The following is a 110489-nucleotide window of genomic DNA, read 5'->3' as shown; positions in this document are numbered from 1 at the left end:
CGACGGTCAGCATCGCCTGGTGCAGGCGCTGGAGCTGGGGGCTGGGTTCGACCCCGAGCTCCTCCACGAGCCGGGCGCGCAGCCGGCGGTACACGTCGAGGGCGGTGGCCTGCCGGCCGGAGCGGTAGAGGGCGACCATCGCCTGCGAGTGCAGGCCCTCGTGCTGCGGGTGGCGGGCGATCAGCCCGGTCAGTTCCACGACGAGTTCGGCGTGCCGGCCGAGCCGCAGGTCGACGTCGATGCGCCGCTCCAGCGTCACGAGCCGGCTCTCCTCCAGCCGCAGGACCTCGATGCCGAGGACGGGGCCCACGTGTACGTCGACCAGCGCCGGCCCCTGCCACAGGGCGAGCGCCTCGCGCAGCCGGGCCGCCGCGCCCGCGTCGTCACCGGCGTCGAAGGCCTGCTGGCCGGACCGGACGAGGCCCTCGTACGCGTGGACGTCGACGGACTCGGGGGCGATCTGGAGCAGGTAGCCGCCGTGCCGGGTGGCGATGACGTCCTTGGCCCCGGCGGAGGCGCCGGGGCCCATGGCCGTGCCCAGGCGGCGGCGCAGCTGGAGGATGTAGGTCTGGAGCGTGGTCAGGGCGCTCTGCGGGAGTTCCGTCCGCCAGAGCTCCTCCATGAGGGTGGGAACGGGGACCACCCGTCCCGGATACAGGGACAGGAGCGCCAGTATCTGGCGCGGTTTCCCGGCCGTCGGGACGATCGAGCCCCCGTTGACCTCGGCACTCAACGGACCCAGAACCTGAATCTTCACGGTTTCCTCCGCAGCTGGTCTCATGCCGTCGGTTTTCGGACTCGCTGCTCGAACGGTAGCGAAGGGCGGGGCGCCGTCCCCGAATGGTCCAGCGCCTTTCCAGGGTTGCTCGACCGGCCTCGGACGAAGCGGTCACCAGGGACCGGCGGCCGGTTCAGCCGACGCGGACCAGCCGGTCGTCGGGGTTCTGGACCGGCGCGGCGGGCTGGGCGGGGGCGGACGCGGCGGCAGCGGCGGCGGCCGCTTCCGGACCGGCCATGAGGATCGAGCGCTGGAGCCGGCGCAGCGCCACGGACGGCTCGATGCCGAGTTCGCGCACCAGCGTGGCGCGCAGCCGCTGGTACACGTCGAGCGCTTCGCCGCGGCGGCCGGAGCGGTGCAGGGCGAGCATGAACTGGCCGTGCAGGTTCTCGTGGGTGCGGTAGCGGCTGGCCAGGACGGTCAGTTCGGCGAGCAGCTCGCGGTGCCGGCCGAGCCGCAGGTCCGCCTCGATGCGCTGGTCGAGGGCGCACAGCCGGGTCTCCTCCAGGCGGCGGCACTCCATGTCCAGCTGTACGCCGCCGGCCACGTCGGCGAACGCGGGGCCGGACCACAGGGCCAGCGCCTCGCGCAGCAGTCGGGCCGCGCCCGGGTGGTCGCCGGCGTCCATGGCCCGGTAGCCGAGGCCCGCGAGCCGGTCGAACTCGCGGACGTCGCTGGTGCCGCCGTTGCTGTCGAGCAGATAGCCGCCGGGCAGGGTGACGAGGACGTCCTTCGCCGTCCGGCTGCCGTCGCCGCCCCGTTCGAGGGCGGTGGTGATCAGGGACCGGAGCTGGAGCACGTAGGTCTGCAGGGTGGTGCGGGCGCTGCGCGGCGGTTCGCCGGCCCACAGCTCCTCGATGAGGGCCGACACGGGCACGACCTGGTCGGCGTGCAGGGCCAGGAGCGCCAGGACCTGCCGCGGCTTGAGGGCGGTCGGGGTGATGGAGACTCCGTGCTCCCGCACCGCCAGTGTGCCAAGTACTTCGATGTCCACGCGTACTCCCCTGGTCCGTGGATGAGCCTGCCTCAGTAAAAAACAGGCCCCACGGTTTGTCAATATCAAACCAACTGCGCCGTTTTCATCTGGGGTTATCCCGTGGAACGCCGCCTGGCGCTCGACATCCGCCCACAGAGTGCTGCACAACCACCCCAGCAGGGCGACCGATCTCACCTGATGGGCACTCAAAAACAGACCGTCAGGTCGGTGTTCCGGGGTGCTCAGGACATGAAAAAGGACGGCGGGACACCCCGCCGTCCTCTCCGGCTCCCACACGCGCCGCCGGTCACGGCCGGTCGGCGGCCTCCTTCGGCGGGGCCGCCACGGGCGCCGGGCGGGCACCGCGCGTACGGGAGACCGCCACACCGGCGAGGCAGATCGCGCCGCCCAGCAGGGTCAGCCAGCCGGGCACCTCGTCCAGGACGATCCAGGCGATCAGCACCACCACCGCGGGCACCGCGTACGTGGTCGCGCCCATCTTCCCGGCCGTGGTGCGCGACAGCGCGTAGGTCCAGGTGGTGAAGGCCAGGGCGGTCGGGAAGAGGCCCAGGTAGACCATGTTGAGCGTGGCGGTCAGCGGCGCCTCGGGCAGCTGCGCGAACAGCTGCCCGGCGAACGGCAGGGTGGCCGCCGTACCGACGAAGCAGCCGTACGTGGTCACCTGGAGCGGACTCGCGTGCCGCAGCGCCGGCTTCTGCGAGACCACCCCGGCCCCGTAGGTGAGCGCGGCCAGCAGACAGAGGAGGACCCCGGTCAGGGAGGAGCCGCCGCCCTTGGAAGTGGACATGCCCACGACGGCCGCGCCGGCGAAGGAGACGGCCATCCCGGCCAGCAGCATCGGCGGGAAACCCTCCTTGAGGATCCACCCGCTCAGCAGGGCGATGACGAGGGGACCGATGTTGACGATCATCGCCGCCGTGCCGGCGTCGACGCCCTGCTCGCCCCAGTTCAGCGCCACCATGTAGAGCCCGAACCACAGCACGCCCGAGCCGAGGATCCCCGGCCAGGCCTGCCGGGCCGGCAGCGGCACCCGCTTGACCAGCAGCACCACGCCGAGTGCGATCGAAGCGGTCAGCAGCCTGCCCAGAGCCAGGGCGCCGGGCCCGAAGTGCTGGGCCGAAGCGCGGATGGAGACGAATGCGGAGGCCCACATCACGACGGTGACTGAGGCCGCTATGAGGGCACGGTGATCGGTTCTGGGAGCGCCAGCCGTTTGATCCATGCGAGCAACGTACCGACGCCCGGCCACCGTGCCCAGATCGTCGCTCCCGATCCGGCCATCGGCGGGAGCCCCCCGGCTACCCCGGCGGACCGGCCGGTGCCGGCCGGGCCGGGCCGGCCGCCAGGTCCTCGATGACGGCCCGGATCACCGCCTCGCGCCGGTCGTTGAGGTAGAAGTGGCCGCCCGGGAAGGAGCGGAAGGTGAAGGCCCCCTCGGTCAGCTCCCGCCAGGCCATGGCCTCGGCGACGCTGACGCGCGGGTCCGACTCACCGGTCAGCACGCTGACGGGCGTGCGCAGCGGCGGCCCCGGCTCGTGCCGGTACGTCTCGACCGCCTTGTAGTCGCCGCGCAGCGCCGGCAGGATCAGCTCCCGGAACGCCGGATCGGCCAGCAGCCGGGCGTCGGTCCCGGCCAGTGCGGTCAGCGTCCCGATCAGGGCGTCGTCGCCCTGGAGGTGGATCCCTTCCGCCTCCCGGTGCAGGTGCGCCGAGCGGCGCCCGGAGAGGATCAGTGCGCGCGGGGCCGCGCCGGAGCGCTCCAGGCGGCGCGTCAGCTCGTAGCCGACCAGCGCGCCCATGCTGTGCCCGAACACCGTCAACGGCCGCTCCCGCCAGGGCCGCAGCGCCTCTTCCACCCCGTCGACCAGGGCGCCGAGGCGCTCGGGGACCGGCTCCCCGAGCCGCTCCTGGCGGCCGGGGTACTGGGCGATGAGCACCTCGGCGTGCGCGGACAGCGCCGGGGAGAACGGGCGGTAGTAGGCGGCGTTCCCGCCCGCGTGCGGGAGCACGAGCAGGACGGGTGCGTCCGGCGCGGGCGGTCCGGCGTCGAAGCGGCGCAGCCAGGCGCTGCCCGTGGCCCGGGTGGCGCGGTCCAGCCCGGTCACCGCCCCTCCCCCGCCCGGCCGCCGGCCCCGTCCGCCGCGAGCAGCAGCCTCTTCTGCGGCTTGCCCATGGCGTTGCGCGGCAGCGACGCGACGAAGCGCACCTCGCGGGGGCGTTTGTGCACGGACAGGTGCGCGGCGACGAAGTCGGTGAGTTCGGCGCCGGTGACGCCCTCGGCGACGACGAAGGCCACGATGCGCTGCCCGAGGTCGGCGTCCGGCACGCCGACCACGGCGGCCTCGCTGACCTTGGGGTGGTCGAGCAGGGCGTTCTCGATCTCGCCCGCACCGATCCGGTAGCCGCCGGACTTGATCATGTCGATGGAGGCCCGGCCCACGATGCGGTGGACGCCGTCCTCGTCGACGGCGGCGATGTCGCCCGTACGGAACCACCCGTCCTCGGTGTACGCGGCCGCGGTCGCCTCGGGACGGCCCAGGTACCCGGCGAACAGGGTGGGTCCGGTGAGCTGGAGTTCGCCGATCTCCGCGCCGGGTTCGGCGGCGATCCGGGTACGGACGCCGCGCAGCGGGGTGCCGACCGTACCGGGGCGGACCTCGCCGCCGGCGCGGCCGCTGACGGTGATCAGGGTTTCGGTCATCCCGTACCGCTCGACGGGCCGGTGGCCGGTCAGGGCCTCAAGGTCCCGGAACACGGGCGCGGGGAGGGCGGCGCTGCCGGAGACGAGCAGCCGGGCCCCGGACAGGGCGGCGGCCGCCCGGGGTTCGGCGGCGACGCGGGACCAGACGGTCGGCACCCCGAAGTACAGGCTGCCGCCGGCCGCGGCGTACGCCTCGGGGGTCGGCCGGCCGGTGTGCACGAGGCGGCTGCCCGTGCGCAGCGCGCCGAGGACGCCGAGGACGAGGCCGTGCACGTGGAAGAGGGGCAGGCCGTGCACGAGGGTGTCCTCGGCGCTCCACTGCCAGGCCGCGGCGAGGGCGTCGAGGTCGGCGGCGATGGCCTCCCCGGTGAGCACCACGCCCTTGGGCGGGCCGGTGGTGCCGGAGGTGTACAGGATCAGCGCGGGATCCCGGTCCGCGGCGGGCCGCCGCCCCCGGTCGGGGGCCCTGCGCGCGAAGTCGACGCCGATCTCGGCCGCCCCGGAGTCCCGCAGGATGTGCTCCCGCTCGGCGGGCCCGGCGTCGGGCGGCAGCGGTACGAGGGGCACCCCGGCCAGCAGCGCGCCGACGGCGGCGGCGACGGTCTCCAGCGAGGCGGTCGCGGTGACGGCGAAGGCGGGGGCCCCGCTGTCGGCGGCATCGGCCGCCACCGCCCGCGCCGCGCCCAGCAGTTGCTCGTACGAACAGACCCGCCCGGCAACGCTGAGCGCGTCCGCCCGGTCCCCGTACACCCCGTCCAATGCGGTCAGCACGCGCGACTCCCTGGTAGTGGTCCCCCCAGGCTACGACCCCCACCTTGCGCGCCCCCTGCGCGCCCCCGCCAGCCCGCCGGTGTGGTTTCGCGATCAGGACGGTGTCGCCCTCCCGGAGGTCGAACGCCAGGTCGGATTCCCGCCAGCTTCCGGCGCCGGTGCCGACAATGCTCAGTGCCATGAACCGAATTGAAGGAAACGTTGCCCTGATCACCGGCGGCAGCCGGGGTATCGGTGCCGCCGTGGCGCTACGCCTGGCCGAAGAAGGCGCCGACGTCGTCCTGACCTATGAGAACAGCGCGGAACGCGCCACCGAGGTGGTGGAACAGATCAAGGCCAGGGGGCGCCGGGCCCTTGCCATCCAGGCCGACAGCGCGGTCCCCGAGGCGCTCACCGCCGCGGTGGACGAGGCCGCCGCGGTGTTCGGCAGGCTCGACATCCTGGTCAACAACGCCGGGGTCTTCCTCGTCGGCCCCCTCGAAGACCTGGGGGCGGCGGAGATCGATCGCACCTTGGCGGTGAACGTCCGGGCGCCGTTCGCAGCGTCCCGGGCGGCCGTGCGTCACATGGGTCAGGGCGGCCGCATCATCAGCATCGGCAGCAATGTCGCCGAGCGTGCGGTCTTCCCCGGACTGGCGCTGTACTCGATGAGCAAGACGGCTCTGGTCGGGATGACGAAGGGCCTGGCCCGAGAACTCGGTCCGCGCGGAGTCACCGTCAATCTGGTGCATCCCGGCCCCACCGACACGGATGCCAACCCCGCCGACGGGCCGAACGCCGAGATGATCGCCGGCTTCACCGCTGTCGGCCGCTACGCGGAAGCGGCCGAGATCGCGGCCACCGTCGCCCACCTGGCCAGCGCGGACGGCGCGTACATCACCGGAGCCGCCATCCATGTCGACGGCGGCTTCACCGCCTGACCCGCGAACTCGGCTCCGTGAGCGAAGCGGCTTGCGGCGCCGGGCCGGGTGCGCCCTCACGTCCGCCCGGAAATAGTAGCCATGGCTATAGTAGCCATGTAATCTATTCGGCATGAGCAAGGGTTCACCGGGTCCCACGCCCGGATTCCTCGTATGGCGGCTCGCCAACAAATGGCGTGTCGCGGTCGATCGCGCGGTGGCACCGCTGGGCCTCACCCACGCGCAGTACTCACTGGTCGCGTCGCTGCACGGCATGCAGCGCGCCGGCGAGCGGCCCAGTCAGCGCCGACTCGCCGACCACACCGGCCTGGAGGCGCTGTACGTCTCCAAGCTGGCGCGTGCCCTGGAGTCGGCCGGCTTGATCGAGCGCACCCGCGACCCGCGCGACCCGCGCGCCGTGCAGCTCGCCCTCACCGAGCAGGGCCGAGCCGTCACCCGGCGGGCCATCGCGGTGGTCCAGGAACTGCTCGAGCAGTTGCTGGAGCCGCTCGGCGGCCTCGACGCCGAGCGGGCGCGCGCGTTCACCGACGAGCTGACGACCCTGCTCGACGCACCTCTCGCCCCGTCCCTACCGAACGACGAGAGCACTCAGGGGAGAACACCATGACCACCACCGCGCCCGTCGCCAACGCCCGCGCCCTCGGCCTGGCCCACTACGCCGCCCGCGGCGTCCTGGAGCACGTCCTGGCCCGGCACGGCATCACGTTCCAGCAGCAGATCGCCCTGCGCGCCGCCGTCACCGCCGACGCCCCGCAGACGCCGGACGACCTCGTCACCCAGGTCCGCGGCTCCCTCAAGGCCGATCCGGCCGACATCCGCGCCACTCTCGACGAGCTGCTGGCCAAGCAACTGCTCGTCGCGGACGGCGCGCACCTTCGCCCCACGGACGCAGGGCACGAGCTGATCGCCGCCCTCGGCGCGGAGACCGCCCCGATCACCGCCCGCGTCTGGGGCGGGATACCCGCCGAGGACCTGGCCGCCGCCGGCCGCGTCCTCGCCCTGGTCACCGAGCGCGCCGACGCGGAGCTCGCGGCGCTGACCGCCTGACCCCCCGACCGCCCGGCCGAGCCGGTCGGGAGGCGGGTGAGGTAGCCGGGGAGGAGCGCGGACGGCCCGTTCCCCGTCCCTCGCCGCGGGGCCGACCCCTTGACATCGGGGGGCTGTTGTGGCTGGTCAAGGCGGTGATGGGGCCTCTTCGGCCCTCGGTCATAGTGGGCGCCATGGACTATGACGTAGTGGTGGCCGGAGGCGGCCCGGTCGGACTGATGCTGGCCTGTGAGCTCCGGCTCGGAGGTGCGCGGGTGGCCGTCCTGGAGCGCCTCACCGAAGTGGACCCGACGATCAAGGGCGGGGCGATCACCACGCCCAGCGCCGAGGCGCTCTACCGCCGGGGCATGCTGCCCGCGCTGGCCGAGGTGCAGCGGCAGACGATGGACCGCTTCCACGCGTTCATGCGCGAGCGCAACGGCGGGGACGGAGGCGGGGCCGCGGGCCAAGGGCTCGGATACGTCGGGCACTTCGCCGGGATCATGCTGCGCGCCGACCTGGTCGACCGTACGGAGCCGGGCCTCGGCGACACCGGACCCGCCGCCGACATCGCTTTCGTGGCGCAGCAGGACATCGAGCGGCTGCTCGGCGGACGAGCTCGGCGTCGACGTGCGCCGGGGAGTGGAGCTGACCGGCTTCGACGCGGACGAGGAGGCCGTCACCGTGCGGACCGGCCACGGGGCGATACGCGCCGGCTGGCTCGTGGGCTGCGACGGCGGCCGCAGCGCGGTCCGCAAGCTCGCGGGGTTCGAATTCCCCGGTACGGAACCGGAGATCACCTGTCACCAGGCGGTCGTGGAGATGACCGGCGCGGAGGACCTGAAGGTCGGCTGGACCGCCACGGACACCGGGGTGTACGCCTACGGGCCGATGCCGGGCCGCGTCGTCACCGTGGAGTTCGACGGGCCGCCGGCCGACCGGGAGGCGCCGGTCACCGCCGAGGACCTCCAGGCGCGGCTGCGCCGGGTATCCGGCGTGGACGTGACGATCACCGGGGTGCGGACCGCGACCCGCTTCACCGACCACGCCCGCCAGGTCCCCGAGTACCGCAAGGGCCGGGTGCTGCTGGCGGGCGACGCGGCGCACGTGCACTCCGCGTTCGGGAGCCAGGGGCTGAGCCTGGGCATCGGGGACGCGATGAACCTCGGCTGGAAGCTCGCCGCGGTGATCGGCGGCCGGGCGCCGGAAGGGCTGCTGGACACGTACACCGCCGAGCGGCACCCGGTCGGTGCGCAGATCCTGGACTGGACCCGGTCCCAGGCCGCGGCCATGCGCCCGGACCCGCAGTCCCGGGCCCTGCGCGAGATCGTCAGCGACTTGGCGGGGACGGTCGCGGGCACCACGTACCTCACCGCGCGGCTCAACGGTGCCGGGGTGCGGTACGGGCTGCCGGGCGAGCACCCGCTGACCGGCCGCAGCACCCCGGACCTCGAACTCACCGACGGCGGCCGCCTCGCGGACCACCTCCACGGCGGCCGGGCGCTCCTGCTCGACCTCGCCGACGACCCGGAACTCCGGGCCCTGGCCGCGGGGTATGCCGGCCGCGTCGACACCCTGACGGCCGGCTGCCCGTCCCACCCGGAACTGGCGGCGGTCCTGGTCCGTCCGGACGGGTTCACGGCCTGGGCGGCCGACGCGGGCGCGCCGACGTCGACGGCCGGGCTGGCGGAGGCGCTGGAGGAGTGGTTCGGGGTGCCGGAGGGTGCGGTGACGCCGGGCTGAGCCGCCGCTCCGCCCCTCCGGGGCCGCCGCACCCACCCGGTTCACGGCCCCGGATCGGCCCTGTGGGCCTGCTCCACCGGCGCATCCAGCCCCGCCGGCGTTCGAGGCGCGGGGTGCGGGGCGGATCCCCGCGGGGCACGGCGCGGCCGGGGCCCCGCAGCGCGGCGGCGCCGCACCCGAAGCCCGGCGCAGCCGGAGCTCTGGGGCTCCGCCCCGCAGCCAGCGCCTCGAACGCCAGCGGGGGCTGGAGTGGGGCCGGGGCCCGTTCGCGTGACGGCGTCGCGGACGTGCCCCGGCCGCCGCGGGCTACCGCGGGCGGGCCGGGGTCAGATCACGCCCTGGGCCAGCATCGCGTCCGCGACCCGCTCGAAGCCCGCGATGTTCGCGCCGGTCACGTAGTCGCCCGGCGCCCCGTACCGCTCGGCGGTCTCGTACGACACCGCGTGGATCGACCGCATGATGGCGGCCAGTTCCTCCTCCACCCGCTCGCGCCCCCACGCCACGCGCCCCGCGTTCTGCGCCATCTCCAGCGCGCTGACGGCGACGCCGCCCGCGTTCGCCGCCTTGCCCGGGCCGAACGCGACGCCCGCCTGCTGGAGCACCCGTACCGCCTCCGGCGTCGTCGGCATGTTCGCGCCCTCCGAGACGGCCTTGACCCCGGCCGCGACCAGCGTGCGCGCGTCGTCCTCGCCCAGCTCGTTCTGCGTCGCCGACGGGAAGGCCACGTCCGCCGGGACCTCCCAGACCCGGCCGCCCCGCACGAAGCGGGCCGAGGCCCCGCGCCGGGCCGCGTACTCGCTGATGCGGCCGCGCTCGACCTCCTTGATCTGCTTCAGCAGCGCGAGGTCGATGCCCTTCTCGTCCACGACGTAGCCGGAGGAGTCGGAGGCCGTCAGCGGGTTGGCGCCCAGCTGCTGGAGCTTCTCGATCGTGTAGAGGGCGACGTTGCCGGAGCCCGAGACCACCGCGCTCAGCCCGTCCAGGGACTCGCCCCGGACCTTGAGCATCTCGGCGGCGAACAGCACCGAGCCGTAGCCGGTGGCCTCCGGGCGGATCGCGGAGCCGCCCCAGCCCTGGCCCTTGCCGGTGAGGACGCCGGCCTCCCAGCGGTTGGTGATGCGCCGGTACTGGCCGAACAGATAGCCGATCTCGCGGCCGCCGACGCCGATGTCACCGGCCGGGACGTCGGTGTGCTCACCGATGTGACGGGACAGCTCGGTCATGAACGACTGGCAGAAGCGCATGACCTCGGCGTCGGACTTGCCGTGCGGGTCGAAGTCGCTGCCGCCCTTGCCGCCGCCGATGCCGAGGCCCGTCAGGGCGTTCTTGAAGATCTGCTCGAAGCCGAGGAACTTCACCACGCCGATGTCCACCGACGGGTGGAAGCGCAGGCCGCCCTTGTACGGGCCGAGCGCGCTGTTGAACTCGACCCGGAAGCCGCGGTTGACCTGCACCCGGCCCCGGTCGTCCGTCCACGGCACGCGGAAGAGGATCTGCCGCTCCGGCTCGGTGATCCGCTCGACCAGCGCCACGGCCGGGTCGGCGTACTCGGGGCGGGCGGCGAACACCGGGGCGAGGCTGTCCAGGACTTCCCGTACGGCCTGGTGGAACTCGGGCTGGGCGGGATTGCGGCGCTCGATGTCGGCCCGGAGTGCGTCCAGCCTGTCCTTGGGGTCCATCACGGCGTGTTTCCTCTCGGAGGGTGGCAGGCGGGCGTGCGGGCCCAGGCGGGAGAGTACCGTGCGCCGCCAGGACCGTGGAGAGGGCTTCCGCCCCCTGGAACGCCCCCAGTTTTCCCCTCGCGTCCCGCTGGAGCGGCGTGCCACGGCGCGCATTCGCCCCGGGCCGTGGCGTACGGGGCCCGTAGGATCGGCGGGACGGATGGGGCCGGTCGACCGGGGGAGAGCACCCGTATGGAAATGGCACGTTCGGCGTCGCTCGTTGCCGCGACGATCACCATGGGGCTGGTCAGCGGCCTCTTCTACGGATTCGCCGTGTCCGTGATGCCCGCCCTGCGGCGCACCGGCGACCGGACCGTCATCGAGGTGATGCAGCGCATCAACGTCGCCATCCTCAACGGCTGGTTCGTCCTCGGCTACATCGGCGCCCTGCTCTTCACCGGCGTCGCCCTGGTGCTGCACGCCCTGTCCGCCCGCGGCGCCGTGCTGGTCCCGCTGGCGGCGGCCTTCGGGTGCTACCTGGTCGCGATGGCCGTCACGGCCCGGGTCAACATCCCGCTGAACAACGCCCTGGAGAAGGCCGGTCCGCCCGCCGCGATCGCCGACCCGGCCGCCGTCCGCCGCACCTTCGAGGGGCCGTGGGTGCGCGCCAACGTCTGGCGCACGTTGCTGTGCACGGCGGCCACCGGCCTGCTGGGCTGGTCGCTGCTCCTGACGCCCTGACGCCCTGAGCCGGCCGGCGCCGCCGCGCGCGGCTCAGCCGCGGACGTGCAGCGGTTGCCGGCCAGCGCCAGGTGGGCCTCGCCCAGGGCCTCGGTTCGCGTCGGGTTCGCGTGGACGAGCTGCGCCACCTCGGCCGGCCGGGCCTCGCCGGCCTGCTCGCTGACGCGCGAGCCGATCATGTGCAGCCCGGTGACGGGCGGGCCCGTCGAGGAGCTGGACGAGCTTGACCTCGCCGGCCGACTTCAGGATCTTGTGCTTGCCGGTGCTGCCCGCGTCGAACTTGCTGACGACCACCTGGTCCGCGCCGTACCGCGCCTTGGCCGCGGCCTCTGTGGGGCCGACGGAGGCGACCTCCGGCTCGCCGTAGGTGACGCGCGCGACGCCGTCGTGGTCGACCGGTGCGACCGGCAGGCCGGCGAGGCGCTCGGCGACCAGGCTGCCCTCGGCGAAGCCGACGTGCGCCGGCTGGAGCGTGGGAACGAGGTCGCCGACGGCCGAGACGGCCGGCAGGCCGGTGCGCAGCAGCTCGTCCACCACGACGTGCCCGCGCTCCATGGCGACGCCGGACTCCGCGTAGCCGAGGCCGGCGGAGACCGGTCCGCCGGCCTTCGTCGGGATGCAGCCGTTGTGCAGGCAGGTGCCGCCCGGCTCGCCCTTCTCGATGAGGGCGACCGTCAGTCCGAGCTGGGTCGCGCGCAGCGCACAGGACGACGGCGTGTTTCGAGAGTCCCGCCTGCCCCGCGACGCCCGGCACGCGCTCGTCCCCCAGCTACCGCTGGGAGGTGCCCCCAGCGTTGTCGGGCTCGCCCGCGTACGCCCGGTACGAGGGCGACCTCCGCCTTGCGATCGCACGCACCGGACGCCGCGGGGCCCGTCCTCCGGACGGCCGACGCTACCTTCGCAATACCCCTAGCCCCCGCTGCCGCCTCCCAGGATGACGACGTCGTACACGGTTTCGGCGGGGCTGCCCACGGCTGATGACCTCTCATCTTCGTTGTGGCGGAGGCGGATCCGGCTTCCGCTCCTGCCGTCCCGGACCCGCCGAATGATCTTCGGGTCCTGATCCGGCACAGCACGGTCCGGCACAGCACGGTCCGGCACAGCACGGTCCGGCACAACGCGAGCCGGCCCGTCAGGTTCCGCCCGTCAGACGGCGCGCACCACCATGGCCGCGTTGAAGCCGCCGCGGCCGCGCGCGAGGACCAGTGCCGTACGCAGCCCGCCGGGCCGGCGGCGCACCTCGGTGACCAGGTCGACCGGGCAGTCGGCGGCCGGCGGACCCGCGTTGACGGTCGGCGGGATCACCTGGTCCCGCAGCGAGAGCAGGGCCGCGGCCAGGTCCAGGGACGCGCCGCCCGCGGCGAGCCGGCCCGTCATCGTCTTCGGCGCGGTGACGGGGACGCCGTACGCGCCGAAGAGCGCCGCGAGGGCCTCGGCCTCCGCGCGGTCGGCGGTGCGCCGTCCGGCGGCGTCGGCGAAGACCACGTCGACGTCGCCGGCATCCAGCCCGGCGTCCCGCAGGGCGAGCCGGGCGGCGGCCCCGAGGCGGGAGGTGCTCCCCGAGCCGGGGGGCGGGTCGAAGGTGGCGGCGTACCCGGCGACGGCCCCGTACACACCGGCGCCCCGTTCGCGGGCCGAGTCCGCGTCCTCCAGGACGAGCAGGGCCCCGCCCTCGCCGGCCACGTGGCCGGCCGCGTCGGCGGAGAACGGCAGGTACGCCCGGTCCGGGTGCTCGGCGGTGCTCAGCTCGCCCCCGGCGAGGTGCGCCGCCCAGCCCCACGGGCACAGGGAGGAGTCCACCCCGCCGGTGACCAGCAGCCGTACGCCGCTCTTGCGGAGTTGGCGGCGGGCGTGGGCGACCGCGTCGAGGCCGCCGGCCTGCTCGGTGACCAGGACGCCGCTCGGCCCGCGCAGCCCGTCCCTGATGGAGATCTGGCCGGTGTTGACGGCGTAGAACCAGGCGAAGGACTGGTAGGCGCTGACGTACTGGCCCCCCTTGCTCCACAGTTCCTGGAGTTCCTTCTGGCCGAAGGCGTAGCCGCCCGCGGAAGCCGCGGTGATCACCCCGGCCGAGAAGTCGGGCAGGCCGGACACGTCGACGGCCGCGTCGGCCAGGGCCTCGTCGGCGGCGGTGAGGGCGAGCCGGGTCATGTGGTCGGTCTGGGGCAGCAGCCGGCCCGGCAGGTGGTCGGCGGCGTTGAAGCCGGGCACCTCCCCGGCGAGGCGGGCGGGGTACGGTCCGGCGTCGAACCGGCTGACCGGGCGGATGCCGCTCTCGCCGCGCAGCACGGCCCCCCACCACGCCTCGGTGCCCAGGCCGTTCGGCGCGGCCACGCCGATGCCGGTGACGACCGGCGCCGTGGACCCGGTGGCGGGGCGGGCGGGAGCGGGGGCGGGGGCGGTGGTCATGCGGCATCTCCCAGGCGCGGGCGGGTCAGGATCATGGCGCTCTGGAAGCCGCCGAACCCGCTGCCGACGCTGAGCACGGTGTCGGTGCGCTGCTCGCGCGCGACGAGCGGGGTGTAGTCCAGGTCGCAGGTGGGGTCGGGGGTGTGCAGGTTCGCGGTGGGCGGCACCGTGTCGTACTCGATGGCCAGGGCGCAGGCGGCGATTTCCAGGGAGCCGATCGCGCCGAGCGAGTGCCCGATCATCGACTTGATGGAGCTGACGGGCACCTCGTAGGCGTGCTGCCCGAGGCTGCGCTTGAAGGCGGCGGTCTCGTGGCGGTCGTTCTGCTTGGTGCCCGAGCCGTGGGCGTTGACGTAGTCGACGGCGGTGGCGTCGAGCCGGGCCTCGTCCAGGGCGCTGTCGATGGCGGCGGCCATCTCCGCGCCGTCGGCGCGCAGTCCGGTCATGTGGTAGGCGTTGCAGCGGCCGGCGAAACCGGCGATCTCGGCATAGACGTGGGCGCCGCGGCGGCGGGCGCTCTCCAGCTCCTCCAGGACGAGTACGGCCGAGCCCTCGCCGAGGACGAAGCCGTTGCGGGAGGCGTCGAAGGGCCGGGAGGCGGTCTCCGGGTCGTCGTTGCGCGGCGAGGTCGCCTTGATGGCGTCGAAGCAGGCCACGCTGATCGGGGAGATGGGTGCCTCCGTCGCACCGGTGACCATCACGTCGGCGCTGCCCTCGCGGATCAGCTCGACGGCGTGGCCGATGGAGTCCAGGCCCGAGGTGCAGCCGGTGGAGACCATGGAGACGGGGCCCTGGGCGCCCACCCGCCAGGCCACTTCGGCCGCCATCGAGCTCGGTACGAAGTAGTCGAACAGGTGCGGTGCGGCCAGGGTGTGGTCCACCTGCCAGGTGCTGCCGCCCAGGCTCACCGCGTTGTACTGGTCGTCCAGGCCCATGGTGCAGCCGACCGCGCTGCCGAGGGTCACCCCGGTGCGCTCCGGATCCGGCCCCGCCGCGGAGAGCCCGCTGTCGCGCAGCGCCTCGTCGGCGGCGACCAGGGCGAACTGCGCGGCCCGGTCGAGGCGCCGGGCCTCTTCGGCGGTGAAGCCGTGGGCGAGGGGATCGAAGTCGACTTCGGCGGCGATGCGGGAGCGGTACCCGGTGGCGTCGAAGAGGCTGATGGGCCGGGTGGCGGTCGTCCCGGAAGTGAGCAGGGACCAGTACTCCTTGGTGCCCACTCCCCCGGGCGCGACCACGCCGATTCCGGTGATGACGACGCGTCGGCTCATTGGGTGTTCCTTCACGGGTGAGTCCTATGGGTGGCGAGCTTGGCCAGCTCCGCTCGACGGCAGGTCGAGCGCGGGTGGTGGGCGCCCGCGGGCCGGGGATGTTCCGGCGGATCCCCAGCTCGCCGTGCCGGCTCCGGCCTCACCAGGCGAGGCCGCCGTTGACCTCCAGGACGTGCCCGTTGACGTACGACCCGCCCTCGCCCGCGAGGTAGACCGCGGCCTCGGCGACCTCCCGGCCGGTGCCCATCCGGCCGAGCGCGACCTTCGGCGCGTACCGGCTCCACACCGCCTCGTTCTGGCTGAGCAGCCGTCCCATGCCCGCGTCGATGAAGCCGGGCGCCAGGCAGTTGACGACGATGCCCTTCGGCGCGAGCTCCAGCGCGATGACCTTGCTGAACATCTCCACCGCCGCCTTGGTCGCGCAGTACGCGGACGCGCCGGGGGCGGGCCGGCTGCCCAGCGCCGAGGACATCGTGACGATCCGGGCGGCCGTGCTCCGCTCCAGGTACGGCACCGCCGCCTGCACGCAGTGGAAGAGGCCGGTCACGTTCGTGTCCACGACCTCGGCCCAGTCGGCCCCGGCCAGCCCCGCCGCGGGTCCCGGCCGGCTCAGACCGGCGTTGGCCACCAGGATGTCGATCCCCGCGAACCGGTCCGCCGCCGCCCGCATCAGCGCGCGCACGGAGCCGGGATCGCGGACGTCGGTCTGCCGGAAGACGGCCCGGCCGCCCAGGTGCGCCAGGGCCTCGTCCGCCCCGGCCGCGCCGCGCGCGCCGACGACGACGCTCGCGCCCTCCGCGACGAACGCCTCGGTGATCTCCAGTCCGAGGCCCTTCGTCCCGCCGGTCACCACGGCGACCCTGCCCTCCAGTGCCGCCATCAGGTACCGGACCGCACCGCGAACCGCTCGCCCGCGGCCCGGGGGGCCGCGGCGGCGGGCGGCCCGGGGGCGCGCCGGGGAGCGGGGCTCAGCAGCCGGGCCTGGAGCTGCCTGAGCTCCGGCGAGGGTTCCGTGCCCAGTTCGTCGGCGAGCACCCGCTGGACGTCCTGGTAGGCCCGGACGGCTTCCGCGCGCCGGCCGGCGGCGGCGAGGGCCGCGATGAGCCGGCTGTGGAACCACTCGTTGAGCGGGTAGTCGCTGATGAGCTTGCGCAGCTCGGGGATGGACTCGCGGGTCAGGCCCAGCTGTTCCTGCGCCTCGATGCGGATCTCGAAGGCCCGTACGCGCAGCTCGTTCAGGTGGTGGAGGTGGCCGCTGAGCACGTCGCCGACGGGGTGGTTCGACAGGGCGGGGCCGCGCCACAGGTCGAGCGCCTGCCGGACGTCGCGCAGCGCCGCGGCCGGTTCGCCGTCCGCGAGTCCGGTACGGGCCCGGGCGACGAGCCGCTCGAAGACGCGGATGTCGATCTCGGCGTCGTCGGCGAGGATCCGGTAACCGGGCGGACTGGTGACGATCAGGGAGCGCCCGGGCGGCAACAGGTTCTCGCGCACCAGCATCCGGCGGGCGTGGTACACGTACGTCTGGAGGGTGGTGACGGCGCTGCGCGGCGGTTCGTCGCCCCACAGCTCGTGGATGAGCGCTTCCGCCGTGACGATCTCATGGGGCCGGGTGAGCAGCAGCGCCAGTGTCTGGCAGACCTTCGGGGTTCCGGGCCGGTACACCCGTCCGTCGTCGGAGACGATCTCGAACGGGCCGATGAGATGGAAACGCATGGCAGGTGGCTCCTCGTCAGCAGGACAGCGGCGGCGGCCGGGCGGCCGTCGACGGATGGGGCCGCCCCGCCGGATTTCTCCGGCGGGGCGGCCGTCACCGCGGGGTGCGCGCTGTCACTCCTCGCCGAGCAGGTAGCGGATGTGCTTGACCAGCTCGCCGATGTCCTCGCGCAGCAGGCTGTAGTGGTCGGCGTCGAGGTCGATGACCGTCGGCGGCTCGGCCGAGTAGCCGCTGCTGTTCTCGAGGAACGAGTAGTCGTCGCCCACGGCCTTGAAGATGCTGATCGGCGCCTGGAGGGTGCGCTCGGCCAGCTCGTGGAAGGAGTACTCGAACTCGTAGGTCTGGCCCACCACCGAGATGATCCGGCGGGCGAGGTCGACGTCGATGCCCTTGAGTTCGCTGATGAACTCGGCGAAGGACGCCTCGTCCGTCACGGTCTCCAGGCACTTCTCCAGGTCCGGACCGGAAATCGTGCCGGTGAAGACGGAGAAGAGGATGGTGGTGTAGCCGCGGTTGGCGAAGGACGCCTCACGGCCCCACACCTTGCCGTTCTCGGCGCGCACCTTCGGGGAGCCCGGCGCGATCAGGAACAGGTTGTCCACCTTCTCGCCGGCCTGCTCCAGCTGGTAGGCGGTCTCGAAGGCCACGCGGGCGCCGAAGGAGTAGCCCCACAGGGTGTAGGGGCCGGTCGGCTGGAGCTCCTTGATGGCCTCGATGTCCGCCTTGGCCATCTCGACGATGGTCTCGTACGGGCTCTCGCCCTCGTTGATGCCGTGCGACTGGACGCCGTAGAACGAGCGGCCGAGGCCGATCTCGCCGGCCAGGGAGCGCAGGTTCATCGGGTAGCCGCCGAGACCGGGCCAGCAGATCACGGGGTTGGCCTTGCCGGTCTCCGCGTGCAGCCGCACCAGGCGGGAGGACTCCTGCGCGACCTCGCGCTCCAGGCGCCGGGCGAGCTTCTCGACGGTCGGGGACTCCAGGACGCTCTGGAGCGGCAGGGAGACGCCGAGCCGGGAGTTGAGCTCGCGGATGAGACCGACGGCGATCAGCGAGTTGCCGCCGGACTCGAAGAAGTCGTCCTGCACCGAGACGCTCTCGCGCCGCAGGGACTTCGCCCAGATCGCGCTGATCTCCTTCTCGGTCTCGGTGCGCGGCGCGACGAAGGGGCGCTCGACGAGTTCGGCGTTGACCTGCTCGGAGGCGGCCAGTGCCTTGACGTCGACCTTGCCGTTGGCGGACAGCGGCATCCGCTCGAACACCACGACCCGGTTGGGGATCATGTAGTCGGGCAGGAAGCTGACGAGGTCGTCGCGGATGAGCTCGGCCGGACCGCGCATGTGGACGCTGTCCTCGCGCATGCCCTCGTGGCCGAGCTGCTCGTCGCTGATGCGGCCGCCGACGAAGAAGTACATCGGGCCGCTCTCGACGCCGTTCGCGGCGAGGACGGCGTCCATGCGGCGCGAGGCGGGCAGCGGGTTGCCGGTCTTGGAGCTGTAGCCGGACGACATGAAGCCCAGGTTCAGGCCGTTCATCATCAGGTGCTGGAGCTTCTTGCCGAGGGCGATGTACCGCAGCCACTCCTCGGGGGCCCGGCTGTAGACGCTGATGCCGAAGCTCGCGGCCTGGTACACGGACTGGTTGATCGCGATGACGTGCTTCTTGAGGACGATGTCGTCCGAGAAGCGGGCCAGCTCGCCGTCCGCGTAGCGGTACAGGCCCTCGGGCAGGCCGGCGATCTTGCTGCCGTGCGTCTGGACGTAGACCTCGGCGTGGTCCGGGCGCGGGCCCGCGTGCGGGACGAGCTCGAAGGTGCCCAGGTAGTAGTCCTCGTCGGCGACGTCCAGCCGCTCGCGGACGGCCGGCTCGTAGGCGCGGTCGTGGATGTCGAGACCGTAGCCGGGCAGGATCTGCTCGAAGAGGCCGACCATGTGGCCGGTCTCGATCTCCAGGACCTCGACGATGTTGTTCTTGTAGACGGGCTCGATGCCGCTCTTCTTGCCGATGAAGTGGATCTGCGCGGTGGGCTTGCCGGTGGCCTCGCGCTCGCTGATCAGCACGAGCTGGTGGCGGACCGGCTGGTAGTAGTAGTAGCCCGGCTTCAGTCCGCCGACGCCCTCCAGCTCGAAGTACATCTGCGTCGCGTACAGCGCGCCCGGGGAGGCGTAGCCGTACTTCGGCAGCAGCCGCTCCTCGCTGACGTACTGGCCGAACCAGCGCAGGATCTGGCCCAGTTCGGCGGGTGCCAGATCGGCGGCCTTGCGCGAGTAGCCCGCGGTGACCTCGGCGCCGAGCAGGTCGAGCAGGTCGTCCTGGGTGACGGCGCCGCCCTCGTAGAAGCGGTACGTCTTGCGGGCGAAGACCCGGGCGCGCTGCTCGGGGGTGGGCTCGGAGCCCGGCAGGTCGTAGGTGGTGCGGGCGGCGAGCTCGGCGTCGTCGCGCAGGCCCGGGTTCGACAGCTGCGCCTTGACCTGGAGCTTGCTCTTCTTCGAGGCGTGGTGCGAGCCGTGGTTGCCCTGGTCCATCAGGGCGGCTTCCTTCTCGCTCAGCTCGACGCAGGCGATCAGGTTCTGGAAGCCGGTGCGGCCGTCGTTCTTGACGATGACGGCCGCGTTGCGGACCCACTCGTGGTTCTCGATGGCGAGGGAGATCTCGTCGAGTTCGACGCGGTAGCCGCGCAGCTTGACCTGGTTGTCGGCGCGGCCGGCGAACTGCACGGTGCCGTCCGGGTTCCACTGGCCCAGGTCGCCCGTCTTGTAGAGGCGGGTGGGGGCGCCGTCGTCGGTGACCGGGATCTCCAGGAAGCGGTCCGCGGTCAGGTCGGGGCGGTGCAGGTAGCCGCGGGCCAGCTGGACGCCGCCGATGTACAGCTCGCCGATCTCGCCGACGCCGACGGGCCGCAGGTCCTTGTCGAGGATGTGGTACTCGGTGCGGTGCACCGGGCTGCCGATCGAGATCGACTGCGGTCCCTCGTCCAGGGCCGCGGGGTCGACGGTGTACGAGGAGGAGTTGATGGTGCACTCCGTCGGCCCGTACAGGTTGATCAGGGCGCGGCCCGGTATCTCGCGGGTGACCTGGATCGCGAGGTTGCGGGAGAGCGCCTCGCCGCCGCTGAATATCTGCTTCAGCGTGGAGCAGGCGTCGAACTTCTCGGTGTCGATGAGCGCCTGGAGCAGCGTCGGGACGCACTGGAGGGTGGTGACGCCGTGCTTCTGGATGGTCTCGATGAGGCCCTCGGGGTCGGCGTAGACGCCGGGGGCGCCCATGACGACGGTGGCGCCGTTGGCCGGGGAGAGGATCTCCCACTGGGCGGCGTCGAAGCTCATCGGGGTCTTCTGCAGGACGACCTTGCTGCGGTCGATCCCGTGCGCCTCGCGCAGCCAGCCGAGCTGGTTGACGACGCTGCGGTGCTCGATCATCACGCCCTTGGGCCGGCCCGTGCTGCCCGAGGTGTAGATGACGTAGGCGAGGCTGCCGGGGTGGACGCCTTCGACGGCGGGTGCGGGCGTGCCCTCGGGCAGCACGAACGCGTCGGAGTCGCGCAGGGTGACGACGGTGACGTCCTGCGGCGCGAGTTCGCGCAGCCGGGACACCAGGCGCTGCTGGGCCAGGATGATCTTCGCCTGGCTGTTCTCGATCATGTACCGGAGCCGGTCCTCGGGGTACTCCGGGGAGAGCGGCAGGTAGGCGCCGCCGGCCGACAGGATGCCCCAGGCGCCGATCATCAGGTCGAGCGACGGCTCGACGAAGAGGCCGACGCAGGCGTCCGCCGAGACACCGAGATGTCTCAGGTACTCGGCCAGGGCCGAGCTTCTGGCCGCCAGTTCGCGGTAGGTGAGGCTCTGGTCGCGGTAGACGACGGCGGTCGCCTCCGGGTGCTCCGCGACCCGCTCGGCGAGCAGGTCCGGCAACGCCTTGGTTCCCAGAAGGGTGGGCTCGAGCACGCTGGTCTCCTGAAAGGTCATTTCTCGCTTCCTTACTTCCTTCGTGGAACAACGGGCGTGCCCGACGCCCGCGCGACCGGGCCGCGCCAACGCGGGCGGACCCGGTCTGCAGCGGCTCACCGCGGTACGGACGGCACCCGCGGGCCGGGGTACACCGCGGAGGTGAGCCGGAAGAGCCGGGCGGCGGCCCGGCATGAAGAAACCGACGGACAGGGAACCAGTGCCGCTCCCCCGGACAGAGCCGCCGGGACGGTGCGCCGTGGGCGTACGGTCCCGGGGTGCGGGCGGGCCCCCTCGGCCCGCCCGCCTCCGCTACCGGTCCTGGAGCAACTGGGTCACCGATCCGTTCTCGAACACCTCACGGGCCGCGCCCGCGATGAGCGGGGCGATCGACAGGACGGTGACCTTGTCCAGTCCGAGCGCACCGGGCACCGGCAGGGTGTCCGTGAAGACGAACTCACTGACCCGCGAGTTCTTCAGGCGGTCCGCGGCGGGGCCGGACAGCACCCCGTGCGTGGCCGCCACGATGACGTCCCGCGCGCCCTGGGCGAACAGGGCGTCGGCGGCGGCGCAGATCGTGCCGCCCGTGTCGATCATGTCGTCGACCAGGACGCAGTCCCGGCCCTCGACGTCGCCGACCACCTCGTGGGCGGTGACCTGGTGGGCCACGTCCTTGTCGCGCCGCTTGTGGACGATGGCCAGCGGCGCGCCCAGCCGGTCGCACCAGCCGTCGGCCACCCGGACGCGCCCGGCGTCGGGCGAGACGACCGTGAGGTTGTCGCGGTCGGCCTTGGCTCCGATGTGGTCCGCGAGGACCGGCATCGCGAACAGGTGGTCCACCGGCCCGTCGAAGAAGCCCTGGATCTGGTCGGCGTGCAGATCGACCGTCAGGATCCGGTCCGCGCCCGCGGTCTTCAGCAGGTCCGCGACCAGGCGGGCCGAGATGGGCTCCCGGCCGCTGTGCTTGCGGTCCTGGCGGGCGTATCCGTAGAACGGCAGGATCACCGTGATGCTGCGGGCGGAGGCCCGCTTCAACGCGTCGATCATGATGAGCTGTTCCATGATCGCCTTGTTGATGGGGGCGGTGTGGCTCTGGATGACGAAGCAGTCCGCGCCGCGCACGGAGGCCTGGTAGCGGATGTAGATCTCGCCGTTGGCGAAGTCGATCGCCTTCGTCGGGACCAGCGTCGTCCCCAGCTCGGCCGCCACGGCCTCCGCCAGCTCGGGGTGCGCGCGCCCCGAGAACAGCAGCATCTGGCCCGGGCCGCTCACGCGGTTCCGGCCTCGGCCTCGGCCAGCGTCGGGTAGTCGGTGTAGCCGCGGTGGTCGCCACCGTAGAAGGTGGTGGTGTCCAGCGCGTTGAAGGGGCCGCCGGCGCGCACCCGCTCCGGCAGGTCCGGGTTGGCCAGGAAGGCCGCGCCGAACGCGACGGCGCAGGCCACACCGGCCTCCAGGGCCTCGGTGGCGGTCTCGGCGGTGACCGGGACGCCCAGGTTCTCCGGGTGCGGGCACAGGATGATGGTGCCGGTCCACTGGGCGCGCAGCGCCTCGGTCTGGCTGCGGTTGCCGCCCTCCAGGACGTGCAGGAACGCCACCGGCGGCAGGGCCGCGACGAGCGCCTGGTACAGGGCGGCGGTGTCGCCCTCGGCGATGTCGTTGTACGGGTTGGCGGGCGAGATGCGCACGCCGACGCGGTCGGCGCCGATCCGCTCGGACACCGCCTCGATGACCTCGACGGCGAACCGGATGCGGTTCTCGATGGAACCGCCGTACTGGTCGGTGCGCTGGTTGGTGTTCTCCGCGAGGAACTGGTGGAGCAGGAAGCCGTTGCCCGCGTGGACCTCGACGCCGTCGAAGCCGGCCTCGATGGCGTTCTGCGCGGCGTCCGCGAACTCCTTGACGGTGTCCGCGATCTCCTCGGCCGACAGCACGTGCGGCTCCTGGTAGTCCAGCGGGCCCTCGGGGCCGAAGCACTGGCCGGCCGGGGTGACGGCCGACGGCGCGACGGACTGGTGGGCGCTCGGGTACAGGGACGGGTGGCCGATCCGGCCGCAGTGCATGAGCTGGGCGACGATCAGCCCGCCGGCGCGGTGCACGGCGGAGGTGACCTGCTTCCAGGACTCGGTCTGCTCCTGCGAGTACAGGCCGGGGCTGTTCATGAACCCCTGGCCGACGACGTTGGGCTGGATGCCCTCGGTGATGATCAGGCCGGCGCCCGCGCGCTGGGCGTAGTAAGTGGCCATCAGCTCGGTGGCGAGGCCCTCGGAGGTGGCGCGGTTGCGGCTCATGGGCGCCATGACCAGGCGGTTGCTCAGGGCCAGCTTCCCCAGGGTGACCGGCTCGAACAGCTTCTCGGACATCGTGTGTCTCCTCATCGAGGTCTTTGCGTGGTGCGGAGGTACGGCGGCGGAGCGGGGCGGGCCCCGGCGGGGTCAGCGGCCCGCGCGTTCGGCGCGGTGCTCGGCGTGGGCGACGGCGAGCCGGCCGGCGGCCTCGGCGCAGGAGGCGAGGACGGCCATGTTGGCGCGCGCGGAACGCCCGTCGGTGGCGGCGTCCACGGCCCGCATCAGGTACTTGGTGATGCCCTGGCCGGAGACCCCGTCGGCGGTGGCCTGGGCGACGGCGGCACGGATGGCCGTGTCGACCTCGGTGGAGTCGATGGCGTCCTCCTCCCGGACCGGGGTGGTGATCAGGAAGGAGCTGTTGTTGCCGAGCGCCCAGTGGGCCTCGACGGCGCGGGCGATGACCCGCTCGTCGTCCAGGCGGTGGGGCGCCCGGTGTCCGCTGGTACGGCAGTAGAAGGCGGGGAAGTCGTCCGAGCGGTACGCGACGACCGGGACGCACTGCGTCTCCAGGTACTCCAGCGTCAGCCCCAGGTCGAGGATCATCTTCGCTCCGGCGCAGACGACCGCGACCTTGGAGCGGGTGAACTGGATGAGGTCGGAGGAGACGTCCCAGGTCTCCTGCGCGCCGCGGTGCACGCCGCCGATGCCGGCGGAGGAGAAGAACGGGATCCCCGCGAGCTCGGCCGCCACGACGGACGACGCCACGGTGGTCGCGCCGAGGCCGCCCTCGGCCAGGACGAGGGGCATGTCGCGGCTGGAGACCTTGGGGATGTCCGGCAGGGAGGCGAAGCGCTCGATGTCCGAGTCCGACATGCCGACCCGGATCTCGCCCCCCTCGATGCAGATCGTCGCGGGTACCGCGCCGCCGGCCCGTACGGCGTCCTCCACCTTGCGGGCGGTGGCCGCGTTGTCGGGGTAGGGCAGGCCGTGCGTGATGACGTTGCTCTCCAGGGCGACGATGGCCGCGCCGTCGTGGAGGGCCTCGCGGACTTCCTCGGTGTAGCGGACGGGGATGCCGCTGCTTGCGCTCATCGAAGGTCTCTCACTTCTCGTTCCAGTAGCCGGGCGGCTTGACCAGCAGGTCCCGGCGGGCCGCTATCTCGGTGAGGACGTGGGCGTCCCAGTCCTCGGGTTCGACCGGCTCCAGCGAGATCGAGACGCTGTCCTCGCCGGTGGCGAAGGTCCGCGTCACCGCGGCGGTGACCGCGTCGTCGATCGCCCGGAGCTGTTCGGCCGTGAATTCCCTCGGGTAGTGCCGGACGTGGATGTGGGGCACGGACTCGGTTCCTCTCCTGATCGGTGGCGGACGGGTGGCACACCGAGGACGGGGGAGACCTCGGTGTGCCACCGCCACTCCCGGCCCCCACCAGGGGGGTTTCGGTGGGGCGGGGAGTTCGGGAGGAGCTCCGCCGCGTCAGGCGTCGACGGGCTCCCGCGCAGCGGCCCTGGCCGCCTGCCGCTTGGCCCGGCCGGGGCGCGGCTGGGCCAGGATCACGGCGGCGACCACGGTGAGGGCGCCGACGAGCTGGAGCGGCGACAGGGCCTGGTCGAGGACGAAGTAGCCCAGCAGGGTGGCCGCGAGCGGCGAGGCGAAGCTGAGGAACGACACGGCGAGCGCGGGCAGCCGCTCCATGCCGCGGAACCAGATCGCGTAGGCGAACAGGGCCCCGATGATGCCGAGGTAGGCGAAGCCCGCCAGGTTCTTGCCGGTGATCGTGTCGGGCAGACCCTCGCCGATCAGCGCGACCGGCAGGAGCACGAGGCCGCCGACGGTCAGCTGCCAGCCCGTGAAGGTCAGCAGGCCCACTCCTTCGGGGCGGCCCCAGCGCTTGGTGAGCACGATGCCGGAGGCCATGCTGAGCGCGCCCAGCAGGCCGGCGATGACACCGGTGGTGTTGAGGCCGGCGTTCGGCTGGAGGACCAGCAGGGCCACTCCGGCGGCGCCGAGCGCGCAGGCGGCCAGGTGGATCCGCTTGATCTTCTCCTTGAGCAGCAGGGCGCCCAGGAGCAGCACGATCATCGGCTGGATGGACATCACCAGCGCCGCGACCCCGCCGGGCAGGTGGTACGCCGCGACGAACAGCAGGTAGAAGAAGGCGCCGATGTTGAGGACGCCGAGGACCAGTGCCCGCCACCACCAGATGCCGCGGGGCAGGGTGCGGCCGATGAGTACGAGGACCAGGCCGGCCGGCAGTGCGCGCAGCATCGCCGCCAGCAGCGGGCGGCCCTCGGGGAGCAGCTCGGTGGTGACCAGGTACGTCGAACCCCAGATGGCGGGTGCGAGCGCGGTGAGCGCCGAATCGCTCAGTGCGCGGCTCTTCATCGGACCACTGCCGAGTCGGTGGTGCCGAAGAAGCGGTCGCCGAAGTCGCCGATGCCGGGGATCATGAACGCGTTCTCGTTGAGCCGCTCTTCGACCGACGAGGTGACGATCTTGACCGCGGGGTGCTTGGCGTGGACCGCCTCGATGCCCTCGGGCGCGGCGAGGAAGTTGACGAACACGATGTTCTCCTCGCGCACGCCCGCTTCGAGCAGCAGGCCGATGGCGGCGTTGGCGCTGCCGCCGGTGGCGAGCATCGGCTCCAGGAGCAGCACCTGCCGCTCGGCGATGTCGTCCGGCAGGTTCTGGTAGAGGTAGTGCGGGAGCTTGGTGGCCTTGTCCCGCTGGATGAGTATCTTGCCGACGCGGATGTTGGGCACGACGGCGCGCAGTTCGTCCACCATCGAGTCGCCGGCCCGGATCACGGGCACGGCGCACAGGTTGGGCGTGAACTTCAGGCCCTCGAAGGTCTCGCCGACCGGCGTGGTCACCTTCTGCTTGTCGAACGGCAGCAGGTCCAGCGCGGATTCGAGAAGGAGGCGGATGATGCGCCGGGAGTAGAAGACGAAGTCCGCGCGCGAGGCGTCACGGTCTCGGATGATGGTGTGCATGGCCCGCAGCTGGTTGGTCTGCGGCAGCGGGTGGACGTTGTAGTGGCCGGTCGCCATGAGAACCTGCTTCTCGTCGGTCGGTGGAGACGGGCTGCGGCCGGGGCCCGGTGGGGGGGTGCCCCGGGCGGCCGCAGCCCGGGGTCGGGCGTTGCGCCTGGGTCAGGCGTTCTCGCCGGCGATCTCGGCGAACGCCTTGCGTGACTCGGCCACGAACTTGGCGACCTTGGCCCGGTCCTTGCGGCCGTCGGCGCCTTCGAGGCCGGTGTGGGCGTCGACGGCGGCGGGCTTGACGAAGCGGATCGCGTCGGCGACGTTCTCCGCGTTCAGGCCGCCGGCCATCATCAGGGGCTTGGAAGAGCGGCGGACGAGCTCGGCGCTGACGTTCCAGTCGTGGGTGAGGCCGGTGGCGCCCTTGGCTCCGGTGGCCGGGTTGAAGGTGTCGGTGATGAACATGTCCACCGCGTCGGCGACGTCGTCGACGAGCTGGAGCAGCTCCTCGGCGTTGTCCTCCTTCACGACCAGGCTCTTGAGCACGTACAGGTCGGGGCGGTTGGCCTTGAGCTTGCGCAGCTGCTCTGGCTCCACGTCACCGTGCAGCTGGACGGCCTTGACGCCGAGCCGGGTGGTGAAGGCGCTGATCTCGTCGGCGTCCGTCATGTAGCTGATGAGGACGCCCTCCTGGGGGGCCTTCAGGCCGGCGATGATCTCCGTTGCCGCCGTCTCGGAGATGTCGTCCTTGCCCGACGGGAGGCGGAGCGGGAACCCGAACCAGTCGACGCCCTCCTCGGCCAGCAGCGCGGCCTCTTCGGCGTCGATGATCCCGGCGACCTGCACCAGATCCTTCACGTCACTCATGTGTGTTTCCTTTTCAGGGTGAAGCTGAATGAGCAGAACATTTGCGGGCAGTGATACGAAAAGGACGTGGCCCGTTATGACGGTTTTCGGTACACGTCGCGGGATGCTCTCCAAAAGCCTCGTTGGTACCGATCCATGGGTCAACGGGCTCTATGTCAGATCGACGTCAACCTTCGCCACGTCTGTGTCAGGGACCGTCAGATACCGGCCAACCACCCCCGTTCGCAAGGCTGTTGGGCCAAGGTGGGAGCGCGGGAAGTCAGCGGCCGCGGCGGGCGGCGCGCCTGCGGACGAGGGCGATCCCCCAGGCGGCCCGGCGGCGCATCAGGGTGGACAGGGGCGGCCCGGGACGGCCCGGCGCGGGATAGGTCAGCTCGGGAAAGCGGAGGGCGGCGTGCTGCCGCGCGGTATCGCGTACGGGTTCGCGGACCGGCCTGCGGCGTGCGGGGACGAGGTGGCCGGTGATCCCGGTGCTCACCACTGCACTCCGGTCAGCTCGGGCAGCCGGTCCCCGGCGTCCCACACGACGTGGAAGGCGACGTGGTCCAGCCGCCAGCCGGCCGGCGTGCGCACGGCCCGGGCCTGGCAGTAGCCGCCCACCTCGAAGGGTGCCGCGGGGCCCGCCCCGGGCCGGTGGAGGTGCCGGGTGAGCTGCTGGACCCGCAGCGTGGCCCGGTCGCCGTCGAGGCGGATGTCGTGGTTGGCGCTGATGTGGTGGGTGCGCGACCAGCGCGCCCCGGCCTCCCGGCGCAGCACGGCGAAGCCCTCGGCGCCGGTGCAGGTGCCGATGGGGAAGACGAAGGCGGCGTCCTCGGTGAACAGCTCGCCGAACGGCACCGGGCCGGCTCCGGCGTGCGGGCCGGTGTCGAGGGCACTGACGTAACGGTCGAAGAGGTCCCGCAGCTCGGCCCGGTCGCGCAGGACCCGTACCTGCGCGGACAGATCCGCGAGCTCGTCGTCGGTCGATGGCATGGCCGCTCCTGGTTCGTAAGGGTGGGAGATCCTGCTGGGTGCGGGACGCCACGGACCCCCGGACGGATCAGGCGGTCCGCGGTGCGGGTGGGTTGTCCCGCCAGGTGCGGGCGCCGCCGAAGACGCGGTGGCGCTCGGGGCGGTGCCAGCTCGCGCGGGCGGGCCCGGCGCCCGCCGTGCCGCCGTACTGGCCCTCGTAGGCCGCGGCCCGGGCCAGTACGACGGCCGTCAGGGCCGCCAGTTCGTCGGCGTCGGGCCGGCCCTTCTCCACGCGGATGAACCGGCCGGGGTCGTGCCTTCTCATGGGGTGCTCCTCGTCTCGTGACGGCCGTCAGAGCGCGATGTCGCTCGGCGCGTCCGCCGCCGGGACCGGCCGGGCGGCGGTGTACGTCGTGTGCACGTGGGCGCCCGGCAGGATGCGCCGGACCAGGCCGCCGAGCACCCGGCCGGGCCCCACCTCCACGAACCGGTCGGCGCCCGAGGCGGCGAGCGCCGCGACGGCTTCCGTCCAGCGCACCGGCCGGGTCAGCTGGCCGCGCAGCGCGACGACGGCCTGCGCGCCGCTCTCGATCCGTCCCCCGGTGACGCTGGAGACCAGCGGCAGCACCGGGTCGCGGAAGGCAGTGGCGATCAGGGTCTCGGTGAACTCGGCCTCCGCCTCGCGCAGCAGGCTGGAGTGGAAGGGGCCGCCGGCCCGCAGCGGCCGTACCCGGGCCCCGGCCGCGCGGGCGGCCGCGGTGAGGTGGGACACCGCCTCGGCCTGCCCGGAGACCACCGCCTGGCGGGGTTCGTTGTCCCCGGCCACCTCCACGACCCGGTCCGTGGCGGCGCGCGACTCGGCACACAGCCGCACCAGGTCACGGCGGCCGAGGCCGATGACAGCCGCGGTGGCGCTGCCGACCCGGTCGCCGACGGTGGCGACGAGCTCGCTGCGCAGCCTGACCAGCCACAGCGCGTCGGTCCACTCCAGGACGCCCGCCGCGACCAGCGCCGTGTACTCGCCGAGGCTGTGCCCGGCGACCGCGTACGGCTCCAGGCCTTCGCCGCGCAGCACTTCCAGGGCCGCCAGGCTCGTCAGGAACACGGCCGGCTGCGCCACGACCGGGTCCTCCAGGTCCCGGTCGGAGCCGTCCCGGCAGATCCGGGCCAGCGGGATCCCGAGGATGTCGTCGGCGGCGCGGAAATAGGTGCCGGCGAGTTCCGGACGCCGGGCGAGCAGCTCTCTGCCCATGCCGGCGCATTCGGAGCCCTGGCCGGGGAAGACGAATGCGGTGCGGGTCATCCGGTCACGTCCTTGATCTGCGGTCAACTGGCGAGGGGCGTACGGTCCGGCCAGGGGGCGGACGCACCGCACGCGGCACCTCCGGCGGCCAGCCAGCTGTCGGGGACCCAGCGGACGTCGACCACCGCGGGAGCGGGCCCGGCCACCGCCACGGCGGCGGCGTGGGAGGTGTCGGCGGGGATACCGACCATGGTCCAGTCGTCCGGGTGCCGGTCGTGGTCGGTACCGAGGTAGTCCTCGGCGGGTGAGCGGCTCAACCCTGTCCCGAGTCCCTTGAGAAACGCTTCTTTTCGAGTCCAGATCTGGCCGAAGAGCTGCCGTCGGGCCTCGCCGGCCGCGGCCCGGGCTATCTCCAGCTGCTCGTCCGGGTGCAGCGCCTTGGAGCAGATGTCGACGGTCTCCACTCCGGGCAGCTTCTCCACGTCGACGCCGAGCGGCACGGTGCCCACGCCCACCAGCGCGACTCCCCCGCTGTGCGAGAGGGAGTAGTGCAGCGGTGGCGGCGGCGGGGACAGCGCGGGGCGGCCGTGCGGTTCGCCGCAGCCCGGGCAGGGCTCGCGCATGAAGCGCACGTCCTGCGGCAGGGTCGCGGTGTACCGGCCGAGCAGCCGGCGCACCGCCACGTGGGCGGCCGCGTAGAGCAGGCCGTCGGAGCGCCTGATGAACGCGTCGGTCCGCTTGCGTTCCCCCGCGTCCAGCTCGGCCACGGCCAGCGCTTCGGCGTCGGCCCCGGTGGGACGGCGCACCAGCCACAGGTCGACCCGGTCCGGGGAGAGGGTGAAGTCGGCGTCGGGCAGGCCGAGGTGGTTCACGACCGGGCGGGTGGCCGGCCGCAGGGTGGTAGTCGTCATGCCGGCACCGCTGCCCCGTGCAGGTGCGACTCCGGGCCGAACTGGCCGACGAGGCAGTCGATGAGCTCCTGCGCGCTGTTCGCCGTCAGCAGTCGCTGGAGGTTCAGGTCGACGCCCAGCACCGCCTCCATCCGGTACTGCAGTTCGATCCCGGAGATCGAGCCGATGCCCAGGCAGCCCATCGGGCGGCCGGTCGTGTCGACGCGGTGCGGTTCGATGCCGAGGATGCGGCCCAGCTCCTCGCGCACGTACTGCTCCAGGATCCGGGTGCGTTCGCGCCTGCCGACGGTGTGCAGCAGGGTCACGTCGGGCGGGCTGATGTGGACCAGCCCGCTGTCCGTCTCATATGTGTGCGACATGTGAAGTGTGGTCATGATGCTTTCCGGGTCACGACGTACGGGTGTCCCCGTACGCCCGAGGGGCGGGGAGGTGGGGAAGTCGGTTGCGGCCGGTCAGCGCGCCGAGGGCGACGCCCGCGCCGGTCAGGCCGACGGCCGTGACCAGCCCGAGCGCCGCGCCCCGGTGCGCCGGGTACAGCGCGGCCACGGGAACGGCCGTCAGGGCGGCGCCCAGCTGGACGCAGGTCTGGTAGAGCCCGCCGGCCGGCTGCCGCAGCCCGGCCGGGAGGCCGCTCGTCGCCTGGAGGTGCAGCGCGGTGAAGGCGAGGACGAAGGCGGCCCCGACGCAGCCCGTCGCGGGCAGCAGGGCGGCGAAGCCCAGCCCGTCGGGGGCGGCCCGCGGGTAGAGGGCGTAGCCGAGCGGCGCGGCCGCGGCGCCCGCGGCGACGGCCCGGGCGGGCCCCAGCCGGTCGGCGATCCGGGCCGAGTACAGGGCGCTCACCGCGAGCGGGGCGCCGGCCGGCAGGAAGGCGAGCGCGGTCCGCCAGGGCGTCGCGCCGGCCCGGTGCAGGTCCGAGGTGGCCACCAGCAGGAAGGCCACGTAGGAGCCGTTGAGCGTGGCCGCCCCGATCGCGGAGCGCACCAGCGGCGCGTGCCGCAGCAGCCCGGGGGCGAGGAGCGGGCGCGGGGAGGCCCGTTCGGCCGCGACGAAGACGGCCCCGGTCAGCAGCGCCGCGGCGAAGGCGGCCCCCGCGCGGGCAGGTTCGCCGGCCGCGCAGGAGAGCCCGTACAACAGCAGCGCCACCGTGCCGCCGAGGCCGAGGCCGGCCACCAGCGCCGGGCGGATGGCTCCCGTACCGGGCTGCGGGCCGGTCCCGTCGCGCGGGATCAGCCGCAGGCCGGCGACGAGCAGGACGGTTGCGACGGGGGCCGGGAAGGCGAGGGTCCAGCGCCAGCCGACGCCGGTGAGCAGGCCCGACAGCAGCAGGCCCGCGCAGAAGCCGGTGGCGCCGAAGAAGGAGTACAGCGAGACCGCCCGGCGCCGGGCGGGTCCCTCGGGGACGGCGGAGACGAGGATGGCGAGGCCGGTGGGCGCGGTCAGCGCGACGCAGCCGCCCTTGACGACCCGGGTGGCGACGAGCAGCGCCGCGCTGTCGGCGAGGGCGCCCGCCAGCGAGGCCGCGGCGAAGAGCAGCAGGGCGGCGAGGTAGACCCGGCGCCGTCCCAGGCGTTCGACGAGCCGGCCGCCGAGCAGCACCAGCGAGCCGAAGCCGGCGGCGAAGGCACTGACGACCCACTGTGCGCCGGGCACCGAAAGCCCGAGACCGGCGCCGACCTGCGGCAGCGCCACCAGGGTGGCGGACACCTCCAGGGCGTCGACCAGCATGTTCGCGGAGAGTACGGAGACCAGGGCCCAGCGGGTCCCGCTGCGCCCGGCGCCGGCCGGGGAGGTGGTCGAGGACTGCATGCTCTCCTTTCGCCGTGAGGGGGGTGGAACGGGAAGGGCGGCCCGGCCGGGGAGGGTTCCCCGGCCGGGCCGCCCGTCGCCGGCGTGGCGTGGGTGTTTCACGCCGGCGGTCCTGGGGGGCGGTACGCGGCGGCGGTCAGCCGAGCAGCGTTCCGCCGGTGGCGTCGACGAACGACCCGGTGATCCAGCGGGCTTCGTCGGTCGCGAGGAAAGCCACCACATCGGCGATGTCCTCCGGCTCTCCGACCCGGTTGAAGGCGGACAGCGCCGCCATCTGTTCGACGGCCTCGGGGATGTCGAACACCGGGTTTCCGTTGCGGGTGATGCCGGGGGCCACGGAGTTGATGGTGATGTTCCGCGGGCCCAGGGCCTTCGCGAAGTGCAGGGCTAGCTGTTCGAGTGCGCCCTTGCTCATCGCATACGCGATCTCGTCCGGGTTCGCGAACCGGGTCAGGCCGGAGGAGATGTTGATGATCCGGCCCCCGTCGGGCATGTTCCGCAGCGCCCGCCGGATCAGGAAGAACGGGGCCTTGGCGTTGACCGCGAAGATCCGGTCGAAGTGCTCGGGGGTGAGCTCGGCGGGGCCGACGGCGCCCATCACCCCCGCGTTGTTCACCAGGATGTGCAGGTCGGTGCTGCCCGTGCGGTCCAGCAGCCCCGCCTCCAGGCCGGCGAAGAGGCCCTCGACGTCCCCGTCGACGCCGAGTTCGGCGCGGATCGCGAAGGCGCGGCCGCCGTCCCGCTCGACCGAGGCGACGACCTCGTGGGCGGCGGCCTCGTCGGTGGCGTAGTGGACGGCGACGAGTGCGCCCTCCTGCGCGAGCCGCGCCGCGACCGCGCGGCCCATGCCCCGGCTGGACCCGGTGACCAGCGCGGTACGGCCGGTGAGCCGTTCGGTGCCGGGGCTCCGCTTCGCCGCCGCCTCCGCCGCCTCCGCCTCCGACACCGCCGACGCCGCCGCCGCCTCCGACACCGCCGTCGTCACCCGTGGCGGCACCGACTCCGGTGACGCCGCCGACGGCGCGGGCAGGGCGGCCCGGTCGGCAGCCGGGCGTGCGGTACGGGGCTGCGCGGGCCCGAACCACCGTTCCAGGGCGGCCGTCAGACCCGCTTCGCCGACGCCGTCCGACCAGACGACGTGGCCGTCCGGCCGGATCAGCAGCGCGCCGGCCGCGCCGGGGCCGGGGGTGGCCGTGGCGAGGCGCACCCGGTCCGCCCAGGGCTTCGCCGCGGCGCGCAGCTCCTCCTGGCGGCCCTCGTCACCCGGCGCGAGGAGCAGCAACCCCTGCCCCGGGCGCAGCAGCTCGAAGGTGGTGGCCGGGCCGTCGCCGGTGACCGCGCCGGCCTGCGGGGCGCGCAGGCCCAGCAGCGGACCGCCGCCGGGGCCCGCCCCGTAGCGCACGTCGAGGCCGCTGACGGCTCCGGCGAGGTGGGCGCGTACGTCCTCGTGTCCGGTGAGTTCCGCGAAGACCTCCCGGACGGCGTCGACCTCGGGGCCGCCGAGCAGCAGCAGCGCCTGGGTCCTGACGTTGCTCTGGACGGCCTCTCCGACGGCGTGCCGTTCCTCGTGGTAGCTGTCGAGCAGTGCCTCGCTGCCGCGTCCGGCCAGCAGCGCGGCCAGCTTCCAGCCGAGGTTGAAGGCGTCCTGGAGGCCGAGGTTGAGGGCCTGCCCGCCGATGGGCAGCTGCTGGTGCGCGGCGTCCCCGGCGAGCAGGAGCCGGCCGCGGCGGTACTGCGCCGCCTGCCGGGAGGCGTCGCCGAAGGAGTTGACCCACTGCGGGGTGCCGGAGCCGATGTCCTCGCCGGTGATGCGCTTCCAGGTGTCGGCGACCTCCTGGAAGGTGGGCCGTCCGGCGCGCGGCGCGGTCCCGAACTCGTGCACCATGACGCGGGTGATCCCGTCGGGGCGCCGGGCTGCGATGACGAGGCCCTGCTCCAGGCGTTCGAAGCGGCGGGCGCGGATGTCGATGCCCGCGACGTCGGCGCGCAGCAGTTCCCGGCCGGCGTCGGTGCCGGGGAACGCGAAGCCGCCCAGCCGGCGCACGGCGCTGTTCTCGCCGTCGCAGCCGACGGCGTACGCGCCCCGTACGGTGAGCCGCGTCCCGTCGTCGGTGCGGACGTCGGCGACGACCCCGTCCGCGGTGGCGGTCAGCCCGGTCAGTTCGTGACCGCGCCAGATGTCGGCGCCGAGGCCGGCCGCCCAGGCCGCGAGCACTTCCTCCAGGCGGGTCTGCGGCACCTTCCACTGGCCCGGGTAGGGCGAGGGGAGGCGGAGGTCGAGGGGGATCCCGCCGAAGTGGCCGGCGAGGTCGTGCGGGATCCCGTCCAGCGGGTCCAGCCGGTCCAGCAGGCCGCGGCTGTCGAGGATCTCCATGGTGCGGGCGTGCAGGGTGGAGGCCCGCGATTCGGTGGTCGGCGCGGTGAGCTTTTCGAGGACCACCACGTCCGCGCCCGCCAGCCGCAGCTCCCCGGCGAGCAGCAGTCCCACCGGTCCCGCGCCCACCACGATCACCTGGGTGTCGGTGTAGTCCCCAGCCATGATCAGTCCCTGTTCTTCTCGGCGTGGGCCTTCGCGTGGCCCAGCGTGGCCAGGCTGTTGGTGCTCAGCGCCGTGCGCACGTACTGCCGGGCGTCCTCGGCCGTGGCCCCCTCGCCGAGCACCGCGGTGATGTTCGCGGTGTTCAGGGTCACCGTGTGCTGCGAGGACGCGGCCACGCCCCCGGCGTTCTCGGTGAAGGTCCAGTACCCGGTGTGCAGGGTCATCAGGGCCGGGAGGGTGGTCTGCTTGTAGGCGATCCGGGTGTGCGGGAAGGTGACCCGGTAGGACTTGGTGGTGTGCAGCGACCCGTCCTTGGCCCGGGTGTCCATCTCCAGTTCCTGGAGTCCGGGGGTGTCCTCGGTCAGCCGTACGGTCGCCACGTGCGGCAGCCGTTCCGGCCACAGCCCGGCCTCGTTGACGAAGTCGTAGACGTCCTTCGCCGAGCCGTCGACCTGGACCGTGTCCTCGAAGGAGAACGTCAGCTCCTCGGCGGCGTGGGCCAGCTCCAGGTTGGTCTTCAGGGCCGCGAGTTCGGAGCGGGAGTTGCGGTCGACGGCCTCGTCTATCCACGCGAGGCCGGCGGCGTCGTCGTCCACGGCCCGGTAGTCGTGCAGCAGCCTGACCCGCGACTCGTCGGCGGACAGCGCCTCGATCACCCAGGCACCGCCCATCGCGGCGACGGGCGGGGCCGGCCGTTCCTGGCGGAAGGTGATGCGCAGGGCCTCGGGGTCCAGGGTGCGGCGGGAGGTCCAGTTCTTGGCCTCGCCGTTGGCGGTGGCCCAGATGCGGATGTGCTCCTCGCCGGCGCCTTCGGCGATGTGGTCGACGTAGATGGTCGGAGGGAAGATCCGGGGCCAGTTCCGGACCTCGGCGATCAAGCGGTAGACGGCGCTGGCCGGGGCCGAGACCGTGATCTCGTGCTCGACTTCGCGCAGGCCGGGCTGCGACATGCTGGTGGCTCCTTGGGCTCGGGCCGGTTGGGGCGGTGCGGGATCAGAAGTTGCCGAGGCCGCCGCAGACGTTGAGGGCCTGCGAGGTGATGGAGGCGGCGGTGTCGGAGGCCAGGTAGCCGACGAGACCGGCGACTTCCTCGGGGGTGGAGTACCGGCCGAGGGGGATCTTGGCCTGGAACTTCTCCAGGATGGCGGCCTCGGTGGAGTTGTACGCGGCGGCGTACCCCTGCCGCACGCGCTGCGCCATCGGCGTCTCCACGTACCCCGGGCACACGGCGTTGACGGTGATCCCGGTGGGGGCGAGTTCGTTGCCGAGCGCCTTGGTGAAGCCGACCACGCCGTGCTTGGAGGCGGAGTAGGGGGCGCCGAGCACGACGCCCTGCTTGCCGGCGGTGGAGGCGATGTTGATGATGCGGCCGCGGCTCTTCTCGCGCAGGCCGCCGGTGGTCAGCGCCTCGCGGGTGACCCGGAAGACGCTGTTGAGGTTGGTGTCGATGACGTCGTGCCACAGCTCGTCGGCGATGTCGGCGGTGACGCCGCCGCCGGAGCGGCCGGCGTTGTTGACGACGACGTCGATGGTGCCGAAGCGGTCGACGGCGGCCTGGATCCAGGCGCGGACCTCGTCCGTGGAGCGGACGTCGAGCACGGCCCCGGACACGTCGAGGCCCTCGTCCTGGAGCTGCTTGACGGTCGCGGCGACGTTGTCGGCGCTGCGGGCACCGATGAACACCCGGTGGCCCTGGGCGGCCAGCAGCCGGGCGACGGCCAGGCCGATCCCGCTGGTGGCACCGGTGACGACGGCGACCTTCCGGTCCTGATCCGACATGGGTCTGTTCTCCAAGGGAAGCTGGTGTGTGGGGCGGCGGCCGCCGCCCGGACGGGTGCGGCCGGCCGCCGTGGACGGGGCGCGCCCTACGCGTCGACGAGGGCGGCGGCCCGCAGGCTCGCGTTGACGGCCGCGATCAGCGCGCGGGGCGTGCTGTTGTCGGTGAAGACGTCGTCGTCCAGGGTGATCGCGAACTCGCGCTCGATCCGGCCGCCGGTCTCCAGCAGCGCCAGCGACTCGTAGCCCAGGGACTCGAAGTCGGTGTCGAGGATGTCGCCGTCGAGGTCGATCTCCTCGTCGGCGCCGGCGCCGTCCAGGAGGATGCGCTTGAGGTCGTCGATGGTGAACTCGGTCTTGGACAAGGTGGGTCCCTTCGTGGGTGGCCGCATCCGGCGGATCCGGCGGGGTGGCGGGGAAGGCGCCCGGCGCCGTCAGGGGGGTGACGGCGGCGGGCGCCGGCTGGGGGCCGTCAGTCGACGGCGCGGACGATCACCGCGGAGTTGAAGCCGCCGCGGCCGCGGGCGAGGACCACGGCGGTGCGCACCGAGGCGGTTCTCGGGCGTACGGCGACCAGGTCGAGGTCGTAGGAGGGCGACAGCTCCACGTTGGTGGTCGGTGGGATCAGGCCCTCCCGCATGGCGAGCACAGCCGAGACGACGTCCACCGGCGCGGCGCCCGCGCCCAGCCGTCCGGTCGTCGTCTTGGGGGCGGTGACGGGCACGCCGCGCGGGCCGAACACGCTGGTGATGGCCTCGGCCTCCTCGCGGTCGAGCCGTTTGGTGCCCGCGGCGTCGGCGAAGACCACGTCGACCTCGGCGGGGTGGCAGCCGGCGTCGGTGAGCGCCGTGTCGATGGCCCGGCGCAGGCCCGGCTCGCGTCCGCTGCCGGGCCGGGGGTCGAAGGTCGCCCCGTACCCGGCGAGTTCGCCGTAGACGGTGCGGGCGCCGCGGGCGCGGGCGCTGTCCTCGTCCTCCAGGACGAGCAGGGCGCCGCCCTCCCCCGGTACGTAGCCGGCCGCGGCTTCGTCGAAGGGCAGGTAGGCCCGCTCGGGTTCGGTGCCGGCGGACATCAGGCCGCCGGCGAGCTGGGCCGCCCAGCCCCAGGAGGAGACGGGCGCGTCGAAGCCGCCGGTGGCGGCCAGTCTGCCGCCCGCGCGGATCTGGCGCCGGGCGTGCGCGAGGGCGTCGAGGCCGCCGGCGTGGTCGCTGACGACGACCCCGCAGGGCCCGTACAGGCCGTGGCGGATGGAGATCTGCCCGCTGTTGGCGGCGTAGAACCAGGCGAAGGACTGGTAGGCGCTGACGTGGTTGGGGCCGTGGCTCCAGAGCTTGCGCAGCTCGTTGCCGCCGAACTCGACGCCGCCGGAGCCGGCCGCGGTGACCACGCCCATGCGGTACGGGTCGATGTCCCCCGGCGCCACTCCCGCGTCGGCGAAGGCGTGGTCGGCGGCGGCCAGGGCCAGCTGGGTGACCCGGTCGGTCTGCGGTACGAGCCGTCCCGGCAGGTGCTCCTTGGCGTCGAAGCCGTGGATCTCGCCCGCCAGCCGGGAGGGGTAGCGGGAGGCGTCGAAGCGGGTGACGGGGCCGATCGCGTTCTTGCCGATCCGGGTCGCCGCCCAGAAGTCCTCCACGCCGAGCCCGCTGGGGGCGGCCACCCCGATGCCGGTGACCAGGATCCTGGCACTCATGCGGTCCTCCTGTCGGGGCGGGTCAGCACCATCGCGCTGTGGAAACCGCCGAACCCGCTGCCCACGGTGAGGACGGCGTCCGTGCGGTGCTCCCGCGCGTGGAGCGGGACGTAGTCGAGGTCGCACTCGGGGTCGGGGGTGCGCAGGTTCGCGGTGGGCGGCACCACGTGGTGCCGCATCGCGAGGACCGAGGCGGCGATCTCCATCGAGCCGACCGACCCGAGCGAGTGTCCGATCATCGACTTGATGGAGCTCATCGGGATCCGGTAGGCGTGGTCGCCGAGGGCCAGTTTGTAGGCGGCCGTCTCGTGCAGGTCGTTCTGCCGGGTGCCGGAGCCGTGGGCGCTGACGTAGTCGATGTCGGCGGGGTGCAGGCGCGCCGCGCGCAGGGCGACGGTGACGGCTTCCGCCAGTTCGCGCCCGTCCGGGCGCAGGCCGGTCATGTGGAAGGCGCTGGAGCGGGCGGCGTGTCCGGCGATCTCGGCGTAGACGTGCGCGCCGCGCCGGCGGGCGGCCGCCAGCTCCTCCAGGACGAACACCGCGGCGCCCTCGCCGAGGACGAAGCCCTTGCGGGAGGCGTCGAAGGGGCGGGAGGCGGTGCCCGGTTCGTCGTTGTACGTGGTCGTCGCCTTGATGGCGTCGAAGCAGGCCAGGGTGATCGGGGTGATCGGCGCGTCCGTGGCGCCGGTGACCATGACGTCGGCGCTGCCCTCGCGGATCAGGTCCGCGGCGTGCGCGACCGAGTCGATCCCCGAGGTGCAGCCGGTGGAGACCGTGGTGACGGGGCCCTCCGCGCCGACGGCCCAGGCCACCTCGGCGGCGAAGGAGCTCGGCACGAAGTGGTCGTAGAGGCCGGGCGAGGCGTAGGTGTGGTCGACCACGGCGAGCCGGCCGTCGTGGCTGACGGCGCGGTACTCGCGGTCGAGCGCGCCCGGGGCGCCGACGCCGGTGCCCAGGCTGACACCGGTGCGGTAGGGGTCGAGCCCGGTCAGGGCCAGCCCGCTGTCGGCGAACGCCTCGCGCGCCGCGACCACCGCGAACTGGGCGGCACGGTCCATACGGCAGATCTCCCGCGGCGTCAGCCCGTGCGCCCGCGGGTCGAAGTCGGCCTCGGCCGCCACCCGGGAGCGGAACCCCGAGGCGTCGAAGAGGGTGATCCCCCGCGTCGCCGTACGCCCTTCGCTCAGCAGCCGCCAGAAGGCCCCGCTGCCGGTGCCTCCCGGCGCCAGCACCCCCACCCCTGTGATCACTACCCGGCGAGCCACCGGTACGGCCCTCCCCTCGTGTCGGCGTGGCGGCGGTTCACTCCGACGCCGTCCAGTCGTAGAAGCGGGTGGCCATGGCGTCGGCGGGGGTGCGCCAGGTCGCCGGGTCGTACGGCTGGATGAACGGCAGCAGGTCGTGGCTGATCTTCATGAAACGGGGGTCGTTGCGGGACTCCTGGATGCGCTGGCCGCCGTCGTCCTCGGCGAAGTCCTGGAGGTGGAAGTAGAGGCCCTTGTACATGAACAGCCGGCGGCGCAGGGTGCCCATCCGCTCGGGCATGTCGGTTTTGTCGAACTCGGTGAAGAGGCGGGCCACTTGATCGCTCGACATGCTGTCCATCCGGGCCACGATCAGGTTGCTGTGCGTCATCTGGTCTCTCTCTTCCGTGCGTCGGGGGGGGGTGGTTCAGGGGTGGTACAGCCGGATGAAGTCCGCGACGCCGTCGGCGATCAGCGCGTCGGCCTCGGCGCGCGGTACGGGCAGGGCGCCGAGGAAGGAACGCTGGACCACGCCGGAGGGGACCAGCAGGATGAAACGTTCCGCCGCCTGGTCGGCGTCGGGGATGTCGAGCAGGCCGCGGGCTGCGAGGCCCCGGAGGCTGCGGGCCAGCGCCCGGCGGGCCTGGCGGGGGCCGGCCGCCTGCCACTTCTCGACGGCCTCGGCCGGCAGCCGGGTCACCTCGGCGCTGACGTGGCGGACGATGGCGAAGTGCTCGCGGAAGGCCTCCAGCGGCGCCAGCCAGGCCCGGCCCAGCGCGATGAGGTCCTGCTCCAGGTCCGTGATCTCCGCCAGGCAGCTCTCGGCGACCGCCGCGAGGGCGGCCGCGACCGAGCCGGAGCTGTCCAGCAGCACGCCCACCAGCAGTTGTTCGTGGTCGGGGAAGCACCGCCGCACGGTGTCCGCCGGGACACCCGCCTCGACGGCGGTGGCCTCGGCGGTGCAGCGTCTCCAGCCCTCGCGGGCCAGTACGGTGCGGGCCGCCCGGACGACGGCGCGGCGCTCGTCGGCCGCTTCGTCCGGCGGCCGGGAGGTGCGCTCAAGGGTGGCCGACGTCGCTCGCGGCAGGGACATGTCCGGGTTCCTCCTCGTGACGTGCTCGTCCGGCCGGCGGGTCCGCCGGCCGGCTAGTGCTGTGACCGGAAAGGTCCACCGGGCCGCGGCGCCCGGCACGGCACCTCGCCACGTTGTCGGGCCCCGGAAGTACGTCCAGTACGAGCCGCGGCCCTCCGCCTTGCGATGCACCGCACCTGGGGGCACCTCCCAGCGGTAGCCGGGGGAACCGCGACCCGGCAAACCTTCCCGGCCACAGCACTAGTTGCGGGGCGCGTCAGGGAGTGCCGAACCACCGCTCCAGCGTCATGGGCAGGTCGTGGTGGCTGCCGGGCGCCGCCCAGGCCACGTATCCGTCGGGACGGATCAGCAGGGCCGTGGTGTCGCGCAGTTCCGCGTCCGCCGGGATCTCCCGCGGCTTCGCGGTGACGATGTCGACCCGGTCGGCCCAGGGTGCGGCCCGCTGCCGCAGCCGCGGGTTGTCCGCGAGGTCGAGGAGCACACCGCGGGCGGGGTGCAGCAGCTGCGTGCTGGAGGCCGCGGCGCCCGGGCCGGCCAGCTCCAGGCGCGGCATGCGCCGGCCCAGCAGCGGGTGGCTGCCCTTGCCGACGTCGTAGCTGATCTCCAGGCCGCTCACCATGGCGGCGAGGTGGCGCGCCACGTCCTCGTACGCCATGAGTTCCCCGAGCGTGTCGCGCAGCGGCTGCACCTCGGCGCCGCTGAGGAACAGCAGTCCCTGGGCGCGGGTGTTCATCAGCAGCCGGCGGCCGACCGGGTGCCGCTCGCCGTGGTAGGTGTCGAGCAGGGCCGGCGGGGCGTGGCCGCGGACCTCGGCGGCGAGTTTCCAGCCCAGGTTGACGGCGTCCTGGATGCCGGTGTTCATGCCCTGACCGCCGGCGGGGAGGTGGATGTGGGCCGCGTCGCCGGCCAGCAGCACCCGCCCGCGCCGGTACTCGGTGGCCTGCCGGGCCGCGTCGCCGAAGGCGCTGACCCACACCGGCTCGGCGGCGGATATGTCGTCGCCGGTCAGCCGCTGCCAGGCGGCGGCGACCTCCTCGAAGGGCGGCGGCCCCTCGCGCCGGCGCGGCGGTGTGCCGCGTTCGCAGACGATGATCCGGGTGACGCCGCCGGGCAGCGGGCCCACCATCACCATGCCGCCGGGCAGGCTCTCGCCGATCATGCGGGGCTTGAGGTCGACGCCCTTGATGTCGGCGAGGTACATCTCCATCGTGGCGGCCGTGCCCGGGAAGTCGAACCCGGCCGCCTTGCGTACGGTGCTGCGCCCGCCGTCGCAGCCCACCAGGTAGCCGGCGCGCAGGGTGTGCGTCCCGCCGGGGCCGCGCACCCCCACTTCGACGCCGTCGCCGTCGTCGCGCACCGAGAGCACCTCGTGGCCGCGCCGCAGGTCGGCCCCCAGGCCGGTGGCCCATTCCTCCAGGCGGGTCTCGGTGAGGGACTGCGGCACCGCCTTGGCGGCGCGGCAGGTGGTTTCCCCGAGCACGCCGAAGTCCAGGGGCAGGCCGCCGAAGTGGCCGAGCGTGCTGGTCTCGATCTCGCCGAAGCGGGCCAGGAGACCCCGCTGGTCGAAGGTCTCCAGGGTGCGGGCGGTGAAGCCGAGGCCGCGCGACTCCCCCGTACGCCGTTCCAGCCGTTCCAGCACGACGACGTGGACCCCCGCGAGGCGCAGTTCGCCGGCGAGCATCATTCCCGTGGGTCCCGCGCCGACGACGATGACCGGTGCGTCCATCACGTCTCCTTGAATTCGCCTCCGGAGACAGTGCACCGGATCTTGACTACAAGGTTCTTCGGATCCGAACGGGCATTCAATGGCGGTGGCTTCAGGACTCGGTCAGGTTCCACAAGAGCCGGTCCACAGCCTTGGAAGGCGGCCAAGAGCATGTCAAGGACAGGTCAGGGGCCCGGCCCCGGACCCCGGTGCGGGCGGTGCGGTCAGCGGCGCGCGGCGCGGCGGCTGAAGCAGGAACGGACGTCGTTCTCGTTGTAGTACGTGCGCCCGGCCCGGTTGCGGCGGCGCCACCGCTCCTCGCTCGCCAGCCGGTAGACGGTGCCCATCGGCACCTGCCACAGCTGCGCGATGTCGGCCCCGGCCAGCCAGCGTTCCGTGACCGGCGCGGCGGCGCCGGCGCCCGGCGGCCGCGCGGAGTCCATGGAGTCGCTCAGCTCGCTCCACCGGTCGCTGGTCCAGCGGTGCGCCGGATCGGCGTCGCACACGACCGCGGGCCCGGCGGCCCGCTCCCCCGCGCGGCCGGCGAAGGCGAGGGCTCCGGCGCAGCCGGGCTCGGGGCAGCCGCCCAGCCGGATGCTGCGGGCGGCGTCGGGGAATGCCGCGCGGCGCCCGGCGCGTACCAGGCGGGCTATTTCCACGCTGGCCTCGGCCGCCGCCGGATGCGCCGCGAGCCAGTCGGCGTGGCGCAGCAGGAAGGCGGTGAGGGCGGGGGCGGTACGGGGCGGCGCGGCGAGTCCGCGCTGCTGGGCGACCAGGCCGCTCCACGATCCGAGGACGGAGACGATCCGGGCCCGTACGTCGGCGGCGGCGCCGTTGAACGGCAGGCCCGGCAGATCGCCGCCGGTGGTGCGCTCGCGCAGGCTGCCGGGCGCGCCGCCGCCGAGGATCCGGCCGCATTCCGCGTGCAGGTGGGCCAGTTCGGCGAGCCCCGTGGTGAAGTGGTCCCGGCACCGGCGGCACAGCCGGGTGCCCGCGGACGTGCGCCGCCGGGTGTCGCCGCCGCGGCAGCCCTCACCGTGGCACAGAGCCGTCACCGTCATGTCGTTCCCCCTTCTGCTCGCGCGCCGGTCCGGTTCCTGTCGCGGACCGGGGTCAGCCCTGGCCGAACCGGAACCCGACGCCGCGGACCGTGATGATCCAGCCGGCACCGATCTTGTTGCGCAACGTGCTGACGTGCGTGTCGACGGTCCGGCGCGACCAGGAGTCGCCCCAGACCCGCTCCATCAGGAGCTTGCGCGGGATGACCGTGCCGGGGTGGGAGGCCAGGAGGTAGAGCATGTCGAACTCCTTGCGGGTGGTTTCGACGGGCTCTCCGTTCAAGGTGACCTCGCGGGTCCCCGCGTCGATCCGCAGCGGTCCGGCGGTGATGGCGGCGGCCATCGGGCGCGGCGGGCGCGCCCGGCGCATGACCGCCTCCATCCGGGCCATCAGCTCGCGGAACCCGTACGGCTTGACCAGGTAGTCGTCCGCGCCGGCCTGGAGGCCGAGTACGCGGTCCAGTTCGCTGCCCCGGGCGGTCACCGCGATCACGGCGATCTCGTGGGCGGCGCGGATCCCCCGGCAGACCTCCAGCCCGTCCAGGTCCGGGAGTTCCAGGTCGAGCAGGACGAGGTCGGCGTCGGGGTAGCTGCGCAGGGCCTCGCTGCCGGTGGCGACGATGTCGACCTCGTGCCCGTGGCGGCGCAGGCCGCGCGCCAGGGTCTCGGCCTCGACCGCGTTGCTCTCGACGATGAGAATGCGCCACAGCGCCGACTGGGCGGGTCCGCTCGGCTGCGTTCTCAGACCCTCCGCGAGGGAGAGCCCTCCGTTCACTCCCGCAGCGACCGTGTGAGGTTCCAGTACAGCCATGGAACGCTGGTTCATCTGCCCCCCGTCCTCAAGCTCAGTTGAGTCAACGTCAACGAACATACAAACCGCTTCGTCGGTTTGTCAAAGATCTGATTACCCCTCAAACCCTGGCGAGATACGCCACAAAGGGGTTAAAGGGGGTGGGAAGGCCAGGGGACTTCGCGGACTCCCCTGGCAACCCACTCACCTTGCCGGAGCACGAACCGCTGGACAATACCAACGAGGCGGTTTAATAAGGCGGTAACTGTCATAGGAGCAAGCGTGATGAAACAGGAGCGCGCCCTCCGGACCCGCGAGGCACTGATCAAGTCGGCTGCCACGGTGTTCGGACGGCGCGGATACGCGGAGGCGACGCTGAACATGATCAGCGCGGGAGCGGGAGTGACCCCGGGCGCCTTGCACTTCCACTTCGAGAACAAGGCGGCGGTGGCGGCCGCGGTCGAATCCGCGGCGGCCGGCTGCCTGCGCACGGTGGCCCACGAGGTCTACGCGCGCCGGACCTCGGCCCTCCAGGCCCTCGCCGACAGCTCGTTGGCCCTCGCGCAGGCGCTCCTCTCCGACGTGGTGGCCCGGGCCGGCTTCCAGCTCGGCCACGAGGCCCTGTACCCGACGGTCTACGACCTGCGCGAGGAATGGCACGCCTACGTCCGCCGGCTGCTCAAGGAGGCGGACGCCGAGGACTCGCTGCTGCCCGGCCTGTGCCGGCGGCACGCCGCCGCGGTGGTCGTCGCGGCGACCATCGGCTTCGAGCTACTGGGCCGGGACGACCCCGAGTGGCTCTCCCGGCGCACCCTGACCGGCTTCTGGCAGGTGGTCCTGCCCTGCCTGGCGGACCCGGAGGCGCTGCGCGGACTCGACCTGTGAGGAATCTCCACGGCACCTCCGAGACCGCTCCGAGCGGCTCCCGGGGCCTCGCCTCAGCGCCGCGCGCCCGGCCTCACACCGAGCGCAGCGCCCGGCCCGGCCCACCCGCGTACTGCCGCGCCGGCCCGAGGACCGCCGCGCTCTGGCGCCCGAGCAGTTCGCGGACGTGGCGGCGCGCCGACGCCAGGTCCGCGCCCGGCCCCAGCACCCGCCTCACCGCGCGCCCGTCCAGCAGGACGGTGTGCCGGGACACCACCGTGCACCCGGCCCCCGGTTCGGGCTGCACCGACCACTCGCCGGTGTGCGCGGCCAGCAAGGGGTGCGGCCGGGTCTGCTTGTGGACGATGCGTCCGGCCGCCGGGAAGCACACCCGTACCGACTCGGTGGTGTACGCGCGGCCGTCGGCGGCCAGCCGGACCAGGGCGGCGCGCTGCACGCCGGGCCGCTCCTCGGTCGCCTCGGCGCGGACGACGTCCGCGACCCGGCCGGGCCAGGAGCCCACGCCGTACAGGAAGTCCAGGAGCCGTTCGTCGGGCCCCGGCAGCCGCACCCGGTCCTCGAAGGTCAGCAGCAGCCCGTCCAGGTCCTGCCAGCGCTCGGCCGCCACCCGCAGTCCGTCCAGGGCGGCCCGGGAGCCCCGTCCGGCGGCGGCGAGCGCCCGTTCCGCCCCGGCCGTCCCGGCCGCGGCGAGCGTGATCTCCTGCTCCAGCGTCAGCCTCGACCAGCCGGGCGCCAGTCCGGTCACGCTCAGGACGCCGGTCACGGAGGTGAAGGGCGCCCGCGGGTCCTCCTGGCGGAAGCCGGCCCGCAGCGCTCCCGCGTCGAGGGTCCGGCGCCAGCGCGACGACGCCACTTCGCCGTCCTCGGGGGCGGACCACAGGCAGAACCGGTCCCGGTCACCGCCGGCGTCCAGCGGCTCCACGTGCAGGGCGTCCGCCAGGAACAGCGGCCAGTGGGTGGTGTCGGCGACCAGTGCGTACAGGACTCCGGCCGGGGCGGCGGCGTCGACCGCGTACGACACCCGGTGTGCTCGCCCGAAAGACATCGGACACCTCCTCCAACGCTTGACGCAGACCTTGTCCGAAGCCGCCGGAACCCCGCTGGAGCCCCGCTGGAGGATCACACGGCGGCGCGGGCGCCCAGCACGCTGTTGACGAGGGCGAGGTAGCGCCGCGGGGTGTCGGCGAGTTCGAGCAGTTCGCCGTCCAGCAGGATGTCGAACTTCCGCTCGATGTAGCCGGTCGTCTGCAGGACGGAGAGGCAGTCGTAGCCGAGTTCCATCCAGTAGAGGTCGAGGACGTCCTCGTCCAGTACGGCGCCTTCCTCCTCGCCTCCCCAGAACCGCAGGACGCGGGACAGGTCGGTGAGTTCCAGCCGGTCCATGGCCTACCTTTCTCCTCCGGCGGCAGCGGTCCGCCGCCCCCTGCGGCCCGGCGCTGCGTGCCGGGCCGAGCAGAGTCTGGCCGCGCGCGCTCAAACCCTCCTTGAGCGCGCGTGCGGCGCCGCTGGAGCAGCGCCGCCCCGTGCGGCGGCCGTGCGGCTCAGGCCGCGTACAGGTCGAAGGTCGAGGTGCGGCGCGGGCCCGCGATCACGTCCAGGGCCGGGTCCACCCGCAGCATCGCCTGGTGCAGGCGCTGGAGCTGGTGCGAGGGCTCCACGCCCAGGTCGTCGATGAGCCGGGTGCGCAGCCGGCGGTAGACGTCCAGCGCGGTGGCCTGCCGGCCCGAGCGGTACAGCGCCACCATGGCCTGCGAGTGCAGGCCCTCGTGCTGCGGGTGGCGGGCCATCAGCTCGGCCAGCTCCGCCAGCAGTTCGGTGTGCCGCCCCAGCCGCAGATCCACGTCGATGCGCCGCTCGGTGGTCACCAGTCGGCTCTCCGCCAGCCGCAGCACCTCGATCTCCAGCACGGGTCCGACCCGTACGTCGACCAGTGCCGGCCCCTCCCACAGCGCGAGCGCCTTGCGCAGCAGGTCGGCCGCGCGCTCGTCGTCCCCGGCCTCGAAGGCGCTCTGGCCGCCGGCCACGAGGCTCTCGTACGCGTGGACGTCCACGCTCTCCGGCGGGATCTGGAGCAGGTAGCCGCCGTGCCGGGTGGTGAGCACGTCCTTGGCCGAGCCGGGGCCGCCGGGGCCCATGGCCGTCCCGAGGCGCCGGCGCAGCTGGAGGATGTACGTCTGCAGCGTGGTGAGCGCGCTCTGCGGCGGTTCGGTGCCCCAGATCTCCTCCATGAGGGTGGGGATCGGCGCCACCTTGCCGGGGTGGAGCGCGAGGAGCGCCAGGATCTGGCGCGGCTTGCCCGCCGTAGGAACGATCGATCCCCCGTTGACTTCGGCATTCAACGGACCCAGAACCTGAATCTTCACGGTCTCCCGTCTCCCCTCCGGAATGGGTCGAGATGCTCACGGCTGTCAGCATTCGACGCGAGCACGGTAGCGGCGCGGTGTGCGGTGTCCCGGAAATCTCGAGCCGCTGTCGAGCGGCGCTCCGAGGGCGGTGGGGCGGGCCGCCGTCAGAGCGCCGGGACCAGCCGCTTGCGCGCCGCGCGCGCCGTCTCCTCCTGCGCGTCGGCGGCGCCGTCGGGGTCGGCCAGCAGGATCGACCGCTGGAGTGCGCGCAGGGCGCCCGAGGGCTCGATGCCGAGTTCCTCGACGAGGTTGGTGCGCAGCCGCTGGTAGGCGGTGAGCGCTTCGCCGCGGCGGCCGGAGCGGTGCAGGGCGAGCATGAACTGGCCGTGCAGGTTCTCGTGGGTGCGGTAGCGGCTGGCCAGGACGGTGAGTTCGGCGAGCAGCTCGCGGTGCCGGCCGAGCCGCAGGTCCGCCTCGATGCGCCGGTCGAGGGCGCACAGCCGGGTTTCTTCCAGCCGCCAGGTCTCCATGTCCAGTTGTACACCGCCCGTCACGTCGGCGAACGCGGGGCCGGACCACAGGGCCAGCGCCTCGCGCAGCAACCGCGCCGCGCCGCGGTGGTCGCCGGCGTCCATGGCCCGGTAGCCGAGGCCCGCGAGCCGGTCGAACTCGCGGACGTCGCTGGTGCCGCCGGAGCTGTTCAGCTGGTAGCCGCCGGGCAGCGTGAGCAGGACGTCCTTGGCGGTCCGGGTACGGTCGCCGGCCCGTTCCAGTGCCGCGGTGATGAGGGTGCGCAGCTGGAGCACGTACGTCTGCAGGGTGGTCCGGGCGCTGCGCGGCGGTTCGCCGCCCCACAACTCCTCGATCAGAGCGGTCACCGGGACCACCCGGTCGGCGTGCAGTGCGAGCAGCGCCAGGACCTGCCGTGGCTTGGCTGCGCTCGGGGTGATGGACGTGCCGTTCTCCCGTACCGCCAGTGCGCCCAGTACTTCGATGTCCACGGCGTGTTCCCCCTGCTTGGTCCTGGATGCTTCCTTGAGTCCCGCTGGAACGAGGAAAAAACAGCATCGCCGGTTTGTCAATACCAGACCGTTCGTCCTGTTTCGTTCGAGACAGTGTCTTGAATTGCCTCAACTGGGCTCTGACCAGCGGAACTTCGCCAGCAAAGGCCGCTCGGCGCCGCTGGGGTCCCATAAAAAAATCCCCTCGGGGCGAAGCCCGAGGGGAGGCGGAAGCGGCCTGGAACCGACCGCGTGGTCCGGTCACGGTCCGCCGACGGGGGCGGGGCGGCGCACGGGAGCGGGCCTCACGAGGCGCGGGCGGACCGGGCGGAGGACGGCGCGCCCGACCCGCCGGCCGTCACGTCCCCGAGCCGGTGCCGGGCGGTCAACTGGGGCAGCATCAGCCCCCAGTACCGGGTGAGCGAGGACCGTGAGGACCACTCGCGCCGGTCGGCGCCGAGCACCTCGAAACCGACGATCGCCGCCACGACGGCCGCGGCGGCGTCCTGCGGCGACACCCCGTCGGCCAGCAGCCCTTCGGCCGCCGCCTCCCGGAACATGGCCTCGACCCAGCGCTGCCACTGCCGGCGTACGGCCCAGCCGCGCTCGCGGCCCACCGCCGACCGGGCGCCGTTGCCCGCGACCAGCCCGAAGGCCGCGCTGACCACGGCGTCCCGGGCCAGCAGAGCGACCAGTTCGTGGGTCGAGTCGATCAGGGTCTGGAGGGAGTTGTCCGCGGCGGGCCGGGACACGGTGATCCTCCGCAGGGACTCCGCCGCCCGGTCCACCACCGCGTCGGCCAGGGCGGACTTGCTCCCGAAGTGGAAGTGCAGCCCGCCCGTACTGACTCCGGCCCGCTTGCTGATGGTGGCGATGGAGGCGGTCTCGTACCCCTCCTCGGCGAACACCTCCGCGGCGGCACGGACCAGACTTTCGCGCGTACGGGCCGCGCGCTCCTGCTTCACCATGGCATCTCCACAAACCGTATCAGCGGTTTGCCCCGGGTAAATGTGTGGATCGTGATGGCCGGCCGGGCCGGTCGGGCCGGCCCGGCCAGCCCGGATTCGGCTCGACCGGCTCAGGGAACCACTGCTTCCACGGCCGGGGCCTGCGCCGCCTCCGCCTCTTCCCCGAGAGCCAGTTCCAATTCCCGGATCTCCGTCACGACCCGGTCCCCGCGGTCGGCCGCCATGTCCAGCCGGGCGAGCACCGCGGGCGTGGCGATGCTGGGGTAGATGTGCTGGTAGAGCGAGGCCACCCGGTACTCGAGGTCCGCCCGGCCGGTCAGCGTCTGGGAGTAGAGCTGCACGCCGGCCCAGCCGGCGGAGATGATCCAGGCGGCTTCCGCGGGTTCCACGTGCGGGAGCAGTTCGCCCTGGGCCTTCGCCTGCGCCAGCCGCTGTTCGGTGACGTCGATCCAGGCGGGCACCGATCCGCCGCCGAAGATCTCCCTCATGTCGGGCCCCAGCGACAGCCGCGCGCCGGCGCTGAGCATGGGGTGGCGCCGCATCCGGTGGCCGAGCACCATGCCGACGTCGAAGAGTTCCTGGAGCTTGCTCTCGCGCGGGGGGACACCGCCTTCGGCCATCTGCTCGTCGAGGACGCCCTGCGCCAGCTCCTGCTTCGAGGAGAAGTGGAAGTACAGCGCACCCTTGGTGACGCCCGCCCGGGCGAGGATGTCCGCGATCGTCGCCGCCTCGTAGCCCCGCTCGTCGAAGACGGCGGCTGCCGCCTCCAAGATTGCGCGCCGCGTGCGGACCGCACGCTCTTGCCGTGCCACGATGCCTCCGATGGTGTTGGGAAAACCGACCAAGGGGCTCTCTACCGAGATCCCCCTCTCCCCCACCTTAAAAAGAACCAGAAGGTCCGTATTTTATCAACCCCGGGAAGGTAACAACCTGGAGTTCGAGGCGCTTTCATCGGTACGTCTTCTGCCGTCGCACCGGTTCACACGGGAACCGGCCACCCTCTTCCGGCGTGGACCCCTACGCCTACCGTTGAAGACAATACTAAACCGCTTGATCGGTTTGTTCAGCGCCCCACATGCCGTGGTCCAGTGCGGCCGCCACGGCCGCCGGAACCGTTCTTCGCAGGCGGCAGGGGGTACGGACATTTGACGCGGGCAACGTCGCGAGGGCGCTCCAAGGAGCGGAACACCGCCTCCCACTTGGGACGGGACCTCCGAGTCCCACGCAGTGCGATCAGTTCGTAACGTGCCTGGTAGGGGTCGGGATGGGGGGCTCCCGGACCGCGGTCGAGGCACCCCGGCGGCCCGGGCCATGTAACAACTGGGCGTCCGAACTACCTTGCAAACAAAACCGGAGAGTACGTATCTTGCGTGATCAGGAGAGCACCCCCCAACCGTCGTCACGACTCTGTGGAGAGGTCAATGACCCTGCTGACGTTCCAGACCGACGCCCAGGTGCAGCCCCTGTCTGGAACAGGTGCACCTTGGGCGCGCTGCAACGACCTTCCAGAGCTCACGAGCACGGTACCGAGGGAATACGTGCACCGGAGTTCCGTCGCGGAGGTGTTCCTGACCGGCTACCGGCGGATAGGGGAGGACCTCTTCCTGCTCAACGGCCAGTGGCCGCGCGCCCACACCTTCTTCACCACCGCCGACGGCATGAGCCACGACCCCGTCCAGGCCGGCGAGACCATCCGCCAGGCCGGGCTGCTGCTGTGCCACGCCGAGTACGGCGTACCGCTCGGGCACAACGCCCTGCTGTGGAACCTCGGCTTCAAGACCGATCCCGCGCAGCTGTTCATAGGCACCCGCCCCACCGACCTGGAACTGATCGCCTCCTGCCGCGACTTCGGCTGGAAGGGCAACCGTTTCTCCGGCTTCCTGGAGGTGAGCGTCCGCCGCGACGGCCGGGTCGCGGCGACCGGCACCGCGTTCTTCAGCTTCGTCCCGCCGGCGGTATACAGACGGTTGCGCGGCGAATGCACCAGCAGCGCCGCCGCGCCGGCGCCGCGGGCGACACCGATCCCCGCGGTCCAGGCCGGCCGGATCCTGCCGATCGACGTCGTCCTCGCGCCCGCCGAGGGCCCGGACCGCTGGCTGCTCAGCCCGCACCTGAGCCACCCGATCCTGTTCGAGCACGCCAACGACCACCACCCCGCGATGGTCCTGATCGAGGCGGCCCGGCAGGCCGCGTACAGCACCTTCGCGACCGACTCGTTCAGCCTCACCGGCATCGAGTCGTCGTTCCTCAACTACGCCGAACTCGACGCCCCGTGCTGGATCGAGACAGAGGTGGCCCCTTCGTCGGACCCCGGCGTCCGCACGGTGCAGGTGGTCGGCCGTCAGGGAGACGTAAAGGTCTTCGAGGCCCTGGTCACCGGTACGGTGTCGGCCGCCCCGGCATCCGGGCCCGGCACGCTGCCGGCCGCCTTCCCCGCCGGCGCCGCCACCGCCGACGTCACCGCCGCGCCCGTCACCGCCCCGGCGCTCGCCGCCCTCTGATCCCGGTACCAGGGGGCGTACCGCTCGAACGCCTCCGCCAGTCGCGGTCCCGGCCCGGCGCCGACCAGCTTCCACAGCCGCCCGCTGTCGTACCAGTGGTCGACGGTGAGCAGCGAGAGCCTGCGGCGTACGAGGGGATCGTCCTCGCCGCCCAGCAGTGCCAGCGCCTCCCCGAGGGTGACCTCACCCTCGGGCAGCGGCAGGTCCAGCGCCCGGGCCACGGCGGTGACCAGCTCCCGGCAGGTCACCGGCTCCGGGTGGGTGGCGTGCAGCACCTGTCCGGCGGGCAGTCCGGGCAGCCGGGCCAGGTCCGCCACCGCCCCCGCCAGGGCGTCCACCGAGATCATCGACATCCGCGCCCGGCCGCCGTCCACCCAGTGCGGGAGCCGGCCCACCAGGTCCGCGACCGCGGGGATCACCCAGGTGTCTCCGCGGCCGTAGACCAGGTGCGGCCGCAGTACGGTGCCGCCCGCCGCGAGGACCAGCCGCTCGCCGGCCAGCCGGCTGATGCTGGTCGAGGAGGACGGCTCCTCCGCCAGGACCCCCTCGGCCGCGCCCCGGTGGGGTTCGTCCCGGTACACGGCTGCGGTGCCGAGGTGCACGAAGCGCCGTACGCCCGCCCGCTCCGCCTCGGCCAGCAGGGCCCGGGTGCCTTCGGTGTTGACCGCCCGGCACTCCTCCTGCGTGCCGCCGATCCGGGCGGCGAGGTGCACGACGGTGGTGACGCCGTCGCAGATCCCGCGCAGCGAGGCCGGGTCGGTGAGGTCGCCGGTGACGCTCTCCACGGCCGGTGCGCCGGTGCGCTCCCCGGGCGTGGGGCGGCGGTGGGTGAACAGCCGCAGCAGGGGGGCGTCCGGGGCCGCGGACCGCAGCCGCTGCGTCACGTGGGAGCCGACGAAACCGGTGCCGCCCGTCACGAGGATCCGTTCGGGTATCAACGACAGCCTTTCGCCGGGGAGCGGGGGTTCTCGTCCTGTCATACCCCATGACCGGCCCGACGATCACCTGGCCGCGAGAAAGTAGGCTGAGAATATGACCAGCTCAACTCCCCGTCTGACGCCGGTGACCCCCGATAACTTCGATGCCGTGTGCGCGATCCGGCTCCACGCGCATCAGGAGCACTTCGTCTCCCCTGTCCTGAAATCGCTTGCCGAGGCGTACGTGCACGGGCCGCTCGCCTGGCCCCGGGCCGTCGTCGACGGGGACGAGGTGGTGGGGTTCGTCATGGCGTTCCTGGACTTCCCCTGGGACGGGAACCCGGCCGACCGGCGCTCGGGCCTGTGGCGCATGAACATCTCCGCCGACCACCAGGGCAAGGGGTACGGGCGCTTCGCGGTCCGGGCCGTCGCCGAGGAGATCCGCCGCTCGGGCGGATCGCGCCTCTACGTCACCTGGCACCCGGGGGAGGGCGGCCCCGAGCCGTTCTACCTGGGGCTCGGCTTCCGCACCACGGGCGAACTCAGCGGCGGCCAGCGGGTGGGCGTCCTCGACCTGCCGCCCTCCGCCTAGGGCGTGGGCGGACCCGTCGGCCAGGCCCGCGGGTGCTCACGGGGACAGGTCCCGCTCCCCCGCCGGGCGGTTCACCCGCCCTGCCCGGCCCGCACCTCGGTGTTCTGGCAGGCGGTCAGCAGCCAGCGCCCGTCGTCCTGCCGGGTCATCACGTACAGCGGCGCCCCCTGGCTGCCGGCCCCGTCCGCCGGTGCGTACACCTGACGGACCTTCACCGCGGCCACGTCCGGCCGCAGGAACAGGGTGTGGGTCACCTCGTACGTCACCTCGCCGTCCCAGCTCGCGGCCGGCAGCACGGCGCGGGTGAAGGCGGCGATCTCCTCGAAGCCGGTCAGCACCTTGCCGTGGGCGGTGGTCCATATCGCCTCGGGGTGGAAGAGCGCGAGGAACCCCTCGGCGTCCTTCGCCCGTTGGGTGCGTTCGACGGTGGCGACCACCTCCGCGATGGCCTTGAGGTCGGCGCTGCGGGATCCGTTGGTGTTGTCCATGGCGATCACTGTGCACCCTCAAGCATGGTTGAGGTCAAGGAATATGATCACATGGCGGTATGACGAGGACTCTGTACCTGCTCTGCTCCGCCGCCCCGCCCGTCTTCGACGTGGCGCACGTCGTCGAGGACGCCCAGTCGCGCGGCTGGGACGTCTGCCTCGGTCTCACCCCGTCCGCCGCGCACTGGGTGTCCGCAAGCCTCGACGGACTGGCCGCGCTGACCGGGAACCCGGTGCGGTGGCAGTACCCGCTGCCCGGCGAGCCCGACGTCTGGCCGGCCGCCGACGCGGTGCTGTTCGCCCCCGCCACCTTCAACTCGCTGAACGCCTGGGCCCTCGGGCTCACCGACCGGTTCGTCGCCGGCCTGGCCGCCGAGGCCATCGGCAGCGGCACTCCGACCGTGGCCGTGCCCTGCCTCAACGCCGCCCTGGCCGCCCACCCGCGCTTCGAGCTCTCCCTGAGCGTGCTGCGGGGCGCCGGCGTCGAGCTCCTGTACGGCGAGAACGGCACTGCCCCCGCCCCGCCCGGCGAGGCCGCGCCCTTCCCGTGGGCCGCGGCCCTGGACGCGGTGGACCGGGCTGCGGCCCGCCCTGCCCCGTAGCCGGGCGTCCGGCTACTCCCCGGTGACCCCGTCGATCACCTCGCGCAACAGGTCCGCGTGACCGTTGTGCCGGGCGTACTCCTCGATCATGTGGGCGAGGACGTAGCGCAGCGAGTACTTCTCCTCCCCGAAGTGCCCCTGTACGTCCAGCGATCCGGCCGCGTCGACGATGGCCCGCGACCGCGCGCAGGTCTCCGCCCAGATCCGGAACGACTCGGCCGGGTCCGCGTCCTCGACGTGGAACTCCGTCCACTCCCCGGCCGCGTTCCTCGGGAAGTAGCCCCGTACGTCCTCACCGTTCAGGACGTTGCGGAACCAGCCCCGCTCGACCTCCGCGAGGTGGCGCACCAGCCCCAGCAGGCTCAGCCCCGACGGGGCGATGGCCCTGCGCCGCAGCTGCTCGTCCGTCAGTCCGGCGCACTTCATCATCAGGGTGTCGCGCTGCCACTGCAGCACGCTGGTCAGCGTGGCCCGCTCATCGCCGTCCTGCACGGGCGGCGTCCTCTTCTCATCGTTCACCACCCCATGATCACCACAACCCGCGGAAAGGGCCACGTACTTCCGACCGCGGGGAGTGACCGCCGCCCTCGGACGCCGGGCGCCTGGTGTCGGCATACCCCTGCCCCCGCCCGCCCCGGGCCGGTACTGCTGCTCCAAGGACGCCGGAGTCCGCTCCCGCCTCACCGGACCCGGCCCCGCCGGTGCCGCGGCCTGCGGCGGCGCGGTCGCCCCGCCACCGCCCGCCTCGGGCGGACGGACGTGCGCGAAGTGCACGGTGCCCCGTCGATCATGTCCGGTGTACTGCGGCCCCCGTTCCACCGCGCCCCGGCGGCCCGCCCGTACGTACGCGCACCCCGCCCCCGCCCAGCCCTCCGGTCCGAAACCGCCGCACCGCAGCCCTCCCCCGCACCCCGGCCCGGCCGTCACGGCCGCGCCCGGGACATCTCACCCGACGCCGGTGCGCCCGGTCAGGGCCGGCCCGCTGTCGGCGAACGCCTCGCGCGCCGCGACCACCGCGAACTGGGCGGCACGGTCCATACGGCAGATCTCCCGCGGCGTCAGCCCGTGCGCCCGCGGGTCGAAGTCGGCCTCGGCCGCCACCCGGGAGCGGAACCCCGAGGCGTCGAAGAGGGTGATCCCCCGCGTCGCCGTACGCCCTTCGCTCGGCAGCCGCCAGAAGGCCCCGCTGCCGGCGCCGGCACTCCGAACGCCCAGGGCCATGGCCGGGCCCTGCGCGGGCCGGCGGGACGCGTCACCCGACGCCGACCACCGCACCCGCACCCGCCCCCGCAGCGGCCTCCGCCGCTCCGTCCGTCCGGTACTGCGCCACCCGCGCCCCGCCCACCAGGCTCGGCAGCAGCAGCCCCCACAACGCCGCGACCTTCCGCCGCAGCTCGGCGTACGACAACCCGGTCCCGGACAGCACCTCGATCCCCGAGAGCGCGGCAGCGACCAACGCCTCCGCCTCCTCCCACCGCTCCCGGCCGAGCCCTCCGTCCCCGCCGAATCCCGCGTCCCCGACGAACCCGGCCCCCGCCAGCTCCCCCGCGTCCCGCGCCATCCGCAGCAACCCGCACACCGACGCCAACCACGCCCCGTGGAAGTCCATCACCGCCGGCTGCTGCCCCGCGCACTCCTTGGTGATCCGGAAGCTCGCCGGGACCGCCGCGTCCTCGTGCAGCGTCCGCGCCAGCCAGTGCGTCGTGTCGATCAGCACCTGCAACGGCGAGGCCCCGCCCTCCCGCATCCCGCGTACCGCCTCGTGCAACAGCCGGCAGCCCCGGCGCTGCACGGCGTCGGCCAGGTCGTCCTTCGACGCGAAGTGGAAGTACAGCGCTCCCTTTGTGACACCCGCCGCACGCGCGATGTCCCCCAGGGTCGCGTTGGCGTAGCCGTGGCGGTGGAACAACTCGGCCCCGGCGACGACCAACCGCCTACGTGTCCGCTCCGACCTCTCCTGCACCGCTCGTCTCCTCTCGCCCGCGCCGCCACGCACGCATCACACCGCTCCGAACCCGACCCGTACCTCAGGCCCGTATCTCACGCCCTACCTCATGCCCGTACGAGCCGCTCCCGCACATCCGCCACACCGGCCCCGACACCGGCCCCGGCACTCGCCCCGGCGCCGACCACCCGTCCCGCGGCCACCCCGTCCGGCCCCGCCATCAGGATCGACCGCTGCAACCGCCGCAGCGCGGCCGACGGCTCCAGCCCCAAGTCCCGTACCAGCGTCGTCCGCAGCCGCTGGTACACGTCCAGCGCCTCGCCCCGCCGCCCCGACCGGTGCAGCGCGAGCATGAACTGCCCGTGCAGGTTCTCGTGCGTGCGGTACCGGCTCACCAGCACCGTCAGCTCCGCCAGCAGCTCCCGGTGCCGCCCCAGCCGCAGGTCCGCCTCTATCCGCTGGTCCAGGGCGCACAGCCGGGTCTCCTCCAGCCGCCGCGCCTCCATGTCCAGCTGCACGCCGCCGTGCACGTCGGCGAAGGCCGGACCGGACCACAGCGCCAGCGCCTCCCGCAGCAGCCTCGCCGCCCCCGGATGGTCGCCGGCGTCCATCGCCCGGTACCCCATCCCCGCGAGCCGGTCGAACTCCCGCACGTCGCTCGTCCCGCCCCCGCTGTTCAGCAGGTACCCGCCCGGCAGCGTGACCAGCACGTCCTTCGCCGTCCGGGCGCCGTCACTGCCCTCCAGCGCCGACGCGATGAGCGAGCGCAACTGCAGTACGTACGTCTGCAGCGTCGTACGGGCGCTGCGCGGGGGCAGACCACCCCACAGTTCCTCGATCAGCGCCGATACGGGTACCACCTGATCGGCATGGAGGGCCAGGAGGGCCAGGACCTGCCGGGGCTTGGGGGCGGTCGGCGTTATGGAGATCCCGTTCTCCCGCACGGCCAGTGCGCCCAGTACATCGATGTCCACGTCGTACTCCCCTGTCCTTGGATGAGTCGCAGGAGCCAGTAAAAAACGGGACAGACGGTTTGTCAACCCGGTTCACGCCAGACGGTTTCCCGTCAGCCACCCCCCGCCCCCAGCTCCCAACCCACCCCACCTGCAACGTTCTCGGTTCCCCCATCCCATCGCCCCCCGACTTATCAAACCGTTCGGTCTTGTTCCACTACTCCGGCGCCTGCCCACCCAGCATCAGCGTCCAGAGCCGCGCGACCATCTCCGGCGCAGTCCACCCCGGCTCGGCTGCCCCCATCACCTCCAGCCCGACCGTCGAGGCCACCACCGCGCGCGCCGCGTCCAGCCGCGACACGCCTTGGGCCAGCGCCCCGCCCCGTTCGGCGGCCTCAAGTAACTCGTCCACCCATGACCGCCACCTCCCCCACACGTCGATCCGGCTCCGCCGCGAGACGTCGGCGGCCAGCCCGAAGCCGGCCCGCACCACGACGTCCTCGGCCAGCAGCACCATCAGCGCGGACGTCGAGTCCGACAGGACGCGCAACGGGTCCGCCGCCGCCTCCCCGGCCGCTCTGGCGGTGTCGATGATCCGCCGCACCGCGTCGACGGACCGGTCCTCGACGGCCCGGGCGAGAGCGGCCTTTCCGGCGAAGTGGAAGTGGAACCCACCGGTGGTCACTCCGGCCCGGCGGCTGATCGTCGCGACGGACGCGGCAGCGTACCCCTCCTCGGCGAACACCTCCGCCGCGGCGCGCACGAGTGACTCCCGCGTGCGCGCCGCACGCTCCTGCTTATCCATGGGGGCTCCACAAACCGCATGCGCCGCATGCGCGGTACACCTGAGGGGGTGTGACGAGTTCGGGCGGCCACACTCGGTGCCCGCAGCCGAGTCCGGGCGGACTCCCAGTGGAGCCACCGCTTCCAGTCCCCGCCGACCGCTCCACGCACCCTCCACACGACCCGTCCTCCCACCGCTCCGAGACCGGCGGGAACGATCACCGTGACGGCCTGGTTCCAAGCCCCCTACCCGCTGCTACTGTCAGCCTTCATGAGCGGTGACATCGGTGTTCTCACAGGCAAGTCGGCCCTGATCACGGGTGCCAGTGCCGGCATTGGAGCTGCCGCCGCCCGGGTGTTCTGCCGTGAAGGCGCAGCGGTCACCCTGGTGGCCCGGCGCGAGCCCCAACTGGCGGCGCTCACGGAGGAACTGCGCGCCGCCGGGCACCGGGCCCAGTACGTCGTCGCCGACGTCGCCAATCCCGAGGACGTGGCCCGCGCCGTCGCCGCGGCCGTGCAGACGTACGGCAGGCTGGACGCGGCTTTCAACAACGCCGGCATGGGCGTCGAGCCGAAGCCCATGCACCTCCTCGACGAGGACGCCTACGACAGCACCATGGACACCAACGTCCGCGGTGTCTGGAACTGCATGCGCCACGAGATCCGCGCGATGCTGCTCACCGGGGGCGGCGCGATCGTGAACAACAGCAGCACCGCCGGGTTGGTGGCCACCCCGGTGTCGGCCCCGTACATCGCCTCGAAGCACGCCGTCATCGGCCTGACCAAGGCCGCCGCCACGGAGTACGCGCCCCACGGCATCCGCGTCAACGCCGTGGCCCCCGGGTCCACGCGCAGCGAGATGATCGACGGCTGGCTCAAGGACAACCCGGAGATGGAGGACGTCCTCCTCCAGGCGGCGCCGCTCCCCCGGATCGCCGATCCGGCCGAGATCGCCGAAGCGGCCGTGTGGCTGTGCAGCGACCGCGCCTCGTTCGTGGTCGGCACCACGCTCTCCGTGGACGGCGGCTGGGTCACCCGCTGAGACACCCCTGGGTGTTAACGCCGTTAACGCCGTCAACGCCGAACGGGTCCACCGCGGCGCGGCGTTAACGGCGTTAACGGTCAACGGGATCATGGCGGCGCCGCGTTAACGGCGTTAACGCCGTTAACGCCGCCCTCCCCGTCGCCCCGCCGTCCGCCGGACCACCGGCCCGGTGAGCGCCGTCGTCACCACGGCCATCAGCACCAGCACCGTGAACAGCCGCGGTCCGATCACCCCGAGGCCGAGCCCCACGTTCAGCACCACCAACTCCGTGACCCCCCGGCAGTTCAGCAGCGCCCCCAGCAGCACCGCGTCCCGCACCGGCTGCCCCGCGGCCAACGCGGCCCCCGCTCCCCCGCCCCACTTCGCGGCGATCGCCACCACCAGCACCACCACCGCCCACAGCCACGCCCCCGTGTCGCCGCCCAGCAGCCCGACGTCCGTCCGCAGCCCGCTCCCGACGAAGAACAGCGGCAGCAGCACCGGTACCACCACCTCCCGCATCCGCCGGGCCGCCCGCTGCACCGGCAGCCGGTCCCGCGGCACCACCGCGCCGAACACGAACGCCCCGAACAGCGCGTGCACTCCGATGGCGTCCGTCACGTACGCCGCCAGACACAGCCCGGCGAACAGCCCGACCACCCCGCCGCCGTCGCCCCACCGCTCGGCACACCGGGCCAGGAGCGGCCGTACCCCGAACCACATCCCGCCGAGGAACCCCACGGCGAGCACCCCGGTCACCACCGCCCCGCCGATGCCGCCCGCGCCCCCGTCCGCCACCGCCACGACCACCGCCAGCAGGCACCACGCCACCACGTCCGCGACCGCGGCGCTCGCCATCGCCACCGCCCCCACCGGCGTCCCGTACAGTCCCTGCTCCGTCAGGATCCGCGCCAGCACCGGGAACGCCGTCACGCTCATCGCCACGGCCACGAACAGTACGAACTCCCCCCGGCCCACCCCGTCCGGCGCGAAGGACCCGTACATCCCCGCCGCCAGCAGCCCGCCGAGCAGGAGCGGTACGACCACGCTCGCCTGGCTCACCACCGCCACGACCCGGCCGCGTCCGCGCAGCAGACCGGGGTCCAGCTCCAGCCCGACGAGGAACATGAAGACGACGAGGCCCAGGTTCCCCAGCACCCCCAGGTACGGGAGCACCTCCACCGGCAGCAACCGGCCCTGCCCCGCCGGCCACAGCCACCCCAGCAGCGAGGGCCCGAGCAGGATCCCCACGGCGATCTCCCCGACCACCGCCGGCTGCCCGCACCTGCGCGCCGCCACCGCGGCCGCCGCGCACAGGAGCAGGACCACCGGTACCGCGACCAGCACCCCCGGCAGCGGATCACCCGCCACAGGCCCCTCCCGAAGACGGCGTCCCCGGCCCTCTCCCCCGGCTCCCCGTGCCGGAACCGGGCCGACGCCACAACGCCGGGACTTCCGAAGGTCCCCCGCCCCCGGAAGTCAGGAGGCGGCGGGCCGCCCTTCCACCAGCAAGCCGATTCCGTCGAGGATCCGCTCCAGTCCGAACTCGAACGCCCGGCCCTGTCCCCCGTGCGCCGCGACCGAGGCCAGCGCGGACGTCAGCGCCGGGTACCCGGCCCCGTGCTCCCGCATCACCTCGTCCAGCGCCCGCCCGAGCTCCGCGTCCGGCCCGGCGGTACCGCCGCCCATCGCCCGCTCCTGCTCGGCGATACCCCGTACGTGGCCGGACACCAGCACCACCGCGTCCATCGCCTCCGCTCCGCTCAGCGCGCACCCGTCCATCGCCGCGAGCGCCCGCTCCATCCAGCCCACCTCCCGCGGACCCATCACCCGAGCCCCGACGGTCGCCTCCAGCAGCCAGGGGTGCGCCCGGAACCCCGCGTACAACGCCCGCGCCCACACGCCGAGCCGCTCACGCCACCCGTCCCCGGCGGCCAGCTCCGCGTCCAGTCCGGCCGGATCCGGCATGGCCGCCTCCACCATGAGCGCGACCAGCTCGGCCTTCCCCGGCACGTACCGGTACAGCGCCATTTTGGTGACCCCGAGTTCCCCGGCCACGAGCTGCATCGAGACTCCGCCGAGCCCCTGCACATCGGCGATGGCGACCCCGGCCGCCGCGATGCCCCCGAGTGTGAGCCCCCGCTTCGGCCCCCTCGCCGGCTGCACCGACGGCCCCCACAGCAGCCCCACCACCGCGCCCCACTCGCCGTCCATCGGGTCCCCTCATCCTCGCCCAGAAAATTGCGTCCACCGTACACGTTAACGGCGTTAACGCCGTAACGGCGTTAACGCCGTTACGGCGTTAACGCCGTTAACGTCCGGCCCGGCCCGGACGGCAAAGAGGCCGGCCCCGCGCCATGGGCGCCGAGCCGACCTCTCCGTGTTGTGCCTGGGCCCGCCGGTCAGTCCGTGCCGAACTCCATCGCCGCGCGGTCCAGCATCTCCTCGTCCCCGGAGACCTCGCCGCGGGAGGCGATGGCCTCCGCGCCACCTTCCGGCATGCTGCCGATCAGCCCGGTCGCAGCCGCCTGGGCCGCGCCGATCGCGGGGTTGGCGGAGCCGATCAGGCCGAGCGCCGCGTACTGCTCCAGCTTGGCGCGCGAGTCGGCGATGTCCAGGTTGCGCATCGTGAGCTGGCCGATCCGGTCCACCGGGCCGAAGGCCGAGTCCTCGGTGCGCTCCATGGACAGCTTGTCCGGGTGGTAGCTGAACGCGGGACCCCGGGTGTCGAGGATCGAGTAGTCCTCACCGCGCCGCAGCCGCAGCGTCACCTCGCCGGTCACCGCCGCGCCGACCCAGCGCTGGAGCGACTCCCGCACCATCAGCGCCTGCGGGTCCAGCCAACGGCCCTCGTACATCAGCCGGCCCAGGCGCCGTCCCTCGTTGTGGTACTGGGCGACCGTGTCCTCGTTGTGGATCGCGTTCACCAGCCGCTCGTACGCCGCGTGCAGCAGCGCCATGCCGGGCGCCTCGTAGATACCGCGGCTCTTGGCCTCGATGATCCGGTTCTCGATCTGGTCCGACATGCCCATGCCGTGCCGGCCGCCGATGGCGTTCGCCTCCATCACCAGGTCGACGGGCGAGGCGAACTTCGCGCCGTTGATGGTGACGGGACGGCCCTGGTCGAAGCCGATCGTCACGTCCTCGGCGGCGATCTCCACCGAGGGGTCCCAGAACCGCACGCCCATGATCGGCTCCACGGTCTCCACGCCGGTGTCCAGGTGCTCCAGCGTCTTGGCCTCGTGGGTGGCGCCCCAGATGTTGGCGTCGGTGGAGTACGCCTTCTCCGTGCTGTCCCGGTAGGGCAGGTCGTGGGCGACGAGCCACTCTGACATTTCCTTGCGGCCGCCCAGCTCGGTCACGAAGTCGGCGTCCAGCCAGGGCTTGTAGATCCGCAGGTGCGGGTTGGCGAGCAGGCCGTACCGGTAGAACCGCTCGATGTCGTTGCCCTTGAAGGTCGAGCCGTCGCCCCAGATCTGTACGTCGTCCTCCAGCATCGCCCGGACCAGGAGCGTGCCCGTGACGGCGCGGCCGAGCGGCGTGGTGTTGAAGTAGGCCCGTCCGCCCGAGCGGATGTGGAACGCCCCGCACGTGAGCGCGGCCAGACCCTCCTCGACCAGCGCGGCCCGGCAGTCGACCAGGCGCGCGATCTCGGCCCCGTAGGTCTTCGCCCGCCCGGGCACGGACCCGATGTCGGGCTCGTCGTACTGGCCGATGTCGGCGGTGTAGGTGCAGGGGATCGCGCCCTTGTCGCGCATCCACGCGACCGCGACCGAGGTGTCGAGCCCGCCTGAGAAGGCGATGCCGACGCGCTCGCCGGCGGGGAGGGAGGTGAGGACCTTAGACATAGGAAGAGTATGCACTCCCCCGCATGATCATGCAAAACCCGGCCCCCCGTTAACGCCGTTAACGCCTCCGCCCCGGCCGCCGGCACCGTTAACGGCGTTAACGCCGTTAACGCTCGGGTGGCGGTGTGGCTGAAAGCCGCCGCACATCAATGGCGAATTCCAGTCCCTTCAGTCCCTTCGGCCCCTCTTCGGTCCCTCCGCAGTACCTCAGAAGGCGAGGTCGACGTAGTCGATGTCGGTGAACTCGACCAGGAGACTGGTGGCGCGGGTGCCGTTGTCCTTGAAGTACACCTCCTGGAGGCCCTCCGCCGCGATGGCGCGGAGCTGGGCTTCCGTGGCGCCTGCCTCCTGGGCCGCGAACAGGCGGCTCGCGTACTCGGGGGGAAGGTGCTGGGTGATACGTCGCATGCGGCCGTCGTCGGTCGTGCCGGGGGCCGCGGTGAAGCCGAAACGGGCACGGGTCTCGATGACGAGTCCGGTGGTACGGGCGGCCCGGTCGCGGGCGCGTTTGCGGACCACGGGCTGCCAGCGTCGGCGTACCTCATCGGCCAGGCGGGTGGCCAGGGCCGGCTTGGGGTTCTTGATCTGGTTCTTGACGTAGCGCTCGACGGTGCGCTGGGAGACGCCGAGCAGGCGGGCCGCCTCCCGGGTGGACCTGAGCTGCTTCACCAGGAAGCGCATCTGGGCGCCCGCGGACTTGGGGATCGGGCGGGTGAAGTGCTGCGCGTCGGCGCGGACGAGGCTGTCGTCGATGTCGGAGGGGGGCATGGTTTCTTACTCTCCGTCGGCCGCTGCGTCGTGGCCCTTGATGTGGCGTGCGGGATTGAGCTGTGAGTCGAGCATCTCGACGGCCCAGAGGAGCGGCTGGGTGCCCTCGTGCTTGACCATGCCCGGGCTGACCCCGAGCCGGAAGCCGCCGGGGACCGGCTTGCCTTCGGGGGTACGGGGGAGGAAGTCGAGGGGGCTGGGCCCGGGGGAGAGGTACACGGCGCAGTCGGAGAGGACCGCGATGGGGTACACCCCGGCGGCGGCGGCGAGCTTGTGCATCTTGCGGTGCATGTTGACGCGGGCCGTGGCGATGACGGCGGCGCGGATGTCGGGGCGCCAGGTGGGGCGTTCGAGGGCCGGCCAGGGTTCGCCGGGACGGTAGCCGGCGCCTTGGGGGCGTTCGCGGAGTTTGCCGATGCCGCCCTTGACGGTGGATTTGATCGCCGAGAGGACCGAGGTGGCGATCGGGTCGTGCTGCTTGTACGTCTCCATGGCCTCCAGGAACTCGGCCTCCGGGAGGGCGGGGGTGATGCCGAGGTCCGCCATCGTGGCCATGTAGGCGTCGCGGAGGCGGGTGTACCAGGCGTCGAGGTAGGAGCCGCTCTCGGGGCGGAGCCAGGCCTCGGTGGGGTGCACGGGGTGGCCGAGTTCCTGGGCGTAGGCGAGGGTCGGGGTCGCGTACCAGGCCGGGCCGGTGGGGGGCCGGCCGTGGGGGGTGAAGGGGCTGGGGAGGCGGGGGTCGTGGGGGAGGGAGGAGAGGTCCGCCAGCCAGCAGCCGGGGGTCTTCGGGTCGAAGCGGGGCGCGGTGGTGTGGGTCGCCGGGCCCAGGCCGACCGTGAGGCGGTTGGCGGCCGCGGCGAAGGCCATGTTCACGTCGATGCCGACGGCATGGGTACGGGTGCACTCGTCGTCGGTGAGGAGCTGGGGGTCGCGGATCCAGTCGTACGCCTCTTCGTCCAGGACCTGGTCCGGGGTGCGCTGGTGGGCCCGGGGGTAGCGGGCGGCGACGACGGGGTGTTCGTCGGGTGCCTCCGGGGGCGCCGGGTCGACGGGACGGGTGAGGGAGCCGGGGACGGGGGCGGACTCCCAGGCGTTGGTGACGGGGTTGCGAGCGGCGCGGGTGGGCGGGCGCAGGGCCGTCATGAGTTCTAGGCCGGTGACCGCCGTGGAGCCGCGGGGGGTGAGGACGCGGGCGGCGTAGGTGGTGAGCAGCTCGGCGAGTTCGGGGGCCGGGAGGTCGGCGGTGTCCTCGCCCCAGGCGCGGGGGTCGAGGGCGCCCCAGGGGAGGATCGCGAGCTGGACGCACTGGCGGCCGGTGGTGGGGGTGGCGGGCCGGTAGACGCGGGCCCAGGGGCCGAAGCCGCGACGGGTGAGCTGCCACTTGTGCCGCGCGAGGAGCTTGAGGACGGGGTGGTTGTCGGGGAGGCGCAGGGCGCGGCGGTCTTCGAGGGCGAGGGGGAGACCGAGGGCCTCGGTAGCGGCGGCGGTGAGGACGAGGAGGGGGTCGCCGTCCTTGCCGTTGCGGTGGAGGCGGGGGGAGCGGAGGTCGGCGTCGGGGCTGAGGGCCCAGGTGATGAGGGACGGCAGGTCGGTGGTGGGGTGGCCGAGGATCTGGCCGCCGGCGGTGTGGGCGTGGCCGGCGCCGTCGAGGACGGCGAGGGGACCGTTGCCTGCCGGGGGGGCGGAGGGCGGTGTCGCCTTGACGGCGTTAACGGCGTTAACGGCGTCAACGGTGCCGCGGGGGCGCAGGGGGGAGCGGGGCTTCGGGCCTCGGGCGGCCGGAGCGGGAGCGTTAACGGCGTTAACGCCGTCGGCGTGGGCCGGGGGGACGGGCTCGGCCGCCGGGGTGGGAGCGGGAGCGTTAACGGCGTTAACGGCGTTAACGGGGTGGAGGGCGGCCAGGCCTTCGAGCAGGCGGGCATAGGCCGCGCGCTTCGGGGGGCGGGGGGCGGTGCGGCCGGTCTCCCAGGAGGTGACCGTTTCGCGGCGGACGGAGAGGGCCTTGGCGATCTGGTCCTGGCTCAGTCCGGCGGCTTCGCGCAGGCGCTTGCGCTCGTCGGGGTGCGGCAGGGGGTCCTGCGCGGCTGCCTCTTCGAGCAGGGCGTCGACCGCTGCGAAGAGCGTGATCTGTTCAGGCTCGTTGCTCATGGCTCTCGTCGGGTCTCTGGTGGGCTGCCTCGTTCTCGCGGTAAGGCTATGTGAAGCGCACCTTTGAACGCACACGAAACGCACGTGGGGCGTTAACGGCGTTAACGCCCCATCGGAAGTGGTGCCTCAGATGCGGGTGAGCAGGAGCTCGGTGACGGCCTTGAGGTCGTCGGGGGTGAGATGGGCGGTGAGGGCGTCCGCGATGGTCTCCGGAGAGTCCGTGGAGATGGTGATGCGCGGCGCGGCGGCGGGAAGCGGGGGAGGGGTGGAAGCGGTGGGAGGGGTGAACCCGACGGGCGCCTGGGGTGCCGCAAGCGGCGCCGGTGAGGAGGCTGGGGCGTTAACGGCGTTAACGCCGTTAACGCGCGTGCGTTGGCGAGGAGGGTTAACGGCGTTAATGGTCTCGTCCGCTGCGGCCGCCTGGTCCTCCTGGGGAAGCCGGCCGATGCGGCGGGCCGGTTCCACCTTGAGCTCGCCCGTATCGACCTTCTCCTGGAGGGTGGGCGTCAGGTTGAGGAGGGCCAGGCGCTGGGAGACCCACGCCGCCGTCTTGCCGAGCCGCTTGGCGACCTGCGCCTGGGAGCCGTGGACGTCGACCAGTTCCTGGAGGGCACGGGCCTGGTCCATGGGGGCGACGTCGACCCGGTGGACGTTCGCGATCAGGGCCGATTCGAGGATGTCGGCGGCGGACGCGGAGAGCGCGTCGTTGACGTGGATGTGCATGGTCTTGAGACCGGCCAGCTGGGCGGCCGCGAGGCGCCGGTTGCCGTCGATGACGACGTAGGGGGCGCGGCCCAAGCCGTCGGTCTGGCCCGGGTGGGCCTCCATGAACGCCATGCGGGTGGCGACCGCGAGGGGCTGGAGCTGGCCCCGGGAGATGAGGGACTGGGCGAGCTCGTCGAGTTCGGTCAGGTCCTCGCGGAGGTTGAAGGGGTTGTGGGCCAGGGCCTCGATGGGCACCTCGGAGGGCGGGGTGATGCCGGAGGTGGGGGCGCCGGTCGCCTCGGCGATCGCCGCGCGGCGGGAGCTGACGCCGACCGGCTGGGCCCGGGCGAAGGAGGCGGAGACTCCGAGTTTGTCGGCCTTGCTGCTCATGAGATCTCCCGGGCGAGGGCGCGTAGGGCTACGGCTTGGTCGCCCTTGGGCGCGTAGACGAAGAGGGGCTGCTTCACGCGGACGGCTTCGCGCTGTTCCTTGAGGTCGGGGACGATCGCCACGACCCGCGGATCCTTTATGTCCATCCACGCCTGGAGGGAGGAGGTGGCGATGTAGCCGCGGCGGCCGTCGTAGAGGTTCACGACGAGGCCCAGGTAGTCGATGTCGAGGCTGAGGTCGTCGCGCAGATCGTTGATCTGGGAGGTGAGGAGGTCGTAGGCGTCGGCGGAGGAGTCCTCGGCCTGTACGACGATCAGCGCGCCCGAGGCGCCCGGCTGTTCGGTGTCGCGGCGGCGGCCGTAGTAGATGGCCGCATCCATGCTGAGCCCGAGGCTCGGGGGACAGTCGATGAGGATGACGTCGTAGTCGGACTCGACCGGGGCGAGGGCGCGTTCGAGGGCGGCTTCGCGGGCGCGCACGGTGGAGAGGCGGACGTCGAGGAGGAAGGCGTCCGTACAGGCGGGGAGGAGGTGCAGGCGGTCGCCGAAGCGGTCGTCGGGGATGGGAACGATCAGGTCGCCGAGAGGGCCCTTGGCTTCGCCGGCCATGTGACAGGTGAGGCTGTCGCCGCCGATGGGGAGGGGCTGTTGACCCAGCTGCTTGGTGAGGTGGCCCTGGGGGTCGAAGTCGACGAGCAGGACGCGCATGCCGAGGCCGGGGAGGTCCTCCAGGTCCACCGGGGGTGTCGTCGTACTCGGCACCGCATCGGGGTGGGGGGCGGTCCCGTCCGGGTCGTCAGGGGAGGGGACGAGGCGCGCCAGTTGGCGGGCGACGCGGACCGGGTGGAGGGTCGAGGGGTCCTCGGCGAGGGCCTCGGCGGTGCCGGCGGTGATGGCGGTCTTGCCGACGCCGCCCTTCTGGTTGCACACGACGATGCGGCGCACGACGGAGGGCCGCTTGACGGTGGGTGCGGGGTTCATCTCCAGCCAGAGGTGGACGGCTTGGGCGAGACCCTGGATGAGGGAGACGCCGCGGTCCTTGGAATCGGCACGGAAGGACTCCCACTGGCCGACGGGCAGCCAGGTGGAGAAGGACTCGGCGCCGGAGGTGTCGACGGGGGAGGGGGCGGAGGCGAGGGAGCTCCAGTGGGCGATGCCGTGGTGCACCGCGTCCTGGATGTCGACGCGCAGTTGGGCGGTGCGGACCTTCAGTTCCTGGCGGAGCCACGGGGGGAGCTTGGAGACGACCTTCTCTCGGTCGCTCTGGGAGGGCGAAGTCATGGGAGGGACTTTACTAACGTTCCAGGGTGGATGTGAGCGCCACGCTTGGGTTTTGCTAACGAAGAGAGGTCAGCCACCCGGGAGGGGGTGCGTTAACGCCGTTAATGCCCCGGGGGACTGGGGGCGGGGCGGTGAGCCGTCGGCTGCGACTGCCAGTCCGCAGGAGCAGGGGGTGCCCGGAGCGTTAACGGCGTTAATGGTCCGGTGTTCCGGGATGCGCCGGTGAGCCGTGCGCCCGCCGTCCGCCTGGCCGCCCGGTCACCGGATGCACTCCGGTCCCAGCAGGCCCTGGGCCACAGAGGCCGGACGTGGGCGCCGGGGGGCGGGCGCCGGGGCGTTAACGCCGTTAACGCCGTTAATGGTTCCGCAGGATCCCGTCAGGCGACGGTGGGAGCGGAAAGCCCGCGCTGCGAGCGTTCGGTCTTCCTGCCGACCTGCCTGGGCTGGATCGTGCGCGGGTCGACGGCCTCGCCCGGCGCGCCCTCCCGGTAAAGCCCCTCGGGCTGCGCGTCCCGGTCGTGCGGCAGGAGGTAGAAGACACGTCGCTTCTGCAGCCCGCTGTCCGGGTCCGCTTCCGCGGTGTCGCCGAGTTCGGTGAAACCGATCATGCGCCCGTCACGGTGGTAGCGCGGCTTCCCCCGACGGCGCGGCGTCTTGTCCAGGGCCTGCCGAACGTAGTCGAGTTCCTCGGGATCCTCCAGCCACACCACTTTGACCTCGTGGGCGAGATCGCTTGCTGTCAGTAGCGAGCTCATGGCCTGGACCCTTCCTCGTGCACGTCGGCCCTGCGGGGCCCCTGGTTTCTCCGCGCCGCGAACGACGCCGGTGCCGGTATGCGACGGAGCCCCGTGGGCTCCCGCCGGCTGGTGGATCTGTTCATCATCCTTGTCCATCGTAGGTGTGCCCGCTCCCCGACCGCAGCACTCATCGGCCAGTCACGCCGTAGTTGCACTGTTCGCGTCACGTGGGACCTACTCTTCGTCGGCCAGAAGGGCCAATCCCGGATAGAACTTCTGGCCGTTCGAACGGAGCATCTCATTGGGCGAGGCGACGCCCACCTCGGCGCGGATACGCGTGGCGAACGCGCGCGTGGTGGCCGGCCTCAGGCCCTCACCATCAAGGCACCAGGCACTGTAGGCGCGGTAGAGGGCTCCCTGTTCGACCTTGAGGTCCCGGGGATCGGGCAGTTCCGCGCCGGTGGTGCAGCACTCCGCGAGGAAACGCCCGATGTGGTCCTCGGTCGTCGCGTAGGCCTGGGTGGCGGTGCGCACGACGCTGGGCCCCGTCAGGGGCGGTTTGTCGGCGAGGTAGGCCTTGGCTCCCTGGATCATCCAGTGCAGGATGCCGGGACCCTCTTCCTGTACGAGCGCCTCCGCCAGGTTGTCGATCTTCCGGTGGTCGGGGACGACCTTCTCGAAGGGGATGAGCCGGATGCGGCGCCAGAACGCGTGGCCGCCGGTGCCCACCTCCGGGCGGTGGTTGCCCAGGAGCCAGAGCTTGTGGGTCGGCTCGAAGCTGAAGAAGTCCTGCCGCATGCGGCGTGCCTTGAGCCGGTCGCCACCGGTGAGGAGCTTCACCCGGGCCTCGTCGAACTTGTCGTGCGGCTTGAGCTCACTGCAGACGAACAGCCGCCGGCCGTGCAGTTCGGTCAGCTCGGTGGAGTGCTCGTTGAACTTGCCGCGCTCCATCAGGAACCCGGGCGGCGCCACGTCCGCGTAGTCGCCGAGGATCTTGATGACCACATCGAGCAGCGCCGATTTGCCGTTCGCGCCGACACCGTAGAGGAACGGGAGCACCTGGCCGCCGACGTCGCCGGTGATGGAGTAGCCGAGCAGGAGATGAAGGAAGTGGATCATCTCCTTGCCCTTGTCGTCATCGCCGAAGGTCTGCTTGAGGAACGTGTGGAACCTCGGCGTCGGCATGGCTTCGGGCGCCAGGTGGGTGGCCCGGGAGTGCAGGTCGCGCGTGGGATTGGGCTTGTGCAGGTCGCCGGTACGCAGATCCACCACGCCCGCGGGGGTGCACAGCGCGTACTTGTCGCCGTCCAGGGTGTCGGGGTCCAGGGCCAGTTCGGGCGACGCCTTGGCCTGCGTGAGCATGGCCTTGACGCCCGAGGTGGACATGGTGCGCTTGCGGTGCTGGGCCAGCTCCCGGTCGGTGAAGACGCCGCGCGGGTCGTGGGCGGGCAGGTCCTCCGCCATGTCGCCGGCGGCCCAGATCGCCGCCTTCTCCCCGCCGGTGCGCTTCCACCGGTACTCGTCCCACACGTACCAGCCCAGTCCCTCGACGTGCCGGAACCGGTCGTGGTGCAGGTAGGCGAACAGCTTGGCGTTGCCGCGATCGGTCAGGTTGTGCAGCAGCCCCGCCTGGATGAAGTCCACCGTCCCGACGGCCAGGGGAGTCCCGCTCTGCTGTGCGGGCAGGCGCCGGCCCTGAGCCGTGGTGTTCGCAGCCGCCGTGTTCGTAGCCGTGGTGTCCGTCGTGAACGCGGCGAGCTGTTCCGCCGCCGCCTGGGCGTTGAACCCCGCGCTTCCGGCGCTGCTCATGGGCGCTCCCTGGGGTGGATCGGCCGATCGCTGCCGGCGCGCAACCCTGTGTCGACGATGAGGACGTTTCGGCGTGGCTGGTGGGGTCGGGCTCGGTCTGCGGCTTCGAGGAGCAGCTGCCGGGCTTCGGCCTCGGTGAGGTGGCCGGCGGCCGCAAGCCCTCCGGCGGTGAAGGCGGCCCGGTTCAGCTTCTCGCTGAAGGCCGTTCCGGCGGGACTGGCCGCGCAGGAGCGGACCTCTTCGAGGAGCGGGCCCAGCACACGTCGGCCGGCCCGCCCGGAACCTCGGGCACCACGGGCCTTCGGCCGTGGCACGGGGGGCCCCGCCGGGGCGGGGGAGTCCACCCCGTGCCCGGTGCGTACGAGTTCCGCGGTGAGCCACAGCGGCAGCACCGCGGGCAGGCGCGCACCGCGCAACGGCTCGTACGTCCCGGCGGCCGTGCGGGTGGTCGGCGCGACGATGTAGCCGCCCACCGCACGGACATCGACCTGCCAGGCGAGCGCGACCTTGGAACTGGAGCCACTGGAGCACCGGAAGCGCGGGCCGTTCAGGGGCGTCCGGTACCAGATGTGCATGCCCCCCGAGGGCGTACGGACGCGCAGCGTCGAGGTGTCCTGACACGGGTCGGGTACGGACCGGTACGCGGCCAGGAGCGCCAAGGTGTCGAAGCCGCTGCTGAGTCCGGTCAGGTCGACGCGCTCGTCGATGGGGATGCCGGGCAGCAGGCGCTGCCGGTCGGGCAGTGGTACGGCGTGGGCGTCGACGTCGATGACCACCAGCCCGGCCGGACCACAGGCGACGCCGATGCCGAAGCCCGGCTCGGCCCGCCACCACTGCCGCACTGTTTCGAGGTCCGTGGTGGCCGCGTGGAAACCGTGGCACCAGCGGCCGCTGGAGTGGCAGGGGCACGCGTGCGGCGGGTGCTGGCCCTCCCGGCAGTCGGAGCAGTTCGGCGCGGGTGTCTTGGTCCCTGGCGCGAGGGGGTGCACCGGGTAGCCGCGCAGGGCCATCCAGGTGGCCACGTCCAGTGCGGTCCCGCCAGGCACCTCGTGTGGCGGGCTTTCGTAACGCACGGGCACTGGCTCTTCCTTGACACGGTGTGAGGGACGGCTGCTCCCAACCCCGTACTGCTTCCCTGAGCCGCTTCCACCTGCAGCTCAGGGACCAGAGGGACTGAAGATTCACTATTGCGGAGGTTACCCCAGAGGTTGTGACGTCTCGGGTTCATATAGCTGCGGTATCGCCAGTTCAGTCCCTTCGGTCCCTTGCTACGTGGAGATATGCCCCGGTTCCTCCGGGAAAGTTCTCATCCTCAGCCTCCCCGCGCCCTGGCGTGTCGTCACTTCTGGCCGAAAGCTGACTCAGTCGTCCCCCGTGCCGCAAGCCGGACTCAAGTGGCTCACCAGCTCGGCCCCACCAGTCCAGTACGTCACCCGCACCGCCGGGGGCCCCTTCCCGCTGCGACTCGCTCCAGGGTCTGAAAGCACCCCGACTCCGCTTCAGTCCCTCCCTGTTCAGTCCCTGAGAAAAACCGCAGGTCAAAGGGGTGAAGAAGCTTGGACAGGGACTGAAGGGACTCAGAAGTGACTCTTCCACTTCTCACGTGTGTGCGTGTATGCGCGGGCGTATGTAAAGGCCTCTAGAAGCATGTGTGGCTCATAACTAGCAATTTCAGTCCCTTCGGTCCCTGTCCACCGGGGCGAGCGCCCCTGACCTGCAGGTTTGTGCAGTGACTGAAGGGACAGGGACCGAAGGGTGTTCACCGGCGTTCAGTACCTTGTCCCGGGGGGAGCGGGTACCGAGGGAGGGGGAGCCCCACCCCCACCCCAGCCCCCTGACGGCCCCAGAACCCACCCCAGCCCCTCCCGGGGACCCCGGGACTCCCCCCGCCTCTGACGAGGCCGCTACGACCCCTCCAGGGCACGCCGAGGTACTCCTGCGACTTCCCCGCGGGCGGACGTGAGACCTGACTCCGAACGACGCCGGGGGAAGGACGGAGCTCCAGTCCCTCGGCTCCGGGTACGTACGTCCGGGACACCCCGCCTGGTCGCGGCCCAGGGGAACGTGTCACCCACCGGGATCGTGTGGAGGCGGTAGACGAGGCGTGCCGGCACAGCAGTTCGCAGACGCAGTCCCCTAACTGCGGTTCTCCGTGATCACGTCGGCTCCGATTTCGGAGCGGTCAGCGCCCGCGGCCACGACGTGGAGGCCAGTGAGCGCTTCGCGGGCGCTCTCCTCGCAGGAGTCATAGATCATCTTTTCGCTGGCGGGCGCATCCACAGGAGTCCAGCGGATGAAGACGACTCGTGCTTCGCCCGTCGCCGAGGGGAAGGCACACACGCCGTAGCGGCAGCTTCCCCCGGGTAGCTCGTTGAGGAAGTCGTAACGGTCTCCCGCTCCCTGTGCCTCCACCGAGATCGAGTACCCGTCGCCGGAGAGCTTCAAGACGACGTAGTGCGGCTCCTGCTTGTCCTTCAGGCCATCGCGGGCGGCCTGCGCTTGGGCGTCGAGCACGCTCATGTGGCTCTCCTGGCATGTCGCGGTAGGACCCGGCACCGTGCGGCCGGTCAGGTTTCCTGCCCTTGGCGCTGAACCTGATGACAATGCACCAACCGTGCATGACCTGCGATGACAATGACCAGAATCTGGCTTGAGATGGCGCGGGTCCCCTCGGGCAGAGTCCGAGCGATCCTGCTCTCCGGGGTGCTGGCGCGCCTGGGGCCGGTAGCTCCTCAGCCCTGGCGGGCTTGCGGTGCCCCGCCGGGGTGGCCGGTCGTCATCGGCGACTGCGTGTCGGACGTGCTGTGGAACAGGGAAGCGTGGCTGAGGCCGGAGGTGGTGCGGGTGGCCACTGGCCGTTGTCGTTCGGCGATCAGAGCGTCGCGGCTTGCATTCGGTGATGCAGGTTCGGGAGGGGGTGATTGGTCGTCGAGCCCGGACCCTCAACAGTGACGGACCCTCAGAACGGTGCGCAGGAAGCACGCCGGTCGCCGGTTGCTCTTGTAGTAAGAGAGCCGCGCCCGCGTAGCCCTCTGACCTGGTGCTTCTTCGGAGGTGATGTGTCCCCCAGGACACATTCGGCTCCGCGAAATGTGTACCTGGCGAGCACATTTGGCGAAAAACTCAAGCAGCAGTGTACTTTTCTGCGCAGCTGGCACCTCGCGCATCGCCGCAGGTCAGCGGGCCGCTCAAGAGCGCGTAACCGCCGTTCTGAGACCGGGCCGTTCGAACAAGGTGTGCCGCCTGGCGACAATCGAACTCAAGCAGCCGTGGACTTTCGGGGCTCAGGGGCGAGAAAACTACACGTAGCGCGTACTTTTGGCGCATACCCCGCAGCGGCGCGTCCCGTGGTTGAGTTTCGGCGCGCCGACGCGGCAAAAGACAAGCACCCGTTGATTTTTTGGATAGTCTCGGACCGCCTGAGTAACAAGGAGGTCCTGTGACATCTGATCCGCCCGCCCGTCGTCGACAGCGCGGGCCCGGGCCTGTTCCCGTCCCCGCCGCCACGGGGAGCGACGCCGAGTACGGGGACATCCTGGCCGTCCTCGGTCAGCAACTCGGGGAGCAGGTGGCCAACGCCGCCGACCCCACCGGCCGTCGCCGTCTCAAGGGGGTCCACCTCGAGTACGCGGCGGACCCGAAGTCCGTCCACGACATGGCCGGAGGCGCCGGATACAGCCTGGCCAGCAATTGGTTCACCCAGCTGCTGGCCCAGCTCGCGGTCGCGAACAGCATCACCAAGTCCCAGCTGTGCGTGTTCCTCTTCGTGGCGGGCGGTCAGGTGCCGGGCACCGGCATCACCCAGTACACGCAGCAGGAGATCACGGACGGGCTGAACAAGATCGCCGCCCAGAAGGGCGGCAAGATGATCACGCGTTCCACGGTCAACCGTGCCGTCCAGGCCCTGTGCGGCTACAACTGGGTCGAGAAGGCCGGCAACGGCCGGATCCAGATCAACGTGCGCCTGTGGTTCCAGGGCAACAGCACCGCTCAGCAGGAGGTCCTCGCGGAGATCGCCGAGAAGCACGGCAACGACCCCGAGTCCTTCCCGTACGCGGTGGGACCCGAAGGAGCACACCAGGAGCAGCTGGATCTCGACTTCGGTGTCCAGGTACCCGCTCCCAAGAGAAGGCGTACCGGGTGATAGTGATGTCAGGCCCGCGCACGGGCGACCTTTCACGAGGAAGGCCATCCCATGGCTAACGTCATGTCTCCGATCGTCGCGGAGCGCATCTGGGCCCTGCCGCTGTCGGGGTCCGCCGTCAAGTTCCTGCAGTACCTCGTCTCCCGCAGCGACTTCGGAGGAACGCTGCCCGTACGCCAGAAGGACATGGCGGCCGAGTACGGAGTCACCCCCCAGGCCGTCAGCGGGCTGATGGCGCCGCTGTGCGACCTGAACATCGTCCTGCGGCCGCGCAGTGAGGAGCGCAACGGCAACTCGTACCGGCTGCACCCGCTCGCGGCGAAGTACGAGAGCCCGGAGGCGATGGAAGCGGCGTTCCGGGCGTCCCTGGCCCGGATCCAGGCGGGCGACCTGCCCAACCTCAAGCTGCCCGCCTACCACCAGGCCCCGCCCGCTCCGACGGGCCGGCCGAAGCTCCAGGTCGCCTGAACCGGGCGAGCACAAAGCCCCGCACAAGACGGAAGGCCCCCCACACAGTGGGGGGCCTTCCGCGCCTGAGTAACAGATGGTGCCCCGATTCTAACCGCCGCCGGGCCCCACGGCACAGTGGGCATCGTCCGCACACATCGCCGTGTCCCCACCCGTGCGGGTATCACCCGCACGCACGAACCGCGTGGTGCTCGACGAGGGCGTTGAGCAGTGCGGCGCCCCGTTCGGCGTCGTCAACGCTCACCGCGAACTCACCGCCCTTGCGCGGGCGGACGACGAGGCATTCGCCCGCCCGGAGCATGACGGTCGTGCCCAGCCCGCTGAGCCGGTACCCCCAGCCGCCCACCTGTGCGGGGGAGCGCACCTCCATCCGGGCCGAGACGATGTCCCGCACCGGCCAGCGCCGTCGCGGCCGGCCGAGCGGCCCGAAGGCCACCTCCAGGCCGTAGTCCGTCACCCGTGCCTGCACGGAGGAACAGCAGAGCACCAGGACGGAGGCGAGCCCGAACGGCGCGACCAGCGTCCACTGAAAGCCGATCAGCCCGCAGCGGGCCGCCAGTACGCCTGCCGCGGCCACCAGGCCCGTAAGGGCGGCGGTCAGCCGGAGCCAGGGATTGACGGTGCGGGAAAGCCACACGAGGCGCACCCCCGCGGGGATCTCCATCACCTTGCCGGCCTCGGCCCGGGCCGCCGGGACGCGGTGCGCCCCACGCCGCCCGGCCAGCCATCCGAGCAGGCCTGCGGCCACGGCGGCTACGGCCGTGACCGCGACTCCGGCACCCACCGGCCCGGCGTCCCGCCAGTCCGGCCGGTCCAGGTCGGCGCGCACGATCAAAGCCTGTGCGCCGGCCAGGAACACCCCGCGCGACAACAGGACGGCACCGCCCCGGGCCCGCACGGGCACACCGCCGCGCAGGCCGGGCGCACCGCCCCGCCTGCCCGCGAAAGCGAGGGTGGCCACCAAGGCCGCCCACAGGAGCGCGGGAAACAGTGCCGCCGCCCATATGGGCATCGACCCGTCGGGGGAGCCGCCGTCCCAGTGGGTGGCCAGGCGCTCCGGCAGCCGACGGCTCGCGGCGGGCGGGAGAGCGGCCAGCACGGCCAACACACCCGCCACCCAGACCCCGGCGCCCCAACGGTCGCCAAGCCTCGGCTCCGAGTTCGTACGGACGGTCACGACAGTCCCCTGATCAGGTCGATGAGATCGTTCCTGCTGTACCCCAGCCGTGCCGCATCGGCCACCAACCGGCGGACCCTGCCGAGCACTTCCACCCGCTGATCCGCACCCTCGGCGACGGTGACGCCCCGACCGCGCCGGAACTCCAGCACCCCTTCGTCCCGTAGGGCGCGCAAGCCCCGCAGGACCGTATGGGCGTTCACGCCCAGCGCCCGGGAGAGCTCGCGCGCCGACGGGAGCCGGTCGCCGGGCGCGCACTCACCGTCGGCGAAGGCGCGCCGGACCGCCCCGGCCACCTGCTCGTGGAGCGGGCGGCTGTCCGTGGTGTCCAGTCTCAGCAGCATGGTGCTAGTAGAGGTAGCACCATCGGCTTCATGAACGAGGGTGCCCTGTCGGTGCCCCGGCCTAAGGTGGGCGGATGAACGGGATACGGATCGTCGCCGACCAGGGTGCGTGGCGAAGCGGGTTCGAGGAGCGGGTGCTCGCCGGGTACCGGGCGGCGGGGTGCTCGGAACCGCTGGCCCGGGCCCTGCTGGAACGGGCATCGGAGGGCATCGACGGCTGGACCGTGGCCACGGACGGAACCGGGTGGATCGCGGTCGGGGTGGCGGAGGACAACGGCGCGACCGTGGGCCGGATCCACGACCTCACGGCGGCGCGGGGGCGCGAGTGGGCCGAGCGCTGGTGCGCCGAGCACGGCGCGCAGCGGGTGGCGGTCCGGCTCACCGGCGGGCCGGGAGCGTTCGCCGACTACCCCGTACGGGGCCAGAACCGGATGCGGGCCGCCGCCGAGCACCCCGAGCTCCCGCCGGGTCTGACGGTCCGCCGGCTGACCGAGGCGGAGTACCCCCGCTGGTACGCCGGTGAGGAAGCCGCGTACATCGCGGACATCGTCCGGGCCGGAGCGCTGACCCCGGAGCAGGCCAAGGCCAAGTCCGACCAGGACTTCGCCCGCCACCTCCCGCAGGGCTACCTGACCCCGGGGCACGCCTTCTACGCGCTGGAGGCCGACGGCCAGGTGGTCGGTACGGGCTGGCTGAACCACGGCTTCCTGCCGGGCGTGACCTTCGGCTTCTCCCTGGAGGTGTACGAGGAGCACCGCGGCAAGGGCTACGGCCGGGCCGCGATGAGCGTCGGCGAGTGGGCCACCCGGCAGGGCGGCGACGAGGCGATGATGTTCAACGTCTTCGGCGGCAACGAGGTCGCGATGAACCTGTACGACAGCACCGGCTTCGCCGTGCTGGACGAGCACCGCTCGATCGACCTCTAGCAGTGCGACCGGTTGCCGGGCCGGTTGCCGGGCCGGTCGTCGGTCCGGTCGTCGGTCCGGTCTGCGCGGGCGTCTCGTGCCCGCCTCTCCCGGTCACCGTCACACCAGGTCCGGCTGCCAGATGACCCGGGTGGGGTACACGTGTGCGGTCGGGGACAGCCGGTACGAGCCGTCGGTGGCGTCCGCGGGGAGCACCCACCCCACCCCCTGATAGGCGAACGGACTGTCCTCCCTCGTCGCGGCGCACTGCGCGGGATCCGTGACGACGCTCCCACCGGCCGGGATGCTGAGCACGTGGGCGTCCGGTGCCTTCGGGCACGGGGAGAACACCTCCGCCCGTGCGTACTGCAGACGGACTTTCACCGCCGCCGCCTTGGTCCCGTGATTGGTGATCTTGAGGGCGAAGGAGATCCGCTCCGCCTCGACGCGTGCGCACACCCTCCAGACCACCGCGCCCGGTCCCGGGAAGGGCGCGCTGCACCGGCTGTCCTGCCCGAGGATCCCCTTCTCCAAGCCGGGGGCCTCCGACGCGACGGCCCCCGGTCCCCCTTGTCCGGCGGAGCCCACCCGGGCCGAGGCCGACGACCGGGGGCCGGCCCCTTCAGGGCCGTCTCCCGCCCTTCCCTCGCCGGGGCCGCCCACCGCCACGGCCGCGATGACCGCCGCAGCGGCGACGACGACAGCAAGGGCACCGCCCGATGAAGCCCTGACCCACCTCGGCCGGTCACGCCATGACCCTCTCGGCGGGTTCCGGACAGAGGTGCCGGGCGGGTCCGTCAACACGACCAGGGGCACGCTCGTGGAAACAGCTGTCGACGCGGCCGGCGGCACGGCGCCGTCGGGCGGCGCCACGGCATCGGGCCTGGGCTGTAGGTGGTCAGCGGCCCGCTTCCGCCATCCCTTGTGCTCCATCAGCTGTCTCTGCAGTCCGTCGACCCGGTTGGCCAGCCGCAGCAGGAGGTCGGCATCCGGGCCGGGCGGCTGGAGGACCCGCACGATGTCCCGCGTCAGCCCTACGCCGGGCAGGGCCGCCTGCCCCTTCCAGATCTGGTCCCGCCCGCTCAGCCACCTGGAGACGTTCCCCTGGTTGGCGTTCAGTCCGTTGGCGAGCACCTTCTGCGGGCGACCGTCGAGCACACCTTTGACCGTGTGAGACCAGGCGTCGAGGGCGTCGGCGAATTCCGCGACCAGCTCCTCGAACACCGGACTCGGCTGTCCCACCAACTCCGTGCCCCTCTGTTTGTTGCACTGCCACACTGAAACCGCAGGTCAGCCGGGTGCATGGTGCACTGCAAGTTTCACCGGCCCCGTGCCTGTGGCCCCGCTCAACGGGGCCGGGGAGTGTGCTTCCTGACGGTCGTCGACCGTACCGCTGGACCAGCGGCTTGCAGACCGAGAGAGGGGCCGTCATGGCCGAGAAGAGCATGTCCAAGCGCACCACCCTGGCCGTTTTGGCAGCCGCCGCACTGGCGACTGCCCTGCCCGTCGCGCTGCCCTCCCGGGCCGAGGCCGCACCGGCCGGCCGGGTCTGTTTCTTCCTGGACGAGCAGGGCGCCCACGGGGCTGGGCACGTCGCCTGGGCGGTCCGGGATCCGAAGAACGCCGGCCGCTGGGTCTGGGGTTCGACCGACAACGCCGAGGGCGACACCGCGACCCTGCCGGGCCACGACAACGGCAGCTGGTCCCAGAGCGGGACCTGGAAGCAGCTGCGCGGTGAGGCCGCTGGCAAGAAAGCGATCAGCCTTCGGAGTTACGAGTCCTACCGCTGCATCAACACCGCCGGCGGCGACCTCGCGGCGGCGCAGCGCACCTACCGGAACATGAAGGACAACGGCTACCAGGTGCTCTACAACAACTGCCTCACCAAGGCCATCGCGATCTTCCGCAAGTACAGCCCGGCGCTGGGCAGCAAGCACCTGCCCGACGGCCAGAAGATCGCTCCCAAGTACTACTTCTACCGCGTGCTGAACGACGCCCCCGGCTGGGAGAACGCCCACTCGTACTGACCGGACCGCTCACCCCTGAGCAGTCACACCACATCGGGAAGGAACGACGACCATGTGCCAGCGATGCAAGGGCGACGGCAAGTGCACCACCTGCAACGGCTCCGGGTTCCGCGGCTGGAGCGGAGCCAAGTGCGACAGCTGCCGAGGCAGCGGCGACTGCAAGGCGTGTGACGGCCGAGGCTGACAGACGCTGACCCCGGAGGGCGGGGGCCGCCGGCCCCCACCCTCCCCCCTACGTACGACGCGCGGGCGGAGCATCCCGCCCAGTTCCGCACCAGGTGCGAACGACACCAGTCAGAAGGAGACGAGACGATGTCTACGTGGTTGATCATCGCCGACGAGACGATCGACAAGGAAGCGCTGCTTCGCCAGACCAAGGTCATCAAGCCCGTGCCGGGGAACAAGTCCCGGGAAGAGGCACTCGCCGAGCTGTACAAGGTGGCCAAGAGCTACGTGCCCGACTCGCTGGGCACCGCACGCCTGGTGGGACGGGACGTCGACGGCTCCTTCTGGGTGCTGCCGAAGAACGGCAAGGGCCACGCCTCATGCAACATCCGTCTCATCGAACAGATATACCCCTGAGCAGTACCGACCCGGCCCCTCGGCGCCCGCCCCTGTGCGGGCGCCGAGGGGCGCGTTCAGTCTTGCTCGGGCCGATGCGGCCGCTCGCCGCTGTCTACGGAAAGGTCCGCGCCGTGACCGCACCTCGCCCTTCAAAGCCGTCCCTCCTCGGGGTCTTCGCCCATCCCGATGACGAATCCCTTCTCGCCGGCGGCGTACTCGCCCAGCACGCCGCCGCGGGTGCGCGTACGGCTGTCGTCACCGCCACCTGGGCCCCGGACAGCCACCGGGCCGCCGAGCTCGCCGACGCCCTGGCGGTCCTCGGGGCCGGGCGCCCGCGGATGCTCGGATTCGCCGACGCGCGCATCCCCGAGTCGGCGCCCGGACGGCCGCGGCTGTGCGACGCGCCGCTCGACGAGGTCGTCGAACTGCTCGTGGGACACATTCGCGCACTTCGCCCGGAGATCGTCATCACCCACGACGGCTACGGCCAGTTGACGGGTCACCCGGACCACGTCCGCACCCACCGGCTGACCACCCTCGCGGTGCACGCCGCCGGCCTCGAACACGTTCACCCGGATGCCGGAGCGCCCTGGCAGCCGGTCGCCCTCTACCTGGCAACACACCCGCACTCCGGGGTCGGCGAGCTGGGCCCGCTCATGGCCCGGGCCGGAAAGAGGGCGCTGAGCGTGCCGGACGAGCTCGTCACCGCGACGGTCGACGTCACGCCGTGGCTGGAGCCGAAGCGGGCCGCCATCAGCGCGCACCGGAGCGAAGTGGCGCGCGATCGCTCCCTCCCCGGCATCCTCTCCCGCCTGCCGGCCAACACCCGGGACCGGATCCTCGCCACCGAGTACTTCACCCGCCTCGACCCCCGGCCCCCGGCCCTCCGCACGGAACAGCTGACCGCCTGACGCCGCGCTCACACGCGTGTACCCGAGACACCGCACGGGGTCGGGCTTCGCCCGTCACCCCCACTCCTCCGGCGGTCCCCCCGTCACGGCCGGCACCCTTCCACAAAGGCCCGGACCACGACGAGCGGGCCGGCAGCCGTGCTCAGCTGCGTCCGTGGAGGTTGCCGGAGCCGTCGTTCTCCTCGAACAGCTCCCGGGTACGGCGCAGCAGGGCTTCCCGTACGGCGTCCGGTGACAGGACCCGCAGTGGTGTGGCGAGGCTGAGGAGGTACGTGGCGAGCCCGTCCGCGTCGGGGCCGCCGATCTCGACGATCGTGGCGGCGGGGCCTTCCGGGCGGTGCGTACCGACCGTCTGCGGGATCAGCCGCAGAACCTGCTCCAAGGGCAGAGGGAGGCGGACCGTCACGTAGAGGGGGTAGGCGCCGGTCGCGATGGAGCGGGATACGAGCAGAGCCGGGTCGGGTGCGTCGCTGAGTTCCACCGGGCGCCCGCTCGGCCGTATCCGGCCCACCCTGTCGGCGCGGAAGGTACGCCACTCGTCCCGCGCCACGTCCCGGGCAACGAAGTACCAACGGCGTCCCGTGTGCACCAGGCGGTACGGGTCGACGTCGCGGACCGTGTCCTTCCCTTCCCGATCGCGGTACGACAGGCGGCTGCGCTCGCCCCGGCGACATGCGGAGGCCAGTTCCAGCAGCATCCCGGGCCGGATCTGCGGCTCGTCGGGCCTCGTCGTCTGAACGAAGGCGGCGTCCATCTCACCCAGCCGGTCCGCGATCCGGCGCGGCAGGACCTGGCGCAGCTTCAACAGGGCCGACAGCGCGGCCTGGTCACCGCCCAGAACACCGCTGAGCGCGGCCTCGCGCAGCCCGACGGCCACGGCGAGTGCCTCTTCGTCATCGAGGACCAACGGCGGCACCCGGGCTCCGGCCCGCAGGCGGTAGCCGCCCCACGGCCCGGGGTCGGACTCGACTCCGTAACCGAGTTCCCGCAGCCTTGCGACGTCACGGCGCACCGTGCGCTCGGTGACCGCCATCTTGTCGGCCAGCTCGCCGCAGGTCCACGACGGCCGCGCGGACAGCAGTGAGACCAGGCGCAGCAGGCGGGCGGATGTGCTGATCACCTCCGAAGTGTCCCGCATGACCAGGACCGGATCTGTCCTGGTCCCGGCATAGCGTCTCTCCCATGAACACCGCATCCATCAGCACCGCAGACCCGTCCGCACCCGCGATCCGCTACGCGGCCGTCACGTTCGACTGCCCGGACCCCGCCGAACTGGCCCGCTTCTACGGCGACGCACTCGGCCTGCCCGTCGCCTACTCCACCGACGACTTCGTCCTGCTCGGCGGGGAGGGCTCGCCCGGGCTGGGGTTCAACCGGCTGGCCGACTACCGACGTCCCACCTGGCCGGACCCTTCCCAGGAGAAGCAGGCGCACATCGAACTGGGCGTCGACGACTTGGACGTCGCCCAGGCCCGGCTGCTCGCCCTGGGAGCGGTCGAGCCCGCCCTCCAGCCGCAACCCGACCGGTGGCGGGTCCTGCTGGACCCCGCAGGCCACCCGTTCTGCATCACCACCCTGGTCTGAGCATGATCGGCAGACTGATGGCCATGACGGCGCAGCCAGGCAAAGGCGGCGAACTCGCCGCCGCCCTGCTGGGAGTTGCGGCGCGGCTGCACGGATTCCCCGGCTGCGAGATCCACCTGATCAGCCAGGACGCAGCCGACCCGCAGCCGTCCTCGCGCTGCTGTCGTCCCCACCGCACCACACGGACCTCACGGTCCTGGGCGGAGTGGGCCTCCCCCGTTCCGGCTCTGCGTAAATCCGCTTGAACCGCAGTCGGCGGACCCCGGCAGCCTCGTCGGCACGATCGGCGACGCCGCGCTGCCCTCCCCGGACTCGCTGCTCGCCGTCATCGGCCGCACCCCCGACGAGATCAAGGGCGCGCCCCTGGCCCGAACCGTCACCACCATCGCCACTGCCAGGCCGTCCACCTGCGACAACGCGTGCTTCGACCGGGGTGTGCGCGGTGACGCCATGACGCTCGTCCTCTCCGTGGTGGCCGGCGCACTGATCTTCCCCGTACTGATCTTCATCGGCACCGCGACCCGCCTGTCCGCCGCCACCCGCGAGCAGCGGTACGCCGCGATGCGGCTGGTCGGCGCCACTCCCCGGCAGGTGTCGCTGATCTCGGCCGTCGAGTCCACACTGGCGACGGCCGCCGGGACCGTGGCCGGCTTCGCGCTCTACGCCGCGCTGCGCCCGCTGGTCGCCACCATCCCCCTCACGGGCCGGCGGTTCTTCCTGTCCGACCTGACACTCCACCTCCCGCAGGCCCTCGGCGTCGCCGTCGGCGTGCCGGTGGCGGCGGCGCTCGCGGCCCGGCTGGCGCTGCGCCGGGTCACCATCTCCCCGCTCGGCGTGGTCCGCCGGGTGCCCCCGCGCCCGCCGCGCGCCTGGCGGCTCGTCCCGCTGGTGGCGGGCCTGGCCGAGCTGGCGTACTTCATCGGCCGCCGCCCGGCGACCGGGAACGGCCAGACGGCGGCCTACCTGCCGGGCTTCCTGGTGGTGATGACGGGCCTGGTGATCGCCGGGCCGTGGCTGACCATGACCGTCGCCCGGGCGGTCGCCCGGCGCACCCACCGCCCGGCCGCGCTGATCGCGGTGCGCCGGCTCGCCGACGACCCCAAGGCAGGCTTCCGCGCGGTCAGCGGCTTGGTGCTGGCCCTGTTCGTGACCACCGCGACCGTCAGCATCATCGGCACCATCAACCACAACCGCGGCACACTCGACGGCGACCCGCAGACCCGCACGGTGGTGGAGGCCAACACCCCTTACGGGACGCCCCTGCCCGGGACCGACCCGGCGCGGCTGCGCACCTCGATCCAAGGGGTTCCGGGCGTCCGGGGCCTGGCCCTCGTCCATGCCAACCCCGACGGCATCGGCAAGGACCCCGCCGATCCGCGCCCGGACGCGCCGGCGCTGGTGACCTGTTCCGACCTGGCCCGGACGCCGATGGTGGGCCGCTGCCCGGCCGGGGCGAGCGTCGCAGCCGTCGACAACTCCGCTTTCTTCAGCCTGCAGTCGCACCCGGACTGGCAGTGGCCCGCCGCCGAAGTCGCTACGGACGCCGTCGCGGGGCTGCCCGTACGGATGGTCTACGTGGCCACCGACGGCTCGACCGCGGCCATGGAACGCGTACGGACCCTGCTCACCACCGGCTACCCGCACCAGGAGGTCCGCACCGTCGGTGACTTCGGCACCGACCTCCAGCAGGAGCTGGCCAGTTGGCGGCAGCTGGCCAACGTGGTCCTGCTGACCACGCTGCCGATCGCGGGTTGCAGCCTGGCGGTGAGCGTCGTCGCGGGACTGTCGGACCGCAGGCGCCCGTTCGCCATCCTGCGGCTCACCGGCGCACCGCTGCGGCTGCTGCAAGCCGTGGTCGGCCTGGAGAGCGCGCTGCCGCTGCTGGCGGTATCGGCGATCGCGATCGGCACCGCCTTCGCCGCGGCGGGGATGTTCCTGACCTCGCAGATGCACTACGACCTGGTGTCGCCCGACGCGGCCTACTACGCGCTGGTCGCGGGCGGACTGGCCGCCGCGCTCGGCATCATCGCCTCCACCCTCCCGCTGCTCCGCCGCATCACCGGCCCCGAAGCCGCCCGCAACGGCTGACGGCCACCATCAGCCCGGCTTACGGGGCGGTGGGCGCGGCTCGTGGCGGATCAGTCCGCCACGTGGTCCTCGCCGACGTCGTCGTGTTCGTGAAGACGCTCGTCCAGGTCGCTGGCCCAGTGCAGGGCCCAGGTGCGCAGCTCGGCCGTCTCGGCCTCGGTCAGGCCGTACGCGGCGAACTCGGCGTCGTCGGCCCAGTCCGCGCCGGCCAGACGGTCGCGCAGGTCGTGGAGGCGGAACTCGTCGCGGCCGTGCCGCTCGCCGAGGCGTTCGAGCTCGGTGGTGGTGCGGTGGCGGGAGGCCGCGTGCACGTCGATGAGGTCGCGCACGGCGCCTCGGTCCGCCAGGGCGCGGACCTTGGTGCCGATGACGGAGTCGAAGGCGAGGACCGGCCCGTACTCGGTCTGGGCGGGCGGCGTCCAGAAGTGTTCCTTGAGGACGTCGACCTCGCACTCCTCGCCGGTGGCGAGGTCGACGACCATCAGCCGGGCCGAGAGGGCATCCACGTCGATCACCCGGGCCCGCCAGCCCCGTTCGGCCAGGCCCTGTTCGAGGCTGCTGACGATCTCCGCCATGGGGGCGGGGCTCTCGGTGGCGACGTCGAGGTCCTGGCTGAGCCGGTCGACGAGGCCGTGGGCCTGGACGGCGTACCCGCCGGTGAGCACCAGGGGGTACGGGGCGCCGATGTCGATCACTGCGGCCAGGAGCCGACGGTGCAGGCCGCTCAGCTTCACGCGGCGGCGGACGGCGCGGCCGCGAGCTCCGGGAAGGCTTCCTCCCAGACCTGCCGGACGTGCCGGCTGACCAGGGTGCGCAGTACGGGCCACTGCCGCAGGAGCAGGTCGCGGTCGAGGAGGGTCACGAGGTCCTCGTGCTGCCCTTCGGCCAGGACCGTGCGGTACAGGCCCATCCGCAGGCGCGGGCGGTCCAGGTCGTAGGCGCGCAGTCCGGACCAGGCCACATGCAGCGGCAGCTCGACCACTCCGTGCCGCGGACCTGCGAGCTTCTCCAGGGAGGCGGGCAGCCGGCTCGCGTACCGGGCGTGGAGCACCTCGGCCGCCGAGGGCTCCGTACTGCTGGAGGAGAGCTGCATGACCATGCACCCGATTATCGCGCGTCCCGCCCGTCTCCGGTACCGCAGACGCGACCCCCGGCCCGACGGTCACCCGGCGCAACGCTGCTCCACGACCCTGAAAGTGCTGCGGGCGAGCCCGAGTGACGTCGGTGGTCGTGTCGGGGCGGACGCGCCATCAGGGAACACCGGCGCCCACACCATGAGGTTGGCCCCGGAAGACCTGCGCGGTGGCCGCCCAAGGAGCACCGCGCAGGTCCTCACGTCGGTACGACAACTGAGCCGACCGGCGGGCTCACCAGGCGGGACGGATCGGCCCCGCCGGCGCGATCCGGCTCAGGTCGGCGACGAGTTCACCGAAGCGCGCCTCGCCCAGCGCCTCCCGCCACGGCGCGACGGCGGCCTGGGCCGCCTGATCGGCGGCGCGCGTGGCGGCCCACCCGGCTTCGGTCAGCCCCAGGAGCCGGGCGCGCGCGTCGTGCGGGTGTGGCAGCCGCACGACGTATCCCTTGCGGACCAACTCCTCGACCAGTTGGGCGGCGGCCTGCTTGGTCACCCCCAAGTGCTCGGCCAAGTCGGCCGTCGTGGCGCCGCCCCGGGAGATGCGGACGAAGGCGTAACCGTGCGCGGGCCGCAGGTCTTCGAACCCTTGTTCGGCTACGTGGGTGTGGATCTCCTGCACCAACCGTCCGGAGAGAGCCAGTACGAGTGCGGAGAAGGCCAGGGCGTCGTCCATGGGCTTGACTATAACTCGTCAAGCTGCTTGTCTTTATGGACAAGCAGCTTGTCTATTTGGAACAGGGAGTCAACATGCCCTTCATCCGCGGTGACGAGGCCGTCGCGTACGAGATCCACGGCGGCCGTTTCGTCTCCTACGTCCGCCCGGGTACGGGCAGTCGGGACCTCGCCGCCTGGCGTGCGGAGATCCCGGCCGGGATGGTGGGCCCGGCCCACGTCATCAGCCACGAGGAAACGTTCTACGTCCTGTCCGGCCGGCTCAGCCTCACCATCGGCGCCGCGACGGCCGAACTCGGCGCCGGCGACGCGGCGGTGGCGCCGGCGGGCTCCGAGATCGGGGTCGCCAACCCCACCGACGGGACCGCGCACATGTGGGTCACGACCCGCGCCGGCCTCACCGCCGAACTGCCCGACGGCAGCACCATCACGCCGCCCTGGACCCATTAGTACCGCTCGGGACCCCGTCCGGCCCCTGACGCGCAAAGGGGCGGCGTACCGGCGACGGGGTGTCGGGGTACGCCGCCCGGGGGCGGGTCGGACTGCGGGGGACGTGTGCGGTGTCGTGGCCGTTACTTCGGGTCGCTGTTGAACTTCGAAGTCGACCAGAAGTAGCCGAGCACCGTCAGGGCGACGCACCAGGCGACGGCGAGCCACCCGTTGTAGCCGATCTCGGTGCCGAGCAGCAGACCGCGCAGGGTCTCGATGGCCGGTGTGAACGGCTGGTACTGGGCGATCGGCTGGAACCAGCCGGGCATGGAGTCGGTGGGGGTGAAGGCGCTGGACAGGAGCGGCAACAGGATCAGCGGCATGGCGTTGTTGCTGGCGGCCTCGGCGGTGGGACTGACCAGGCCCATGCCGACCGCGATCCAGGTCAGTGCCAGGGCGAACAGGGCGAGCAGTCCGAACGCCGCCAGCCACTCCAGGAGGCCGGCGTCGGTGGAGCGGAAGCCGATGGCGACGGCGACGAGGCCGACGAGGACCACGCTCAGGACGGACTGCAGGACGCTGCCGACGACGTGCCCGACGAGCACCGAGGGGCGGTGGATGGCCATGGTGCGGAAGCGGGCGATGATGCCTTCGCTCATGTCGTTGGAGACGGACACCGCGGTCCCGATCACGGTGGAGCCGATGGTCATCAGGAGCAGGCCGGGGACGAGGTAGGCGATGTACGCGGAGCGGTCGGGCACGCCGCCGTTGATGCCCGCGCTCATGGTGTCGCCGAAGATGTAGACGAACAGCAGCAGCAGCATGATCGGCGTGAGCAGCAGGTTCAGGGTGAGCGACGGATAGCGCCGGGCGTGCAGGAGGTTGCGGCGCAGCATCGTGGACGAGTCGCGCACGGCGAGGGAGAGGGAGCTCATCGGACGGTCTCCTTGGACGTGCCGGCCTGGCCGGTCGGGTGGATCGGGTGGATCGGGTGGGTCCGGCCGCTCCGGCCGCTCTGGTGGGGGACCTCGGCGCTGCCGGTGAGGGCGAAGAACACGTCGTCGAGGTCGGGGGTGTGCACGGTCAGCTCGTCGGCCTCGATGCCGGCCGAGTCCAACCGGTCGAGGACGTAGCGCAGTTCGCGCTGGCTGGCGCCGCTCGGGATCTGCAGGGACAGGGCCTCGTCGTCCCGGCCGGCCTCGGGCACGGCGGAGGTCGCCGACCGGTAGGCGACGGGGTCGGTGAAGCGGAGGCGGACGTGCCCGCCGGGGACGAGCCGCTTCAGCTCCTCGGCGCTCCCCTCGGCGGCGATCTTGCCGTCGTTCAGTACGGCGATCCGGTCGGCGAGTTCGTCGGCTTCCTCCAGGTACTGGGTGGTGAGGAAGACGGTGACGCCGCCCGTGACGAGTTCGCGGATGATCTGCCACATGGTGTGGCGGGAGCGCGGGTCGAGGCCGGTGGTCGGCTCGTCGAGGAAGATGATCCGCGGGTCGCCGACCAGGGTCATGGCGATGTCGAGCCGTCGCTTCATACCGCCCGAGTAGCTGGAGGCGGGCTTCTTCGCGGCCTGGACGAGGTCGAAGCGCTCCAGCAACTCGGCGGTGACCCGCCGGCCCTCGCTCTTGGAGAGGTGGTGCAGGTCCGCCATGAGGAGCATGTTCTCCTCGCCGGTGATCAGGCCGTCGACGGCGGAGAACTGCCCGGTGACGCCGATCGCCCTGCGCACCGCCTGCGGGTCGGCTGCGAGGTCGTGGCCGCCGACCCGGACCTCGCCGGCGTCGGCGCCGACGAGGGTGGAGAGGATCTTGACGGCGGTGGTCTTGCCGGCGCCGTTCGGGCCCAGCAGTGCGAAGACGGTGCCCGCGGGGACGGCCAGGTCGACGCCGTCCAGGACGGTCTTGTCGCCGTAGGACTTGCGCAGCCCGGTCGCCGCGATGGCCAGGTCGGTCATGAGGGGTGTTCCTTCGGGGACTGCGGTTCAGAGGCTGCGGGCGGTGATGTCGCCGTAGGAGGTGGTGGCGTGGATGCTCACGCCGGCGGCGGCGCCGTCGCTGTTTCGGAGGGTGTTGTGGATCCGGCCGTGGGACGTACCGGCGTCGAGCGAGGCGGAGACGCCGCGGGCGGCGCCGACCGAGATGTCGCCGGCCTCGGTGCGCAGCGTGACCGTGCCGCGCATGGCCTCGGTGACGTGGAGGTCGCCCTTCCGGGTGCTGATCTCGGCGGGGCCACCGAGGCGACCGACCGAGATGTCGCCGGCGAGGAGGGCGAGACGGGCGCCCGCGGTCTCGTCCAGCTTGACGGACCCCTGCGCGCCCTCGAAGGTGACGTCACCGAGCCGCCCGACACCCCGGAACTCGGCGCCGGCCGCCTTCGCCTCGACCCGGGAGCCGGCCGGCAGCTTGACGGTCACCTCCAGGGAGCCGGTGGTGCCGACGAGCCGGTTCTTGGCCTCCGAGGTCGCGATGCGCAGGACACCGTCGCCGTACTCGACCGTGGTCTGCTCGGCCGCCTTCACGTCGCGGCCCTTGGAGGCGTCCGCGGGCAGCACCTCGACCGTGGTGTCGGCCCGATCGGCGGCGACGAAGCGGATGCGTCCCGCCGGGATGTCCAGGACGACCGAGACGGGGGCGGGGGTGTCGAACTTCTGCATGGGGCTCTCCTTCTGCATCGTGCGCTCCTGCCGGGGCGCTGTTTCTCATGGTGGAAACGCTACGTTGCATTTATGTATTAGGCAATGCACTTGTTGCGTACTTCCGCCATATATGCAGCTCAGGGTCAGTATTTCATTGCAATGGCCTGCAACATAATGCAACAGTGACTCCCGCGATCATTGCAATGATCTGCGGATGAACGCTATGCTGGCGGCACCACGGATCACGGATGACGAAGGAGACCGCGATGCCGGGAGGCAGACTCACCCAGCAGGAACGCCAGCAGATCGCGCTGGGACTGGCCGACGGCCTCGCCTACGCGGAGATCGCCAGACGCCTGGACCGCCCGACCTCGACGATCACGCGCGAAGTGATGCGCAACGGCGGCCCCACCGCGTACCGCGCCGACCTGGCCCACCGCGCCACCGAACACCGCGCCCACCGCCGCCGACAGGCCGCGCCCCGGGAGGCGGGCACGCCCCCGCAGGCCCACGGGCGCGACGCCGAGGCGGTGCGCGCCTTCGAGGAGACGTTCACCACCGTCCTCATGGCCTCCGGTATGCCGAAGATGATGTCCCGGGTGCTGGCCTGCCTCACCCTCACCGACTCCGGCAGCCTCACCGCCGCCGAACTGGTCCAGCGTCTCCAGGTCAGCCCGGCGTCCATCTCCAAGGCGGTCGCGTTCCTCGACTCCCAGGGCCTCGTCCGTCGCGAACGCGACGCACGCCGGCGCGAGCGCTACGTGGTCGACGACGACATCTGGTACCAGTCGATGATGGCCAGCGCCCGCTCCACCGCCGACCTCGTCGAGACCACACGGCAAGGCGTCCTCGTCCTCGGCCCCGACACCCCCGCCGCCGTCCGCCTGGAGAACATCGCCCGCTTCCTGGACTTCGTCAGCGAGAGCATCGCCCGCGCCGCGCAGCAGGCCCGCGACATCCTCTCCGCGAAGCCCGCGACGACCTCGGACCACCCCGCCTGAGCGTGCGCCCCGGTGAAGTCCGTACCTGCGGCGCTTCGCACGTAGGGCGTCCGGCTGGGCGGTCGTTGCTTCGGTCCCCCCTTCGCGCAGGTAGGCGCGGTTGGCTCGGCTGGAGTACGCCTTGTCGCCGCGGGCTCGGCCGCCACCAGGTACTCCTCGGCGCTCACGCGGGGCGGATCGGACGCGCCAGGGACGGGGACGTGCCGGCGAGCCTGAGACGCAGCCACAGAGTGAAGTCGTCGCGGCTGTCGATGGCAACCACGGCCTGCGTCAGGAACTCCGCAGCGCGGGCGTCGTCGCCCTGCCGGACGGCGACCGTCGCGGCGCTCCAGAACGCCTGGGCCGCCAGGGGGCCGGTCGCCCCGCGCAGCGACTCGCACACCTCGTCCACCAGCCGCGCGGGCATCGGCCCGGCGCAGGCGGAAGAGCGTTCTGCCGCGAACCGGGGCTGGACCATGGTCTCCGGCGTTTCCGTCGGGGACCGCTCTGGGTGCGGCGGCTGCGGCCCCGGTCCTCGTCCTCATCCGCTGGAATCCGGCGCACCCCGTCACATCCCCGCGCGCCGCTCCGTCAGTGAGACGAAGCCGGTGAACGGGCCGGCCGCCGAGACGAGGGAGCGCGATCATGACGGACACCCCCACCACCACACCCACTTCGATCTCCCGGATGCCGGACCCGGGAGAGTTCGTGCCCGAGGTGAAAGACGTCAGCGCCGCCCTCTTCCGGGCGACGGGCAACCGCTCGGTGCCGCGCACCACGATCAGCCTGGTGCACCTGCGGGCCGGACAGATCGTCGGCAACACCTACCTGACGATCCTGAACACCGCGTTCCTGCGCAAGGCCGGCGAGTCGCAGGAGCGCATCACGGCCGTCTCCTCCTGGCAGGACGCCCCGTACTTCGACGCAGCCGAGCGCGCCGCCCTCGCCCTGGTGGAGGCCACGCTCCAGCCCGCCCCGCACGGCCGCGAGCGCGTCACCGACGAGCTCTACGCCGAGGTGGCCAGGCACTACGACGACAAGGCGCTGGCCACCCTCACCATCGCGATCGGCCAGATCAACTTCTTCATCGCCCTGGCAGTCATCGGCAAGCCCCAACCGGTCACCTCTCTCGCAGACCGGCAGTGGGACTGACCCGACCACGTGAGGAAGGCCCACATCATGCCCGAACAGGACCGTTTCATCCTGCTGGAGCCCGGTGCCGCCCGCCCGGGCCGCGTACCGCTGCCACCCGCCTTCGCCGTCAAGGCCGCCACCGCCGACACCGGGGGACGGCTGTCCCTCCTCGAGGTCGTCCTCGCCAAGGACATCCCGCGGCACGTCCACCACCGGGCCGACGAGTGCGTCTACGTCCTGGACGGCGTCCTCGACATCGAGTTCGACGACCGGACCCATTCCGCGCCGCGGGGAACCTTCGCCCTGCTCCCCCGAGGCGTCCCGCACGCCCTGCGCCGCGCCTCCGACCCGCCCCCGCGTGTCCTTCAGATCTCCTCCCCGGGCGGCTGGGAATGCTATGTCGAGGACCTGGTCGAGGCAGGCCCGGCCGTCCTGACCGGTGGAGAACTGGACCCGGCGAAGACCAACCCCATCGCGGCCCGGCACCACATCGAATACGAGGAGCGGCGGCCCTGAGGCACCCGCCCGGTGCCGCGTCGTTCCGCGGAGGCGTTGTCGTCCCAGCCGTCCTCGCGCTGCATGTAGCCGAGCATGCAGCGCGAGCGGCGGGCCCAGCCGCCTTGGTCGGCGATGACGATGGCGTCCTTGCCTCTCTTGCGGCCGGCGGAGGCCTACCATTCCGCGTTGTCACCGTCCGCACCCCCGCCATCGAGAAGTCGCCGTGGCGGCCGGCCTCTTCAGGCCGCAACAGTCGGAGGGGACCGCTCCTCGATCCCGTGCACGGTTACGAGGTGGGAACGGATGAAGGCATCGTCCCCTTCAACGCGACCAATCACCGGCTGACCATGCAGTTCATGGATGCGGCCGGAGAGCGCAACACGCGTGCGGGGCGGTACGTGCGGTCTTCCGCTCGGAGGTCGTTGTCTTCGGCGTGTGCCGGTACGTCAGGTGGGGTGAAGCGATCCGTTGAATCTGATCGGCCGTGGCCACCTTGAGCACCCCGGGCACGCGCAGCACATCCCCGCGCGAGTCGTTCGAAAAGACCCGCCGGATTCGTCAGCCGCCTGCCTGCGATCAGCTCCCTCCTTCGCCGCTCGCGACAAGCCGTACCGGTCCGTCGTGAGCTTTTCGGCTTGCCCCGCCAGTGCGGGGCTCGCCCAGGTCCAGCTCGGCGCCCGGCTGGCCCGGCGGCCGCAGGGGGCAGTGGATCGTCGCCGCGAGCTTGCCTTCAGTAGCCGATTCCATATAGTCGATTCCGACTATTAGGGATCGGTGATGTAGATGGCGAAGCGGAAGCTCTCCAACACACTGGCGCTGGCCGTGCTGGGCCTCTTGCAAGAACAGCCGATGCACCCGTACGAGATGGCGTCCACCCTGCGGGAGCGGCACAAGGACACCAGCTTCAAGGTCAACTCCGGGTCTCTGTACGACACAGTCGAGGCGTTGGTCCGGCATGGCTGGATCGAGCCGGTGGAGACGGCGCGCGACGGCAGGCGGCCGGAGCGAACCGTGTACGCGGCAACCGAGCTGGGCCAAAGCGAGTTCGTTCGCTGGATCGACGAACTCCTCCGCACACCCGTCGCGGAATACCCGAAGTTCATGGCCGCGGTGTCCTACCTCGGCGCACTCGGTCCGGACAGGGCGGCAGCGGCACTGGCCGAACGGGCGGGGCACCTGGCCCAGCGGATCGATGAAACGAAGACGGTGCTGGCCGACACCGTCGGCTCCGGCAAGGTCCCCCGGTTGTTCATGATCGAGGTCGAGTGCGCGGTGCACGCCTGGGAGGCCGAGTTGGCCTGGACGCGGCGGACCATCGCCGAGATCCGCGACGGCATTCTGTTCTGGCCGGCGGTTGAGCGAACCGAACAGGGATGGACCTGGTCCGCCCCCTCGGACCGGAAAGGGAGCACCCGATGACCGAGGTGTTGATCGTGGGAGCCGGTCCGGCCGGGCTGTTGCTCGCCAGCGAGCTCCGGCTCGCCGGCGTCGACACCGTCGTTATCGAACGCCACGCGCAGCGGCCGGGCTTCTGCCGGGGCTTCAACCTCAACGCCCGCGCCCTGGACCTGCTGGCGCGGCGCGGTATCGCTGAGAGGCTTGTCGGCGAGGGCTGGCAAGTGCCCCACGCCGCGTTCTCCGGCCTGCCGGTGACGCTCACCCTCGCGGGCACGCATACCGACCACCCGTACTCGCTGGGCATCCCGCAAACCAGGGTCGAGGAAATCCTCGAGGAGCACGCGCTCGGCCGGGGAGCTGACATCCGGCGCGGACACGAACTGCTCGCCTTGGAACAGGATTCCGAATCTGTCACCGCCACTGTCGCCGCCGACGACGGTGAGTATCGCGTCCGGGCCGCGTACCTGGTCGGTTGTGACGGCGGCCGCAGCACCGTCCGCAAACAGGCCGGCATCGACTTCCCCGGTACCGAGGCGACCCGTTTCTCCTTGCTCGGCGACGTCGAGCTCGCCGACCCCCAGGCGTTGCCGTTCGGCGCGACCACCGGCCCCGGCGGAGCGGTATTCGTCATACCCCGCCCCGGCTACGTCAGGATCATCACCTCCGACCGGCAACCCCCCGCGGACAAGGACACCCCGGTCACCCTCGCCCTGCTCCAAACCGCTGTGGACGACGCGCTCGGCCGCCACGTCGAGCTGCGCGCCGCACGCTGGCTGACCCGGTTCGGCAACGCCGCCCGGCAGGCGGCCGAGTACGTCCGGGGCAGGGTCATCCTGGCCGGCGACGCCGCGCACATCCATCCGCCGGCCGGGGCGATCGGCGTCAATGTCGCCCTGGACGACGCGTTCAACCTCGGCTGGAAACTCTCCGCCACCGTTCGCGGCACCGCACCGGCACATCTGATCGACAGTTATCACGCCGAACGTCACACCGCCGGTGCGCATGTACTGGCCAACACCCAGGCCCAGGTGCTGCTCGGCGAGGCCAACGACCGGCTTGGGCCGCTCACCGACCTGCTGACCCGCGTCGCCGGCCACCCTGCGGGAAACCGCGCCTTCGCCGAGACCATCACCGGACTGGACACCCGCTACCAGATGCGCCCCGATGCCAACCATCCCTGGCTCGGCCGACTGGCGCCCGACCTCGCCCTGACCACGGGAGACGGTTGTACGCGCCTGGCCGAGCTGCTCGCCTCGGGACGCGGCCTGCTGCTCGACCTGACCGGAGGAAGCGCCATCCGCGAATCGGCCGCAGGATGGGCGGACCGAGTGGACCTCGTCACCGCGGCGTGCCCCGGCCATCCCGAACTCCATGCCGTCCTCCTGCGGCCGGACGGGCACACTGCCTGGCTGCGCACTGCGGGTCACTGCCACGCCGACGGGCTCCGCCAGGCGCTACAGCACTGGTACGGCCCGGCAGCACCATCCGACGCCGCGTCCGCGGAAACATTCCGCTCGTAAGCCAGGTGCTGCCACCGTCGCATGCGGTTGGCAGGTCAGAAGGGCGTATGGCCGGAGAGTCTTGACCCACCGATACGAGGACGTCCCATCCAAGCCCGGCCAGCACGGCTCGCGCGTCCTGCCCACCGGCCTCGCACAAGGCGGTCCAGTCCAGCTCGCCGCCGACCAGAACGAACGGGACCGCCTCTTCGGCATCGCCGCCGGGCTGCGCGGCAACACCGTCACCTACCCCCCCGCCCCCGCCCCGTAGCAGCGGCCCGGCCCTGGCCTCACTGTCCGATGACCGGCTGCCGTCCCGTCGCCGCGGCTGGCCGAGGCGCGGGCGGCGGCCGCACAGCAGACCTTGTCCTGGACGTAGTCCAGCACGGTGCGGCCATGCGGGACACGGCCGCGGCTAAGCAGCCGCTCCATCACCAACCCGTCGCCGCTCACCGCGCCGCCGGTCGGCCGGCCGACACGGCAAGGCCATGGCTGGGCGCTACGCCGCCGTGACTCTTGGCGTCACCACTGACGCTCCCACGCCGCCCGATTTGATGATCATGAACCTGAGGTCGGCAGTAATAACGGGAGCTGGTCACCGGACCGGTCGACACTTACGAGTGCTGCCCTGAGCACTCCAGCTGTAGATCGTGATCTTGCTGGTCGGGGAGGTGCAGGGGCCTGCGACGCGGCATGTGTCAGGACTTCGGCCCTCGTCCGTCCCGCAGCCTCCCAGCGAACGTCCGCGCGGCGGCCAGGTCCCCGGCGTTCGGCCGCTGCTTGTTGATGCCGCCGACGAACTTGAAGGGCGTCCAGGTGTCGAACGCCCGGCACGTGAAGCTCCCGTCCACCTCGAAGCCCTTGCTCTCGAGGAGCTGGACCAGGCGGCGGGTGAAAGGCGCCGGCGGAATCTCGGGGAGCCCGCTGGTGGCGAACACGAACGCCCGGCCCCGCCCGCTGGGAAGCGCCCTGACGAAGTCGGTCAGGCGGGGGTGGAGCCTGCCGTAGAAGACGCCCGAGCCGAATCCCACGAGGTCGGCCCCGGCCAGCTCCGCCAGGTCGGCCCGCTCGGGCGAGACGACCTTCGCGCCGAGTACCTGGGCCATGCTGTCGGCGACACGACGCGTATTGCCGTGCGACACGGAGGTGCACACGATGACGGCCTTCATCCTCACGATCCCTTCTCTCGCTTTCGTAATGGGGACCACGCGGCGGCGTCAGACGTGACACCACCCGAGGGTGAATGCCTCCCATTTGTCTTCCTAGGGGTCCTAGGTTAAAACTAGGACCCTTAGGAAAGGGGTGGGTGCATGGTGCGGGCAGGGCTGACGGCGGAGCGGGTGACGGTCGCGGGCGCAGAGCTGGCGGACGAGGTCGGGTTCGATCAGGTGACCATGTCGCAGTTGGCGCGGCGGCTGGGCGTGAAGGATGCGAGCCTCTACACACATGTCCGCGGCCTGGTGGATCTGCGCGGGCGGATCGCGCTGCTGGCGGCGGACGAGAAGACCATCCGTATCGCGGAGGCCACCGCCGGGCGGGCGGGCAAGGACGCGCTGGTCGCGTTCGCCAACGCCTGGCGGGAGTACGCCCACACGTATCCGGGCCGCTACACCGCGACCCAGACCCCGATCCCGATCGACCCGGAACTGGCCGCAGGGGCGCCCGGACCGCGGCGCGCCGTCGAGCTGACCTACGGCATGCTGCGCGGCTACGGACTGATCGAGCCCGACCTGACCGACGCGGTCCGGTTGCTGCGCAGCACGTTCCACGGCTTCGTCGCCTTGGAGGCCGCGGGCGGATTCGCGCACGATCGTTCGCCGCAGCAGTCCTGGGTCCGAACCCTCGACGCCCTTCACACCCTCCTGGAGCACTGGCCCCCGTCCCGAGAAGGAGTCCCCGCATGACCGACCCGACCAACGGCAGCCTGCGCGTGAACGGCGCAACCCTGCACTACGCAGTACGCGGCCAGGGCCCCCTCCTGCTGCTGATCCCCGGTGGGACGGGCGGCGCGGCTTCGTTCGACGGCATTGCCGACGACCTGGCCGCCGAATACACCGTCGCGACCTACGACCCCCGCGGCATGTCCCGAAGCACCCTGGACGACCCCGAAGCCGAGCAGAGCGTGGCCGAACACGCCGACGACGCCCTGCGGATACTGGATCTGCTGTCGCCCGATGAACCCGCCCGGGTGTTCGGCTCCAGCTCCGGCGCAATCGCCGCCCTGCACCTGCTCACCGTCAATTCCGAACGCATCGAACGCCTCGTTGCGCACGAGCCGCCGGTCGTGGAAGTCCTGCCGGACGCCCCCGAACACCGCGCGTTCCTCGGACGCGTACAGGCAACGTTGCACACAGAGGGGCTCATGCCGGCGATGGCCGTGTTCGCCGCGGGTCTCAAGAAGGACGGCGACACCTCCGAGCCGAAGGTCCAAACCAGCCCCTCACCGCAGGCAGCGGCGCGGATTGAGCGGACGATGATCAACCTGCCCTACTTCGTCGGGCGCATCGTGCCGAGCTTCATGTCGTACGCCCCGGACACGAGCCGGCTGGAGGCACTGTCGGACCGGCTCGTGCTCGCCTGCGGACAGGACTCGCGCGGCGAGCTGCCCCACCGTTCGGCCGCCTTCCTGGCCGAGCGTCTCAGCATCGAACTCCGGCACTTCCCCGGCGGGCACACCGGCTTGAGCACGCACCCTGCCGAGTTCGGCGAGCGGCTCAGGAAGGCATTCCGAGCCTGAACCCCAAGCGGACTCGCCCGGCGGTCGGCGCCCACCCGAAGGTGGCCACTGGACGCCGCGTCCGCGTACTCCCGTGCCAGGTGCGGAACGCGCCGCGTGTTCCGGAAGCAACGCCGACCTGGGGGTTTCGAGGTGAGCCCAGGGGCACAGGATGATCTTGAGGTTCTTCAGGCGGGACGGGGCGGCCGGCGCGGATCGGACGCGCAGCGGACACAGGTGGTCGCGGCCGGACGGATCTCCAGGCGTTCGGGCGGAATCGCCCCGCCGCAGTCTTCGCACCGTCCGTACTGGCCCTGTTCGAGCCGTTCCAGCGCCCGGTCCAGTTCTTCCAGGTGTTCGCGCGCCCGCGCCAACAGGGTGGCCACGTGGGCCCGCTCGAAGGCGGTGCTGCCTCCCTCGGGGTCGTGCTCGTCGTCCACCGCGACGAGGGCGTTCGCCGCGACGATCCCCTCGAAGTCGCGGCTCAACGCGGCCGCCCGCGCGAGGGTGTCGGCGCGGTCGGCCGCGAGGCGTGCGCGGGCGGTCGCGAAGACGGCCGGGTCGTGCTGGTCACGACCTGCCTCGCTCATGTTCGGGACAGCTCCTTCACCAGGTCGTCGCGGGTCATGTTCGAGCGGCCGGGGACCTGGGCGGCAGCCGCCTTCTTATAGAGGTCTGCTTGCGACAAGCCGCTCAGGTCCTCCTTCGGGGCGGAGCGGATCCGTGCGATGTCGTCGAGTTCCTTCGGCTCGACCTCGTCACCGGTGCGCTCGTTCACCCGCCGGTTGTGGATCCGGTCGGAGGTGCCGCGCTGGCGCTGATGGAAGTGGATCGTGTGGCTGTCGGTGGCCGTATAGCGGCCCACAGGCAGGCTGACCAGCCCGAATGACAGGTTTCCGGGCCGGACGGGACGCGCCACGGCCGCCACCTCCTCCAGTCGCCCCCTCATCCGCCGAACGGGTGGCCTGTGCCACCGAACCTTGATCGTGTCCATCGAAGTCTGGGCATTACGCGGGCCCCCACAAGCTGCATGCGCCCGGCGATCAACCGGCGATCTGTTCCACCATCGCGTCGATGATGTCACCGTCTTCGAGACCCAGCGAGGATGGCGTGTCCGTCGAAGCGATGCGGTCGCCATTGGCGAGGAAGCGGACGGAGTCGAAGTCCTTGCTGGTCTTGGAGCAGTACGCGTCCATCAACTTCTGGAGGGGTGTGGTCAACTTGATCTTGAAGAAGACCTCCCCGTCGTTGCCCCTGACCTTCAGGTTGATGACAACGTCGTCGCTCATGGCCGCACCTCTCTGTACGTTGTCTCCCCGACACTCTGACCAGCGTGCCCAGTCTTCGATGGCAGGAACCGACTGTCCTGTGTCACCGAACCTTGAGCGATTGGCATCGAACTTTGACCACTGGCGTTGCACGCGATCAGGCGGCATTGAGTACGGGTACTCATGACCCCACGCTCCCGCTGGGGCGAAGCTCGCTGGGTGAATACAGAAACGGGCCGCAGGAGTAAGGGCGTGGCGGTGGCCTTGGCTGTCGTCGAGCTGGCAGCCCTTGTTGGGATCTGGCTGTGTTGGGCTTCGTCCTACTGGTCGTGGGACCCTCAACACTACGGCGACCCACCTGGGCCCTACCTGGAGAAAGCTGCGTTCGTCCCGGCTGCCGCCATGGTTTTCGCTGTCGTAGCCGGGATCCGGCGTCTGCGAGCAGTTGCTATCAGCCAGGTGGTACTGGCCATTGCCATCTGTGGAATTCTGCTCGGCGCGAAGGCCCCCGGGGAACACGTTTACGAGTCCTCCTATCAGAAGGCCTGTCGCGCGGGGATGATCTGCGACGGCCCCCCACCCATTCGATAGGCAGTGCACGGGACCAGACGCCACCCCCATCAGGGCGGTCGAAGTTCGGTGGCAATCGCTCAAGGTTCAGTGACACAGGACACCGACTGATCATCAAGCCTTGATGGCAATTCCCTTCTAGAATCGAACATAATCGCGATTCGGGGGTGACCGACGAGCACGCCTTCCGCCACGACCTCCTCCAGCTGCAGGAACGTCTCCACCGTGCCCATGCCGAACACCACGCCTATCTGGCGGGACTGCCCTCGCCGGGCAGCAGGGCAGCAGGGCAGTACGGCTCACCGCTCGGCGAGGAAGGCCCGTCCCGCATTCGTGACCACGAAGCGGTCCTCGTGTTCCCCCTCGGACGCGCATTGCGACGTCGGCCGGCGCCCATGACGCCGGCCTTTTATCGTGCACGCCGCGGACCACCAGCTGCCGCTCGCGGCCGTTGATCTTTCTGGCTATTCGTCCACGGGAATGAGGCGCGTGTCGTGGTCGATCACCGTGCCATGGCTCTTGGCCTGCTGTCGTTCTGCCGGTGTGACGCACAGGGTGTCGCCCTTGAACTTCTCACGCCACACGGCGCGGACAGTGTCGGGGGCGGTGTCCGACCAGTCGCAGTGGAACTGCTGGACGCTGCTCCAGTTCGTGCCGTCGCAGGTCCGCCAGTACAGCCGACGGTTCATGCCGGTGACGGCGTAGTACAGCTTGCCGTGGGCCACGGCGAGGGCGGGCACGTGGTAGCTGTGGTCGCCCCCGATGCGCTCGGGGGTCCTCCAGTTCTGGCCTTCGAGACGGGTCCACATCACCGCGGCGCGGGTGTGGCTGGGGCCGCAGGCCCCGCGGGACGCGTTCGAACGGGCGGCGGGCAGGCGGGAGGTGCCGGGCCGCCGGACTGACTCGACGGACGACTGGTGCTCGCGGTCCGGCCCGCGCTGACCCACCAGCACTTCAGCGAGGAACTACGCGACCGCTCCCGCTCGTCGGGCGCGTCCGGCGTGTCCGGCTCATCCGGATCCGGTGCGTCCGGCGTGCGTGGCCGATCCGGTGCGTTCGGCCCGCGCGCCCGCGCCCGCCCTGCGCGCCCTCGCGCTGCTGTCCGGGCGACCGCCTCCGCCCTCGACGCCGCCCTGCCGGGGCGAGGAGTTCACGGCGGACCCCGACCGGCACGACGACGTCCTGCGCGCCGGGCTCCACCCGACCCACGAGGCCCTCGCCGACTACGCCCGGGACGGCGGCACGCCGGCGACTGGCCGCACTCCACCGTCGGTCTGAACCGGACGGGCCCGTTCGGCCCGGCCGGAGTATCACCGGACTGTCACAGGATCGGGTCGCGGGAACGAACCGGGAACCTCGTACATCTAGCCGGTCAGCGGGGCCTCTGCGGGGCCCCGCCTGACGGAATCGGCAAGAACCGGCCGGGTTGGCCGGGGGTGAGTGGCAAGGCGGGGCAGGAATGAAGGCGGTAGCGGTGGCGGGCGGTTCCCCGGACACTCCGGAGTCTCCGGAGACGGAAGGGACCGAGCTCCCGGGAACGCAGAACACGCCTCCCGAACCCTGGGGCGACACCCCCCGGTTCACGCCGGACTCCACTACAGGGACGGACCCGGATAAGGCGTCGGCTGACGACGCCCGGGACGTGGAGCCGGAGGCCGAGACCGCGGGAGCCGTCGAGATCGGGTCCGCCGAGGCCGCGCCGGCCGGACCGGCGGCGAGGGCAGAGGCCGAGCCGCTGGCTGACGATGCCCGGGACGCCGAGCCCAAGGAGGGTTGGCGGGCTGAACCCGTGGCTGAGGCTGACGCGCCCGAGACCGTACTCGCGGAGGGCAAGCGGGGCGGGACTGTGGCGGAGGTGGTGGAGGCGGACGAAGACGCCGAGGTTGATGCCGTGCGGAAGACCAGGCTCGCGGAGGGCGCGCCGGGCGCACCTGTGGTGACGGCAGAAGCCGAGTCGGACGCCGAGGCGGAACCGGAGGCCGAGGTCGAGGGAGCCGCCGAGACCGGGTCCGCCGAGGCCGCAGGCGGCGAACCGGCGGGGAAGGCAGAGGCTGACAACGCTCGGAACACGGAGCCCGACGAGGGCTCGTGGGATGAACCCGCAGTGCAGGCTGGGCTGGAAGCGGCCGCTGGGACGAATGACGAGGCGGAGGCTGACGATGCCCGGGACGCCGAGCCCCACGAGGGCTCGCGGGGCGAACCCGTGGCTGAGGCTGACGCACCCGCCACCGTACTCGCGGAGGACACGCCGGGCGCAACCCTGGCGACGGCAGAAGCCGAGTCGGAGGCCTCTACGGACGCCGAGACGGAGGCCGGCGAGACCGCGCCCGTGGCTGCGGCGGCACAGCCCGATGCGATTGCCACGGGCGGGGCCGTACCCGGGACGGCGGCCGCGGAGGGGGACGTACCGGCGTCCGGTGCTGAGGCCAACGACGGGGCAGCATCCGCCCCTTCCGCGGCAGCCATCGGCGAGGCCGTACCCGAGACCAAGAGGGCGGCGGCCGCGGACGGGGATGCACCCGCGTCCGAACCTGCGGCTGGCGGGCTTGCATCCGAGGCCCATGCCGAGGGCACCAGCGGGAATGTATCTGCCCCCCGGGCCGCGGCCGCGGACGGGGACGTGACCAAGTCCGACGCGGTAGCCGGCGGCGGGGGCTCGCCCGAGGCTGGGGTTGGCGGCGGGGACGTACGCCTTGCCGCGCCCGAGCCTGCGGTCGGCGCGGGTGGCGCGGGCGCAGTCGACGAGCATGACGAGGCGGCCGAGGAGTCCGCAGAGGCAGCCGGTCCGGACGACGATGCGGGCCGGGAAGACGGGCCGTTGCCGTCCTGGGCTCGGGACGACGAGGCCGACGTCGAGCGGACCAGCCAGTTCGTGGCCCGGACGGCCCTCGACGCCCCGACGGAGAAGGCGCCTTGGCCGCACGTCGCACCGCCGAACCGTACCCCGGGTCGTACCCCGGGCCGGACCTCGGCCACGCCCACCACCCCGCCCGAGATCCCGACCCCGGCCCCGGGGCGGACCCCGGCCCCGGGGCGGACCCCGGCCCCGGGGCGGACCCCGGCCCCGGGGCGGACCCCGGCCCCGGGGCGGACCCCGGCCCCCGCCCCCGCCCCGGCTGCGGCCCCGGGGGTCGGCCCGGCTTCGGCTCGGCCCGGGGGGCCCTTCCGTACGCCGACGGGGACCGTGGACCCGGCCGCGACGCCCGCCGCCCCCGCCCCGGAGGGGCCCGCGCCGTACCCCGTCGTCGAGCGCACCCGCGAGGTGCCGGTCCCGCCGCGGCCCCCGCTGGATCTGCTGGCCGAGCTCACCAACAACCCGCCTCCGCCCGAGACCCCGCGCCGCACCGTCGTCCGGCGCGTGAAGATCTGGACCCCGGTACTCCTGCTCCTCGCCGGAGCCGCCATCGGCGGGCAGCTGCTGCGCCCGCTGCCCGCCCCCCGGATCGTCTCGGCCGGGCAGACGCACACCCTCGACGGACAGTTGTCCGTACCGTGGCCCGCCAAGGGCCAGGGTGCCGTACGCGTCCCCGGCTCCGGCGACATCGGTGCTTTCGGCGAGCAGAAGCCCGTTCCCACCGCCAGCGTCGCCAAGGTCATGACGGCCTACGTCATCCTCAAGAACCACCCGCTCCGCAAGACCGAGGCAGGCCCCCAGATCGAGGTCGACGCGAAGGCCGTCGCGGACGGCACCTCCGAGGACGAGTCCCGGATCGAGGGCTTCGTCGCCGGGGCGAAGTTCAGCCAGCAGGACATGCTGAAGATGCTCATGATCAAGTCGGCCAACAACGTGGCCCGGCTGCTGGCGCGCTGGGACACCGGCACCGATTCCGAGGCGGCGTTCGTCGGGAAGATGAACGCCGCCGCCCGGGAACTCGGCATGCAGAACACCACGTACACCGACCCCAGCGGTCTGGACGCCGGAACCGTCAGCACGGCCGCCGACCAGCTGAAGCTGGCCGAAGCCGTGATGAAGGACGAGGCGTTCCGCGCCGTGGTCGCCCTGCCGAGCGCCGAGATCAAGGGGCTGTCCAAGACGCTCACCAACAACAACACCCTGCTCTCGGTCGACGGCCTCAGCGTCCGCGGCATCAAGACCGGGTCCAGCACCCCCGCGGGCGGCACGCTGATATGGGCGGCGTACAAGTCGGTCGGCGACGAGACCCCGCTGATCCTCGGCACGCTCATGGACCAGCACGCGGACGGCCCGGACCACAACGGGGAGAACAGCCTGAAGCTCGTCCTGGCCAACAGCAAGAAGATCATCGAGTCGGTGCGGCAGGCGCTCGACTCGGCGCCGGTCGTCCGCAAGGGCCAGACGGTCGGCCACGTGGACGACGGCCTCGGCGGCCGTACCCCGCTGGTGGCCACGAAGGACCTGAACGTGATCGGCGTACCGGGTCAGCAGCTGCAGCTTTCCCTGCGGCCGGGTGCGTCCGGGACCCCGCACGCCGCGAAGGCGGGAACCGAGGTCGGCGTCCTGACGGTCGGTACCGGGGAGGGCGCGAAGCACGTCCCCGTGGCGCTCGGAACCCGCCTGGCCGAGCCCTCCTTCACGACCCGGGTCACCCGCCTGCGCTGACCGAAGGGCGCCCGCGAGCCCGATGCCCGGTACGGACGGGAGGGGGCCCTTTCTGGATCTGAGCGTCGGCGGCCAGACGCCCTGCGAAGCATGGGCGGTGTGCTGCTGCGCACCGGGGGGGTGGGTGGCTTGGCTCCTGCCAGCCTTCTCATCCCGGCTTGCCCGAAGGCATGCCCGAGCCTGGAAGGGAGGCGCCGCAAGGCTTGCCGAAGTTGCCGGACAAGCGGTCGCCTACCATTTCGTGGTGGTCTGATCACGGCCGGTCGGGCTGGGGGAGGGGAGGCTACCAATGGCGCTGCTGACTGGGCTGTACTACCCGTACGTGCACCTGCGGGACGACTCGTGGGCGAAGGCTGCGGCTCTGTACTGGCGCAACCTGGCACGCGTGGTGCCGGCCGGCTTCCGTGTGCGAGACCGCGGGGTCGTCAGGGAGCTCAACGAGGGCTCGGACTTCCTCGTCGATACCGATCCACAGGCGGCTGCCGCGGCGGTCGCGCCGATGTTCATCGCGGCTGTCCATGACAACGCCGAGGCGCTGCGTGCCCGATTCGCCGTGCAGGGCCGCCAGTTCACCGAGCGCTCGCAGTCGTCACCTTCCCTTTCCCGAGGCGGCATCTGACCGGTCTCTATCCACGGGAGGTTCCTCACGAGCTCGATGCCGCGCTGCGGGAGGCTGGACTCGCCCGCCACGAATACCGGGTCGGGCCCGAGCAGGCTTCGTGGGTCGTCGTGGATCCAGCACTGGCGTGGGCGTACAAGTGCGCGCTCACCCAGGAGCTGGCACGTCAGACGGCGTTCTCACCGGTTACCGACCAGCTGGCGGCCCACACCGCGACGGGTGACTGGACGCCCGAGCGCATCAGCGAGACGCTGCTGGGACGCGCAGTGCCGAAGGTCGACCGAGAGTCGGCACAGGCCACAGTGGCGATGATGGCCGTGCGCTGCGTCCTTCCGGCCGACTTGCAACACGTCCCGGCCCAGAAGATCTTTCGGCTGCGGACGCAGTACGCCGATGAGTTCGCTGCCTTCATCTCTGCGGTCGAGGCGGCGACAGCTGAGGTGGTTGGGGCCACCGAGCGGGTGACCGACCGGACGGCCTTCGAACTGCACCTTCAGGGAGCGTTCGATGTCCACGTCGCCCGGCCGCTGGAATCCCTGCGCAAGGCGATCAACGGCCTGAAGATGGACACCATCTACAGCACGCTCACGATCAAGCCCGAGGCGACCTTGCCCGGTGTCGGGCTCGGGATGTGGCTCGGCGGGGCCGCCACGGCGGTCGGCACCGGTATCGCCTTCACCGCCCTCGCCGCCCGTCAGGCAGCTGCCCGCGAACGCGACGCCCTGGTGACCTCCTCACCCGGCGGCTACCTGTTGCGCCTGGAGAAGGAGCTGCAGCCCGCGACCGTTCTCCGGCGCGCGAGCCGCGTCGTCGCACGAGCCGCAGGCGTGGGGATCTGAGGGCAGACGGCGGGGGCCAGGTACGGGCCGGCGCCGTGGCAGGGCCGACTACAGGGGGCCCTGCGCTGAGCGGGGACCCACCATCCGCCCGCTCAAGCTCCTCCACAACCGATGCAGCATCCACCGCACGGAAGTAGTCAGTCAGAGCGCCCATTGCTTGCCTCTCGGCTTCCAGTTCGTCGGCAGGTAGTAGAGCAACAACGCCTCTCACCGCACGATCCGCGCTCGGGTCGAGCATGCCTTCGCCCGGATGAAGACCTGGAAGATCCTGCGCGACTGCCGTCTCAAAGGCGATGGCGTGCACCACGCGATGCTCGGCATCGCCCATCTGCACAACCTTGCGCGCCGCGACTGACCGCACCCCGCCCGAAGTACTGTCCGTTCAGGATCCGGCGGGCAGGAGCTGGATCAGGCCGACCCAATTCCCCTCGTCCACCTTCGCCTGGGCGGCGCGGACCCTCCAGCGGCCGGCGGGCAGTGGGACCGACGCCTCGGCGGGCATCCCGCCGTCATCGCCGACCAGGTCCGCATCCGCCGCGACCTGCACCCCTTACGCGACGGCGACGAGACGGTCACCGACCTCAAGATCCTCACCGGCCGCCGCATGGACCTCGTCGCCGACCGCACCCGCACCGTCAACCGGCTGAGGGCCCAGCTGACCGGTATCTTCCCAGGCCTGGAACGAGCCCTGGACCTCACGAACAGGGGCCCGCTGACGCTGCTGATCGGCTACCAGGCCCCTGCTGCCATCCGCCGGCTCGGCGCCAAGCGCCTGGAGACCTGGCTCCGGAACCGCAAGGTTCTGCGCGCCGATCAGCTCGCCGAGACCGCGGTCGAAGCGGCCGAGCGTCAGCACACCAGCCTGCCCGGGGAGAAGCTGACCAGCCAGATGGTGCACACGCTCGCGACGGAGGTGCTGGCCCTCAACGAGCAGGTCGCCGAGCTCGACAAGCTCATCGAGGCCCGGTTTCGCGACCACCGGCACTTCGACGTGATCACCAGCATGCCCGGCCTGGGCAGCATCCTCGGCGCCGAGTTCCTGGCCGCCACCGGTGGCGACATGGCCGTCTTCGGCACCCCCGGCCGCCTCGCCGGCTTCGGCGGAGTCGCACCGGTCCCGCGCGACTCCAGAAAGACCAGCGGCAACCTGCGACGCCCGCAGCGATACAACCGACGGCTCCAGCGCGTGTTCACACCTCCGCCCTGTTCAGCATCCGAAGGTCCGAGGAATCCCGCCGCTTCTACGACCGCAAACGCGCTGAGGGCAAGCGCCACACCCAAGCCGTCCTCGCCCTCGCCCGCCGCCGCGTCAACGTCCTCTGGGCCCTCCTCCGCGACGGACGGTGCTACGAGCTCACGCCACCGACAGCCCTCGCGGCTTGACAGACCGCATTAGGAATCCCTACGAGGCCCAGCCGGTCGCCGTACCGTTCGGCAACTGCCACGAGCCCAGCACCACCAAGGCATGTCCGTGCTCGCGGAGCACGTCAACGACCCCATGGACTTCCCATCGGGCCGCGGCTCTTCATCTGCCGTCGAAGACCGTGCCGACGGGCTGCCATCCGTGGGCCCCGGAAGGGTCGCCGCCGTTGAAGAGCCAGGCGCTCACACTGCCGTTGGGACCGGTCAGGAGGTAGTCGGCGTGGCCGTCCCCGTCGAAGTCGGCCAGCTCCACCTTGGTGTGGTCGCTGGTCACCCCGGTCGCCGTCTGTCCCAGCAGCTGCCAGCCACCGTGGTTGTCGCCACCGCGGTTGAGGTAGGTGCTGACCGAGCCGCCGGAGTTGACGGTCCAGTAGTCGGCCCGTCCGTCACCGTCGTAGTCGGCAAGGTGCACCCGGGCGCGGTCCTTCGTCGTGCCGGTCGCGATCTGGCCGATGTCCCGCCAGCCGGTACTGCCCGCCTGGTCACCGCCCCGGTTGAGGTACGCGTGGACGGCGCCGTTGTCGGCGATGGTGAGGTAGTCGGCCTTGCCGTCCCCGTCGAAGTCGGCCAGGCGGACCTGTTCCGGCCGGTTGGTGGTGCCGCCGGCCGCCTTGCCTATGCTCTGCCAGCCGCCCGCTCCGGCCGGGTCCCCGCCTCGGTTGAGCCATACGTTGACGGCCCCGTCGGGGTTGATGACCCAGTAGTCGGCCCGTCCGTCACCGTCGAAGTCGGCCAGCCGCACTCGGCCGCGGTCACTCGTGGTGCCCGAGGCGACCGCGCCGAGGTCCTTCCAGCCGCCGCCCGGCTTTCCGCCCTGGTTGAGCCAGGCGCGCACTTCGCCGTTGTCAGCGATGGTGAGGTAATCCGAGCGGCCGTCGCCGTCGAAGTCCGCCCACCGTACGGGACCGCTGCCACCGACCTCGTCACCGGCCCGCGGCGCGCGCGGCCGCACGGCCCACCCCTCGTTGACGACCTGCTCCAGAGCGTCGTGGTACGCCAGCGCCATCTTGCGGTAACCGGCGTCGTTGGGATGCAGGTGGTCGGGCAGCTCGGCCGCGACGTCGAGGCGGGGAGGGTCGATGTAACGGAACCGCTCCCCGCGGGCGCGCCGGGCCGCTTCCTGCCCTCGGATGACGGCGTTGAAGTCGCGGGTTTGCTGCTCAAGTCCGGTGGTGTCGGTGAGCAGGCCCTGGACGATGACGGTCACCCCGGGCCGCTTCGCCGAGATCCGGTCGATGAGGGTGTTCAACTTGGCGGCGGCCAGCAGCGGGTCGGTGTGATCGTTCTTGAGGTCGTTGATGCCGAGGTGGAGCAGGACCACATCGGGGTCCGCCGAGGTCTGCCACCGGTCTATGTTGGGCAGGACCCCTTCGATGGTCCAGCCGCTGTGACCCTCGTTGTCGGCGTCCTGAACGGCCCCGAAGGACTCGGAGCCGACGAAATCCGGGGTGTAACGCGACTGGCCGGCCAGCAGCTCCCACAGCGGAGCGCGATAGCCGGCCCCGCTCGAACTGCCCACCCCGGCGGTGATCGAATCACCGAGCGGCATGATCCGCACCAGAGGCGGCGGGGCGGGCAGTGGGGCGGCCGCGGCGTCGGTGCCGGCGAGGCCCGTGAGGCTGAACGCGGCCAGCAGAGTGATGGCGGGTGCGGTGGTGCGATATATCAAGGGAGAGACCTTTGCACGGATGCCGCGTCGTCGCCCGGGCGCAGTGAGCCCGGGCGGCGACGCGGCGGAAAGGGATGACGCCGAGGGAGTGTCAGACGCCGCCGTACGCGACCTTGCCGATGTTGGTCCAGCCGTTGGCGCCGGCCTTGTCGCCGCCGTTCCAGCCGTACACGGTGGCACCGCCGTTGGCGTCGGCGAGGACGTAGTCGGCGTGGGTGTCGCCGGTGAAGTCGACGAACTGCACCTTGGTGTGGTCGGTGGTCAGCCCGGTGGCGATCTGACCCATGACCAGCCAGCCGTTGCTGGGCACGACGTCGCCGCCGCGGTTGACGTAGAGGTCGACCTTCCCGTCGGCCTTGACCACGTAGTAGTCGGCCTTGCCGTCGCCGTCGTTGTCGGCGAACCGTACGCGGTTGCGGTCGGTGGTGGACCCCGTCGTCACACGGCCGATGGCCTGCCACGGGGCCACCTGGTCACCGCCTCGGTTGAGGTAGACGTCGACGGCTCCGGTGTCGTTGAAGACGAGGTAGTCCGTGCGACCGTCACCGTCCCAGTCGGCGAAACGGACCTTGCTCGCGTCCGTGGTGACGCCGCTCGCGACCTGACCGAGGGCCTGCCACGGCGCGACCTTGTCACCACCGCGGTTGAGCCACACGTTCACGGAGCCATTGGCGTTGATGACGATGTAGTCGGCCTTGCCGTCGCCGTCGAAGTCGGCCAGGCGCACTCGGGAGCGGTCGGTGGTCGTACCGGAAGCGACCTGCCCGATTGCTTCCCAGCCGTTCGCGCCGGCGGGGTCACCACCGTGGTTGAGCCACACCGACACGGCGCCGTTGTCGGCGATGGTGATGTAGTCGGGCTTGCGGTCGCCGTCGAAGTCCGCCCAGCGCACCTTGCCGCTGCCACCGGCTTCGTTCACCGCGGCGGACCGCCGCGGTTCGATGGTCTGCGCGATCCACTGGGTGAGGTCGGCGGTGCGGGCGGCGACGGCGCCGGTGCGGGTCTCCGTGGTAGGCATGCCGAGGCAGCCGCCCTGCCAGGACCGGCTGTTGACGCCGACCAGCTCACCGGCGGCGTTGAACAGCGGACCGCCGGTGTCGCCCTTGCAGATGGCGTCGGTGCCCTTGCCGGTGATGGCGAGGGTGGTGGCGTCGGCGGAGTTGACGGTGAAGGCGCCGGTGTGGAGCTTCCCGGGCACCCACTCGGTCTTCGTCCGCCCGAACCCGGCCGCGGTGAGGCCGGAGCCGGCCGCGGGGGCGGTCGGCGTGGTCTTCGCGACGACCGCACCGCGGGCCGGCAGCACCAGGCGGCCCAGGACCAGGTCCCGGTCGGCGCGCGGGGCGAGTTCGGTGACCTCTCGTGTCTCCCCGTTGGCGAGGGTGACGGTGGCCTTCAAGGCGGGCTTGCCGGCCGGAACCGGCTGGCCGGGGGTAGCGGCGAAGCAGCTGGCGGCAGTGGCCACCCACCACTCGTCGACGAGCGTCGCGGTGCAACCGCGGCTGTTGGCCTCGTCGCCGATGGTCAGCTTGACGACGGAGGCGTACTGGCCGGCGGTGGCTTCGGGCCCGGTGACGGCCTGTGCGGTGTTGGCGGTGATGAGACCGGCGGACACCGCGGTGGCGGTGACGAGCAAGCCGGTCATCCGCGCGTGGCGCGGACGCGGAGCAGACATGGATATCCCTTGAGCAAGAGTTCGACGCGCGGTCGCAGGACGGCGCGGAAACGAAATGGAGTGATGTGGTTTCGGCGACCGAAGCTCGGCTTCGGCGCTGAGCCCTGTGATTGCCGTTCAGGCTTCCCTCGGGGGATGCCTCGGCGGACCCAGACCCTGCGCCGTCGCGCACTCGCTGCCTCATGCATACGGTCGTGGAGGTACTCGACCGTGAGGGGTTGCAGAAGGCATGCGGTGAGCCGATCAGTCC

108 protein-coding genes and 6 pseudogenes (1 of these 114 running past the window's edge) are annotated in these 110489 nt (G+C 72.1%); 35 read left to right on the top strand and 79 right to left on the bottom strand.

Annotation, left to right across the window (positions count from 1 at the left end; translation table 11 throughout):
• From ACZ4M3_RS33355 to ACZ4M3_RS33335, 5 genes are all read right to left on the bottom strand, one after another.
• Positions 1-757, bottom strand: the 5' portion of a protein-coding gene (locus tag ACZ4M3_RS33355) for an AfsR/SARP family transcriptional regulator (RefSeq protein ID WP_467739069.1). The gene continues 65 nt to the left of window position 1, outside the view; 757 of the gene's 822 nt are visible here — the first part of the coding sequence; the start codon lies at positions 755-757; the stop codon falls past the left edge of the window.
• 154 nt (positions 758-911) lie between these two features.
• Positions 912-1772: an AfsR/SARP family transcriptional regulator gene (locus tag ACZ4M3_RS33350; protein ID WP_467739067.1), complete on the bottom strand. Its 861-nt coding sequence runs from the start codon at positions 1770-1772 to the stop codon at positions 912-914.
• 289 nt (positions 1773-2061) lie between these two features.
• Complete coding sequence (locus tag ACZ4M3_RS33345; RefSeq protein ID WP_467739065.1) at positions 2062-2997, bottom strand: DMT family transporter; 936 nt, start codon at positions 2995-2997, stop codon at positions 2062-2064.
• 76 nt (positions 2998-3073) lie between these two features.
• A complete protein-coding gene (locus tag ACZ4M3_RS33340; protein WP_467739063.1) occupies positions 3074-3880 on the bottom strand; it encodes a thioesterase II family protein in 807 nt (268 codons plus the stop codon).
• Positions 3877-5247, bottom strand: a complete 1371-nt coding sequence (locus ACZ4M3_RS33335; protein ID WP_467739061.1) for an AMP-binding protein — start codon at positions 5245-5247, stop codon at positions 3877-3879. The genes ACZ4M3_RS33340 and ACZ4M3_RS33335 overlap by 4 nt, the downstream gene beginning before the upstream one ends.
• 167 nt (positions 5248-5414) lie before the next feature.
• On the opposite strand from ACZ4M3_RS33335, the gene ACZ4M3_RS33330 reads away from it, so the two are divergent.
• The 4 genes and pseudogenes from ACZ4M3_RS33330 (at position 5415) to ACZ4M3_RS33315 (ending at position 8936) form a co-directional block, all read left to right on the top strand.
• On the top strand, positions 5415-6167 hold the full coding sequence (locus ACZ4M3_RS33330) for an SDR family NAD(P)-dependent oxidoreductase (protein WP_467739059.1): 753 nt from the start codon (positions 5415-5417) through the stop codon (positions 6165-6167).
• Positions 6168-6279: 112 nt separating this feature from the next.
• A complete protein-coding gene (locus tag ACZ4M3_RS33325; RefSeq protein ID WP_467739057.1) occupies positions 6280-6774 on the top strand; it encodes a MarR family winged helix-turn-helix transcriptional regulator in 495 nt (164 codons plus the stop codon).
• A complete protein-coding gene (locus ACZ4M3_RS33320) occupies positions 6771-7214 on the top strand; it encodes a MarR family transcriptional regulator (protein WP_467739055.1) in 444 nt (147 codons plus the stop codon). Before ACZ4M3_RS33325 ends, ACZ4M3_RS33320 begins: the two co-directional genes overlap by 4 nt.
• A gap of 173 nt (positions 7215-7387) precedes the next feature.
• Positions 7388-8936 (top strand): annotated as a pseudogene (locus tag ACZ4M3_RS33315) (FAD-dependent monooxygenase).
• A 326-nt stretch (positions 8937-9262) separates the two neighbouring features.
• Here the strand turns inward: ACZ4M3_RS33315 and gdhA are convergent.
• The gene (gene gdhA / locus ACZ4M3_RS33310; protein WP_467739053.1) at positions 9263-10615 is read right to left on the bottom strand and encodes an NADP-specific glutamate dehydrogenase; all 1353 of its coding nucleotides are present in this window, start codon (positions 10613-10615) and stop codon (positions 9263-9265) included.
• Between the two features lie 234 nt (positions 10616-10849).
• On the opposite strand from gdhA, the gene ACZ4M3_RS33305 reads away from it, so the two are divergent.
• Positions 10850-11338 (top strand): anthrone oxygenase family protein, encoded by a 489-nt coding sequence (locus ACZ4M3_RS33305; RefSeq protein WP_467739051.1) that lies wholly within the window; start codon positions 10850-10852, stop codon positions 11336-11338.
• Positions 11339-11394: 56 nt separating this feature from the next.
• Here ACZ4M3_RS33305 and ACZ4M3_RS33300 read toward each other — a convergent pair.
• The 31 genes and pseudogenes from ACZ4M3_RS33300 to ACZ4M3_RS33150 form a co-directional block, all read right to left on the bottom strand.
• Positions 11395-11938: pseudogene (locus ACZ4M3_RS33300) on the bottom strand (NAD(P)/FAD-dependent oxidoreductase); the annotation flags it as partial.
• 546 nt (positions 11939-12484) lie between these two features.
• Complete coding sequence (locus tag ACZ4M3_RS33295) at positions 12485-13747, bottom strand: ketosynthase chain-length factor (RefSeq protein ID WP_467739049.1); 1263 nt, start codon at positions 13745-13747, stop codon at positions 12485-12487.
• Entirely contained in the window at positions 13744-15015 is a 1272-nt protein-coding gene (locus tag ACZ4M3_RS33290) for a beta-ketoacyl-[acyl-carrier-protein] synthase family protein (protein ID WP_467739047.1), read from the bottom strand. The genes ACZ4M3_RS33295 and ACZ4M3_RS33290 overlap by 4 nt, the downstream gene beginning before the upstream one ends.
• 139 nt (positions 15016-15154) lie before the next feature.
• On the bottom strand, positions 15155-15895 hold the full coding sequence (locus tag ACZ4M3_RS33285; protein WP_467739045.1) for an SDR family NAD(P)-dependent oxidoreductase: 741 nt from the start codon (positions 15893-15895) through the stop codon (positions 15155-15157).
• On the bottom strand, positions 15895-16728 hold the full coding sequence (locus ACZ4M3_RS33280) for an AfsR/SARP family transcriptional regulator (protein ID WP_467739043.1): 834 nt from the start codon (positions 16726-16728) through the stop codon (positions 15895-15897). Before ACZ4M3_RS33280 ends, ACZ4M3_RS33285 begins: the two co-directional genes overlap by 1 nt.
• A gap of 114 nt (positions 16729-16842) precedes the next feature.
• On the bottom strand, positions 16843-20691 hold the full coding sequence (locus ACZ4M3_RS33275; RefSeq protein WP_467739041.1) for an amino acid adenylation domain-containing protein: 3849 nt from the start codon (positions 20689-20691) through the stop codon (positions 16843-16845).
• Between the two features lie 291 nt (positions 20692-20982).
• Positions 20983-21924, bottom strand: a complete 942-nt coding sequence (locus tag ACZ4M3_RS33270) for a ribose-phosphate diphosphokinase (RefSeq protein WP_467739144.1) — start codon at positions 21922-21924, stop codon at positions 20983-20985.
• Positions 21925-21938: 14 nt separating this feature from the next.
• Entirely contained in the window at positions 21939-23030 is a 1092-nt protein-coding gene (locus ACZ4M3_RS33265) for an alkene reductase (protein ID WP_467739039.1), read from the bottom strand.
• Positions 23031-23102: 72 nt separating this feature from the next.
• Positions 23103-24047, bottom strand: coding sequence for a pseudouridine-5'-phosphate glycosidase (locus ACZ4M3_RS33260; protein WP_467739037.1), 945 nt, complete (start codon positions 24045-24047; stop codon positions 23103-23105).
• A 10-nt stretch (positions 24048-24057) separates the two neighbouring features.
• A complete protein-coding gene (locus ACZ4M3_RS33255) occupies positions 24058-24291 on the bottom strand; it encodes a tautomerase family protein (RefSeq protein WP_467739035.1) in 234 nt (77 codons plus the stop codon).
• A 138-nt stretch (positions 24292-24429) separates the two neighbouring features.
• The gene (locus tag ACZ4M3_RS33250; RefSeq protein ID WP_467739033.1) at positions 24430-25338 is read right to left on the bottom strand and encodes an EamA family transporter; all 909 of its coding nucleotides are present in this window, start codon (positions 25336-25338) and stop codon (positions 24430-24432) included.
• Positions 25335-26003: a uracil phosphoribosyltransferase gene (upp, locus tag ACZ4M3_RS33245; RefSeq protein WP_467739031.1), complete on the bottom strand. Its 669-nt coding sequence runs from the start codon at positions 26001-26003 to the stop codon at positions 25335-25337. The genes ACZ4M3_RS33250 and upp overlap by 4 nt, the downstream gene beginning before the upstream one ends.
• Positions 26004-26105: 102 nt before the next feature.
• On the bottom strand, positions 26106-26801 hold the full coding sequence (locus ACZ4M3_RS33240) for a phosphoribosylanthranilate isomerase (RefSeq protein ID WP_467739029.1): 696 nt from the start codon (positions 26799-26801) through the stop codon (positions 26106-26108).
• A 259-nt stretch (positions 26802-27060) separates the two neighbouring features.
• On the bottom strand, positions 27061-27279 hold the full coding sequence (locus tag ACZ4M3_RS33235; protein ID WP_467739027.1) for a hypothetical protein: 219 nt from the start codon (positions 27277-27279) through the stop codon (positions 27061-27063).
• Entirely contained in the window at positions 27276-27773 is a 498-nt protein-coding gene (locus ACZ4M3_RS33230; protein WP_467739025.1) for a nuclear transport factor 2 family protein, read from the bottom strand. The genes ACZ4M3_RS33235 and ACZ4M3_RS33230 overlap by 4 nt, the downstream gene beginning before the upstream one ends.
• Before the next feature lie 67 nt (positions 27774-27840).
• Positions 27841-28077: an acyl-CoA carboxylase subunit epsilon gene (locus ACZ4M3_RS33225; protein ID WP_467739023.1), complete on the bottom strand. Its 237-nt coding sequence runs from the start codon at positions 28075-28077 to the stop codon at positions 27841-27843.
• Between the two features lie 27 nt (positions 28078-28104).
• Complete coding sequence (locus ACZ4M3_RS33220) at positions 28105-29055, bottom strand: ACP S-malonyltransferase (protein ID WP_467739022.1); 951 nt, start codon at positions 29053-29055, stop codon at positions 28105-28107.
• 23 nt (positions 29056-29078) lie between these two features.
• Complete coding sequence (locus ACZ4M3_RS33215) at positions 29079-29906, bottom strand: 4'-phosphopantetheinyl transferase family protein (RefSeq protein WP_467739020.1); 828 nt, start codon at positions 29904-29906, stop codon at positions 29079-29081.
• A complete protein-coding gene (locus ACZ4M3_RS33210) occupies positions 29903-30265 on the bottom strand; it encodes an acyl carrier protein (RefSeq protein WP_467739018.1) in 363 nt (120 codons plus the stop codon). The genes ACZ4M3_RS33215 and ACZ4M3_RS33210 overlap by 4 nt, the downstream gene beginning before the upstream one ends.
• 28 nt (positions 30266-30293) lie before the next feature.
• Positions 30294-31712 carry an MFS transporter gene (locus ACZ4M3_RS33205; RefSeq protein WP_467739016.1) on the bottom strand — a complete coding sequence of 473 codons (1419 nt, stop codon included), beginning with the start codon at positions 31710-31712 and terminating at the stop codon, positions 30294-30296.
• A 136-nt stretch (positions 31713-31848) separates the two neighbouring features.
• A complete protein-coding gene (locus ACZ4M3_RS33200) occupies positions 31849-34251 on the bottom strand; it encodes an SDR family oxidoreductase (protein ID WP_467739015.1) in 2403 nt (800 codons plus the stop codon).
• A 2-nt stretch (positions 34252-34253) separates the two neighbouring features.
• Positions 34254-35201, bottom strand: a complete 948-nt coding sequence (locus tag ACZ4M3_RS33195; RefSeq protein ID WP_467739013.1) for an aromatase/cyclase — start codon at positions 35199-35201, stop codon at positions 34254-34256.
• A 43-nt stretch (positions 35202-35244) separates the two neighbouring features.
• Positions 35245-36030, bottom strand: coding sequence for a 3-oxoacyl-ACP reductase FabG (gene fabG / locus ACZ4M3_RS33190; RefSeq protein ID WP_467739011.1), 786 nt, complete (start codon positions 36028-36030; stop codon positions 35245-35247).
• Between the two features lie 86 nt (positions 36031-36116).
• Entirely contained in the window at positions 36117-36392 is a 276-nt protein-coding gene (locus ACZ4M3_RS33185) for an acyl carrier protein (RefSeq protein ID WP_467739009.1), read from the bottom strand.
• A gap of 107 nt (positions 36393-36499) precedes the next feature.
• Positions 36500-37717, bottom strand: coding sequence for a ketosynthase chain-length factor (locus ACZ4M3_RS33180; protein WP_467739007.1), 1218 nt, complete (start codon positions 37715-37717; stop codon positions 36500-36502).
• A complete protein-coding gene (locus ACZ4M3_RS33175; protein ID WP_467739005.1) occupies positions 37714-38982 on the bottom strand; it encodes a beta-ketoacyl-[acyl-carrier-protein] synthase family protein in 1269 nt (422 codons plus the stop codon). Before ACZ4M3_RS33175 ends, ACZ4M3_RS33180 begins: the two co-directional genes overlap by 4 nt.
• A gap of 37 nt (positions 38983-39019) precedes the next feature.
• A complete protein-coding gene (locus ACZ4M3_RS33170) occupies positions 39020-39352 on the bottom strand; it encodes a TcmI family type II polyketide cyclase (protein ID WP_467739003.1) in 333 nt (110 codons plus the stop codon).
• 36 nt (positions 39353-39388) lie between these two features.
• On the bottom strand, positions 39389-40054 hold the full coding sequence (locus ACZ4M3_RS33165; protein ID WP_467739001.1) for a TetR/AcrR family transcriptional regulator C-terminal domain-containing protein: 666 nt from the start codon (positions 40052-40054) through the stop codon (positions 39389-39391).
• 256 nt (positions 40055-40310) lie between these two features.
• Positions 40311-41780, bottom strand: coding sequence for an FAD-dependent monooxygenase (locus ACZ4M3_RS33160; protein ID WP_467738999.1), 1470 nt, complete (start codon positions 41778-41780; stop codon positions 40311-40313).
• Between the two features lie 203 nt (positions 41781-41983).
• Positions 41984-42820 (bottom strand): hypothetical protein, encoded by an 837-nt coding sequence (locus ACZ4M3_RS33155; RefSeq protein WP_467738997.1) that lies wholly within the window; start codon positions 42818-42820, stop codon positions 41984-41986.
• A 52-nt stretch (positions 42821-42872) separates the two neighbouring features.
• A complete protein-coding gene (locus ACZ4M3_RS33150) occupies positions 42873-43643 on the bottom strand; it encodes a response regulator transcription factor (protein ID WP_467738995.1) in 771 nt (256 codons plus the stop codon).
• A 249-nt stretch (positions 43644-43892) separates the two neighbouring features.
• Between ACZ4M3_RS33150 and ACZ4M3_RS33145 the strand changes: the two genes are divergently transcribed.
• Positions 43893-44492: a ScbR family autoregulator-binding transcription factor gene (locus ACZ4M3_RS33145; protein ID WP_467738993.1), complete on the top strand. Its 600-nt coding sequence runs from the start codon at positions 43893-43895 to the stop codon at positions 44490-44492.
• Positions 44493-44565: 73 nt separating this feature from the next.
• Here the strand turns inward: ACZ4M3_RS33145 and ACZ4M3_RS33140 are convergent, their stop codons facing one another.
• The 6 genes from ACZ4M3_RS33140 to ACZ4M3_RS33115 all read right to left on the bottom strand — a co-directional run bounded on the left by ACZ4M3_RS33140 (position 44566) and on the right by ACZ4M3_RS33115 (position 49618).
• Positions 44566-45537 carry an SRPBCC family protein gene (locus tag ACZ4M3_RS33140; RefSeq protein ID WP_467738991.1) on the bottom strand — a complete coding sequence of 324 codons (972 nt, stop codon included), beginning with the start codon at positions 45535-45537 and terminating at the stop codon, positions 44566-44568.
• Between the two features lie 74 nt (positions 45538-45611).
• Positions 45612-45875, bottom strand: coding sequence for an acyl carrier protein (locus ACZ4M3_RS33135; protein ID WP_467738989.1), 264 nt, complete (start codon positions 45873-45875; stop codon positions 45612-45614).
• A 158-nt stretch (positions 45876-46033) separates the two neighbouring features.
• Positions 46034-46855: an AfsR/SARP family transcriptional regulator gene (locus tag ACZ4M3_RS33130; protein ID WP_467738987.1), complete on the bottom strand. Its 822-nt coding sequence runs from the start codon at positions 46853-46855 to the stop codon at positions 46034-46036.
• A 146-nt stretch (positions 46856-47001) separates the two neighbouring features.
• On the bottom strand, positions 47002-47838 hold the full coding sequence (locus ACZ4M3_RS33125) for an AfsR/SARP family transcriptional regulator (RefSeq protein ID WP_467738985.1): 837 nt from the start codon (positions 47836-47838) through the stop codon (positions 47002-47004).
• A 305-nt stretch (positions 47839-48143) separates the two neighbouring features.
• On the bottom strand, positions 48144-48806 hold the full coding sequence (locus ACZ4M3_RS33120; protein ID WP_467738983.1) for a ScbR family autoregulator-binding transcription factor: 663 nt from the start codon (positions 48804-48806) through the stop codon (positions 48144-48146).
• Between the two features lie 110 nt (positions 48807-48916).
• On the bottom strand, positions 48917-49618 hold the full coding sequence (locus ACZ4M3_RS33115) for a ScbR family autoregulator-binding transcription factor (RefSeq protein ID WP_467738981.1): 702 nt from the start codon (positions 49616-49618) through the stop codon (positions 48917-48919).
• A 609-nt stretch (positions 49619-50227) separates the two neighbouring features.
• Here ACZ4M3_RS33115 and ACZ4M3_RS33110 point away from each other — a divergent pair.
• Positions 50228-51307, top strand: a complete 1080-nt coding sequence (locus ACZ4M3_RS33110; RefSeq protein ID WP_467738979.1) for a ScbA/BarX family gamma-butyrolactone biosynthesis protein — start codon at positions 50228-50230, stop codon at positions 51305-51307.
• Between the two features lie 407 nt (positions 51308-51714).
• Here ACZ4M3_RS33110 and ACZ4M3_RS33105 read toward each other — a convergent pair.
• Positions 51715-52287 (bottom strand): annotated as a pseudogene (locus tag ACZ4M3_RS33105) (NAD-dependent epimerase/dehydratase family protein); the annotation flags it as partial.
• Between the two features lie 52 nt (positions 52288-52339).
• On the opposite strand from ACZ4M3_RS33105, the gene ACZ4M3_RS33100 reads away from it, so the two are divergent.
• Entirely contained in the window at positions 52340-52816 is a 477-nt protein-coding gene (locus ACZ4M3_RS33100; RefSeq protein WP_467738977.1) for a GNAT family N-acetyltransferase, read from the top strand.
• Positions 52817-52887: 71 nt separating this feature from the next.
• On the opposite strand, the gene ACZ4M3_RS33095 is transcribed toward ACZ4M3_RS33100, so the two are convergent.
• Entirely contained in the window at positions 52888-53304 is a 417-nt protein-coding gene (locus ACZ4M3_RS33095) for an SgcJ/EcaC family oxidoreductase (RefSeq protein WP_467738975.1), read from the bottom strand.
• Positions 53305-53363: 59 nt separating this feature from the next.
• Between ACZ4M3_RS33095 and ACZ4M3_RS33090 the strand changes: the two genes are divergently transcribed.
• Complete coding sequence (locus ACZ4M3_RS33090) at positions 53364-53906, top strand: flavoprotein (RefSeq protein WP_467738973.1); 543 nt, start codon at positions 53364-53366, stop codon at positions 53904-53906.
• A gap of 12 nt (positions 53907-53918) precedes the next feature.
• On the opposite strand, the gene ACZ4M3_RS33085 is transcribed toward ACZ4M3_RS33090, so the two are convergent.
• The 5 genes and pseudogenes from ACZ4M3_RS33085 to ACZ4M3_RS33065 form a co-directional block, all read right to left on the bottom strand.
• Positions 53919-54425, bottom strand: a complete 507-nt coding sequence (locus ACZ4M3_RS33085) for a DinB family protein (RefSeq protein WP_467738971.1) — start codon at positions 54423-54425, stop codon at positions 53919-53921.
• A 444-nt stretch (positions 54426-54869) separates the two neighbouring features.
• Positions 54870-55127: pseudogene (locus ACZ4M3_RS33080) on the bottom strand (beta-ketoacyl synthase N-terminal-like domain-containing protein); the annotation flags it as partial.
• 31 nt (positions 55128-55158) lie between these two features.
• Positions 55159-55869: a ScbR family autoregulator-binding transcription factor gene (locus ACZ4M3_RS33075; protein ID WP_467738969.1), complete on the bottom strand. Its 711-nt coding sequence runs from the start codon at positions 55867-55869 to the stop codon at positions 55159-55161.
• 89 nt (positions 55870-55958) lie between these two features.
• Complete coding sequence (locus ACZ4M3_RS33070; RefSeq protein ID WP_467738967.1) at positions 55959-56825, bottom strand: AfsR/SARP family transcriptional regulator; 867 nt, start codon at positions 56823-56825, stop codon at positions 55959-55961.
• Between the two features lie 196 nt (positions 56826-57021).
• Positions 57022-57609 (bottom strand): ScbR family autoregulator-binding transcription factor, encoded by a 588-nt coding sequence (locus ACZ4M3_RS33065; protein ID WP_467738965.1) that lies wholly within the window; start codon positions 57607-57609, stop codon positions 57022-57024.
• 249 nt (positions 57610-57858) lie between these two features.
• Between ACZ4M3_RS33065 and ACZ4M3_RS33060 the strand changes: the two genes are divergently transcribed.
• On the top strand, positions 57859-58629 hold the full coding sequence (locus ACZ4M3_RS33060; RefSeq protein WP_467738963.1) for an SDR family NAD(P)-dependent oxidoreductase: 771 nt from the start codon (positions 57859-57861) through the stop codon (positions 58627-58629).
• A gap of 123 nt (positions 58630-58752) precedes the next feature.
• Here the strand turns inward: ACZ4M3_RS33060 and ACZ4M3_RS33055 are convergent, their stop codons facing one another.
• The 11 genes from ACZ4M3_RS33055 to ACZ4M3_RS33005 all read right to left on the bottom strand — a co-directional run bounded on the left by ACZ4M3_RS33055 (position 58753) and on the right by ACZ4M3_RS33005 (position 72816).
• On the bottom strand, positions 58753-59982 hold the full coding sequence (locus ACZ4M3_RS33055; RefSeq protein WP_467738961.1) for a cation:proton antiporter domain-containing protein: 1230 nt from the start codon (positions 59980-59982) through the stop codon (positions 58753-58755).
• 108 nt (positions 59983-60090) lie between these two features.
• Entirely contained in the window at positions 60091-60825 is a 735-nt protein-coding gene (locus tag ACZ4M3_RS33050; protein ID WP_467738959.1) for a TetR/AcrR family transcriptional regulator C-terminal domain-containing protein, read from the bottom strand.
• Between the two features lie 188 nt (positions 60826-61013).
• Entirely contained in the window at positions 61014-62459 is a 1446-nt protein-coding gene (gene argG, locus ACZ4M3_RS33045; RefSeq protein ID WP_467738957.1) for an argininosuccinate synthase, read from the bottom strand.
• Between the two features lie 207 nt (positions 62460-62666).
• A complete protein-coding gene (gene tpg, locus ACZ4M3_RS33040; protein ID WP_467738955.1) occupies positions 62667-63227 on the bottom strand; it encodes a telomere-protecting terminal protein Tpg in 561 nt (186 codons plus the stop codon).
• A gap of 6 nt (positions 63228-63233) precedes the next feature.
• Positions 63234-65375, bottom strand: coding sequence for a telomere-associated protein Tap (gene tap, locus ACZ4M3_RS33035; RefSeq protein WP_467738953.1), 2142 nt, complete (start codon positions 65373-65375; stop codon positions 63234-63236).
• Positions 65376-65501: 126 nt separating this feature from the next.
• Positions 65502-66470, bottom strand: coding sequence for a ParB/RepB/Spo0J family partition protein (locus ACZ4M3_RS33030; RefSeq protein WP_467738951.1), 969 nt, complete (start codon positions 66468-66470; stop codon positions 65502-65504).
• Complete coding sequence (locus ACZ4M3_RS33025; protein WP_467738949.1) at positions 66467-67750, bottom strand: ParA family protein; 1284 nt, start codon at positions 67748-67750, stop codon at positions 66467-66469. Before ACZ4M3_RS33025 ends, ACZ4M3_RS33030 begins: the two co-directional genes overlap by 4 nt.
• Positions 67751-68127: 377 nt before the next feature.
• Complete coding sequence (locus ACZ4M3_RS33020; protein ID WP_190187537.1) at positions 68128-68505, bottom strand: DUF6009 family protein; 378 nt, start codon at positions 68503-68505, stop codon at positions 68128-68130.
• A 216-nt stretch (positions 68506-68721) separates the two neighbouring features.
• A complete protein-coding gene (locus tag ACZ4M3_RS33015; protein ID WP_467738947.1) occupies positions 68722-70296 on the bottom strand; it encodes a DNA primase family protein in 1575 nt (524 codons plus the stop codon).
• A complete protein-coding gene (locus ACZ4M3_RS33010; protein ID WP_467739142.1) occupies positions 70293-71318 on the bottom strand; it encodes a bifunctional DNA primase/polymerase in 1026 nt (341 codons plus the stop codon). Before ACZ4M3_RS33010 ends, ACZ4M3_RS33015 begins: the two co-directional genes overlap by 4 nt.
• Before the next feature lie 1114 nt (positions 71319-72432).
• Positions 72433-72816: a cofilin family protein gene (locus ACZ4M3_RS33005; protein WP_467738945.1), complete on the bottom strand. Its 384-nt coding sequence runs from the start codon at positions 72814-72816 to the stop codon at positions 72433-72435.
• Between the two features lie 919 nt (positions 72817-73735).
• On the opposite strand from ACZ4M3_RS33005, the gene ACZ4M3_RS33000 reads away from it, so the two are divergent.
• Positions 73736-74440 (top strand): hypothetical protein, encoded by a 705-nt coding sequence (locus ACZ4M3_RS33000; RefSeq protein WP_467738943.1) that lies wholly within the window; start codon positions 73736-73738, stop codon positions 74438-74440.
• A gap of 51 nt (positions 74441-74491) precedes the next feature.
• Positions 74492-74908: a hypothetical protein gene (locus ACZ4M3_RS32995; RefSeq protein ID WP_453351578.1), complete on the top strand. Its 417-nt coding sequence runs from the start codon at positions 74492-74494 to the stop codon at positions 74906-74908.
• A 163-nt stretch (positions 74909-75071) separates the two neighbouring features.
• Here ACZ4M3_RS32995 and ACZ4M3_RS32990 read toward each other — a convergent pair whose 3' ends face one another.
• Positions 75072-76085, bottom strand: a complete 1014-nt coding sequence (locus ACZ4M3_RS32990; protein ID WP_467738941.1) for a DUF1648 domain-containing protein — start codon at positions 76083-76085, stop codon at positions 75072-75074.
• Entirely contained in the window at positions 76082-76429 is a 348-nt protein-coding gene (locus tag ACZ4M3_RS32985) for a GntR family transcriptional regulator (protein WP_467738939.1), read from the bottom strand. The genes ACZ4M3_RS32990 and ACZ4M3_RS32985 overlap by 4 nt, the downstream gene beginning before the upstream one ends.
• Before the next feature lie 74 nt (positions 76430-76503).
• On the opposite strand from ACZ4M3_RS32985, the gene ACZ4M3_RS32980 reads away from it, so the two are divergent.
• Positions 76504-77355, top strand: coding sequence for a GNAT family N-acetyltransferase (locus ACZ4M3_RS32980; protein ID WP_467738937.1), 852 nt, complete (start codon positions 76504-76506; stop codon positions 77353-77355).
• A gap of 99 nt (positions 77356-77454) precedes the next feature.
• Here the strand turns inward: ACZ4M3_RS32980 and ACZ4M3_RS32975 are convergent, their stop codons facing one another.
• The gene (locus ACZ4M3_RS32975; RefSeq protein ID WP_467738935.1) at positions 77455-78576 is read right to left on the bottom strand and encodes a hypothetical protein; all 1122 of its coding nucleotides are present in this window, start codon (positions 78574-78576) and stop codon (positions 77455-77457) included.
• Positions 78577-78764: 188 nt separating this feature from the next.
• On the opposite strand from ACZ4M3_RS32975, the gene ACZ4M3_RS32970 reads away from it, so the two are divergent.
• The 3 genes from ACZ4M3_RS32970 to ACZ4M3_RS32960 all read left to right on the top strand — a co-directional run bounded on the left by ACZ4M3_RS32970 (position 78765) and on the right by ACZ4M3_RS32960 (position 80836).
• Positions 78765-79361 carry a Tat pathway signal protein gene (locus ACZ4M3_RS32970; protein WP_467738933.1) on the top strand — a complete coding sequence of 199 codons (597 nt, stop codon included), beginning with the start codon at positions 78765-78767 and terminating at the stop codon, positions 79359-79361.
• Positions 79362-79673: 312 nt separating this feature from the next.
• Positions 79674-79943: a hypothetical protein gene (locus tag ACZ4M3_RS32965; protein ID WP_467738931.1), complete on the top strand. Its 270-nt coding sequence runs from the start codon at positions 79674-79676 to the stop codon at positions 79941-79943.
• Positions 79944-80056: 113 nt separating this feature from the next.
• A complete protein-coding gene (locus ACZ4M3_RS32960) occupies positions 80057-80836 on the top strand; it encodes a PIG-L deacetylase family protein (RefSeq protein WP_467738929.1) in 780 nt (259 codons plus the stop codon).
• A 142-nt stretch (positions 80837-80978) separates the two neighbouring features.
• On the opposite strand, the gene ACZ4M3_RS32955 is transcribed toward ACZ4M3_RS32960, so the two are convergent.
• The gene (locus ACZ4M3_RS32955; protein WP_467738927.1) at positions 80979-81956 is read right to left on the bottom strand and encodes a helix-turn-helix transcriptional regulator; all 978 of its coding nucleotides are present in this window, start codon (positions 81954-81956) and stop codon (positions 80979-80981) included.
• A gap of 62 nt (positions 81957-82018) precedes the next feature.
• Between ACZ4M3_RS32955 and ACZ4M3_RS32950 the strand changes: the two genes are divergently transcribed.
• From ACZ4M3_RS32950 to ACZ4M3_RS32940, 3 genes are all read left to right on the top strand, one after another.
• Entirely contained in the window at positions 82019-82420 is a 402-nt protein-coding gene (locus ACZ4M3_RS32950) for a VOC family protein (RefSeq protein WP_467738925.1), read from the top strand.
• Between the two features lie 23 nt (positions 82421-82443).
• Positions 82444-82665 carry a hypothetical protein gene (locus tag ACZ4M3_RS32945; RefSeq protein ID WP_467738923.1) on the top strand — a complete coding sequence of 74 codons (222 nt, stop codon included), beginning with the start codon at positions 82444-82446 and terminating at the stop codon, positions 82663-82665.
• A 205-nt stretch (positions 82666-82870) separates the two neighbouring features.
• Positions 82871-84508, top strand: coding sequence for an FtsX-like permease family protein (locus ACZ4M3_RS32940; protein ID WP_467738921.1), 1638 nt, complete (start codon positions 82871-82873; stop codon positions 84506-84508).
• 50 nt (positions 84509-84558) lie between these two features.
• Here ACZ4M3_RS32940 and ACZ4M3_RS32935 read toward each other — a convergent pair whose 3' ends face one another.
• From ACZ4M3_RS32935 to ACZ4M3_RS32925, 3 genes are all read right to left on the bottom strand, one after another.
• Positions 84559-85242 carry a nucleotidyl transferase AbiEii/AbiGii toxin family protein gene (locus ACZ4M3_RS32935; protein ID WP_467738920.1) on the bottom strand — a complete coding sequence of 228 codons (684 nt, stop codon included), beginning with the start codon at positions 85240-85242 and terminating at the stop codon, positions 84559-84561.
• Positions 85239-85601 carry a hypothetical protein gene (locus ACZ4M3_RS32930; protein ID WP_467739140.1) on the bottom strand — a complete coding sequence of 121 codons (363 nt, stop codon included), beginning with the start codon at positions 85599-85601 and terminating at the stop codon, positions 85239-85241. Before ACZ4M3_RS32930 ends, ACZ4M3_RS32935 begins: the two co-directional genes overlap by 4 nt.
• 274 nt (positions 85602-85875) lie before the next feature.
• Positions 85876-86316 (bottom strand): MarR family winged helix-turn-helix transcriptional regulator, encoded by a 441-nt coding sequence (locus ACZ4M3_RS32925; RefSeq protein ID WP_467738918.1) that lies wholly within the window; start codon positions 86314-86316, stop codon positions 85876-85878.
• A 74-nt stretch (positions 86317-86390) separates the two neighbouring features.
• On the opposite strand from ACZ4M3_RS32925, the gene ACZ4M3_RS32920 reads away from it, so the two are divergent.
• Positions 86391-86765 carry a cupin domain-containing protein gene (locus ACZ4M3_RS32920; protein ID WP_467738916.1) on the top strand — a complete coding sequence of 125 codons (375 nt, stop codon included), beginning with the start codon at positions 86391-86393 and terminating at the stop codon, positions 86763-86765.
• Between the two features lie 122 nt (positions 86766-86887).
• Here the strand turns inward: ACZ4M3_RS32920 and ACZ4M3_RS32915 are convergent, their stop codons facing one another.
• The 3 genes from ACZ4M3_RS32915 to ACZ4M3_RS32905 are packed head-to-tail and all read right to left on the bottom strand — an operon-like array spanning position 86888 to position 89394.
• Complete coding sequence (locus ACZ4M3_RS32915) at positions 86888-87679, bottom strand: ABC transporter permease (protein ID WP_467738914.1); 792 nt, start codon at positions 87677-87679, stop codon at positions 86888-86890.
• On the bottom strand, positions 87676-88695 hold the full coding sequence (locus ACZ4M3_RS32910; RefSeq protein ID WP_467738912.1) for an ATP-binding cassette domain-containing protein: 1020 nt from the start codon (positions 88693-88695) through the stop codon (positions 87676-87678). Before ACZ4M3_RS32910 ends, ACZ4M3_RS32915 begins: the two co-directional genes overlap by 4 nt.
• Before the next feature lie 27 nt (positions 88696-88722).
• On the bottom strand, positions 88723-89394 hold the full coding sequence (locus tag ACZ4M3_RS32905) for a DUF4097 family beta strand repeat-containing protein (RefSeq protein WP_467739138.1): 672 nt from the start codon (positions 89392-89394) through the stop codon (positions 88723-88725).
• 248 nt (positions 89395-89642) lie between these two features.
• Here ACZ4M3_RS32905 and ACZ4M3_RS32900 point away from each other — a divergent pair, with 248 nt between their 5' ends.
• On the top strand, positions 89643-90377 hold the full coding sequence (locus ACZ4M3_RS32900) for a GbsR/MarR family transcriptional regulator (protein ID WP_467739136.1): 735 nt from the start codon (positions 89643-89645) through the stop codon (positions 90375-90377).
• Between the two features lie 163 nt (positions 90378-90540).
• On the opposite strand, the gene ACZ4M3_RS32895 is transcribed toward ACZ4M3_RS32900, so the two are convergent.
• The gene (locus ACZ4M3_RS32895) at positions 90541-90834 is read right to left on the bottom strand and encodes a hypothetical protein (RefSeq protein ID WP_467738910.1); all 294 of its coding nucleotides are present in this window, start codon (positions 90832-90834) and stop codon (positions 90541-90543) included.
• Positions 90835-91001: 167 nt separating this feature from the next.
• Here ACZ4M3_RS32895 and ACZ4M3_RS32890 point away from each other — a divergent pair, with 167 nt between their 5' ends.
• The 5 genes from ACZ4M3_RS32890 (at position 91002) to ACZ4M3_RS32870 (ending at position 95156) form a co-directional block, all read left to right on the top strand.
• Entirely contained in the window at positions 91002-91508 is a 507-nt protein-coding gene (locus ACZ4M3_RS32890; protein WP_467738908.1) for a carboxymuconolactone decarboxylase family protein, read from the top strand.
• Between the two features lie 27 nt (positions 91509-91535).
• A complete protein-coding gene (locus ACZ4M3_RS32885) occupies positions 91536-92006 on the top strand; it encodes a cupin domain-containing protein (RefSeq protein ID WP_467738906.1) in 471 nt (156 codons plus the stop codon).
• A 765-nt stretch (positions 92007-92771) separates the two neighbouring features.
• Positions 92772-93407 (top strand): PadR family transcriptional regulator, encoded by a 636-nt coding sequence (locus ACZ4M3_RS32880; protein ID WP_467738904.1) that lies wholly within the window; start codon positions 92772-92774, stop codon positions 93405-93407.
• Positions 93404-94906, top strand: a complete 1503-nt coding sequence (locus tag ACZ4M3_RS32875; protein ID WP_467738902.1) for an FAD-dependent monooxygenase — start codon at positions 93404-93406, stop codon at positions 94904-94906. Before ACZ4M3_RS32880 ends, ACZ4M3_RS32875 begins: the two co-directional genes overlap by 4 nt.
• 61 nt (positions 94907-94967) lie before the next feature.
• Positions 94968-95156 (top strand): hypothetical protein, encoded by a 189-nt coding sequence (locus ACZ4M3_RS32870; RefSeq protein ID WP_467738900.1) that lies wholly within the window; start codon positions 94968-94970, stop codon positions 95154-95156.
• Positions 95157-95583: 427 nt separating this feature from the next.
• Here the strand turns inward: ACZ4M3_RS32870 and ACZ4M3_RS32865 are convergent, their stop codons facing one another.
• Complete coding sequence (locus ACZ4M3_RS32865; protein ID WP_467739134.1) at positions 95584-96054, bottom strand: flavodoxin family protein; 471 nt, start codon at positions 96052-96054, stop codon at positions 95584-95586.
• Between the two features lie 141 nt (positions 96055-96195).
• Here ACZ4M3_RS32865 and ACZ4M3_RS32860 point away from each other — a divergent pair, with 141 nt between their 5' ends.
• Positions 96196-96789, top strand: a complete 594-nt coding sequence (locus tag ACZ4M3_RS32860; protein ID WP_467738898.1) for a TetR/AcrR family transcriptional regulator — start codon at positions 96196-96198, stop codon at positions 96787-96789.
• Entirely contained in the window at positions 96786-97622 is an 837-nt protein-coding gene (locus ACZ4M3_RS32855) for an alpha/beta fold hydrolase (protein ID WP_467738896.1), read from the top strand. Before ACZ4M3_RS32860 ends, ACZ4M3_RS32855 begins: the two co-directional genes overlap by 4 nt.
• Before the next feature lie 167 nt (positions 97623-97789).
• Here the strand turns inward: ACZ4M3_RS32855 and ACZ4M3_RS32850 are convergent, their stop codons facing one another.
• The 3 genes from ACZ4M3_RS32850 to ACZ4M3_RS32840 all read right to left on the bottom strand — a co-directional run bounded on the left by ACZ4M3_RS32850 (position 97790) and on the right by ACZ4M3_RS32840 (position 98890).
• Complete coding sequence (locus ACZ4M3_RS32850) at positions 97790-98191, bottom strand: TraR/DksA family transcriptional regulator (protein ID WP_467738894.1); 402 nt, start codon at positions 98189-98191, stop codon at positions 97790-97792.
• The gene (locus ACZ4M3_RS32845; protein ID WP_467738892.1) at positions 98188-98520 is read right to left on the bottom strand and encodes a Ku protein; all 333 of its coding nucleotides are present in this window, start codon (positions 98518-98520) and stop codon (positions 98188-98190) included. Before ACZ4M3_RS32845 ends, ACZ4M3_RS32850 begins: the two co-directional genes overlap by 4 nt.
• Before the next feature lie 124 nt (positions 98521-98644).
• Complete coding sequence (locus ACZ4M3_RS32840) at positions 98645-98890, bottom strand: small ubiquitin-related modifier (RefSeq protein ID WP_467738890.1); 246 nt, start codon at positions 98888-98890, stop codon at positions 98645-98647.
• 162 nt (positions 98891-99052) lie between these two features.
• Here ACZ4M3_RS32840 and ACZ4M3_RS32835 point away from each other — a divergent pair, with 162 nt between their 5' ends.
• On the top strand, positions 99053-99460 hold the full coding sequence (locus ACZ4M3_RS32835; RefSeq protein ID WP_467738888.1) for a DUF6234 family protein: 408 nt from the start codon (positions 99053-99055) through the stop codon (positions 99458-99460).
• 443 nt (positions 99461-99903) lie between these two features.
• On the opposite strand, the gene ACZ4M3_RS32830 is transcribed toward ACZ4M3_RS32835, so the two are convergent.
• On the bottom strand, positions 99904-100386 hold the full coding sequence (locus tag ACZ4M3_RS32830) for a hypothetical protein (protein ID WP_467738886.1): 483 nt from the start codon (positions 100384-100386) through the stop codon (positions 99904-99906).
• Between the two features lie 91 nt (positions 100387-100477).
• Here ACZ4M3_RS32830 and ACZ4M3_RS32825 point away from each other — a divergent pair, with 91 nt between their 5' ends.
• From ACZ4M3_RS32825 to ACZ4M3_RS32800, 6 genes and pseudogenes are all read left to right on the top strand, one after another.
• Entirely contained in the window at positions 100478-100717 is a 240-nt protein-coding gene (locus ACZ4M3_RS32825) for a hypothetical protein (protein ID WP_467738885.1), read from the top strand.
• Positions 100718-102059: 1342 nt separating this feature from the next.
• The gene (locus ACZ4M3_RS32820) at positions 102060-104018 is read left to right on the top strand and encodes a D-alanyl-D-alanine carboxypeptidase family protein (RefSeq protein WP_467738883.1); all 1959 of its coding nucleotides are present in this window, start codon (positions 102060-102062) and stop codon (positions 104016-104018) included.
• 289 nt (positions 104019-104307) lie between these two features.
• Positions 104308-104637 (top strand): hypothetical protein, encoded by a 330-nt coding sequence (locus ACZ4M3_RS32815; RefSeq protein ID WP_467738881.1) that lies wholly within the window; start codon positions 104308-104310, stop codon positions 104635-104637.
• Positions 104565-105476, top strand: coding sequence for a DUF6236 family protein (locus tag ACZ4M3_RS32810; RefSeq protein WP_467739132.1), 912 nt, complete (start codon positions 104565-104567; stop codon positions 105474-105476). The genes ACZ4M3_RS32815 and ACZ4M3_RS32810 overlap by 73 nt, the downstream gene beginning before the upstream one ends.
• Positions 105477-105672: 196 nt before the next feature.
• Positions 105673-105831: pseudogene (locus tag ACZ4M3_RS32805) on the top strand (transposase); the annotation flags it as partial.
• A 150-nt stretch (positions 105832-105981) separates the two neighbouring features.
• A pseudogene (locus ACZ4M3_RS32800) lies at positions 105982-106859 on the top strand (IS110 family RNA-guided transposase); the annotation flags it as partial.
• A gap of 142 nt (positions 106860-107001) precedes the next feature.
• Here ACZ4M3_RS32800 and ACZ4M3_RS32795 read toward each other — a convergent pair.
• Positions 107002-108567: an FG-GAP-like repeat-containing protein gene (locus ACZ4M3_RS32795; RefSeq protein WP_467738879.1), complete on the bottom strand. Its 1566-nt coding sequence runs from the start codon at positions 108565-108567 to the stop codon at positions 107002-107004.
• Between the two features lie 91 nt (positions 108568-108658).
• Positions 108659-110239: an FG-GAP-like repeat-containing protein gene (locus tag ACZ4M3_RS32790; RefSeq protein ID WP_467738877.1), complete on the bottom strand. Its 1581-nt coding sequence runs from the start codon at positions 110237-110239 to the stop codon at positions 108659-108661.
• Between the last annotated feature and the right edge of the window lie 250 nt (positions 110240-110489).

Source organism: Streptomyces sp. NPDC026522 (assembly GCF_055567555.1).
Note: the sequence above shows the minus strand (reverse complement) of the source record. Positions and strands in the feature narration are given on the sequence as shown.

Bases quoted from the DNA above. Each gene is read 5' to 3' on its own strand.
- ACZ4M3_RS33330 (WP_467739059.1), top strand. From the start codon at position 5,415: ATGCTCAGTGCCATGAACCGAATTGAAGGAAACGTTGCCCTGATCACC.
- ACZ4M3_RS32865 (WP_467739134.1), bottom strand. From the start codon at position 96,054: ATGAAGGCCGTCATCGTGTGCACCTCCGTGTCGCACGGCAATACGCGT.
- ACZ4M3_RS32920 (WP_467738916.1), top strand. From the start codon at position 86,391: ATGCCCTTCATCCGCGGTGACGAGGCCGTCGCGTACGAGATCCACGGC.
- ACZ4M3_RS33050 (WP_467738959.1), bottom strand. From the start codon at position 60,825: ATGGACGGCGAGTGGGGCGCGGTGGTGGGGCTGCTGTGGGGGCCGTCG.
- ACZ4M3_RS33110 (WP_467738979.1), top strand. From the start codon at position 50,228: ATGACCCTGCTGACGTTCCAGACCGACGCCCAGGTGCAGCCCCTGTCT.
- ACZ4M3_RS33030 (WP_467738951.1), bottom strand. From the start codon at position 66,470: ATGAGCAGCAAGGCCGACAAACTCGGAGTCTCCGCCTCCTTCGCCCGG.
- ACZ4M3_RS32840 (WP_467738890.1), bottom strand. From the start codon at position 98,890: ATGAGCGACGACGTTGTCATCAACCTGAAGGTCAGGGGCAACGACGGG.
- ACZ4M3_RS32915 (WP_467738914.1), bottom strand. From the start codon at position 87,679: ATGAGCTCCCTCTCCCTCGCCGTGCGCGACTCGTCCACGATGCTGCGC.
- ACZ4M3_RS32945 (WP_467738923.1), top strand. From the start codon at position 82,444: ATGACGGCGCAGCCAGGCAAAGGCGGCGAACTCGCCGCCGCCCTGCTG.
- ACZ4M3_RS32815 (WP_467738881.1), top strand. From the start codon at position 104,308: ATGGCGCTGCTGACTGGGCTGTACTACCCGTACGTGCACCTGCGGGAC.
- ACZ4M3_RS33220 (WP_467739022.1), bottom strand. From the start codon at position 29,055: ATGACCCGCACCGCATTCGTCTTCCCCGGCCAGGGCTCCGAATGCGCC.
- ACZ4M3_RS33280 (WP_467739043.1), bottom strand. From the start codon at position 16,728: ATGCGTTTCCATCTCATCGGCCCGTTCGAGATCGTCTCCGACGACGGA.
- ACZ4M3_RS33135 (WP_467738989.1), bottom strand. From the start codon at position 45,875: ATGGACCGGCTGGAACTCACCGACCTGTCCCGCGTCCTGCGGTTCTGG.
- ACZ4M3_RS32860 (WP_467738898.1), top strand. From the start codon at position 96,196: ATGGTGCGGGCAGGGCTGACGGCGGAGCGGGTGACGGTCGCGGGCGCA.
- ACZ4M3_RS33260 (WP_467739037.1), bottom strand. From the start codon at position 24,047: ATGAGCGCAAGCAGCGGCATCCCCGTCCGCTACACCGAGGAAGTCCGC.
- ACZ4M3_RS33250 (WP_467739033.1), bottom strand. From the start codon at position 25,338: ATGAAGAGCCGCGCACTGAGCGATTCGGCGCTCACCGCGCTCGCACCC.
- tpg (WP_467738955.1), bottom strand. From the start codon at position 63,227: ATGCCCCCCTCCGACATCGACGACAGCCTCGTCCGCGCCGACGCGCAG.
- ACZ4M3_RS33285 (WP_467739045.1), bottom strand. From the start codon at position 15,895: ATGGCGGCACTGGAGGGCAGGGTCGCCGTGGTGACCGGCGGGACGAAG.
- ACZ4M3_RS33140 (WP_467738991.1), bottom strand. From the start codon at position 45,537: ATGTCTTTCGGGCGAGCACACCGGGTGTCGTACGCGGTCGACGCCGCC.
- ACZ4M3_RS33295 (WP_467739049.1), bottom strand. From the start codon at position 13,747: ATGACCACCGCCCCCGCCCCCGCTCCCGCCCGCCCCGCCACCGGGTCC.
- ACZ4M3_RS33195 (WP_467739013.1), bottom strand. From the start codon at position 35,201: ATGTCGCAGCCCGGCCTGCGCGAAGTCGAGCACGAGATCACGGTCTCG.
- ACZ4M3_RS33160 (WP_467738999.1), bottom strand. From the start codon at position 41,780: ATGGACGCACCGGTCATCGTCGTCGGCGCGGGACCCACGGGAATGATG.
- ACZ4M3_RS33060 (WP_467738963.1), top strand. From the start codon at position 57,859: ATGAGCGGTGACATCGGTGTTCTCACAGGCAAGTCGGCCCTGATCACG.
- ACZ4M3_RS32855 (WP_467738896.1), top strand. From the start codon at position 96,786: ATGACCGACCCGACCAACGGCAGCCTGCGCGTGAACGGCGCAACCCTG.
- gdhA (WP_467739053.1), bottom strand. From the start codon at position 10,615: ATGGACCCCAAGGACAGGCTGGACGCACTCCGGGCCGACATCGAGCGC.
- ACZ4M3_RS32970 (WP_467738933.1), top strand. From the start codon at position 78,765: ATGGCCGAGAAGAGCATGTCCAAGCGCACCACCCTGGCCGTTTTGGCA.
- ACZ4M3_RS32890 (WP_467738908.1), top strand. From the start codon at position 91,002: ATGACGGACACCCCCACCACCACACCCACTTCGATCTCCCGGATGCCG.
- ACZ4M3_RS32940 (WP_467738921.1), top strand. From the start codon at position 82,871: ATGACGCTCGTCCTCTCCGTGGTGGCCGGCGCACTGATCTTCCCCGTA.
- ACZ4M3_RS33325 (WP_467739057.1), top strand. From the start codon at position 6,280: ATGAGCAAGGGTTCACCGGGTCCCACGCCCGGATTCCTCGTATGGCGG.
- ACZ4M3_RS32930 (WP_467739140.1), bottom strand. From the start codon at position 85,601: ATGCAGCTCTCCTCCAGCAGTACGGAGCCCTCGGCGGCCGAGGTGCTC.
- ACZ4M3_RS32885 (WP_467738906.1), top strand. From the start codon at position 91,536: ATGCCCGAACAGGACCGTTTCATCCTGCTGGAGCCCGGTGCCGCCCGC.
- ACZ4M3_RS32980 (WP_467738937.1), top strand. From the start codon at position 76,504: ATGAACGGGATACGGATCGTCGCCGACCAGGGTGCGTGGCGAAGCGGG.
- ACZ4M3_RS32905 (WP_467739138.1), bottom strand. From the start codon at position 89,394: ATGCAGAAGTTCGACACCCCCGCCCCCGTCTCGGTCGTCCTGGACATC.
- ACZ4M3_RS33170 (WP_467739003.1), bottom strand. From the start codon at position 39,352: ATGACGCACAGCAACCTGATCGTGGCCCGGATGGACAGCATGTCGAGC.
- ACZ4M3_RS33015 (WP_467738947.1), bottom strand. From the start codon at position 70,296: ATGAGCAGCGCCGGAAGCGCGGGGTTCAACGCCCAGGCGGCGGCGGAA.
- ACZ4M3_RS33090 (WP_467738973.1), top strand. From the start codon at position 53,364: ATGACGAGGACTCTGTACCTGCTCTGCTCCGCCGCCCCGCCCGTCTTC.
- ACZ4M3_RS33215 (WP_467739020.1), bottom strand. From the start codon at position 29,906: ATGACGACTACCACCCTGCGGCCGGCCACCCGCCCGGTCGTGAACCAC.
- ACZ4M3_RS33120 (WP_467738983.1), bottom strand. From the start codon at position 48,806: ATGGTGAAGCAGGAGCGCGCGGCCCGTACGCGCGAAAGTCTGGTCCGT.
- ACZ4M3_RS33205 (WP_467739016.1), bottom strand. From the start codon at position 31,712: ATGCAGTCCTCGACCACCTCCCCGGCCGGCGCCGGGCGCAGCGGGACC.
- ACZ4M3_RS32925 (WP_467738918.1), bottom strand. From the start codon at position 86,316: ATGGACGACGCCCTGGCCTTCTCCGCACTCGTACTGGCTCTCTCCGGA.
- ACZ4M3_RS32985 (WP_467738939.1), bottom strand. From the start codon at position 76,429: ATGCTGCTGAGACTGGACACCACGGACAGCCGCCCGCTCCACGAGCAG.
- ACZ4M3_RS32965 (WP_467738931.1), top strand. From the start codon at position 79,674: ATGTCTACGTGGTTGATCATCGCCGACGAGACGATCGACAAGGAAGCG.
- ACZ4M3_RS32900 (WP_467739136.1), top strand. From the start codon at position 89,643: ATGCCGGGAGGCAGACTCACCCAGCAGGAACGCCAGCAGATCGCGCTG.
- fabG (WP_467739011.1), bottom strand. From the start codon at position 36,030: ATGTCGGATCAGGACCGGAAGGTCGCCGTCGTCACCGGTGCCACCAGC.
- upp (WP_467739031.1), bottom strand. From the start codon at position 26,003: ATGGCGACCGGCCACTACAACGTCCACCCGCTGCCGCAGACCAACCAG.
- ACZ4M3_RS33275 (WP_467739041.1), bottom strand. From the start codon at position 20,691: ATGACCTTTCAGGAGACCAGCGTGCTCGAGCCCACCCTTCTGGGAACC.
- ACZ4M3_RS33270 (WP_467739144.1), bottom strand. From the start codon at position 21,924: ATGCTGCTGTTCTCGGGGCGCGCGCACCCCGAGCTGGCGGAGGCCGTG.
- ACZ4M3_RS32995 (WP_453351578.1), top strand. From the start codon at position 74,492: ATGGCTAACGTCATGTCTCCGATCGTCGCGGAGCGCATCTGGGCCCTG.
- ACZ4M3_RS32950 (WP_467738925.1), top strand. From the start codon at position 82,019: ATGAACACCGCATCCATCAGCACCGCAGACCCGTCCGCACCCGCGATC.
- ACZ4M3_RS33210 (WP_467739018.1), bottom strand. From the start codon at position 30,265: ATGTCGCACACATATGAGACGGACAGCGGGCTGGTCCACATCAGCCCG.
- ACZ4M3_RS33180 (WP_467739007.1), bottom strand. From the start codon at position 37,717: ATGAGTGCCAGGATCCTGGTCACCGGCATCGGGGTGGCCGCCCCCAGC.
- ACZ4M3_RS32790 (WP_467738877.1), bottom strand. From the start codon at position 110,239: ATGTCTGCTCCGCGTCCGCGCCACGCGCGGATGACCGGCTTGCTCGTC.
- ACZ4M3_RS33320 (WP_467739055.1), top strand. From the start codon at position 6,771: ATGACCACCACCGCGCCCGTCGCCAACGCCCGCGCCCTCGGCCTGGCC.
- ACZ4M3_RS33240 (WP_467739029.1), bottom strand. From the start codon at position 26,801: ATGAGTGACGTGAAGGATCTGGTGCAGGTCGCCGGGATCATCGACGCC.
- ACZ4M3_RS32835 (WP_467738888.1), top strand. From the start codon at position 99,053: ATGACCCCACGCTCCCGCTGGGGCGAAGCTCGCTGGGTGAATACAGAA.
- ACZ4M3_RS33100 (WP_467738977.1), top strand. From the start codon at position 52,340: ATGACCAGCTCAACTCCCCGTCTGACGCCGGTGACCCCCGATAACTTC.
- ACZ4M3_RS32850 (WP_467738894.1), bottom strand. From the start codon at position 98,191: ATGAGCGAGGCAGGTCGTGACCAGCACGACCCGGCCGTCTTCGCGACC.
- ACZ4M3_RS32875 (WP_467738902.1), top strand. From the start codon at position 93,404: ATGACCGAGGTGTTGATCGTGGGAGCCGGTCCGGCCGGGCTGTTGCTC.
- ACZ4M3_RS33095 (WP_467738975.1), bottom strand. From the start codon at position 53,304: ATGGACAACACCAACGGATCCCGCAGCGCCGACCTCAAGGCCATCGCG.
- ACZ4M3_RS33265 (WP_467739039.1), bottom strand. From the start codon at position 23,030: ATGTCCGAGAAGCTGTTCGAGCCGGTCACCCTGGGGAAGCTGGCCCTG.
- ACZ4M3_RS33065 (WP_467738965.1), bottom strand. From the start codon at position 57,609: ATGGATAAGCAGGAGCGTGCGGCGCGCACGCGGGAGTCACTCGTGCGC.
- ACZ4M3_RS33165 (WP_467739001.1), bottom strand. From the start codon at position 40,054: ATGTCCCTGCCGCGAGCGACGTCGGCCACCCTTGAGCGCACCTCCCGG.
- ACZ4M3_RS33225 (WP_467739023.1), bottom strand. From the start codon at position 28,077: ATGAGAAGGCACGACCCCGGCCGGTTCATCCGCGTGGAGAAGGGCCGG.
- ACZ4M3_RS33230 (WP_467739025.1), bottom strand. From the start codon at position 27,773: ATGCCATCGACCGACGACGAGCTCGCGGATCTGTCCGCGCAGGTACGG.
- ACZ4M3_RS32895 (WP_467738910.1), bottom strand. From the start codon at position 90,834: ATGGTCCAGCCCCGGTTCGCGGCAGAACGCTCTTCCGCCTGCGCCGGG.
- ACZ4M3_RS33005 (WP_467738945.1), bottom strand. From the start codon at position 72,816: ATGAGCGTGCTCGACGCCCAAGCGCAGGCCGCCCGCGATGGCCTGAAG.
- ACZ4M3_RS33305 (WP_467739051.1), top strand. From the start codon at position 10,850: ATGGAAATGGCACGTTCGGCGTCGCTCGTTGCCGCGACGATCACCATG.
- ACZ4M3_RS33020 (WP_190187537.1), bottom strand. From the start codon at position 68,505: ATGAGCTCGCTACTGACAGCAAGCGATCTCGCCCACGAGGTCAAAGTG.
- ACZ4M3_RS33150 (WP_467738995.1), bottom strand. From the start codon at position 43,643: ATGAACCAGCGTTCCATGGCTGTACTGGAACCTCACACGGTCGCTGCG.
- ACZ4M3_RS33025 (WP_467738949.1), bottom strand. From the start codon at position 67,750: ATGACTTCGCCCTCCCAGAGCGACCGAGAGAAGGTCGTCTCCAAGCTC.
- ACZ4M3_RS33345 (WP_467739065.1), bottom strand. From the start codon at position 2,997: ATGGATCAAACGGCTGGCGCTCCCAGAACCGATCACCGTGCCCTCATA.
- ACZ4M3_RS32880 (WP_467738904.1), top strand. From the start codon at position 92,772: ATGGCGAAGCGGAAGCTCTCCAACACACTGGCGCTGGCCGTGCTGGGC.
- ACZ4M3_RS33145 (WP_467738993.1), top strand. From the start codon at position 43,893: ATGAAACAGGAGCGCGCCCTCCGGACCCGCGAGGCACTGATCAAGTCG.
- argG (WP_467738957.1), bottom strand. From the start codon at position 62,459: ATGTCTAAGGTCCTCACCTCCCTCCCCGCCGGCGAGCGCGTCGGCATC.
- tap (WP_467738953.1), bottom strand. From the start codon at position 65,375: ATGAGCAACGAGCCTGAACAGATCACGCTCTTCGCAGCGGTCGACGCC.
- ACZ4M3_RS33155 (WP_467738997.1), bottom strand. From the start codon at position 42,820: ATGACGGTGACGGCTCTGTGCCACGGTGAGGGCTGCCGCGGCGGCGAC.
- ACZ4M3_RS32910 (WP_467738912.1), bottom strand. From the start codon at position 88,695: ATGACCGACCTGGCCATCGCGGCGACCGGGCTGCGCAAGTCCTACGGC.
- ACZ4M3_RS33200 (WP_467739015.1), bottom strand. From the start codon at position 34,251: ATGGCTGGGGACTACACCGACACCCAGGTGATCGTGGTGGGCGCGGGA.
- ACZ4M3_RS33290 (WP_467739047.1), bottom strand. From the start codon at position 15,015: ATGAGCCGACGCGTCGTCATCACCGGAATCGGCGTGGTCGCGCCCGGG.